We start from the raw sequence: 114,091 nt of genomic DNA on the forward strand, positions 1-114,091 counted from the left end.
TAGCGCTTGAAGATAAGGCACAGCACCCAGGTGATCGTGAATACGACTAGCGACCACTTTAAGTTCCAGAAGAACCCCAGGGTCATGATAACGTACATTAAAATCAGGTAGCGCATTATATTTCCTTCAAGAGCTGGATATTCACTCGACATCCCCTAATAAATGATTGGCATACCCCAGGAAAGCACGCCGAGATAAATAAGAAATTAGCCATTAGCCTCAAACCTACTTGGCCGTGTCACATCTGGTATTTGAGACATGTCCCCCTCGCCTGTAATACGAACAAGAAGTGCCATGGCATCTACCAGATCGGGAGTACCCAACTCACCTACCGATGCATGAAGATTAAGGTCGTCAAGCAAGTACTGACATAGCGCTTCGACAAATTGAATTCTCAGGTCATATAGTTCGGCGCGAGCATCGAGAACGTCCACCAGGTCGCGCATGCCTAATTGCTCACCTTTTTCAGCCGCTTCCAGGAAAAAACGGCTGGACTGAATGGATTGCTGCAGCGCATCAAGCTGGCGCACATCGCCCTGAAGGCTGCGCAGACGCTTGCGCGCTTCCTGTCGCACCAGATTGGGCTCATTGGTTACAGCGGCCTGCCTGGCCTTTACGGTCAACTCGCTCTGGCGCACATCGGCCGTGGTGTAACCACCCTGATAAATGGGTACCGCAAGTTGCAGCGAGGCCGCGGCGTCTTGGCTTTCGCGGAATGGGTCGTTTGAGGCGCGATCAGAGTAGCTGACATTGAGATTGAGCTCAGGGTAGTGACCTGCGCTGCGCACGCCAGTATCGGCCTGGGCGGCCTTCAGGTGCCGGCAGCGACATCCGCCGCTGCTCAGCAGGTACTTTTTCGAACAATTCGTTGAGACGATGATAAGCGGTGCGCGCACTGACGAAGCTCTTCCAGCTACCGATCATCTGGTCTATCGGTGCCAAGGCGCGCCCCATGAGAATCGAGCCCGCGATCATCATACCCAGCGTCAAGTCACCCTCAAGGACCAGCAAGGCCCCCAACCCAAGAATGTGCGAATGGAACATCAAGCGCAGTACTTTGGAGATGTTCGAAAGCAGGCCAGCACGGTCACTCGCTTGTGACTGTTTGGCGAGAAAATGGTGATGCCGCGCCGACCAACGCCCCATAATACCGGGAAGCATGCCCATGGCATGCAGCACTTCGGCATTGCGCAAGTTGGAGTTAGCAAGATCCTGCCCCCTTGATATTCTCCCTGTTGGCTTCGGCGATAAGCTCCTTGGTCGACTTCTCGTTGGCGATAGCCAGCGTGAGCAGAATCAGTGTTGCAATGGTCGCAAAATTGTTCATCGCCCTTTCCGATGGGCGCTGAAAATTCGGATTTAGAAACCAACTGCAGCTATATAAATCTTCACATTGTTATTCTCGAACGGTCACAACCCCCTGAAAGTTATATCCACAAGACATCATGGCCGTATAAAACACCCAGTTTCGCAGGCAGCTCATACCACTTATGATGCCACCATATGGATACTAACTGAAACTTAAGCATAATGATGTAATCATAAGACTAACAAGATGTAAGACATCTCTTACAAAAAGGGTCGAATAAGTGTACCGCCGATGGCGGTTATTTTGCTGGGCGTGCACTCCCGCATAAGCGAGGGACCATGCGGTTGAGGACCTACTTGTTCCTTCTCGTCAGGACGACAAGCCGATGCCACTTAGGATAATGCTGGTCACCGACTGCACGGCGGGATCGAATTGAAGGTCATCCAGTGGCGCATCGTCGATGAGCAGGGGGATCTGGCGGTCGAAATCGGCGTAAAGCTGGGTTGAGGCCCTGATCACATCGTTTGGCATGCGCCTTGGTTTTCTCCTCTGCCATGCCCTTGCTAAAGTGAGAGTTCACGGCCTGCCACCTGCCGGCCGTGCCATTTCCCAAGAGAGGAAGCGCCGCATGAGTATTTCCGTAGGCGACAAGATCCCCGACGTCACCATCAAGACCAACGGCGCCAATGGCCCGGAAGACATCGCCCTGGGCGAGTTCTTCGCCGGCAAGAAGGTGGTGCTGTTCGCCGTCCCCGGTGCCTTCACGCCTGGCTGCTCCAACACCCACATGCCCGGCTTCGTGATCAAGGCCGACGACATCCTCGCCAAGGGCGTGGATGCCATCGCCTGCATGGCGGTCAACGACGCCTTCGTGATGGATGCCTGGCAGAAAGACCAGAACGCCCAGCAAATCACCATGCTCGCCGATGGCAACGCCGAGTTCGCCCGCGCCCTGGGCCTCGATATGGATGTCAGCGCGGGTGGCATGGGGACTCGCAGCAAACGCTTTGCGTTGATCGCCACCGATGGCGTGGTGGAATACCTCGGCGTCGATGCCAAGGGCGTTGACGAGAGCAGCGCCGATACCGTTCTAAGCAAGCTGTAAGGCCCGAAAGCCGAGCCGGCGACACCGGCTCGGTGAACCTACCCCCTGCTTGCCGTACCGATCATCGGCTGACCAGCAGAATCCCCACCAGAATCGCGATACCACCGGCAACGAAATTCAGCGTCAGCGGTTCGCCCAAGAGCAGGGCGCCGAACAGCACACCGAACACCGGCGAAAGAAACGAGAACACCCCGAGTTGCGATGCCCAGTAACGGCGTAGCAGCGCAAACCACAGCAATAGCGCAGCGCATGAGATCACCAGCGTCTGAAACGCCATGCTCGCCACCACTGGCCCCGTCAGCGTGATAGCGTCGAGATACCCCAGCCATGCGGCTAATGGCAGCAGTACCACCGCCGCGATGCCCAACTGGTAGCAAAGCGTCTGCACCGGCGGCGCCTCGGACAGCGAAGAGCGGCGCAATACCAGCGTAGTGGCGGCCCAGGACAAGCCGGCCAAGAGCCCCAGACCATCGCCCAGCAACACTGACCAGACATCGGCCTGCTGGGTGGTTGGCGCCATGGCCATCAGCATGCCGGCGAATGCCAGACCTATACCCCACCATTGGCGCCGAGCCAACTGTTCACCCGGCACCCAAAGGTGCAAGCCCAGCGCGGCAAACACCGGTGCGGTATAGAGAAACACCGACATATGTGAGGCCAGGGTGTAGTTCAGCCCCCAGGCCACAAAGCCGAATTCGGCAGCGAAGCCTAGCCCCACCAATACCCCCGGCCCCAAGCCGGCACGGAAGTCGCTGAACCGCACCCCGCGCCAGCAAGCAAACGCCAATACCAGCCCGGCGGCGATAAGCGAGCGCCAACCCACCTGTGCCAGGGGCGCGATATCGCTGGCCACGGCCTTGATCGCCACCTGCTGCGCCCCCAACGCCAGACAGAACAGCGTCATCAACACACCGGCCTGGCTATCCAATGAACGGCGCTGCAAAGCGCATGCTGCAACGGCGCCATCATGCGAGGAAAGACGCGAGGATTTCATGAGCGACTCCTGTGAGAAAGAGCGCCCAGTTCAGCATTTGCCGGCACCGACTCCAAACGATTAATCTGCCCCTCTAGGCTTAGGAAAAATCATGCTATGCGAATCGAAAGGCTGCCCCTCAACGCGCTACGTGCCTTCGTGGAAGCCGCTCGAGAGGGCAGCTTCAAGACCGCTGCAGACCGGCTTGGCGTAACACCCGGTGCGGTTAGCCGGCAGATCAAACAACTCGAGGACCGGCTCGCCCTGACGCTTTTCGAGCGCCATCCCAACGGCGTTATTCTCAATGACGCCGGGCGTCGGCTGGCCGAGGAAGTAGAAGCCGGGCTCGAGCGGATTGCCGCCGGTGTCAGGGCGGCGAGCGAACATTCGCGCACGGAAAAGACGCTGGTACTGAGTGCACCACCGTCATTCACACAGCTCTGGCTATTGCCACGCCTGGCGGACTTCGAAGCACAGGAACAGCGCCTGCACATCACGCTGGATGCCAGCCCTGAGCTGATCTCACCCACCTGGCAGGGTGACGGCGGTCGACTGGCGATTCGCTATGGCCAGGGTCCCTGGCCGGGTGTCGAAAGCGTTCGGCTGTTCGATGACCAGCTATTCCCGGTCTGTGCCCCGGCAATACTGGAGCACGCTATCATCGAAACGCCCGCCGACCTGCTCGCTTTCCCGCTGCTCGAGGTCGCCTGGCAATCACCACAGGGCATCGATTTTCCAGGATGGCGGGCCTGGTTTGATGCCGCCGGCCTGGCCGATGTTGAGGTGCCGATCCAGCGACGCTACTCGCTCTCGGGGCTGGCACTCGATCAGGCCATCGCCGGGCGCGGTGTGATGCTTGCCAATCCCGCGGTGGTCGCCGACCGCCTGGCGAGCGGCGTATTAGTGCGACCCTTCTCAGACCGCTACGTGATCGGCTCGCCATTCACCTACGACTTGATCCTGCCTGCCGCAGGTAATGCCCCTCCCCTGGTGCAGCGCTTTATCGACTGGATAGGCGACGAGGCTCAGCAGTTCCGAGCCAGCCATGACAGGTCCTAGCCATAACGGATCCTAACCATGACAAGTGCAGGCCATTGACATGCGCCTGCGTCAGTGGGACTGACTCAGCGGGGCCCATTTCATTCCACTCCCGCTGCGCGAAGCCGGGTACGCAGCCGCTCGACCTCTTCGAGCAGGTCGGCGACCAATGCCGCGAGTTCCGGCTCGACCTCGAAGTCACGTTCGACCTGGCGCAGGCGCCGGGCTCGGGTCAGGTCTCGGCTGGTGAAGCGCTGGCCGGTTAAGCGCTGACGGCTCACATAGTGGCTGCCATCGGCCAGCAGGCCGCTCTCGAGGCGCTCGATGACCCAGTCGGCCTCCACCGCACAGGCCCGGGCCAACTCCTCGAGGGTGAGCGTGGCCTCATCGATCAACTCGCCACGCACGGCTTTATCGTCTGCCATGACCAGTCCTCCTCGGATCGAAATCGAGCTCGCGTGCCATGGTGGCGTAAAGCTCGCGGGCCTTGTCGGTATCCGCCGGCGGCAGCACTACCGTAAGTTCCACATAGAGATCGCCCGGCTCCTGGCCGGGAATGCCGCGCCCCTTGAGCCGCAGCCGGCGCCCGCTTTGCGAGCCGGCGGGCACCTTGAGCCGGACTGGGCCGGCGGGGGTAGGTGTTTCGATGCTTGCGCCCAGCGCCGCCTCCCAGGGTGTCACCGGCACACTGGCGTAGACATCGCGGCCCTCGACGCGAAACGTCTGGTCGGGGTGAAAGTGGATTTCCAGAAACAGATCGCCCGGTGGACCACCGCCCATGCCCGGGCTCCCCTGCCCGGTCAGGCGAATGTGCTGGCCTTCCTTGACGCCCTTGGGAATCTTGACGCTGAGGCTGTGCGCGCGGGTCACTACCCGGCCCTGAGCATCCATTTCGGGCACTTGCAGGCTGATGGTACGCGTCGCGCCCTGATAGGCATCGGCCAGATCGATCATCACCTTGGCGTGGCGATCCTCGCCGCGCATCCGGTAACCCTGGCCGCGCTGTTTGCGGCGCCCGGCCTGGCCGAAAAGATTGGCAAAGAAGTCGCTGAACTCGTCCGCCTCAGCCCCCTCGAAGCCGCGGCCGGTGAACTCGAAGCCCGCATCCCAATCCGGTGGCGGCCTGAAATCCTGACCGGCCCGATAGTCCTGCCCCAGCTGGTCATAGGCGGCCCGCTTCTCGGGATCCCCCAGCACCTCCTTGGCCTCGTTGATCGCCTGCATGCGATCCTCGGCATCGGGTTCTTTGCTGACATCGGGATGGTACTTGCGGGCCAGCTTGCGGTAGGCCTTCTTGATCTCCTCGGCGGTAGCGGTCTTGGCTACCCCGAGCGTCTGATAGTAATCCTTGAATTCCAACTGGCCGGACTCCGGGCAAGCGTGGCGGCGTGCCACGAATGAACGCCGATGTCTAAAAGCTAGTTGAAAACGTCTCGTTCAGTGAGTGATATGGCTCAAGTTAAGGTCATTTGCACGGCATCCGCTGCCGCCGGGGAATGCTCAACCATGCTGACCACGCTGCCCACCACAATCAGGCACGGCGACGGCAACGGCGATGCCGCGAGACGACCGGGCATGTCGGCAAGTGTACCGGTGAGGGCCGCCTGCTCGGGCAGGCTGGCATTGGCGACCAACATGATCGGCCAGTCGTCGGGCAGCCCGGCGCCGCGCAGCCCAGCGCAGATCGCCTCGACCTTCGATAGCCCCATGTAGAACACCAGGGTCTCATCGCGGCGGGCAAGCGATGCCCAGTCCGGCTCACCACCCTCGCGACACAGCTGAGCGGTGACCAAACGCAGCTGCTGGGCATGGGCACGGTCGGTAAGCGGAATGCCAAGGCTGGCGGCGGCCGCCGAGGCCGCGGTGATACCGGGTACGATCTCGGCGGGTACCCGGGCTGCTCCAAGTGCAGCAAGCTCTTCGCCCATGCGCCCGAAGACGCCGGGATCGCCGCCCTTCAAACGCACCACCGACTTGCCTTCCTGGGCCAGTCGCACCAGCAGCGCGCCGATCTCGGCCTGGGGTACGCTGTGCTGGCCACGGGCCTTGCCGACGTAATAGCGCTCGCGGCGTGGCGGAATCAGCGCCAGAACGTCGTCGCCGATCAATCGGTCGTAGACCACCGCATCGGCCTCTTGAAGAAGCCGTGCGGCCTTCAGGGTCAAGAGTTCGCCATCGCCGCTGCCGGCGCCGACCAGATACACCGTGCCGGCACGACAGCGGCCGGTTGTCATGGCGGATCGCGTGCCGAGGGCATCGGCCGCCTGGCCACCGGTGCCCAGCATCCCTCTCAATAGCCCCCGCGGCATGGCCCGTGAAATAGCCAGAGAGAGGGCCTGCCCCAGGCGCACGAACACGCCCATGGCCTCAAAGGGCTTGTTTTTCCCGCTTCTTGTCAACGTCCGCATGACTGGCCTCCTGTTAGGCACTTTCTTCGAGAAGAGATTTGAGTTCGGGAATGCAGCTGCCGCACTGGGTGCCGCAGGCGAGCCGGGCACCCAATGCCTCGACGCTGGCATCCCCACTCTGAATGGCCGCGACGATGGCCTTCTGACCGACCTGATGACAGCTGCAGACCAGCGGGCCGGCATCGGCCTCGCCGCTGTCGCAGCCGGCCAGCAGCCGTCGCCGCGCGTCATCCGTCAGGCACTCCCCCCGGTCAGCCTCGGCGAGACGCTCGTCCAGCCAGGAAAGCCCCGGCAGTTCCGCAGGCGGGCCCACCATTAACCACCAACGCAGACGGCCATCGGCCACGCCAGCGGCACGCAGCCGGCCATCGGTCGGGTCGGTGCACCACAGGGTTGGCGCCACCGGCAGCCAGGCCGATAACCGCGCCAGCCAGTCGTCGAGGTCGGCCGCATTCTCGTCCGGCTCGCCGCCGGCCAACTGCCAGCGCTCGCCATGGGCCAGCGGGATACGCGACCAATAGCTGGCTTCGTCTCTCCAGACGGCTTCGCCCGACAGGTCGGCGGCCACCAGCAGGGTGGCCTCCCAGCCAAGCGGCAGCGGGTCCAGCGCCACGGCACCATGCTTGGATTCCGGCTGGCCGGACAGCGGGTCGAGGTGGGCGCTAAGCAGCCCGCCCATGCGGGCCCGCTTGCTGAACTGATCGGTCCAGTGCATGGGCACGAAGACCTCGCCCCGGCGCTGGCCCTTGGCAAGCCGAACTCGCCCCAGGTAGTCACCGTCGGCGCCACTGAGCCGCGCCAGTTGCTGATCGCCGAGGCCGGCCGCCACGGCATCTTCGGGGTGTACCTCGATGAAGGGCTCGGCACGATGGTTCATGAGCCTTGGTGCACGGCCGGTGCGGGTCATGGTGTGCCACTGATCGCGCACCCGGCCGGTGTTGAGACGCAGGGGGCGGGCGCCATCGAGCCCCTGGGCCGGCCCCCGCGGGCGCACCGGCAGCAAACGGGCCCGCCCGTTTGGCGTGGCGAAGCGACCATCCTCGAACAGGCGAGCGGTCCCCTGGGGCGCAGCGGCATTGACTGGCCACTGGATCGGCGCCAAGGCGTCGTAGTCGGCTCGGCCGAGCCCGGCCAGGCCCGAGATATCGAACAGACGAAAGCCCTCGCCGCGCACGGCCGCGTCATTCTCGAAACCGGAAAGGCGGGCGTGCTCGTCGAAGATCTCGGCGGGATGGGTGTAGCCGAAGGCTTCGCCATAGCCAAGACGATGCGCCACCTGGCTGATGATCCACCAGTCATGGCGGGCCTCACCGGGGGGCGGCAGCATGCCGCGCTGGCGCGAGATGCAGCGCTCGGAGTTGGTGACCGTGCCATCCTTCTCCGACCAGGAAGACGCCGGCAGCACGATATCGGCATAGCCGAGCAGGTCGGTATTGGCCATGCACTCGGAGACGATGACCAGCGGGCACTTGGTAAGCGCCGCGCGCACGCGGTTGGCCTCCGGCAGGCTGACGGCCGGATTGGTGGCCATTACCCACAGCGCCTGCACCTCGCCGCGCTCGATGGCCTCGAACAGCGCCACCGCCTTGTGGCCAGGGCCCTCCGGCAGGGTCGGCGTCAGGGACTCGGTGGCCCAGAAACGCGTTACCCGGTCCAGGGCGCCGGGGGTGTCATAGTCCATGTGGGCGGCCAGCTGGTTGGCCAGCCCACCGACCTCGCGCCCGCCCATGGCATTGGGTTGACCGGTGATCGAGAAGGCACCGGCACCCGGCAGGCCAATCTTACCGCCGGCCAGGTGGCAATTGATGATGGCGTTGCACTTGTCGGTGCCGCTGCTCGACTGGTTGATGCCCTGGGAATAGAGGGTGACCACGTGCAGTTGGCTGGCGAACCAGTAATAGAAGGTCTGCAACGCCTCGGGATCGAGATCGCAATCGGCGGCCACCGCCTCCACCGAGACATCGTCTTCTCGGGCGGCGGCGAGCGCCTCGTCCAGCCCATCGGCATGGCCTTCCAGGTAGACGTGATCGAGGCGCCCCCGGTCCGCCATGAAGGCCAGCAGGCCATTGAACAAGCGCGCATCGCTACCCGGCGCCAGGCCCAGATAGAGATCGGCGATCTCGCAACTGTCGGTGACCCGTGGGTCGATCACCACCACCCGCATCAGCGAATTGCGGGCCTTGGCGGTGCGCAGTCGCTGGTAGATCACCGGATGGTTCCAGGCCAGGTTCGAGCCCACCAGCACCACCAGTTCCGCCTCTTCCAGATCCTCGTAGCTGCAGGGCACGGCATCGGCACCGAAGGCGCGCTTGTAGCCGGCCACCGCCGAGGCCATGCACAGCCGCGAGTTGGTATCCAGATGCGGAGTGCCAAGAAAGCCCTTGAAGAGCTTGTTGGCCACGTAGTAATCCTCGGTCAGCAGTTGACCAGACAGGTAGGCTGCCACCGCCTCATCGCCATGCGCCCGACGGGTGGCGGCGAGCCGTTCTGCCACGGTATCCAATGCCGTGTCCCAGTCGACCTCGCGACCGTCGACCCGGGGCTGGGTCAGCCGTCCCGACTCGCCCAGCGTCTCGTGCAGCGCCGAGCCCTTGACGCAGAGCCGGCCGAAGTTGGCGGGGTGTTTCCGGTCGCCGCCGACCGTGGTCATGGCCCCATCCGCTATGTCGGCCACGACGCCACAACCGACGCCGCAGTATGGACAAGTCGTTCGCACCTGGTGCATCCGGCTCTCCCTTTACTAGGTGGCCCGCGTCCGATGGCGTCTCGCCGCCGGGCCGTCCAACAAAAAGGCGCCCGGCTCCGCTGCCATGGAAGGGCAGGGAGCCGGACGCCGTTGTCTGGATGAGCGCGCCGTCATTGGCGCCTCGTTGGTAGCCTCTACCAAGCAAGCCTCGTGCCAGCTCTAGACAGCCACGAGCCTGTGTCCCGGCCGGGGCCCGCCGCCGCAGGCCTGCCGGGCTTGTGAAAGAAATGAAACGAGCGCGGGCTCAGCCGGCCTAGCCCCAGATGGCGCACTATCAGGCGACATCCCGGCACGATATTGCACCATCACGACTCACTCGCCAGATTTCCAGGTTGCCGCCTTCCCGCCAAGGTCGACCGCTCCAAGGGCTGTCAAAGGCCGCGCCAACTGCGCCGCATCAGTGCATTTGACTCAAAAATGCCTCAAGACGGAACATTCCTTGCATGGCCAAGTAGACGCTGCATGACATCCATCGAACATCGCGAGTCACCGCCATGCCCCCACCGCTCAACATCCTGCTGGTCGACGACGAGGTCGTGCGCGCCGCCATGGTCGAGGAGGCACTCACCGCAGAGGGCCACCAAGTCATCTGCCGGCTGCAGAACCCCACCAGCCTCAACGAGATGGTCGCCCGCCACGAGCCCGACGTGGTGATCATCGACATGGAGTCCCCCGACCGCGACACCCTCGACAGCATGGCGCTGCTCAACCGGGAGAACCCCCGCCCGGTGGTTTTCTTCGCCGACCAGCACGACTCCGACATCATGCAGGCGGCGCTCAAGTCCGGGGTCAGCGCCTATGTGGTCGATGGCTTGGTACCCGGCCGTGTCCGCGCCATCATCGATGTCGCCATCGCCCGCTTCGATGCCTTCCAGTCGATGCGCACCGAGCTCGACAAGGCCCGCAACAAGCTCGCCGAGCGCAAGCGCATCGAACGTGCCAAGGGCCTGTTGATGCAACACCAGAACTGTGGGGAAGAAGAGGCCTACCGCATGCTGCGCAAGATCGCCATGGATCGCAGTCAGCGCATCTTCGAGGTCGCCAAGAGCGTCATCGATATTCTCGAACCCCTGGAGAAGGGCCAATGACTATGCTGCAAGATGCCGAACTCGACCGGCTGACGCTGGGTTTCGTGCCGCTGCTCGACTGCGCTCTGCTGGTGGTCGCCCGGGAACAGGGCTTCTTCGCCGCCCAGGGCATCGAGGTGACCCTGTCGCGCCAGAACGCCTGGTCGACTCTACGCGACCGGGTGGCCGCCGGCCTGCTGGATGGGGCCCAGATGCTGGCCCCGCTGCCACTGGCGATGAGCCTAGGGCTTGGGCGCGCACCCTGCGACACCCTGGCACCGATCACCCTGGGGCGTAACGGCAACGCCATCGTGCTCGCCGATGGACTGGCCGAGGCCAGCGGCGCCGACCATCGGCAGGGCCCGGAGCACAGTGCTCGCGCCCTCGCCGACTACTTGAGCCGACAGGCCGACCACCAGCTGACCCTGGCCATGGTCTACCCGCATTCCTGCCAGCACTATCAGTTGCGCCACTGGTTGAGCCTCGGCGGTCTGAACCCGGACCGGGACGTGACGCTTAGCGTCCTGCCTCCGTCGCAAACGGTCGAGGCTCTGGAGGCCGGCAGCATCGATGGCTTCTGCGTGGGTGAACCCTGGGGCTCGCTTGCCGAATCGCAACAGGCCGGCCGTATCGTCGCCACCGGGGCCCAGCTGTGGGGCACGCCAGCGGAAAAAGTGCTGGGCGTGACCCGTTCCTGGGCCAACCGCTACCCCGCGACCCTGTCTCGTCTCATTCACGCGCTCTGGGAGGCCAGCGAGTGGCTCGCGTCTGATCCCGCTCATCGGCGCCAAGCCCTGGAGTGGCTGGCCCTGCCGCCCTATCTGGATCGCTCGATAAGCCATCTGGCGCACCTGCCCCTGGATGAGCCGCCGATTTGTCAGCAGCTCTACGGGCCCGGCGTGCTGCGTCCCGATGTCGAGGCCGCCGGGCTCTTCGCCGAGCAAATGGATCAGCAGATGCGCGACAACGGTCGTCACCTGGATCGAGCCACCCTCGATGAATGCTACTCCCCCGTGCACTTCGATGCTGCCACGCACCAATGATGTGCGCCTTAAGAGGCGTCGGCCAAGCCGGCCGGCGCTTCTCGATCTAATCTAACCCTCTGCCTATAAAGTAAAAACAGCCACCACGGGCGCCCTTGGCAAGCTACGTGCAGTGTGTTCTTCACTAGCGCCCCTAACGCCAGGGGTGCCCACGACGGGCTAGCGACGATCAATGGCGATCGACGCTCTGCCACGGACGAAGACGTCCGGCCAGGTACTACCGCAGCATGCGGCAGTGCCCGGTCGGGCGTTTTTTTATGCCGTACGTTTAGCGCCACGCTCTCGACGTCACGAGCTGGCCGCAGGACGACGCACGGCAAGGACCCGACCGCTGGAGGAGAGGCATCATGACCCCTCACCCGACATCCTGCCCCGAGCACCTGGTGATCATCGGCAATGGCATGGCCGGCCACCGCCTGCTGGAGGCCCTGCTAGAACGCCCCGGACGCCCGGCCCGCATCACCGTGATCGGCGAGGAAACCGCCCCGGCCTATAACCGCATTCTGCTCTCGCCATGGCTGGCCGGGGAGATGGATCGTGAGGCCCTGACCCTGCGGGATACCCACTGGTACAGCGAACAGGGCATCGACCTGAAGCTTGGCGCACGAGTCGTCGAGATCGACCGTCAGGCACGCCGCCTGGTCACCAGCGGCGGCGAGACTCTCAGCTACGACTGCCTGGTGATGGCGACCGGCTCGCGCCCCGCGATGCCCGCCATCGAAGGCATCGATCTTGAGGGCGTGCACGGCTTTCGCGACCTTGGCGATGTCGCCGCGCTGACCCGTGCCGCCGAGCAGGGAGGCCACGCGGTGGTGGTCGGCGGAGGGCTGCTCGGCCTCGAGGCCGCCGAGGGCCTGCGCAAGCAGGCGCTGGCCCAGGCCGAGCGCATCTGCGAGGGCACCTGCCAGTCGACCCCCGAGTTGACGGTCCAGGTGCTGCAGCGCGCAGACCGTTTGATGAACCGCCAACTCGACGCCACCGCCGCCGGGCTGTTGGAGGACGAACTGACCCGGCGCGGTCTGGGCATCGTCACCGGTGTTCGCCTGGCAGCCCTGGAGGGCGATGCCGCGGGGCGAGTCAGGGCCGTGCATCTGGAAGACGGGCGACGGCTCGCCGCCGACTGCGTGGTGATCGCCGCCGGCATCACCCCCAATGCCGAGCTCGGCCGCGCCGCCGGGCTGGAAGTGGACCGCGCCATCGTGGTCGACGCACATCTCACCGCCTCGGACCCTGCCATTCATGCCCTCGGCGAATGCTGCCAGTTCCGGGGCACTACCTACGGCCTGGTGGAACCGATCTGGCGTCAGGTCGAGGTACTGGCCGACCACCTGTGCCGTGACCGGGACGCGGCACCGGTGGCCGGCTATGTCGAACGCCCCACCGCCACCAAGCTCAAGATCAGCGGCGTCTCGCTTTACGCCTTCGGTCCCATCGAGCCCGAGGACGACCACGAGGTGCTCTGCTACCACGACCCGCAGCAGGGCGACTATCGACGCCTGCTGCTCCGCGACAACCGACTCGAAGGAGCCATGCTCTACGGCGATACCGCCGCCGGCCCCTGGTACTTCGAGCAGTCGCTGGCCGGACAGGATCTGTCGGCCGGCCGCCAGGCCCTGCTATTCGGTGCCGGCGATGCCGCCCCCTTGCTCGAAAATGCCCCTTCCCATAACGCCACTCAGGAGGCCGCCGCATGACGACGCCCACTCCCCAAGACCTGATCATCATCGGTAACGGCATGGTCGGCCATCACCTGGTCGAGCAGTTAGTCGAGCGCGGCACGGCCGCCCACTTCCGCATCACCGTATTCGGCGAAGAACGCCACCCGGCCTATGACCGGGTACACCTCTCGGAATACTTCAGCGGCCGCGATGCCGCCGACCTGGCACTCGGCGAGGCGGACTTCTACCCCACCCACGACATCACCCTGCGCCTCGGCGAGGGGGTGAGCCGTATCGACCGCGAAAACCGTGAGGTCATCACCGATCAGGGCCGCTACCCCTACGACAGCCTGGTGCTGGCCACCGGCTCCTACCCGTTCGTGCCGCCGATCCCCGGCGCCGAGACGGGCCAGCCCAACCGGCTGGTTTACCGCACCCTGGACGACCTGGACGCCATCCGTGCGGCGGCGACCGATGCCCGGCGAGGCGTGGTCGTGGGCGGTGGCCTGCTGGGCCTGGAGGCCGCCAATGCGCTGAAGTCGCTGGATCTCGAGGCGCATGTCGTGGAGTTCGCCCCACGCCTGATGCCGGTCCAGCTCGACGACCAGGGCGGCACGGCGCTGCGCGAAAAGATCGAAGAGCTCGGCGTGGGCGTACACCTCAACCGTGCCACCACCGAGATCACTGCCGGCGACGACTACCGCTATCGTATGACCTTCAAGGACGGCGAATACCTGGAAACCGACCTGATCGTGTTCTCCGCCGGTATCCGCCCACAGGACACCCTGGCCCGCGAATGCCGACTGGAGATCGGCGAGCGCGGCGGTATCGTCATCGACGATGAATGTCGCACCTCGGACCCGGAGATCTTCGCTATCGGCGAGTGCGCGCTGTGGGACAACCGCATCTTCGGACTGGTGGCGCCGGGCTACACCATGGCACGCTGCGCGGCCGACGCCCTGTCCGGCCCCTTTCGTGGGCCAGAGCCTGCCGGGGAGCGCTTCGCAGGCGCCGACATGTCCACCAAGCTCAAGCTGCTGGGCGTCGATGTGGGCTCGATCGGCGACGCTCACGGCACAAGCGACGGCGCCATCAGCTATCGCTACAGCGACGAGGCAACTGGCGTCTATCGCCGACTGGTGATCAGCGGGGATGGCAAACGCGTGATCGGAGCGGTACTGGTGGGCGACAACGATCCCTACGATACCCTCATGCAATACGCCCAGAATGGCATCGCCCTGCCCGAGGACCCTGCGTCGCTGATCCTGCCCAGCGTCGAGGGCGCCCCGACTCTCGGCGCCGATGCCCTACCCGAAGGCGCGACCATCTGCTCCTGTCACAACGTCACCAAGGGCGCGATCAGCGAGACGATCGATGCCGGTGCCTGTGACCTGGGCGCCGTCAAGTCAGCGACCAAGGCAAGCTCCGGCTGCGGCGGTTGTGCGGCGTTGCTCAAGAGCGTGGTCGACCATGAGCTCGAGGCCCGCGGCGTGGAGGTCGACCACTCGATCTGCGAGCACTTCGCCCATACCCGTCAGGAGCTCTATTCGATCGTTCGCGTCGAGGGCATCAAGACCTTCAGCGAGCTGATCGCAAAGCACGGCGCCTCCTCGACCCCAAGCCTGGGCTCTTCATCAGCCCCGAAACTTGGCTCTTCATCAGCCCCGAAACTTGGCTGCGACATCTGCAAGCCGGCGGTAGCCTCGATCCTGGCCTCGTGCTTCAACGAGCCGATCACCGATGCCGCCCATGTGCCGCTGCAGGACACCAACGACACCTTCATGGCCAATATGCAGAAGAACGGCACCTACTCGGTGGTGCCACGCATTCCCGGCGGCGAGATTACCCCGAGCAAGCTGCGCGTGCTGGGCGAGGTCGGCGAGAAGTACGGGCTCTACACCAAGATCACCGGCGGCCAGCGCGTCGACCTGTTCGGCGCCCGCCTCGAGCAATTGCCGGATATCTGGAGCGAGCTGATCGAGGCCGGCTTCGAGACCGGCCACGCCTACGGCAAGTCCACCCGCACCGTGAAATCCTGCGTCGGCAGCACCTGGTGTCGCTACGGCGTGCAGGACAGCGTGGGCATGGCGATCTACCTGGAAAACCGCTACAAGGGGCTGCGCTCGCCACACAAGCTCAAGTTCGCCGTCTCCGGCTGCACCCGCGAGTGCGCCGAGGCCCAGAGCAAGGACGTCGGCGTGATCGCCACCGAGAACGGCTGGAATCTCTATGTGTGCGGCAACGGCGGCATGCGTCCCCGCCATGGCGAACTCTTCGCCACCGACCTCGACGACGACAGCCTGATCCGCACCATCGACCGCTTCCTGATGTTCTACGTGCGCACCGCCGACCGCCTGCAGCGTACCTCGGTGTGGCGCGAAAATCTCGAAGGCGGGCTCGACTACCTCAAGGACGTGGTAATCGACGATAGCCTGGGGCTGGGCGAGGAACTGGAAAGCCAGATGCGCCACGTCATCGACAACTATGAGTGCGAGTGGGCCAACGCCCTCGGCGACCCCGAAAAGCTCAAGCGCTTCCGCAGCTTCGTCAACGATGCCCGTCCCGACCCGGACATCATCGTCACCGAGGAACGCGGCCAGTTGCGCCCGGCGTAAACGGGCCCTTCCCGATATCGGGATGAGCGCCGCAGGCCAAATTAGCGCCCATGGATGGGTTCATAGCGCCCTCGCGGGGCCTGTCGCCGGATTACGCTCATCCCGCCCAGCTAGCCGACACCATGTTCTCGAGGAATCTCCATGACCACCGCAACCGCAAAAGACCCGACCATGACCCAGACGTGGCAGCCCCTTTGCACCAAGGCCGATCTGGTAGCCCACTCAGGCGTCGCCGCCTGGATCGAAACGCCAGAGGGACCGGTCCAGGTCGCCGTGTTCTACCTTCCCGCCGGCCCGGACATGCCGGGGCCGCCCGGCCAGGCCACCGAGCTCTTCGCCGTTGATCACCACGACCCTTTCTCAGACGCCAATGTCATCGCCCGGGGCATCGTCGGCGATATCCAGGGGGAACCGGTGGTGGCCTCACCGATCTACAAGCAGCATTTTCGGCTCGCGGACGGCCAATGTGTGGAAGACGAATCGGTGCGGCTGCGCTGCTGGCCACTGCGCTTCGAAGGCGAACGGGTGCTGATCGACCTGGGCTGAGAGAGCTTCGCCCGCCTGCAGGCTTGCGGGCCGTTAAGCAGCTCGTCTGCGCCATCAGTGGCGACAGCGATAACTCGCCTCTGAAACCGCCGATGGCCTTGTGCTATCTCCAGGATATAAGGGTCATCGGCCGGCCTGGCCGGAGGCGACAAGACGAAGCGTCGCCACAACGTGAAAGGCTTCGGATTGGCGAATCCCGTGTACTGCGTTCATGCTAAAGCTATCGGGTAACGTCTACCCAGCGACAGGAGGCATCAAGAGACCGCAAGGACAGGATAAGCGACACTGGCCGCGTTCAGGTTTGAACTGTCATGACCTCGTAAGGGCTCACTGCCAGTGTCGGAACTGCCGTTAACCAAGGAGTGTTCCTGCCGATGGTACGAATCGACAAGAAAGCCACCCGGCTTTATGTGCTAGACACTAACGTTCTGATTCACGATCCTGCCGCCCTTTATCAGTTCGAAGAGCACGATGTGGTCATTCCCATGACCGTTCTGGAGGAACTCGACAAGCACAAGAACGGCATTCGCGAGATCGCCCGTACCGCCCGCCAAGTCAGCCGCACCCTCTCCGATATCACCAGCCAAGTCGGCTTCGACGAGATCCAGGCCGGCATCCCGATTCCCGGCTCTATCGGCGTCACCGGACGCCTGCGTTTTCTCTGCTATAACGATCTGAAACCGCTGGATAACCTGGAGGACAGTCCAGACAACCGCATCCTCGCCGAAACCTGTCGGCTGCGCGATGAACGCCCGGATGCCTCGGTGATTCTGGTCACCAAGGACATCAACCTGCGCGTCAAGGCCGCCGCCCTCAAGGTACCGGTGGAAGACTATCTCAACGACCGCGCCTTCTCTGACCAGGACGTCATGAGCGAGGGTGCAAAGGTATACCCGGACGCCGGCGAGCATGGCGTGGGGCTATGGGAGGCGCTCAATGTCGAGGTCAAGGTGGAACGCGCCGACCACCACACCTACTACCAGCTGAGCGGCGAGATGCCCAGTGACTGGCATGTGGGCATGCTGGTCTCTGACTGCGAAAACGGCGCCAACTTCGAAGCCATCATCCGCGAGCTGGGCCCCAACAACGCGCGGCTACAGCTACTCGCCAACTACCGGCACCACGCCGGCGTCTGGGGGGTACACGCCCACGACAGCCGCCAGAATTTCACCCTCAACCTGCTGATGGACCCGGATATCGACCTGGTGACCATTGCCGGCAACGCGGGGACCGGCAAGACCTTCATGACGCTGGCGGCAGCGCTCCAGCAGACGCTGGACATGAAGGGCTTCGAGCGCATCGTCTTCACGCGAGCACCGATCCCCATGGGCGAAGACATCGGCTTTTTGCCCGGCACCGAGGAAGAGAAGATGTCGCCCTGGATGGGCGCCTTCCATGACAACATGGACAACCTGTTGCGCGACGAGAAAGACGGCTCATCGAGCTGGAACAATGACGCCACCCGGTCGCTGATCGGCTCGCGGGTGCAAATCCGCTCACCAGGCTTCATGCGCGGCCGCACCCTCAATGACACCTTCCTGATCATCGACGAAGCGCAGAACTTCACTCCCAAGCAGTTGAAAGCCCTGATCACCCGCGCGGGGCGCAACACCAAGATCGTCTGCCTGGGCAACGTCGGCCAGATCGACACACCCTATCTCACCGCCAACACCTGCGGCATGGCGGCAGTGGTGCAGAATTTCCGCGACTGGCCCCATGCAGGGCACATCACGCTGAGAAGCGTCGAGCGCTCACGGCTGGCCTTGGCGGGTGAGGAACTGCTGTAGCCAGCCAGGTCATTACCCTCTGACAGCAAAAACGCCCGCCATCAGGAGGCGGGCGTCTTGCGTAGCGTGTCTTGCACTCCATCCTTGAGCGCGTGTCTGCCGGCCGACTCAGCGCTGGCGGTTGGCGGCTTCCTCGAGCAGCGCTTCACTCTCGCTGCCTGCTCCCTTGCGAATGATCTCCTGGGCCTCATGGTAGAGACAGACCTGCGTATTGCAGGAAGCACAGAACACCTTGTCGTCAGGATTGTGCACCTGAGATACCCGCATGCGGTGACTTGAGCAGTTGGGGCAACCGACCGGCAGGCGGAAGTCTTCGGATAGATCGGGCATGCATGTCTCCTGAGAAGGTCTGGTGATGTTGTGGATAAATCATCTGGGCAATCGTCCAAGACTTCAAGCGGGCGCGACCTCATAAAACACTGGGGACGCCGAGATGTTCCCGGGTCCCAGGCATTGCTTAGGGTTTGCGTAAGACCACGCTCAGATTGTTGGCCGGCATCTCCACCACCTTCTCTAGCGCCAGCCCCTCGCTCCGTGCGCAGGCCAGCACCGCTTCCAGATCGCGAATCCCCCAGCGCGGGTCTCGTGTGCGCAGCGAGGCATCGAAGGCTTCGTTGCTGGGAGCGGTGTGCTGGCCGTCACGGCGATAAGGGCCATACAGAAAGAGCAGGCCACCCGACGGCAGTCGCACACCGGCCTCGGCCATCAGCGCCTCGGTGACCGCCCAGGGCGAGATATGTACAAGGTTGATCGCCACCAACGCATCGATGCTCTCCAGCGGCCAGGGCCGACGTGTTACATCCAATGTCAGTGGCTCGGCCAGATTGGCGGGCCCTTCCGCGGCTCGCCAGGCGCGCACCGAAGCAACCGCCTCCGTGCTCGGGTCGCTTGGCTGCCAATCGACCCAAGGCAGCGCCTGGGAGAAGTAAAGCGCATGTTCACCACTACCGCTGGCCAGTTCCAGCAATCGCAGGCGGTCGCTACCGCACGCGCTCGCCGCTTCTCGCAGCGCAGGCGCCAAGACGTCAAGAATCGGTGCACGATTGCGCGCCACTGCCGGGCTCGATAGACGGGAATCAGGATACATCGCGGGTCCTTTAGCTGTTGGCCGACTCATTGACACCGTCGCCCAGGCGCTCGCCCAGCCAGGTACTGATCTGGACGATCTGCTGCGGGCAGATCGCATGCTGCATCGGATAACTGCGATAGGTCAGCGGATGCCCCATGGCCTCGGCGCGCTTGGCGCCCTCGCGCCCCAGCGACTCCGGCACCACCGGATCGAAGGTGCCGTGATGCACCTCGATGGGCAGGTCACGGTTGGCGTCACTGGGCACGATAGAGTCCGCCGTCGCGAAGTAGGTCGAGAGCGCCAGCAGCCCGCCGAGGGGCTCGGGATAGGTCAGCGCCGCCTCATAGGCCACGGCGCCGCCCTGAGAGAAACCGGCCAGGATGATACGGCGGCTGTCGATGCCACGCGCGATCTCCGCATCGATCAGCTCATGCACACGCTGGGCGGAGGCTCGCAGCTGGGTCTCGTCAACCCGGCGACCAAGATTCATTTCGAGGATGTCATACCAGGCGGGCATCTGCATGCCGCCGTTAACGGTGACGGGCAGGCGAGGCGCATGGGGTAGCACCGTGCGCAGCGATACGCTATCGGGCAGCGTGAAAGCCGGCACGATCGGCGCCAGGTCATTACCGTCAGCGCCCAGGCCATGCAGAAGGATGAGACTGGCATTGGCCGGGCGACCGCCGGCAGGTTCTATCACGCGCTCATTGGAAGTGCTCATCAGAGGGCTCCTTGCGGGAAAAACGTTGCCGTTACCCTACCCCAGCCGGCCCCACCGCGGCGAGCGCAGGCCGTTGCCGGCTAGCGCCTAAAAGGACCAGATTTGAGGAATCAGTCCCAGCGCCACCGCCGCGGTGATCAGGTTCAGCGGCCCGCCGACCCGCAGATAATCGCGGAAGCGATAACCACCAGGCCCATAGACCATCAGGTTGGTCTGATAACCGATCGGCGTGATGAAGCTCGCCGAGGCGGCGAACATCACCGCAATCACATAGGGCATGGGGCTCACGCCCAGGTTTTCGGCGGCCGCCGTGACGATGGGGAAGGTGATCACCGCCGCCGCATTGTTGGTGACCAGCGCGGTAAGCAGGGCCACCAGCACATAGACGCCAATCAGCAGCAGCCAAGGACTGGCGTCCACCAGCCCCAGCGCGGAACTGGCCAGCGCCGCCGCAGCGCCAGAGCTCTCAAGGGCAGCGCCGAGCCCGAAGGAGGCCGCAATGGTCAGCAATACCTGGGTGTCCATGCCACGCTTGGCGGCACCCACCGAGCAACAGCCGGTGATCACGGCAAGCGCCGCCCCCAGCATCGCCGCATTGAGCATGCTCAGCACGCCGAAGGTCGCCAGCACCACCACGCCTCCCAAGATGCTCCAGGCGAGCCAGGCCTTCTCGTGCACCGGCCGCGCCTGGCCGTTGACCTGGCTGATCAGCAGGAAATCGCGAGACTGGCGGTGACGCTCGATGAACGGTGGCCGCGCCTCGAGCAGCAGCACGTCAGCGGGTTGCAGGCGAATCTGGCCCAGGTTGCCGGCAACCCGCTCGCCACCACGACAAACCGCCAGCACGGCCGCGCCATAGAGGGTGCGAAAGTGCCCCTCACGGATGCGCTGACCAACGAACTGGCACTGATCGGAGACCACCACCTCGACCAGCCGGCGCTCCTTGTAGTCCTTCTCGAGGCTCAACTCGCCCTGCCGCGAAGGCATCAGCCCCCGGATCTGCTGCAGCTCCACCGCGCCTGCCGAGGTGCCGGCAAATACCAGCCGGTCGTTACCCTTGAGCATCTCACCCGGTCCCACCACACTGACCACGTTGCCGCCGCGCTCGATCTCGACCAGAAACAAATCTTCCAGGTGACGCAACCCAGCCTGCTCGACGCTCTTGTCGACCAGTGGCCCCTCTGGATCGACCTCCATCTCGATGGTGAACTCCCGCGGGTTCTCGAAGGCCTGAGCAGTGCCGCCGCCCCGTGGCAGCAAATGTCTCCCCACCAGCGCCAGATAGAGCACCCCGACCACCGCCATCGGCCCCCCCACCCAGGCGATATCGAAGAGCCCCAGGCTCAGCTGTGGATAGCGCTCGCCGAGCAGGCCATTGACCACCAGGTTAGTGCTGGTGCCGAGCAGCGATACCGTACCGCCCAGGATCGAGGCAAAACTCAGCGGCATCAGGAAGCGCGAGGCCGGCTGGCGAATGCGTCGACTCCAGCCCAGCACCGCCGGAATGTAGGTCGCGACCACCGGTGTATTATTGAGAAAGCCGCTCATGGCGGCTACCGGCACCAGCAGCCGCCACTGGGCGGCCGCCTCACTGCGGGGCCTGCCCAGGCCATGGCGGATGATCAGATCAATGCCGCCGGTCTCGCGGATGCTGGCCACCAGTACATACATGAAGGCCACCGTGAACAGGCCACTGCTCGAGAACCCCGCCAGTGCCTGATCGGGGCCGATCACACCGCAGGTCATCAGCACCGCGACCGCACCTAGAAGAATCATGTCGGTGCCGATCCGGGTCAGCGCCATCATCGGGAAGACGGCAACCACCACGGCAACGGCAAGCCAGGCATCCAAAGACATCGACCACCCACCAGAAAAATCGAAAGTGGCCTATTGTGACGCCTTGCGAATATAGCGAAAAGTTATTTGTAGAAATTTCGTTATTCCCAATAGCGTGATCGTGCACTCAAGCGAGGGGCGCGATAACGAATCGTTGAGGCAAGCGAGGAGAAACGCAGGAAGGACCGCAGGCAAGAGAAAACCGGCGCGGTATTGTCGGGCGGTAAAACGCACAAGGCCCGCCGGAAGCGGGCCTTGCTAAGCGACTAGCTAGCGAGCCAGCCGCAATGCATCAGGGTCGAGGTTCAGTCGATGACCTTGATGTTGGAAGCCTGAAGGCCTTTCTTGCCCTGGGTGACGTCGAAGGAAACCTTCTGGCCGTCCTGCAGGGTCTTGAAGCCGTCAGCCTGAATCTCGGAGAAGTGCGCGAACAGGTCGTCGCCGTTATCTTCCGGAGAAATGAAGCCGTAGCCCTTGGTGTCGTTGAACCACTTAACTGTGCCAGTTGCCATTGTCGAAATCCTCGAATAGCTGATGATGAACCGGGAATTACCCGAAGTGAGTGGGCAAAACAAGTACGATATTCACCAGACTACCGAAGCAATTACCACGAGTTCGAGTACTACTGACGAAATGCATCTTGCCGACCAACCAATCGAACTATGCATGCGCGCTCAGAGCCCGTCAAACAAATTTTTACCCCCTTTTTCAACCAGTGCAGCGAGCACTGTAGCGTCCCGTTCATAGACATCTGGGCGGAAAATCAAACGCCCATCAGCAGCGGGCTGAACGGTCGAATAGAACAGCAACACAGGCACCGGCACGCGCAGCCTGACGTTATGGGTGCCCGCCTGCTGGAGCGCATGGCTGAGCCTGGCAGCACCGTCAGGTTCGTCCGGTGTGACGCGATCATCCTCGAACAATAACTGCACCAGTTCCAGCACGCCCTCGACGCGAATGCAGCCCGAACTGAAGGAGCGCTGGGCACGCTCGAAAAGCGAACGCGATGGGGTGTCGTGCAGATATACCAGGTGGCGATTGGGAAAACGGATCACCACATCACCAAGGGGGTTCGACGGCCCGGCCCGCTGCTGGATCTTGATGGGCCCCGGCTGCCACCAGTCGACCTGCCAGGGGTCGAGTGGCCAGCCTTGACGATCCAGCACGCGCATGTCATGGCGCATCAGATAAAAGGGGTCGCGACGAACGGCAGGCAGTACGTCCTCACGCAGGATGGTTGGCGGCACGGTCCAGGTAGGATGGAAGGTCATGTGGGTAATCGCCGAGCGCAGCGTCGGCGTGCGCCGATAAGGCCGCCCAACCACCACTCGAGACCGCCAGGTCGGCTGGCCCGGCCGCACGTAGCTCACCTCATAACCCGCGATATCGACCAGCACATAGCGCTCGGGCAAGGCATGAGAAAGCCAGCGCAGCCGCTCGAGATTGAGACGAATCTGATCGACGCGCTCGGCCACGCTGACGCTCAGCGCCGCCCAGGTCCGCGGGCCGACCACCCCATCCACCTCCAGCAGGTGCTCATGCTGAAACCGCTCCACGGCAGCCACCAGCCGCGCATCATAGACCTGATCGGCGCTAGAGCCCGATGCGAGGCCAGGCTCCGGGATAGCGACCTGAGTGCCCCCCAAATCCGCCGCCGTGGCCCTGGGCGTGAGATCCGGCATCAGCAGCTCAAGCTCCCCCAGCGCCGCCAGCCGGCGTCGCAGGGCGATCACCTCCAGCGCATGATCGCCGGGGCGCAGCACGCCGGAGAACGACGCCAGCGGTGCCCAGCCCCCGGCCGCCTGCAGCGTGCGATAGCGCGCCAGCCCCTGGCGCAACTGCCGGTAGGCCACCTGATGCGGACGTACCTGCTCAAGCGCTGCGGCAGGGTCCCCATTCGCGACCGCGCTGGCGATCGCCGCCCAATCCGGCGCGAAGTCCGGCAGCGGAATCTCCCACTGCGCATCGGTACGCACAGGATCGACTTTACCCAGATACAGGTGCCTGAGCGCCAGCACCAGCCGCTGCGTGGCGGCGAGCTCGAATCGCCAACGGTCAACCTCGTTAGCGCTCTGCCCATGAGAGGTCATAGCGAGAGATTGACGGTAGGCGGTCAGCAGCGCCGCCGTCGAATAATCCGCGATGACCAGGCCATCGGCGTCGAGTCCCTCCAGCGCCGATGCCAGTGCTTCGACCCGCCCCTCATCCGCCCAGGCCTGTCGAAAGCCGAAGGCCTCGTAGAAGCTCAGCAGATCACTGCCGTGGCTAAGGGTCTGGCTAGCGGCACGCAGGTAAGTCTCGAAAGGCGTCGCAAGTGCTATGGGCGCCATTGAGGAACCGGACGCAACTTCCAGGGTGGGCGGTTCGTCCACCTCGACAGGCACCTCGGCAGGCGATTCACTGCCTGCCTCCTCGACGGTTGCGGCCTGGCCAGCTCGGGCCTCGGAGGGGATAGCTGCGAAGGGCAAAGTCTCTGAAACCCTGGTGTGTAACAATACGGTCTCGGCGGGAATGGTCTCGGTGGAAACAGCCTCGGCCTGAGCCCAAATGCCAGAAGCGGCGCAGCTTAGCCCGAATACCAGCAGGCACGCCCCCAGCACCCACTGGGGAAGCCGGCGGCCGGGTTTGTCAATGACGTTTCCCATGGACCGCTCTCCCACCTTTTTGCTGGCTTTATTGCATGACGACATTCACCGCTTGTCGTCGCTGATATGACGACGGTGACCATGGGCGCTGCGATCACCCTGACAGGGCCTCGACCCGCCGACGCTTGTTCAGCGTTTGGCGATGACCTTCCCTGTTGTCATAATAGCCGCTGTCTACGTGGAGGCCCCATCACAGGGCCTTTTTCCTAATGTAAGGATTCATCACCCACCGGCTATGCCGCCTGTGGAAGGAGCCTTTTTGCCATGCCGACGAGCCCGCCTCGCCAGCTCCATGGACGTCACCCGCTGTTTCCCTCCACCCCACGCTCTCCCCTTGGCTCTCTCCTGCGCGCTGCTCTGAGCCTGTTCAGATTGAGGCTTTCCGAACCGCTTCTGGCCGAACAGATTGTGAGCAAACGCGGCCTTGCGAAGCTGAGCCTTACGAAACAACGCCTGGCCAAGCTAGGCATTGCCACGCTGAGTCTTGCCACGCTGGGGCCGGTGACGCCTGCCCTGGCCCAGCCATTCTCTCAGCAGCCCTCGCAGTTACCTTCACAGCTACTTCCCCAGACGCTAGAGCAGTTGGCGCCAGAAGCCTCGCCCAAGGTGCTGGAGCTTGCGGCCCGAGCGCTCAACTGCGCCGACCCCGACGCCAAGCGGCTGGCGGTCATCGATTTCTCGCGTTCGGCCAACGAGAAGCGCCTGTGGGTCTTCGACCTCCAACAGCGACGGCTGCTGTTCAAGGAGCTGGTGTCCCATGGCCAGGGAACTGGTCAGGAATATGCCCGTGCCTTCTCCAATACACCGGACAGCCATCAGTCGAGCCTGGGGCTCTTCCGCACCAAGCAGAGCTATACCGGCAGCAACGGCTACTCCCTGCGATTGGAAGGCTTGGAACCCGGTATCAACGACCGGGCCTATGAGCGGGCGATCGTCATGCACGGCGCCGATTACGTGAGCGAGGACTTCATCGCGGCCAATGGCCGCCTGGGACGCAGTTGGGGCTGCCCGGCGGTGCCAAGCAACGTGGCAAGACCGCTGATCGACAGCCTTGAGGACAACCAGTACCTGTTCGCCTATTACCCGAACCAGCAGTGGCTCGACAACTCCGAGTTCCTGGCCTGCCAGTCCAGCCAGGGACAGAGAAGCGTGGCGCTCAGCAAGGCCGTGGATACCGGCGAGCGGACAGTGGTCATGCAGCACGATGGCGGCCAGGAGGGCGACAGCTAATGGCCGCCCTGCTCTTCCACCTGCGAGACGTACCAGAAGAAGAGGCCCAAGAAGTGCGTGAGCTGCTCGCCGAGCATGATCTCGAGATCTACGAGACCGAAGCGGGCCGCTGGAAGCTCTCGGTACCGGCCCTGTGGCTGGTCGACGAATCGCGCCTCGAAGAGGCCCGCAGCCTGATCGACGCCTACCAGCAGTCACTCTATGAGCGAGTGCACCGCGAGTACGCCGAGGCTCACGACCGGGGCGAGACGCCTGGGGTGTGGGATCGACTGCGCCAGCACCCGGCGGCCGTGCTGGTCACCCTGATCGCGCTGGGCCTGCTGCTGGGCCTCAGCCTGCTGCCTTTCTTCCTGACCTTCTAGGCCGTACGCACCCGACGGCGTTCAAGACCGGGGTGCTGCTCGGCGAGGATCCAGGCGGCGGCCTTCTCGGCGATCATCAGGGTCGGCGAGTTGGTATTGCCGCTGGTGATGGTTGGCATCACGCTGGCGTCTACCACTCTGAGCCCTTTCACGCCCCGCACCCGGAGATGAGGGTCGACCACCGCCATCGGATCATCCGCTGCGCCCATGCGGGCAGTGCCGACCGGATGGAAAATGGTGGTGCCGATCTCGCCGGCCAGCCGGGTCAGATCCTCATCGCTCTGGTACTCGACGCCCGGCTTTACCTCCTGCGGATGATACTTGGCGAAGGCCGGCTGGGCGGCGATCTTTCGTGTCACCCGCAATGAATCTGCCGCCACCTTGCGATCCTCGGGGGAACTGAGATAGTTGGGCGCGATGGCCGGTGCCTCGCGCGCATCAGGGCTCTTGATGCGCACCGTGCCACGGCTAGTCGGGTTCAGGTTGCAGACGCTCGCCGTGATCGCTGGAAAGTCATGCAGCGGCTGGCCGAAGGCCTCCAGGCTCAGTGGCTGGACGTGGTACTGGATATTGGGGTGCGGCTGATCCTTCGAGCTGCGGGTAAACGCACACAGCTGTGAAGGCGCCATGCTCATCGGCCCAGAACGCTTGAGCAGGTACTCAAGCCCGATACGAGCCTTGCCGAACAGCGAATTGGCCATGGTGTTGAGCGTCTTGCCTCCCTCGACCCGATACACCGCACGAATCTGCAGATGATCCTGCAGGTTCTCACCGACGCCGGGCAGGTCCTTCACCACCGGCACGTCGTGCGCCTCGAGCAGCGCTCGCGGGCCCACTCCCGATACCTGCAGCAGCTGAGGCGAGCCGATGGCACCGGCCGACAGAATCACCTCACGGCGGGCCGTCACCCTGAGCGGTTCGCCTCCGCGCAGCACCTCCACCCCCTGACAGAACGGCGCCTCTTGCTCTTCTGCCTCGCCGCCGGTCGCCTGATCGAAGGTCAGGCGCATCACCTGGGTGTCATGCCACAGGGTGAAATTATCGCGCTGGGTGCAGGTGGGGCGCAGAAAGGCCTTGGCGGCGTTCCAGCGCCAGCCCTTGCGCTGATTGACGTCGAAATAATTGATGCCCTCGTTGTCGCCGCGATTGAAGTCGCTGGTCGCGGGGATCCCCGCCTCCTGAGCGGCCTTGGCGAAATCGTCGAGCACCTGCCACTTGAGTCGCTGGCGTTCGACCCGCCACTCGCCGCCGTGACCGTGATACTGAGCGGCATCCCCGTCAATGTCCGCCGAGGCGTCTTCCCGCCGGTAGCTGTCCTCATGGCGCATGAAGGCCGGCAGGCAGTTATCCCAGCGCCAATCATCGTCGCCGGTGACCTCGGCCCAGTGGTCATAATCCCGGGCCTGGCCGCGCATGTAGAGCATGCCATTGATGCTCGAGCAACCCCCCAGGGTCTTGCCCCGGGGGTACAGCAACTGGCGGCCATTCAGGCCCTCGGTCGGCTCGGTGCGAAAACGCCAGTCGGTGCGCGGATTGTCGATGCAGTACAGATAGCCGATGGGGATGTGGATCCAGTGGTAGGTGTCCTTGCCTCCCGCCTCGATCAACAGCACCCGGTTACTCGAGTCGGCGCTCAGTCGGTTGGCGAGCAGACAGCCCGCCGTGCCGGCTCCAATGATGATGTAGTCAAACTCATGAGCTGACATGGCGACCTCACTTGGCGGTAGGCATCACGAATTCGGCGCCGCCAGCGATGGAATCCGACCAGCGCTGCATGATCGACTTCTGCTTGGTGTAGAAGCGCACGCCTTCCTCGCCGTAGGCATGGGTATCGCCGAACAGCGAGCGCTTCCAGCCACCGAAACCGTGCCAGGCCATCGGCACCGGAATCGGCACATTGATGCCAACCATGCCAACCTGAATACGGCGGCCAAATTCCCGGGCCACACTGCCGCTTTCGGTGAAGCAGCTGACGCCATTGCCGAACTCATGATCGTTGATCAGTTGGATCGCCGAGACCACATCCGGCACTCGCACGCAGACCAGTACCGGGCCGAAGATCTCTTCGCGATAGATGGTCATCTCGGGGCTGACGTGATCGAACAGCGAGCCGCCCATCCAGAAACCGTCGGCACACCCCGCGCCTGTCGTGCCGCTATCGAAGTCGCGACCGTCCACCACCAGCTTGGCGCCCTCCCTCACCCCCTGCTCGATATAACCCGTAATGCGCTGGTGAGCCGCGGCGCTGACGATGGGCCCCATCTCGGCCTTGCCGTCGAGGCCGTTGCTGACCCGCAGCGCCCGGGCTCGCTCGGCCAGCCGCGGCACCAGTTCATCGCCCACGTCGCCGACCAGCACCGCCACGCTGATCGCCATGCAGCGCTCGCCGGCAGAGCCATAAGCCGCGCCGATCAGTGCGTCCACGGCCTTGTCCAGGTTGGCATCGGGCATCACCACCATGTGGTTCTTGGCCCCGCCCAGCGCCTGAACACGCTTGCCGAAGTGCGCACCGGTTTCATAGATGTAGTTGGCGATCGGGGTCGAGCCGACGAAGCTCAAGGCCTTCACCTCCGGATGCTCGAGCAGGGCATCGACCGCTTCCTTGTCGCCCTGCACCACGTTGAAGACACCATCGGGCAGCCCGGCCTGCTCGAGCAGGTCGGCGATCATCAGCGACGCGCTGGGGTCTGTGGGGCTCGGCTTCAGGATGAAGGTGTTGCCGGTGGCGATGGCCAGCGGGAACATCCACATCGGTACCATCACCGGGAAATTGAATGGCGTAATACCGGCGACCACGCCCAGCGGCTGACGCACGGTCCAGTTATCGATGCCGGTGCTGACCTGCTCGGTGAAATCGCCCTTGAGCAGCTGCGGCACACCGCAGGCAAATTCGACGATATCGATGCCGCGGGCCACTTCGCCCTGAGCATCGTCGAACACCTTGCCGTGCTCCAGGGTGATGGCACGCGCCAGGTCATCCTTGTGGGCATTGAGCAGTTCTAGGAAGCGGAACAGCACCCGGGCGCGGCGAATCGGCGGCGTGTCGGCCCAGGCCGGGAAGGCCTTGCTCGCCGCGTCCACGGCACGATCGACGTCGCTGCGCTGGGCCAGCAGCACCCGCCCCGTCACCTGCCCGGTGGCGGGATTGGTCACGTCCTGGTGCCGAGAGGAATCGCCGCTGCTGATATGGCCATTGATATAATGTTCGATGCGCTGGGTGCTCATGTCGGCCTCTTGTTTTGTTGCACTGCAGTGTCATATTGGCCGGAAAGCCCCGTGCCAGAGCCTCAAACCTAGCGCACCGGAGCGGAGAATCAATTGAGAAAGGCAAAAGCCAGATATAATATTTCCTTATATTCCCGCACCTACTCGATGATAGGCTCGAGGCCCAAGACCAAGGTCTAAAAGCTAAGGAGACAGACCCGATGCGCGATATAAAGGCGCTGCGTGCCTTCGTGGCCGTGGCCCACCAAGGCAGCGTGTCACGAGCCGCCGAGGCGCTGCATCTCACCCAACCGGCCGTCAGTCTCAAGATCAAACAGCTTCAGGCAGCGTTGGGCCTCACCCTCTTCCATCGCCAAGCCCAGGGTCTGGCGCTCAGCGCTGATGGCCATGCCCTGCTGCCGGCCGCCGAGGCCGCACTGGCCTCACTTCAGGCCTTCGACCTCAGCGCCCAATCGATGCATGACACCCTGCGCGGGCGCCTGCGCATCGGCACCATCGTCGATCCGGAGTTCATTCGTCTGGGCGCCTTGATGCATCAGTTGATGCAGCGTGCTCCGCAGGTCGATACCGAATTGCATCACGGCATGAGCGGCAGCACCCTCGAGCGCCTGTTCCGCCGCGAGCTAGACGTCGGTTTCTTCCTCGGCCCGCCCGGCCAACCGCCGCCCAGCGAAGACGGCGCGCCGGTGGTTGAACTTCTCGAGCTGACCCACTTCGACTATCACCTCATCGCACCGGCCGGCTGGTCCTCGCGGTTGACCCGTACCGACTGGCCGAGCCTCGCCGCCCTGCCTTGGATCGTCACCCCACCGGTCTCGGTGCATCACCGCCTGCTGAACGAGCGACTCGCGCCGCTAGGCCTCACGCCGCATCGTGTCGCCCAGGTCGATCAAGAGGCCTGCATGCTCGATCTGGTGCGCGCCGGCGTCGGCTTGGCTCTGGCGCGGGATACTCTGGCCTTGCAGGAGCGCCAGGAACGCGGCCTGGTGATCGCCGATGGGGTGCGCCTGCCCTGTGCGCTGAGCTTCGCCTGGCTCAAGGAACGACGCGACGAGCCGGTCATCGCTGCTGTGCGCGGCGCGCTGGCCGACATCTGGTCATGCTAGTCGGTCGAGGCACCGACGATGCTGCCCTCGAGAGCCACAGCATTGACAGCGCTCAGGCCGCCGCGTGCAATAAAAAGTGCTCACCCGCCGAACAACGTCCAGTAATGTCGATCACTAAGTATTGTCCTCCGACCATCGCCGACTAGCATAATCACGCACATTGCCACGCACATTGCCACGAGCATTGCCACCCAACACCGCCCAGGAGCTCACCGCATGCCCTCACTCCCCGCTCGCCTGACCGAATGGCGCAGTTTATCCCGCTACTCCGCCTACGGCGCCAGCTTCATCGGTCTGATCACGAGCCTCGGACTGATGACCATCAGTCCGGTATGGGGCCTGGCGGCGCTTGGCTTCGCCGCCCTGGCGGCGCTGGGCACCTTTGATCTGTGCCAGCGCCGGCGTACCGTGAGCCGCAACTATCCGATCCTTGCCCACTTGCGCTATGGCCTCGAGTCGATCGGACCGGAGATTCGCCAGTACTTCATCCAGGCGGATACCGAGCCGCGCCCCTTCTCCCGGGAGCAGCGCGAAGCGGTCTACCAACGCGCCAAGAACAGCATGGACAAGAAACCCTTCGGCTCGCTGCACGACATGTATGCGCCAGGCTATGAATGGGTCAATCCGTCGCTGGCCCCCGCACCGATCAACGGCCATGACTTTCGGGTGACGATCGGCGCCGGTCGCGCCAAGCCCTATTCCGCCAGCGTGTTCAATATCTCGGCGATGAGCTTCGGCTCGCTCTCCGGCAACGCCATCGAGTCCTTGAACCGGGGCGCCGCTCAAGGGGGCTTCTACCACGATACCGGCGAAGGGGCGATTTCGCCCTACCATCTTCAGGGCGGCGATCTGGTATGGGAAATCGGCTCGGGCTACTTCGGTTGCCGCACCCTGGATGGGCACTTCGACGAGGAGCGTTTCATCGCGGGGGCATGCCGGCCCGAGGTGAAGATGATCGAGATCAAGCTCAGCCAGGGCGCCAAGCCCGGCCACGGCGGCATTCTGCCCGGCGCCAAGGTCACCGCCGAGATCGCCTCGACCCGGGGCGTGCCGCTGGGCGAGGACGTGGTTTCACCCTCCGCCCACTCCGCCTTCACCACACCCCGCGAGCTGATCGCCTTCATCATCCGCCTGCGTGAACTCTCCGGCGGCAAGCCGGTCGGCATCAAGCTCGCCATCGGCCATCCCTGGGAATGGTTCGGCCTGGTCAAGGCGATGCTCGCCACCGGCGAGCATCCGGACTTCATCGTCGTCGACGGCGGCGAGGGCGGCACCGGGGCGGCACCGCTGGAATTCATCAACCGGTTGGGCATGCCGCTCACCGAGGCGCTACTGTTGGTGCACAACACCCTGGTCGGCGCCAACCTGCGTGACTCGGTCAAGATCGGCGCCGCCGGCAAGCTGATCTCCGCCTTCGATATCGCCCGCACCATCGCCCTGGGCGCCGACTGGTGCAACGCCGCCCGCGGCTACATGTTCGCGCTGGGCTGCATTCAGGCCCGGGCCTGCCATACCGACCGCTGCCCCAGCGGCGTGGCCACCCAGGACCCGCGACGCAGTGCCCACCTGGACGTGGCCGACAAGAGCGCCCGTGTCCAGCACTTCCATGACAACACCATGAAGGCCATGGCCGAAATGCTGGCCGCCGCCGGCCTGGCCTCGCCCGACGAGCTCGGCCCCGAGCACATCCTGCGCCGGGTCTCCGACCACGAGATCCGCGCCTTCGACCAACTGTTCAACTATTTGCCGCCGGGGGCGCTGCTCAACGGCCCGCCCGAGCATCAGGTATTCAACACCTACTGGACACACGCCAGCGCCGAGACCTTTCACCCGCCGGCCGCCGAGGCGGCGAAGCGCACAAGCAAGCTGTTCTAGCAAGCGCCCAAGGGGAGACGCCGCCCCGGCCATTGGCGCGGCGAATCCGCCGCGTCGCTCAGTGGTCGCGCTGATTGACGCGCCGCGACAGCGTCTCGGGGCTCTCTTTGCGCTCCGAGTAGCGATCGGTCAGGTAATCGCTGCGATCTCGCACCAGCAAAGTGAACTTCACCAACTCTTCCATGACGTCGACGATGCGGTCGTATAACGGCGAGGGTTTCATGCGGCCCTGGTCATCGAATGCCTGAAAGGCCTTAGGTACCGAGGACTGGTTAGGGATGGTCAGCATGCGCATCCAGCGCCCCAGGACGCGCAGCTGATTGACGGTGTTGAACGACTGCGAGCCGCCACAAACCTGCATCACCGCCAGCGTCTTGCCCTGAGTCGGACGCACGCCGCCCAGGGCCAGGGGGATCCAATCGATCTGCGCCTTCATGATGCCAGTCATCGCCCCATGGCGCTCCGGCGAGCACCACACCATGCCCTCCGACCAGGCCGCCAGCTCGCGCAACTCCACTACCTTGGGGTGCTCGGCGGGCTCGGCATCCGGCAGCGGCAAGCCGCGCGGGTCGAAAACACGCGTCTCGGCACCCATGGCCTCGAGCAAGCGCGCCGCCTCCTCCACCGCCAGGCGGCTGTAGGAAGGCTCACGCAGCGAGCCATGCAGCAGCAGGATGCGCGGCTTGTGTGTGCCAGGGGCGACGTCGAAGACGCTTGCCGTCGTGGGCGCCGCAAATAGGGCATCATGGACGTTGGGCAAATCGTGCATAGCCATGCCTCGGTGTGATAGTGGCGTTGACATTGAGAGTCGTCGGCGTAAAGCCGTCAAACGAACCAGTGGCGGGTGCGATTGGCTAACCAGACCAGCGACAACATCACCCGCACCTCGACCAGCACGCCAACCACGGTGGCCAGGGCCGCCCCGGAATGCAGGCCGAACAGCAGGATCACCGTGCCCACCAGCCCCAGCACCACACCGGGCTTGAGGCGACGCACGAAGGCCACGAGGCGCGGCTCGCCCGCCATAAAAACATATGCTAGCACGCATATATGGAAAGGTGTATATTCTCCCGGTAGTGGCATGGCATCGCACCGACGCCTTGCCACCCCAGTCATCGAATCGTCATCCGCAGTTGGTATATATGGCATTTCATATATCTTGAGCCCTCGAGGTAAGCCAGCATGACCAAGCCACGCGTCCTGTTCCTGTGCAATGCCAACTCCGCCCGCTCCATCATGGCCGAGGCCCTGCTCCGCCACATGGCGGGGGATCGCTTCGACGCCTTCAGTGCTGGCGTCGAGCCCGACCAGCCGCAGGAGGCCGCCCTGGCGGCGCTCAACGCTCAGGGCATCGACACCTCAGGCCTGGCCAGCCAATCCCTAGAGGCCTACGCCGGCCAGCATTTCGACAGCGCCATCATCCTCTGCGAGAAGGCGCAACAACGCTGCCGCGACTGGAACGGCGAGGCCGACGAGATCCTGTTCTGGGATATCTTCGACCCGCGGCTCAACCCCCGGGCCAACGCCTATCCACAAACTCTTCAAGAGATCCGTCGCCGCCTGGAACTGTGGCTTCACGTTCAGGCGCGCTGACGGAAACGACAGCCTACTAGGAACGCCATGACCTCACTGACCTCCCTCTCACTGATCAAGTGCCTCGGCGACGAGACGCGGCTCGCCCTGATGCTGCTGATCCACACCGAAGGCGAGCTGTGCGTCTGCGAGATGACGCATGCCCTGGGGGCCTCACAGCCCAAGGTATCGCGCCACTTGGCACAGTTACGCGACTGCGGACTGCTCGAGGATCGGCGCCAGGGGCAGTGGGTTTACTACCGGCTGATGCCCGAGCTGCCGACCTGGGCCCTCGAGGTGCTGGACGCCACGGCCCGCGGCGCCGCGACAGGGCTCGAGGTGCCGCTCGCACGCCTGGCCGCCATGGGCAACCGCCCAGTGCGCCAGGCGAGTTGTTGCTGAGCGCCCTAGGCAATGTCTGAAAAGTACTGCGCTCGCCCATACGGCGTTAAAAATCGGCTCAAGATGCTCATTTACACCCCGTAAACTCCGCTCTTTCGCCGATTTTTGCCTTGTCTGGCCTTCGCTCGTCGACTTTTCAGACACAGCCTAGGCCTCAGCTCATCCTTCTTCCCCCGGACGATCTTTACCAGGAGCCCTCCATGACCCTTCGCATCGGCATCAACGGCCTCGGCCGCATCGGTCGCCTGGCGCTGCGCCGCCTCTGGGCAGAGCGCGACGCCCAGGCCCTCGAGCTCGTCGCCGCCAACGACCCGGGCGGCGACGCGGCTACCTTCGCCCACCTGCTCGAATTCGACTCGGTGCATGGACGCTGGTCGCCGGGGACCGGCCTTCAGGCAGAAGACGATGCCATCATCATCGACGGCGTTCGTCTGCCCTTATCGCGCCATGACGCTATCGCCAAGACCGACTGGTCTGGCTGCGACGTGGTGATCGAAGCCTCCGGGGCGATGAAGACCCGCGACCAGCTCGACGCCTACCTCGACCAGGGCGTAGGTCGGGTGGTGGTCAGCGCGCCGGTCAAGGAAGACGGTGTGCTCAATGTGGTAATGGGCGTCAACGATCGGGCCTTCGATCCGGCCACCCACCGGATCGTCACCGCGGCAAGTTGCACCACCAACTGCCTGGCGCCGGTGGTCAAGGTGATCCAAGAGACCTTCGGCATCCGCCACGGCACGATGACCACGGTGCACGACATCACCAACACTCAGGTGATCCTCGATACGCCAAGTTCGCCGAGCAAGCCTGATCTGCGCCGTTCACGGGCCTCGAGCATGAGCCTGATCCCCACCACCACCGGCTCCGCCAAGGCGATCACGACGATCTTTCCCGAGCTCGAAGGCAAGCTCAACGGCCACGCCGTACGCGTGCCACTGGCCAACGCCTCGCTCACCGACATGGTCTTCGAGCTCGAGCGCGAAGTAACGGAGGAAGAGGTCAATGCCGCCTTGAAGCGCGCTGCCGAGGGCGAGCTCGCCGGCATCCTGGGCTATGAGGAGCGCCCGCTGGTCTCCATCGACTACCGCACCGACCCGCGCAGCGCCATCGTCGATGCGCCCTCGACCATGGTGGTCAATGGCACCCAGCTGAAGCTTTACGTCTGGTACGACAACGAATGGGGCTATGCCAACCGCACCGTCGAACTGGCCCTGAAGGTCGGCCGCACCTGAAGGAGGCACCATGACGCTTGTCGCACGCCTACGGGCCCTGCCGTTCGAGGTGCGCCAGTACCTGCTGGTCACCGGCAACTACTGGGCCTTCACTCTGACCGATGGCGCCCTGCGCATGCTGGTGGTGCTGCACTTCCACCGGCTGGGCTATTCGCCGCTGGAGGTCGCGCTGCTGTTCTTGTTCTACGAGGCCTTCGGCGTGATCACCAATCTGGTCGGCGGCTGGCTGGGCGCACGGCTGGGGCTCAACCGCACCATGAACCTGGGGCTTGGCCTGCAGCTTCTGGCACTCGGCATGCTGCTGGTGCCCAGCACGGCGCTCAGCGTGGCCTGGGTGATGGCCGCTCAGGCCCTCTCGGGAATCGCCAAGGACCTCAACAAGATGAGTGCCAAGAGCGCGGTCAAGGTGCTGCTGCCCAAGGGCGGCACCGGCACGGATGAGACCATGCAGGGCGCGCTGTATCGCTGGGTGGCGCTGCTCACCGGCTCCAAGAACGCTCTGAAGGGCGCCGGCTTCTTCATCGGCGGGCTGCTGTTGACGCTGGTCGGCTTTCGCGGTGCGATCCTCGCGCTGTGGGTTCTGCTGGTGGGGGTGCTGGCGCTGTCGCTGTGGCGGCTGCGGGCAGACCTTGGCCGCCAGAAGTCCAAACCCAGATTCCGCGAGGTGTTATCCACCTCACGGGCAGTGAACGTGCTCGCGGCGGCGCGACTGATGCTGTTCGCTTCAAGGGATGTCTGGTTCGTGGTCGCTCTGCCGGTGTTTCTGTATGACGTTTACGGCTGGACCTTCTGGAGCGTGGGCACCCTGATGGCCGTGTGGGTCATCGGCTACGGCGGCGTGCAGACCCAGGCGCCGCGCCTGACTCGTGTTTTCCAGGCAAGCCCGGCGACCATCACCGCCGGCTGGGCGCTGGCGCTGGCCGTGCTGCCCGCCATACTCGCGCTCCTGCCGCTGGGCGCCGGCCCAGACATCGGCTCGAGTCCCAGCCTGGGCGCCGGCCCAGACATCGGCTCGAGTCCCAGCCTGGGCGCCGGCTGGCTGATCGCTGGGCTGTTGGCCTTCGGCGCATTATTCGCCGTCAACTCGAGCTGGCACAGCTACCTGATCGTGCGCTATGCCCGTGCCGAGGGAGTGTCGATGGATGTCGGCTTCTACTACATGGCCAACGCCATGGGACGCCTGGTCGGCACCCTGCTGTCGGGCTGGCTCTACCAGGTTCAAGGCCTGGCCGCCTGTCTGTGGGTCTCGGCGGCGCTGGTACTAACAAGCGCCCTGCTGGCTCTGGCGCTGCCCCGAGAGACTGCGGCCAACGCCTGACAGCAATGATAGGCTGGCGGTTTGATCTGTGGATCTCGTCGGACAGGCTCGCTCGATCCGAGATCACCCGAACCATCGCAGGAGCCCTTGCATGCCCACCCCGCTGCTCTATGTGGCCGCTGCCTTGGCCGAGATCGCCGGCTGCTTTGCCTTCTGGTCCTGGTGGCGCCTCGACAAGCCGCTCGGCTGGCTGCTGCCGGGAATGGCCAGCCTGGCGCTGTTCGCCTGGCTGTTAAGCCTCACCGATGCCGACTACGCCGGGCGCGCCTATGCCGCCTATGGCGGCGTCTATATCGCTACCTCGCTCGTCTGGTTGTGGCTGGTCGAGCAGCGCGCGCCAGACCGCTGGGACCTGATCGGCGCGACCCTGTGCCTCATCGGCGCGGGGATCATCCTGCTGGGGCCGCGCAGCGCCTGAGCCTCAGCTCTTTCCCAGGCTCAAGCTCAACCCAGGGCTCCCGCTCGTGGACCCATCCGATGGTTTTCATCACCCAGCGCCCGTGGCCATGACAAACCGCCACAGAGCGGCACTGAGCATCCCCATGGCGATCGCCACCAGCGGGCTTCGTAGCCAAATCGCCACAGCGCCTGCAATCAGGGCCGCTATCCGGGTGCCGCCATCACCGTCGACGACCATCGGGGTGATCACGGCAATCAGCACCGAGGTTGCCATGGCATCGACGAAGCGCCGCACCTTGGGGCCGATGGGTAGCCGCGACATGATCAAGAGCCCACCGATGCGCGATACCAGCGCGATCACGATCATCATGGTGATTGCCACCAACGAGGCCACGCCGCTCGTACTTGCCCACGACCCCATCATGATGCCGCCCGGCGAGCAGAAGCGGCAGGCCACAGCACGGCAACGCCGCCACCCACCAGGGCTCCCACCACCACGTGAAGGTAGGGTGGCAACCAGTAATAGGCCAGCAAGGCACTCAGGGCCGCTGCGCCCCAAGGCAGCAGCATGTCACGCCGCGGAACGCCACCGACGACAATCACCAGCAAGAAACACAGCATGATCACGTCGAGCCCATAGCGTTCCGGCTCGACCAACCGACCGCCAAACATCAGCCCGATACCGCTGCCCACCACCCAGGCCCCCCACAGGGCAATGCCGCCACCCAACAGCAGGCCCACGTTACGCTCGCCGCGCTGATATTCACCTAGCGCCATGGCCCAGCTGGAGTCCGTCAAGAAGAACACCGCCGCAAATTGCTGGCGTTTGGGCAGGCTGTGCAACCAGGGGTGCAGGGCCGCACTCATCAGCAGATGGCGGGTATGGATGGCCATGGTCGTCAGCGCCAGCGCCAGCAGCGGAAGCGGGAAGGCCCAGAGCTCGAGCACGGCAAATTGCGAGGGTCCCGAGAACATCAACGCACTCATCAACATGGCCTCCCAGCCATGCAGCCCCTTCTGAGCGGCCGCCACACCGAATGCCAGCCCAAAGGCAACGGTAAAGGCGGCGAGGGGCAGCATCTTGCGCACTCCGCGCCAGGTGCCAGGCCGATCCAGGGTGGCCGCCGCTGACTCGACCGATGGTTTCATGCTCGCCCCTCCTGAGGATGATGAAAGCGCCTTGAGGCGCTGATCATAGCCTAGCCGCTAAGGGCGTTAATACAAAACAAACAGTCCTGCTTGTTTTTTTCATGGGTGCGAACTAGGCTCAATTTCAAGGCGCCACTCTGCGTCTTGCCCAGGTGACTGGTATCACAATAGCAACAATCTGCCGACCGTCACGGCACTGGAGAGAACCATGCAATTCAAGTCCACCCGACTTGCCTTGGGAGTGGCCGCCCTTGCCCTTCCTGCCTTCGCGACCTCAGCCATGGCCGCCACGTCATTCATCGCCAATTCCTTTTACGACCAGCAGCATCCGCACTCTCGGTACGGCTATATCGAATGGGCGGAGACCGTTAAAGAACTATCCGACGGCGAGCTGCAGCCGGAAGTCTTCACCGGCACCGTGCTGCTGGCGCCGCGCGCCAACCTGCAGGGCATTCGCGACAATGTGGTGCAGGTGGCTCACCATGCCGCCGTCTACACGCCCTCCGAACTACCGGTCGCCAATGCCATCCAGGAGCTGGGGTTCAATTTCGATGACCCGCTGATCGGCATCCTCGCCGTGACCGACTTCAGCACCCATAACGCCGCCCAGCTCCAGGAATGGGAAGACGTCGGCATCGTCTATCTCGGCGCCTACAACACCCCGCCCTATGTGCTGTTCTGCCGCGAGCCGGTGCGTAATCTCGAAGAACTGCGCGGCAAGCGGATCCGCACCGCCGGCTCTACGGTCTCGGCCTGGGTCGAGCAGGCAGGTGGCATACCGGTCAATGTGCCCTCCAGCGAAATGTACAGTGGCCTGGATCGAGGCTCGCTGGACTGTGCCACCAACGCCGCCAACGACCTGATCGACCGCTCGCTTTGGGAAGTCGCCGAATACACCACGCTGTTGCCGACCGGCATGTACTGGTCAGGCCCGCAGTGGGGCTTCAACCCGTCGTTCTGGGCCGACCTCAGCGATGATCAGCGCGATGTCTTCAAGCAAGCCACCGCCAAGGCGATGACCCGCATGATCGTCCAGTACCTGGACACCGCCGATGCCGCCCTCGAAGAAGCGATCGACAAGGGCAACAACGTCTATGAGCCTGAAGAGGACCTGATGGCTTCCGTCGAAGCGTTTCGCGAGCAGGCTCTGACGGACGTCTACGACACGGCACGTGACAAATACGGCATCGAAGATGCCCAGGCACTGATCGATGACTTCCTGGCTACCCATGCCAAGTGGGTCAAACTGCTTGCCGACGTCGACCGTCATGACGAAGACGCCCTGGCAGAACTGGCCATGCGTGAGATCTACGACACCCTGCCCGCCGACTACGGCATTTACTGATACCGCCAACTCCTGGGGCCGCTCTCGGCGGCCCCTCTGGCGACCCTTAGGCTGTGTCTGAAACATCGACGAGCGCAGTACTTTTCAGACATTGCCTAGCCAACCGAGGAGGCACAACGATGAGCCAACGTCAGACTCAGGAAGAACGCTCACGCCAGACCCAAGCGAAGATCATGCAAGGCACGCTGGAGTGCATTCTGGAGAAGGGAATCCGCGCCACCTCGACGGTCGACGTGGCGCGTCAAGCCGGTGTGTCAAGGGGCGCACTGATGCACCACTACCCTTCCAAGGAGGCGTTGATGCAGGCCGCCCTTGAAGACCTGCTCAACCAGGAGGTCGTAAGCGTCAAAGAAATGGCTGACGGCATCAAGGCGGGCACGCTGGATTTCGATACGCTGATCGACACCCTGCATGACCACTTCAAGGGCAACCTTTACATGGTCACCCTGGAGTACCTCACGGCCGCTCGAACCGACGCGTCGATCAAGGAAGTCCTCGAGCCCCTGGCCGCCCGCTTCAATGCCTCACTCGAGGCCATCTGGGAGCAGCTTCTGCTCAGCACCCGGCATAGCTCCCACGAGAAGCGCGTCGCCCTGAACGCCACCCTGTGCATGATGCGCGGCATGGGCGCCCAGAGCATCTGGCGCGACGACCCGGCGCTCTATCGCGACATGCTGACGTTCTGGAAACAGACCCTGATCGACCAGGGGTTCAGCGAACGCACCGCGCCACAGCGGAGGATCCACATATGACGACTGAGGGCACCCGACTCGAGATCGTCAGCGCTTGGCTAAGCAAGGCAACGCTGGCGGCATCGACCCTGTTCCTGGCCTTGATGGCGCTGCATGTCACCCTGGATGTCACCCTGCGCTTCCTGATAGGCACCTCCTTTCCCGGCACGCTGGAAGTGGTGTCCTTCTATTACATGATCGGCGTGGTCTTCCTGCCCCTGGCCTACGTGGAACTCAAGCGCGAGCATATCAGTGTCGATGTGCTGGTCACTCGGTTTCCCGCGGGCGTACAGCTCGCCCTCTACCTGTTTGCTGGCCTGCTGGGTCTCGCCTATTTCGGCCTGCTTGGCTACCAAAGCCTGCTGGATGCTCTGCGCGCCACCGGCAGACTGGAAACCGCCATGGCCAACTTCACCTTCTACCTGTGGCCCAGCCGCTGGGCGTTGCCGCTCGGTTTCGCCGCCATGTGCCTGGCAACGCTTGCCAACATGATCAAGGCCATCCGCCTGCGTCACGCCCTCTAGGAGCACCAGCATGACCAATCTCGAGATCGGCGTGGCAGGCATTGCCATCGCCCTGACCCTGATCGCCTTACGCGTACCTATCGGCGTGACGCTGGGCCTGGTATCGATCGTCGGCATCAGCCAGATCACCAACTTCTCGATCGCCTGGGGCATGATTTCCGCGACCCCCTTCGACTTTGCCGGCACCTGGGAGCTGACCGCTGCTCCCATGTTCCTGTTCATGGGCTACCTGTGCACCACCACCAACATGACCCAGGGCCTGTTTCAGGCCATGCGCCTGTACCTGGCTCGTCTCCCGGGCGGACTGGCGGTGTCCAGCGTCATGGCCTCGGCCTTCTTTGCAGCGGCCTCGGGCTCGAGCGTGGCCACCTCGGCGGCCATGTCGCGTATCGCCGTGCCGGAAATGCTCAAGCACAACTATGACCGGGGCCTGGCAACCGGCACCGTGGCGGCCTCTGGCACCCTGGGATCGTTGATTCCGCCCAGCGTGCTGCTGGTGCTGTACGGCGTTTATGCACAGGTGTCGGTAGGCCAGCTGTTCATGGCCGGCTTCCTGCCCGGCATCGTCTCGGCGCTGCTCTACATCGTGATGATCATGGTGCGAACCCACCTCAAGCCCAGCCTCGCCGGCCATGCCAACGTGCAGTCGAGCTGGCAGGAGAAGTGGGACGCGTTCAAGGAAATCTGGCCGCTGCCGCTGCTGATCGGCGCCGTACTGGGCGGTATCTTCAGCGGCATTTTCTCGCCAACCGAGGCGGGTGCCGTCGGCACCTCCATCGCCGCCTTGATCGCCCTGTCGCGGCGCACGCTGACGGTGGATGCACTCAAGCAGGCGCTGATGCAAACCGCGGTCAGCACCGCCAGCATCTTCATTATCCTGATCGGCTCGCTGTTCTTCACCCGCTTCCTGGCCCTGAGCGGTGTGCCCACGGCCTTCTCGGAAATGATCCTCAGTGTCAGCACCGAAAGCTGGTGGATCATCCTCGCCGTGGCCGTGATCTACCTGGTACTGGGCATGTTCATCGACTCCATCGGGCTACTGCTGCTGACCCTGCCGTTGATCCTGCCGCTGGTCGAGGGGGCCGACCTGAACCTGGTGTGGTTCGGCATCATCGTCGTCAAGCTGCTCGAGGTCGGCCTGGTCACGCCCCCCATCGGCCTGAACGTCTACGTCATCAAGGGCGCGCTTGGCAAAAGCGTCACCCTTCAAGAGGTCTTTCGCGGTGTCAGCTGGTTCATCGCCATGGACATCATCGCCCTGCTGCTGATCGTGATGATTCCGGCACTCTCGCTTTATCTCCCACAACAAATGTTCTGATCCGTCAGCTCGAGGAAAAACAATGACGACAACACACGCCACCCGTACACGCTTCACCAATGCCAACGTCATCGATACCCGCCAGGGTAAAGTGCTGCCTGACCAACAGGTGCGCATCCAGGATGGCCGCATCGTCGCGATCGGTGCCGACCCGCTCGAGGGCGAAGACGATCAGGTCATCGACCTTGAAGGCCGCTATTTGATGCCCGGCCTGGTCGACTCCCATGTGCACGTTACCGCCATCACCCCGAATTTCGCGCTGCTCGAAACGCTGTCGCCGTTCTATGTGGGGGCAAAGTCCAGCGAGCTGCTGAAAGACATGCTGATGCGCGGCTTTACCAGCGTGCGTGATGCCGGCGGCGCCGACCATGGCCTGGCCAACGCCGTCGAGGAAGACAGCCTGATCGGCCCACGCCTTCTGTATGCCGGCCGGGCGCTGTCGCAGACCGGCGGCCACGGCGACATGCGTGGCCCGGGCCAACAGACCTTCGAGGGCTGCTTCTGCTGCTCGGGACTGGGACGTGTCTGCGATGGCGTCAGCGAGGTCCGCCGCGCCGCTCGGGATGAGATCCGCAAGGGCGCCACTCAGCTCAAGATCATGGCATCCGGCGGCGTCTCCTCCCCCACCGATCGCATCGACAGCACCCAGTTCTCGCTGGAAGAGATCGACGCCATCGTCGAGGAAGCCACCGCCGCCAACATCCACACCATGGCCCATGCCTATACCGCCCGCGCCATCAACCGGCTGATTCCCCGCGGCGTGAAGACCATCGAGCACGGCAACCTGATGGACGAAGAAAGCTGCCGGCTGTTTCTCGAGCACGATGCCTACCTGACGCCGACCTTATCCACCTACGATGCCCTGGCCCGGGAAGGCGTCGAGGCCGGCATGGCGCCACACCTCCAGCAAAAGGTCTATGACGTGCTGGATGCCGGCGCCAAGGCACTGGAAATGGCCCAGCACCACGGTGTGAAGATGCTGTACGGCTCTGACCTGTTGGGTCGCATGCAGTGCCACCAGCTCAACGAATTCCTGCTGCGCAAGGAGGTGGTGCCGGCGGATGACCTGATCCGCGCCGCGACCTGCAACGCCGCCGACGCCTATGGCAACCGTGGGGACTTCGGCGAAGTGATCCCCGGCGCCCGTGGCGACCTGATCGTGCTGCGTGACAACCCGCTGGACGATATCGCCGTACTGACGCAGCCTGAGCAGCAGTTACTGATGATCATGAAGGGCGGCAAGGTCTACAAAAACGTCCTTTAAGTCCCATCCTTGGCGGGCGCGTGGCGGATGCCCCACGCGCCCTCAGGGTATCCGCGTGAATTAATGTTGACCCGGCGGTCCCAACGTGAAAAGATGCATCTCAGTTGGTTAGCAAGTTGAATATAGTCAGTTGTAATCGAAGTCCTTCGGTAGCCCTGGTGTATATCTCCTTTGTTTTACCCACTATTTCTCGGGGTATCACCCGGCAACTGTAAGAGCGCTTTTGCGCGTAAGGATATTGAAAATGGCAACTGGCACAGTTAAGTGGTTCAACGACACTAAAGGTTTCGGCTTCATTTCTCCGGCAGACGGTGGCGACGACCTGTTCGCACACTTCTCCGAGATCCAGGCAGAAGGCTTCAAGTCTCTGCAGGACGGCCAGGAAGTTTCCTTTGACGTCACCCAGGGCAAGAAAGGCCTGCAGGCGTCAAACATCAAGGCCATCTAAACTCCGACTTCTTGTCGAGATTAGAAAGCCTCTCGAACCCTAGGGTTTGAGGTACAAGGCCCGCTTCGGCGGGCCTTGTTGCGTTTGTGTTTTAGAAAACGGGTCAGAAAACTGCCCCTGCATAGCGAAAGCAGCGCCAACGGCTGCGTTTGATAGCCCCACCAGCCAAGACGCCACAGCGTTGAGCCAACCTGTCTTCTTGCGTTAAAGCCCCTCCCAGGCAAATGGTAGAATCGACCTCTAAGCGTGACGCTACTCAGGACGCCCATGACGATCGACACCACCCATATCAATCAGCAAATGACCCATTTTGACGGTCACCAGGAAATCTGGCTGTTCGGCTATGGCTCATTGATCTGGAAAGCCGACTTTCCTTACCTGGAACGTCGCCCGGCGCATATTCGCGGCTGGGTGCGCCGCTTCTGGCAAGGCTCCCACGACCATCGCGGCACACCCGAAGCCCCGGGGCGCGTGGCGACCCTGGTGCGCGCCCCAGATGCCATCTGCCACGGCATGGCCTATCGCATCACGCCGGAAACCCTCGGCCCTCTCGATGTGCGGGAGAAGAACGGCTATCTGCGCGTGGTCACCGAACTGCACTTCGATGATGCCCATGAAGACAGTCGAGCCAGCGAGTCGGCGGAAGGCCTGGTCTATCTCGCCACCGAAGACAACGCCGCCTTTCTCGGCGACGCGCCCCATGACGCCATCGCCCGCCAGATTGCCATGGCCCAAGGGGCCAGCGGCCCGAACCGCGACTACCTGCTCAACCTGGCGGCAGCGCTGGAGCGGCTAGGCCATCACGATGAGCATGTGGTCTCGCTGGCACGCCACCTCGATGGGAAAATCGCCGGCTGAGAGGCCGCACCGCCTTTCAGATATGACACCAAGCCACTCGTGAATTTCAGGTGAGCCATGTCCTCTCCCGCCATCGCCATTCAGCGCACGCCACTGGTCGCCGTCTACGGCACCCTGAAGCGTGGCCTGCGCAACCACCACTGGTTGGAGGGCGCCGAGTTCGTCGGTAAAGACACCCTGACGACCGCCACTCTCTACGATCTGGGCCCCTACCCTGGCGCCAGGCTCGAGCCTTCTCGCGGGATCGACATCGAGGTATTCCGGGTCGATAGCCGCTGCATGACCGGCCTCGATCGGCTGGAAGACTACCGGGTTCGTGCGCCGCACTCCGGCACCTACGACCGCATCGTCCACGACACCGCCTTCGGCCCGGCCTGGCTGTATCTTTACAACCTCGACGTGACCGGCTATCCGGCGATTCGCCAAGGCGGCTGGTCGCCCAGCGATAAATCGTCCAGCAATTAGGCAAGCCTGACGGCAACGACAGCATCGCTCTCAAGCGGGATATAGGGATGATCCCCGACGCGGCGGCGACGGGAATGATAGAATATCGCGCCCGTTTTGGCCCGGCGCGGCTGGCAGGTGGATCCAATCGCGCCGCGCACTCCTGGCTTCTGCGTGCAACCCACGATCCCGAACCCTCCAAGAGACGCGTCATGATCGCAACCCTTAACACCCTCTTCCGCCCCCTGCAGCGGATAGGGCTGATCGCTCAAATTGCCATCGGCATCGTCTGCGGCATCCTGCTGGCTACCACCTCACCCGATCTCGCCCAGTCGGCGTCACTGCTGGGGCAAGTGTTCATTTCTGCCCTCAAGGCCGTGGCACCGATTCTGGTCTTCGTCTTGGTCACGGCGGCCATCGCCAGCCATCAGCGCGGCCAGCAGACCCATATCCGCGGGGTGCTGGTGCTTTATCTGATCGGCACGCTGGCGGCCGCGCTGGTCGCCGTGGTGGCGAGCTTCGCTTTCCCGACCACCCTGACACTGGACGCTCCTCAGGCCACCGGCAACCCGCCCGGTGGAGTCGATGAGATCCTCAAGAACCTGGTATTGAGCGCCGTCGACAATCCGGTCAGCGCGCTGATGAACGCCAACTTCATCGCCATTCTGGTCTGGTCGGCCGGCCTTGGCCTGACGCTGCGCCAGGCAAGCGATAGCACCCGCGCCCTGCTCGCAGACCTTGCTGATGCGGTATCGCAGATCATTCGCCTGGTGATCCGCCTGGCGCCGCTGGGCATCTTCGGCCTGGTGGCCGGCACGCTTGCCACCGCTGGCCTCGGTGCACTGCTCGATTACGGCCAGCTACTGCTGGTGATCGTCGGCTGCATGCTGTTCGTGGCACTGGTGACCAACCCGCTGATCGTGTTCCTGAAGACTCGCCGCAATCCCTATCCGCTGGTCTTCGCCTGCCTGCGTGGCAGCGCCATCACTGCCTTCTTTACCCGTAGCTCGGCGGCCAACATTCCGGTCAACCTGGAGCTGTGCAAGCGCCTTGACCTGCACGCCGATACCTATTCGATCTCGATCCCGCTGGGCGCCACCATCAACATGTCCGGCGCGGCGATCACCATCACCGTGATCACGCTGGCCGCCGCCCATACCCTGGGCATCAGCGTCGACTTCGCCACCGCCCTGCTGCTTTGCATCGTCTCGGCGCTGGCCGCCTGCGGCGTCTCCGGCGTGGCCGGCGGCTCACTGCTGATCATTCCCATGGCCGCCAACCTGTTCGGCATTTCCACCGACGTGGCCATGCAGGTCGTGGCGATTGGCTTTGTGATCAGCGTGGTGCAGGATTCAACCGAAACGGCGCTTAACTCCTCCACTGACGTGCTGTTCACCGCCGCCGCCTGCCGGGCCGGTGACGCGGCCACCGAGCGCGACTGAACCGCCCGCCCCGCTTCCAGCGTCGGCTCTGGAACGAAAAACCCCGCCATGGCAGACGCCATGGCGGGGTAGAAACGCCCATCCGACAGTGCTCAGGCCGGACTGCCGGCCTCGGTCTGGTCGGTCTCAGCGTCCAGGCCCTTACCTTCCAAGCCCTTGCTTTCCAAGCTCTTGTCTTCCAAGCGCTGGCAAAGCGCTGCCATTCTGTCGACCGCCTGCATCAGCACCTCGTCCGGCACCGTCAGTGCCACCCGAATCAGGGTCGTGGCGCTATCGCCGAAGGAGGCACCCGGCATCACTGCGACCCCTTGTTCTTCGAGCAGTCGCCAGGCGAAGGCCTCGCCGTCGAGACCGGTCTTCGCGACATCGATCATCAGAAACATGCCACCCTGGGGCAGGCTCGACGACAGCGCAGGTACCTGGCCGACGGCCTCGTGCAGCAGCTTGGCACGTCGGCCCAGGGCTTCACAGAGGCGATCGGCGGTGTCGAAATGCTGGCGCAGGGCCGCCTCGGTCATGTCGGCGATGAACGGCTGGTTGCCGAACAGCATGGTTTCCGAGATCGGCAGCAGACGCCGCGAGAACTCCACCGGACCGATGGACCAGCCGCTGCGGAAACCGGTGGCCGCATGGCTCTTGGAGATCGAGGACACCACCACGGTGCGCTCGCGAAGCGCCTCGATTTCCAGCGGCGAGACGAAATCGCCGTCGAAGATCAGCGCCTCGTACACCTCATCGCAGAGGATCCACAGATCGTTCTCGATGCACAGCTTGCCCAACTGCTCCAGCGTCTCGCGATCCAGCACCGCCCCCGTAGGATTGTGCGGCGTATTGAGCATCAGCACCCGGCTTTCCGGGGTGATGGCGGCGGCCAGATCGTCCGGCTGCATGATGAAGTCGTGCTCCATGCGGAGCGGCACCGGCTGCAGATGTGCCCCTGCCGCACGAATCACCCCTTCATAGGTGGCATAGTACGGATCGCCGCTCAGCACGCCATCGCCCTCACCGGCCAGCGCCAGGATCACCGCGAACAGCGCGGTCTGGGTACCGGGGAAGCACAGCACGTTCTCTTCGCCGATGCCGGGGAAGCGCGGCGCATAGCTCTCGATCAGCGCATCCACCAGTCCCGGCTCACCGCGCCCGTTGGAATAGCGCGTGCGCCCGGCCCGCAGGGCATCGATGCAGTGCTCGACCAGGGCCGGGTCGGTGGTGATATCCGGCTCGCCGATGCTCAATTCGATGAGTTCTTCGCCCTTGGCCTGGCGCGCTCTGGCGGCGTTGTGTACCGCCCATTTGTCGCCACCGAGGTCATACAGGCGATCGGTAATCGATGCATAGCGCATGAGACGTTTCCTATCGTGTTACGTGTTGAGAAGACATTGAGGGGGCGTCGATATGCTGCATCAGGGTATTGGCCGGCAGGGCGAGGATGCCCTCCGCCGCACTCAGCGCAATCCTTGGCAGCAGCGCCGTGTCATAAAGGCCGTGCCCGAGCCCGCCTTCCAGCCACAGGCCATCGATCAGTGCGTTCAACGCAATGGCGTAATGCTGGCAGGTGACAGGGTCCGCGGGGCGCTTGAGCACCAGCAGCAGCGGGTGAATCAGCGTTTCCAGCAGGACCAGGAATTCGCGATAGCTCTCACGGTGAATGTCGGCATAGTCTGGCTCGGTCCGGACACGCCCGATGAAGGTGGCCCATAGCGCCACCTTGCGGGGCGACAGGTTGGGCGCCGTCACGTTGGCGACGATGAAGCGGGCCAGGCGCTGCTCGGGCGCTGCACCGCCCTGCTCGGCAGCCTCATCGGCTTCGCTGGTCAGTTGCCCGATCAGGTAGCCGTAGGCGGCACTCACCATCGCATCCTTGGAGCCGAAGTAATGACGGATCAGCCCCGCCGTCACGTCCGCTCGCTCGGCCACGCGACGGGCGCTGGCACCGTTCATGCCGTACTCGGCCACACAGTCCAGGGTCGCTTCCAGCAAGCTGCGCCGCCGGGCGTCCATGGACCAACGCTGAAATGATTTCCTGCTCATAGTCCCCATCGTTTCCGGTAAGAAGACCCCACCTTGGCGCTTTTCGTAGCTCATCGACCAGATCGCCAAGGCAGGTCTCATGGGCGCCGCGATATAACTCAAGCATCTGAAAGCCATCAATATTTCACTAAGAAATATGGCGTGACAGCCGCCGAACCGACAGCGTTGAATTAGCCTTTCGTTTAATATTGAGGCTTTGAATCTCGCTGTACTTGGCTTACAGTTATACTTTCGTATAACAAGGAACTAATTGCAAGCGCCTGCTAAATGACGACATTTCCCCCTCCAGGAGGCAGATGGGCGCCCCCAGAGACGAGAGAATCAATGGCAAACGAACCTGCAATAGAGATACGCGACCTGCGCAAGCGATTCGGCTCCCTCGAGGTCCTGAAGGGCATTTCCCTGACCGCCGGCCAGGGCGATATCGTCGCCATCATTGGCGGCTCGGGCTCGGGTAAATCGACGCTGCTGAGATGCATCAACCTGCTGGAACGCCCGACATCGGGCGAGGTAGCGATTCAAGGCGAAACCTATCGCATGCGAGCCTCTCGCCATGGCGACCTGGAAATCGCCGACCGCCGTCAGGTCCAGCGCATCCGCGCCCACCTCGGCATGGTCTTTCAGAACTTCAACCTCTGGCCGCACCGCACGGTGCTGGAAAACGTCATCGAGGTACCCATCCACGTACTGGGCATGAAGCGCGACGAGGCCGTTCACCGCGCCGAGAAGCTGCTCGACCGCGTCGGGCTTGGCAGCAAGCAGTCGATGTATCCGGGCTTCATGTCCGGCGGGCAGCAGCAACGCGCCGCCATTGCCCGGGTGCTGGCGGTCGATCCGCTGGCCATGTTGTTCGATGAACCCACCTCGGCGCTCGACCCGGAGCTGGTCGGCGAGGTGCTATCCGTGATCCGCGATCTGGCCGCCGAGCAGCGCACCATGATGCTGGTGACCCACGAGATGGCCTTCGCACGAGACGTGGCAAGCCACGTGGTGTTCCTCCGAGAAGGCGTCATCGAAGAGCAGGGCCCACCCGAGCAGATCTTCGGCGATCCCCGGTCGCCGCACTTGAAGCAGTTCATCAGTTCGGTGGCCTGACCGCCGGCCTTTCTTTATCAACACAGCTTTATCAACGACGGCGTCATAAACGACACGCGTAAACACCCTAAACGGCAGATGTAACCCGTCTGCCAAGAACGCCTAAAACAAGAGAGGTAATCCCCATGTTCAAGACACTCACCGCGACCGCCGGCCTGATCGGCCTGAGCCTTTTCGCCGCACCGGCGCTGGCTGAGACCTACAAGATCGGCCTGTCCGCCGAGCCCTACCCCCCCTTCTATTCTCCGGATGCCGCCGGCGACTGGTCGGGCTGGGAAATCGACTTCATCGACGAGCTCTGTGACCGCCTGGACGCCGAATGCGAGCTCAAGCCGGTCGCTTGGGAAGGCATCATTCCGGCCCTCAAGACCGGTAAGATCGACATGATCATCGGCTCGATGTCGATCACCCCGGAGCGCGCCGAGCAGATCGCCTTCTCCAACAAGTATTACGCCAGCCCCACCGGCATCGTGGCGCTCAAATCAAGCGACGTGCAGCCCACCGCCGAGGGCGTTGAAGGCGCTTATCTGGGTATTCAGTCCGGCACCAACCAGGAACAGTACGCGCGCAAGCATTTCGCCGACACGGCCAACCTCAAGGTCTATCAGACCCTCAACGAAGAGCTCCAGGACCTGGTTGCCGGCCGTCTGGACGGGGTGGTCGCCGACACCCTGGCCGTGCAGACCTTCATCCACTCCGAGACCGGCCAGTCCTGCTGTGAATACCGCGGTGCCGTGGCAAGCGATGCCGAGCTGATGAGCGAGGGCATCGGGGTGGGCCTGCGCCAGGGCGATACCGAGCTCAAGGAGCGCGTCAATGCCGCCATCGACGCGATGCGTGCCGATGGTACCTATGAGGACATCACCGCGCCCTACTTCGATTTCGACATCTACGGCGGCTGATGCCCGCCGCGAAGGCCGCCCTCAGAGGCGGCCTTCGTCTTTTTGCCTTTCCGTCCTTCCGCGTTTACTTGGACATCCGTTGGACATCCGTTACTCACAAGGATAATCGCCACCCATGACGACCATCTTCGACTTAAGCCTGCTGGCCTTTGAGCCCCCCGGCTGGGGCAAGGTGCTGCTGGTCGGGTTTCTGCGCTCGATCGAGCTGGCGGCAGGTGGCTATCTGCTGGGCATCCTGATCGGCATCTTCGGCGCCACCGGCAAGCTCTACGGCAACAAGGTCGTCCGCGACCTGCTGGAAATCTACACCATGGTGATCCGCGCCGTGCCCGAACTGGTACTGATGCTGCTGTTCTACTATGTCGGCACCGACCTGCTGAGCCGGGCCTCGACCGCCATGGGCTTCGGCAGTGTCAATATCGACGGCCTGACCGCCGGCATCCTGGTCATCGGCCTGGTACAGGGCGGCTATGCGACCGAGGTCATTCGCGGTGCCATTCTGGCCATTCCTCGCGGCCAGATCGAAGCGGCCCATGCCTTCGGCATGCCGCCCAGCAAGGTGCTGCGCCGGGTCACGCTGCCGGCCATGACGCCGCATGCCCTGCCCGGCATGGCCAACCTGTGGATGATCGCCACCAAGGATACGGCACTGCTGGCCGTGATCGGCTTCAGTGAACTGACCCTGGTGACCCGCCAGGCCGCCGGTGCCACCCAGTCCTACATCATGTTCTTCCTGGCCGCGGGCGTGCTTTACCTGGCGCTGACGCTGGTGTCGAACCTCGCCCTGCGCCGCTTCGAGCGCTACGCACGGCGTGGTCTTGTCTCCGCACGCTGACTTCAAGGAATGCCTGTGTCTGAACCCCACTCTCTCGCCTCGCTCGTGCGCCCCTCGCGAACGAGCCCAATCACCAAGCTGTCGGGCCTGCTCGAGCCCCATCGCCTCATTCTGCTGGCGCTGTTCATAGCAGGCCTGGTGGCCGCGATCCTGTTGATGGACTGGAGCTGGCTGCCCCGCTACCTGCCCAAGCTCTGGGAAGGCCTGCAGATAACCCTGATCATGCTGTTTTCGAGCGTGGTCGTGGGCTTTCTGTTTGCCCTGCCCCTAGGGCTTGCGCAGGTCAGCGGTGTCTGGCCGCTGCGCTGGCTGGCCACCGGTTTCTGCACCGTGATTCGCGGCACCCCGCTGCTTCTGCAGCTGTGGCTGTTCTATTTCGGCCTGGGCGCCCTGTTCGGTCAGTTCCCCGAGATCCGCGACTCCTGGGCCTGGGACTACCTGCGCCAAGCCTGGCCCTATGGCTTCATCGCCCTGACCGTGTCGTTCGCCGCCTACCAGGGCGAGATCATGCGCGGCGCCTTTGCTGGCGTGCCCCACGGCGAGCTGGAAGCCGCCGAGGCCTTCGGCATGTCTCGGCTCAAGGTCTTCACCCGCGTCTGGTTCCCGCGTGCCCTGCACCGCGCCCTGCCGACGCTGACCGGCGAGATCATCCTGCAGCTGAAGTCCACACCGCTGGTCGCCACCATCACGGTGATGGATCTCTATGCGGTGATCACCCAAGTGCGCCAGACCACCTACCTGACCTACGAACCGCTGCTGTTCCTGGTCGCCGTCTATCTGTGCCTGAGCGGCATCCTGATCGTCGGCCTGCGCTGGCTCGAGAACCGCGTGCCGCACTAGCGGCCGCCTTGCCGGCTTCACTGGCAGCCAGAACCGGTGAACCACGACGATGCACCACAAAAAAGGGGGCGGCCCAATGGCCACCCCCTTTTCCCGTACTGCCAGGCGCGTCCTGCTGGCGTCTCGCCGTGCGCCCCGTCTATGCCACTCAGTCCCTGTAGCTCGGGTCCAGCGCCTCGAGGGTGCGCAGATGTGCCGCCCATTCGAGCTCGAGATCGCCATCTTCATGGATGGTCTGATCGTACTGGCGGGCCACATGGCGGGCGGTGTCTTCCGATACCAGCCGCAGCGGCTGGCCGGTGGACTGCGCCGCCACCTGCAGCTCGCAGGCGCGCTCGAGATAGAACATATTGTTGAACATCTCGGCGGCCGAGGCCCCGGTGGTCAACAGGCCGTGGTTGCGCAGTATCAGCGCCGGGTTGTTGCCAAGGCTTGCCACGATACGTTCGCGCTCGGCCAGGTCCAGGGCGATGCCTTCGTAGTCGTGGTAGGACACCCGCTCATGGAACTGCAGCGCGATCTGGTTGAGCCGCGTCTCGAGGCCGTCTTCCAGCGATGAGACCGCCACCCCGGCCCGCGTATGGGTATGCATTACCCAGGCCGCGTCATGGCTGGCGCCATGGATCGCCGAATGGATGGTGAAACCGGCTGGGTTCACCGCCTCCGGGCTGTCATCGACCTTGCGGCCGTCGACGTCGATCTTCACCAGCGAGGAGGCGGTGATCTCTTCCCAGCGCCAGCCATAGGGATTGATCAAAAAGTGGCCTTTCTCACCCGGTACCCGCGCGGTGATATGGGTGTAGATCAGGTCCGTCATGCGGTAGTGAGCGGCCAGTCGATAGCAGGCCGCCAGCGCGATGCGGGCCTCTCGTTCGGTGTTGCTGATCGTGGCACGCTTGGGCTGATCGAGGCTCATCGGACGCTCCTTAGCGAAAATTCCGTAGCGAAAGCTCTTTGGCAAGAGCCAGTTAGCAAGAGCTCCTTGACGAGAGCTCATTAGCCAACGCCCTTCTAGGCCAAAAGAAAGGGCTGGCCTCAGTAACCGCGGGCACGGTCGACGCCCATCGCCAGCGGCTGGTTGTCGCGCAGGGCACGGGCGGTGTCGATGACCTGCCCCGCGACCACCTCCGGCAGGGAGTCACTGGCGATGTGCGGCGTGATGCGCAGGCGCTCATTCTGCCAGAAGGGATGATCGGCAGGCAGCGGCTCTTCCCGGAAGACATCCAGGCTTGCTCCAGCCAGTTGGCCACTCTCGAGGGCCTCGACCAGATCGTCTTCGACCAGATGCTCGCCGCGGCCGATCTGCACCAGCCAAGCGCCCTTGGCGAGCGTCGTGAACAGGGCCCTGCCGAGCACGTTCTCGGTAGATGCCGTCAGCGGTAGCACATTGATCAGATAATCGGCGCCATTTGATGCCTCCATCACCGCACGCTCGCCGGTCAGGTAGGTCACGCCCTTGACCGGCGCCTCAGGCTGGCTGCGGCAGGCCACGCGCACGGAAAAACCCAGCGCGGCCACCGCCTCGACCACGGCGCGCCCCATGGTGCCATGCCCCAGCACTGCCACCTTGGCGGAGGCCGGCGCCCGCATCGGCAGCGGCTCCCAGTGGGCCTTGGTGGCATTACGCTCAAGCGTTGCGAACTCGCGTTCGCGGTGGAGCACCTCGTGCGCGGCAAAGCCTGCCATCAGGTCGGCCTGATGCGGGTCGCGCACCCGGGCGATCTGCACCTCATCGCCAAGACCTGGGTGCGCCAGCAGGGCATCGACCCCGGCGCCGATCGACATCGCCAGCGTCAGGTTGGGGTAGGCCGCGAAGGCCTGCTCGCTGGGCAACCAGCAGATCGCAAAGCGCACATCTTCAGGGTTGTCGATGTCGTGCGGGTGACGCAGAACGACGTCATCGGCAGCGCTGCGCAGAGCGTCACCATAGACGGCATCCAGGTCGAGTGAATCACTCAGATAGACGCCCAGGATCGGGTTCGCGTTGGTCATGCAGCTTCCTTCGATTCACATTACAGATGAGCAGTGGCTGCCAAGCAGCCTCTTGTTACCCAAATGTATAATAAATCGCGCCATGGTTCTATGGCCGCTGGGATTTAACTCCGCTAACCGGCTCAATGCAGCACGTTGCGAATGAAGCGCAGCGTGTCTTCACCCTCGTTGCTGTAGGCGTAGGGCTGGTCGCTCGGGAAGACGTGGAACTCCCCCTCCACGAGAGTGCGCGTCTCGTCGCCGATACGCAGCGTCAGGGTGCCCTCGACCACTACGATCATCTCGTGCCAGCCATCCGCGTCAGGCTCGGAGGCATAGCGCTCACCCGGCGCCAGCTGCCAACGCCACAGTTCGACTTCCCGCGTCGCCTTGCTGGCCAGTAGCCGACCATAGCTTTGCGGTGAACGCCCGGCCCAGGCGACCTCATCGATATAGGCGGAATCCTCGGTTTCCGGCGGCTGCACCAGCACGTGGAAGATCACCCCCAGCGCCTCGGCCAGCCGATCGAGCGTGGTCAGGCTGACATTGACGTCGCCGCGCTCGATGCTCACCAGCATCCGCCGACTAACCCCGGCTGCCTCGGCCAGCGCCTGCTGGCTGAGCCCGGCGTCCTGGCGCAGCCGGCGCACATTGGCCGCCACATGCACCAGCACGTCTGGACGCGATGTTTCTTCGCCGCCCCCATTGTGCAATATACTGCTCATCGCTACACTTCCTGGCACTGAAACGTGATTCACTGACACTCAATAGAAGGGGAGCGTAGCATGAGTGCATCTATGCGGGCCCGGCTGTGGCCGGTGGCGATCCTGATCGTGGCGATGACCTCGATCCAGAGCGGCGCCTCGCTTGCCACCTCGCTGTTTCCGGCCATCGGCCCGACCGGCACCACCGCCATGCGCCTGCTGATCGCCTCCCTCATCCTGCTGGCCGTGCTGCGCCCCTGGCGGCGCCGGGTCAATGCCCGCGGCTGGCGCACCATCGCGATCTACGGCGCCGCACTTGGGCTGATGAACCTGCTCTTCTATCAGGCGCTGAATCGCATTCCGTTGGGTATCGCCGTGGCCCTGGAGTTCACCGGCCCGTTGGCGGTGGCCCTGCTCAACTCCCGGCGCTGGCTCGACCTGTGCTGGGTGGCGATGGCGATCAGCGGGCTGATCTTGTTGCTGCTGCTCGGCGGCGAGAGCGGCTGGGACGTGGACCCGGTGGGCGCCGCCTATGCGCTGGGCGCCGGGGTCTGTTGGGCGCTGTATATCCTGTTCGGCCAGAAGGCCGGCACCGATCACGGCACCCAGACCGCCGCGCTCGGCATCACCATCGCCGCGCTGATCTTCTTCCCGATCGGGCTCGTCGAGGTCGGCACCGCGATGTTCTCGCCGGCGCTCTTGCCGCTGGCCTTGGGGGTGGCGGTGCTCTCCACCGCCTTGCCTTACACCCTCGAGATGATCGCCATGCCGAAGCTTCCGACTCACACCTTCGGCACCCTGATGAGCCTGGAACCCGCCGTCGCGGCGCTTTCCGGCCTCGTCTTCCTCGGCCAGGCATTGAGCCTGACCCAGTGGCTGGCGATCGGCCTGGTGATCGCCGCCTCCATCGGCACCACCCTGACCGGCCAGAAGCCTGTGCCCGTCGTGGCGGCCGGCTGACGCCCTGAACGACTGAGTCACGCCAGCCTGGGCTTGACAATGCTTCGTTCCTTTTATAGAACGTTCTTTATATAGAACACTCTTTATATTGAACATCGCCTGCCATGAGCAGGCGTGGAACGAACACTCAAGGAGCGCGCCACATGGACCGTCTCTCGCTCGGCACCCTGGGCCAGCACCTGCAGCGGCTACGCCAGGAAAAGGGACTGTCGCTGTCGCAGCTAGCCGCTGCCGCCGGCATCGCCAAGTCGAATCTGTCACGCCTCGAGCAGGGCAACGGCAACCCGACTCTGGACACCATCTGGCGCCTGGCAGTGCAGTTAAATGTGCCCTTCGGCACCCTGGTGGCGCCGATCGCCGTGCCCCTGGGCGAAGACGGCGTACAGGTACGGCTGATCGACCAGGGCAAGGACCGGCCCCAGGTGGATGTCTACTGGATGCGCTGCGCGCCCCACACCTCGCGCCATGCCGAAGCGCATACGCCGGGTGCCCAGGAGACCCTCACCCTTATCAGCGGGACGCTGGAGGCGGGCTCGGAAGACGCGACCCGCGTGCTGCGGGCCGGCGACACCCTCGCCTTTGCGGCCGACCGACCGCACCTCTACCGCACCCATGAGGACTGGGCAACGCTGCTGGTCACCATCGTCTACGCCGCTGGAGAAACCGCCCCATGAGCCGGCAAGCCATCTCGCCCCGGCCCTGGCTGATCGGCCTACGCGAGGCCATTCCACTGCTGGGCGGCTATGTGCCGGTAGCCGTCTCCTTCGGCCTGATCAGTGTGCAGGCCGGTTTCAGCCCCTGGGAGGCGGTCGTCGTCTCGACACTGATCTATGCCGGCGCTTCACAGTTCCTCTTCGTCGGCATGGTCGCTGGCGGCGCGTCCCTGTGGCTGGTGATCGCCATGACGTTGCTGATCAACCTACGCCATGTCGTTTATGGCCCCAACCTGGCGCCCTGGCTGACCGCCAGCCGCTGGTGGCCCTGGCTGATGCACGGCCTGACCGACCAAGTCTTCGCCTTGGCCCATCACCGCCTGCCGCAACTGCCCGCAGCGCAGCGCCTCGGCTGGTTCACCGGGGCCGCCTTGCTGGCCTGGGCGAGCTGGATCGCCGGCACCGCCCTGGGCGCCGTGGCCGGTAACTGGCTAATGGCCCGCTGGCCGCTGCTCGGCGAGATCATGCCCTTCGCCCTGCCGGCGCTCTTCCTGGTGCTGGTGATACCCCGCTTCACCTCCTGGCGCTGGAGCCTGGCACTGGGCAGCAGCATCCTGGTGGCCCTGCTGTGCACCCTGGCCGGCTACACCAACCTCGGCATCCCCTTCGCCGCCGCCTGCGGGGCCTTATGCTTCTATCTGGTGAAGGCCGATGCCGCTTCGGCGGGAGCCAACAATGAGTAACGCCCTCTGGCTAGCCATGCTGGCCTCGGCCATCGGTACCCTGCTACTGCGCATGATTCCTCTGCTGTGGATGCGCCGCAGACTCAGCAGACACGACGGCGAGAGTGGCGGCGAGGCCCTGCCCCAGTGGCTTGGCATTCTGGGTCCGCTGATGATCGCCGCGCTTTTCGGCGTATCGCTGGTGCCGCGCCACCCCGATGCCCTTTCTTGGCTGGCCACCTTGATCGGCGTCGCCGCCACCCTGCTCACCTGGCGGTTCACCCGCTCGCTGGGCTGGCCCATCGCCGCAGGCGTGGCGGCCTTCGGCGCGGTCGTGATCCTTGCAGGCCTCGTCTAGCACCCAGCGCCATCCGCCTACTAACCACTTACGGCCGAACGGCATTGCCATCTTGACCGTCACAAGGCCTAAGCAGCACTCTTGCCGAGTAACCGTCAATATTCAGCAGCCTTTGGCAGTAGCGATTGAATGGCTTGTTGGCTTCACGACTAGAGACCCCTGTATGCCCAATGCTTCGCGGCCTTCCTCGACCGCCGCCGCTTCTTCGCCGCCTGCCTCATCGGCCGGCATTGCGCATCTCTGCGACTTGCTCGAGCACGTGGCCCAGAAGGATCGCCAGGCCTTTGCGGACCTCTATGACGCTACCTCGGCGAAACTTTATGGCGCGGTGCTGCGTATCTTGCGAGACAGAGGCAGCGCCGATGATGTGTTACAGGAAGCCTACGTAAAGATCTGGCAGCAGGCCGCCGTCTTCGACGCAGGGCGCGCCTCGCCCATCACCTGGATGGTGACCATCGCCCGCCACCTGGCCATCGACGAGCTACGCCGCCAACCCAAGGGCTATCGGGAACCCGAGGAAAGCCTGGCGCAAACGCCCGACGAGGGGCCATCCGCTCAGGATGAGCTGCACCAGGAGCAGGATGCCCGGCGCCTGTATCACTGCCTCGATACCCTCGAGGACGGCCGCCAGGAAATGGTCAGGCTCGCCTACCTGGAAGGCTGGTCCCGGGCTGACCTGGCCACACATTTCGACCAGCCGGTGAATACCGTCAAGACATGGCTGCATCGCGCACTTAAGCAGCTCAAGGGGTGCCTGGCATCATGACCCAACACGACGATCTCGACATGCTGGCCGCCGAGTACGCACTGGGCACCCTGGACGCCGATACCCGCGCCGACGTCGCCAGGCGGCGCCAGCAAGAGCCCGAACTGGAGGCACTGATTCAGGCCTGGGAAGCGCGCCTCGCGCCCCTGGGCGACGAAGCCGTCGCCGTCGCTCCCGGCCCCGAGCTCAAGGAAAGAATCGAACAGCGCATCCGAACCATCGAAGCCGAGGCCCAGCGGCCGCAAGCCGAACAGGCACCGACCCAGAAGCCAGAACAGGCCGCGACGAGTGCGAGCGACCAGTCCCAGGTCGCGACCCTGCGGCGGCGGCTGGTCCGCTGGCAATGGAGTACCGGCCTTGCCACCGCCGCGGCCCTGGTGCTCGCCGTTATCCTGGCCGGGCCGCTGAACAAGGCGCCAAGCGATCCTTCGTTTGTGGCCGTGTTCCAGGAAGACGACCGCCAGCCGGCGTTCATGCTGTCCGTCGACCTTTCCAATAAGCAATTGAATGTATTGCCGGTGTCCGCCGAACCGCTAGCCAACAAGTCCTACCAGCTGTGGATCAAGGAAGACTCGCTCGGGCCCAATCCCCGCTCGGTGGGGGTGCTGAACGACGACCTGAGCCTGGATGCCGACGCCCTGAGCGACTATGACTCGGCGCTTCTGAAGCGCGCGACCTTCGGCATCAGCATCGAACCCAGCGGCGGCTCCCCCACCGGCCAGCCCACGGGCCCCGCTATTCACGGCTACCTCTACCCCACCGGCCAGGCCGGCGCTCAGCGGCTGTAATTTTTTTCACTGAGCCTGAAACCCTGCATGCGCTCCTTGCGTAACTACCTACACACCCACTTGAGCCACCAGGCTCAAGTGGGCTGTGACCCGATAGCGACGACAGACCAAGGAGAGAGAAAAATGATCAACAAACTGATGGCAAGCGCCTTCGTATCCGTTTCTCTGCTCGCCGGTGCCGGCTTCGCACAGGCTGCCGACCACGGCGACATGCACCCAGCAGTGTGGGCCGATGATCAATCCGTTTCAGGCGGTACCGTGACGGCAGAGAAAGTCATGGCCAACGAGAACGGTTGGCTGGTCGTCCACCGCACCGGCGAAGACATGAAGCCGGGGCCGGTGGTTGGCTATGCGCCGCTCAAGGAAGGCGAAAACATGGACGTGGCCGCAATACTTACCGAAGACGTCATGCCCGGCGATCACCTGATGCTGATGGTGCACAGCGAAGAAGGCGGCATGAAGACCGGCGCCTTTGAGTACACCCTGGGCGCCAAAGAAGACGGCCCGATCAAGATGGATGGCAACCTGGTGATGAAGGTCATTACCGCCGAATAATTCCATCGTTTCATCGCGATATCTCGGGGCCGCCTTTAGCGGCCCCGTTGCGTTTTAGCTTATTCCCTCTGTTACCCCAAGCTTTCGCTCTCCCCTGCCAATCCGCCGCAGAGAAGCAATACGCCATACATCGGCAGTCTCCCTGTTGAGCTCTCCTTGTTGAGTTCAGCTTGTGGCTCTCAACCACGGAAACGATATCCACTCAGTCGTGGCCAAGATTCGCCGGATGGCGTCGGCAGGCCTGCCAGGTGCGACGAGCGTCCAAGCGCCCTGATGACGCCTCATTCCAAGGAGAAAAGCATCAGGTGTTCGTGGCCGCTTGCCAGTAAGCAAGGGACTGCTCGGAGACCACACCCTGCGTGGTACCGATCTCGATCACCGCCTGCTGGAAGGCGGCCGCCAGCTCGGGCTGGTGGCAAAGATGCAGGCTGCGGATGATCCGTGAGATCCTCAGGTGGTTATGGCCACCGCGCTTCAGCCAGATATGTTCCCGCATATTGAGCTCGGGTAGCGCTTCGATGACGAGTTCCCTGCGCGTCAATCCGAAGAATGCCAGCATGGTATCCAGTGAGCGCCGCTGATTGGCTCGCAGGGTTTCATCCTCGGCAAAGGCGGCACGCGCAATCTCTCCCAGCAGCGGAGCGAAGCTGTTAAAGCGCCCTGCCTCGGGAATCGGAAACAGCCATTGGATATAGTCGTGGGTATGTTCCAGCCAGAACGGCGACAGCACCCAGATGTCGTGAATGCGCCGCCCTTGGTGATCATCGCCTTCGCCGCGATAGAAGGCGATGAGCTGCATATCGGGGTTGCTCATTGCTGTCGTCCTTGAGGGAATGGTGCTTCAGCAAAGTGAGTGAGTTCTGCTTACTTGCCGTTTCAGGGATGCCAAAAACATAAGGATAATCTAATATTGGTTCCCAGTCTTTTATTTCCCGAGCCAATGGGCGAGTGCCGTGTTGGACCTAACTCTATCGCCATGATTTCATCGCAAGACTTTTTTGTAACTAAAGGAAAAGTCTAATGGCTATCGCTATACCGCCTGGATGGCGGTCTGGCCACTCGCTGTTACCCATGCCTGCCTCTTATTCTCAGGATTATATTGATGGACGATTCCCTGCTGGTCAGTCTGCGCCGCTATCGGCCCCGAGAAGGCCGCGATAGCCTCGAGGACTACATCACCGAGATTTTCGCTTGGCTGCTCCGCAACTCCCGCGAAGTCGCCGATGCCTTTCTCGACAAGGTCATGGCGCGTTTGCCGGAAGCGAATCGCATCGAGCTACCCAATGCCGACCAGGACGTCACCTGGGACACGCAAACATCCTATCCCGGAGCGCGCCTCGACATGCTTGCCCAATGGCCGGGTGGCGCACTGCTCTTCGAACACAAGGTACATGCCCCTCTCTCGGCCGAGCAGATCAACAAATATCGTGACCTGGCGGCATCGGAATTTCCCGGCCGAGCCGCCCGGGTGATCGTGATCTCCGCCAATACCGGTCAGCATCGGCCGGAAGCCCATGGCTGCCTGTGTTGGGAAGACGTTTATCAGCTGCTACAGGCGAAGCACGAGACGCTGACGGCCCCCACCGAGCAGTTTCATATCGCAAGCTTCCTTGCCCTGTTGAAGCACGAAGGCTTGCATCCGGCGGCGCCGATCAGCCATCAGGCAGTGGCTTTCTACCCGGTGGCGTGGCAGTTCCCAGAACAGTTGGAGAACGTGCTGACGCCACTGGTCCACGAAGCGTGGCCGCTCGTAGAGCGTTATGATGGGCGCGGTATTAGCTCTAGTTGGGGCCGGCTGGGTTTTGAGCTAATCCCTGCGGGTGGCCCACTCGACTGGATGCCGGGCCTGTTCGTCGGCGTGATTCTCGATGGCCGCGACCACCGCGTGGATAAACGGCATACCGACCAGATGATGCTAAGCGTCATCCTCGACTTTTCGTTCGAGCTGCACGACATCTACCCAGGACTGCCGAGCTACCGGCGACTTGTGCAACAACTAGAAGAACTGACGCCCCATAAAGGCTGGCACTTCTATAACCACTTCGAGACGTCCTCGCCCAATCGCCATCACCCCCTGTACCTGGAGACGCCCCTACTCGAGGTGCTACGGGGAACGACCACAATGGAAGAACAGCGCGACGAGATTCGCCACGCCGTTCGTGACGCGATCGACCTACTTCAGCGCAACAACGCCCTGAAGGCACTGACCGACGAGGTCCGACACCAAGCAACGCTCTTGACCAATGCATGAGCTTGAAGCCAATGACGGGTGGGCATAGCGACTTAGGCTGCGCGTCTCTCTTGGCGAAGACCTGCCCCGCTCCCAACGCCAGCGCTTGAGATCCGAAAGGTGCTCGGCATGGCGACCTGGTCGCTGTCGGCCGCGTCGACCTCGGCCGGAGTAGGCTCTCCGACGTTTGCGGCATAGACGTCCGATTCCGGCGAGTCTCGTGACCCTGGCGCGTTACACTGGCGGTGAGACGTCGGAAACAGGAGCACCGACATGCTGGATTCCGCCGAGTGCCGTCAGGCCCGCTTAGCGCGTGATGCCCGCTTCGACGGCCGCTTCGTGGTCGGGGTGACCACCACTGGCATCTACTGCCGGCCGATCTGCCCCGCCAGGCTGCCGCAGGAAGCCAATGTGCGCTACTTCGACGGCCCCCTGACCGCTGCCGAGGCGGGCTTCAGGCCCTGCCTGCGCTGCCGGCCGGACAGCGCACCGGATTCCCCCGCCTGGCGCGGCACCCGCACCACCCTGGAACGCGCACTGCGACTGATCGACGACGGCGCCCTACGCGATGGCTCGCTGGGCGATCTATGCGAGCGCCTCGGCGTCGGCGAGCGTCACCTGCGGCGGCTTTTCCAAGACGCATTCGGTGTCTCGCCCAAGGCCTACGCCCAGTACCGCCAATGCCTGTTCGCCAAGCAGCTGCTGCACCAGACCGCGCTGCCGATCACCGACATCGCCTACGCCAGCGGCTTTCGCAGCCTGAGACGCTTCAACGACGCTTTCGTGACCCGCATCGGCCTGGCGCCGCGGACGCTACGCCGCACGGCCAAGGGCAGCGACAAGGCCAGCCAGTGCAACGAAGCACTGACGCTGTGGCTGGCCTACCGCCCGCCCTATGCCTGGTCGGCGATGCGCGACTTCCATGCCAGCCGCGCCATTCCCGGCCTGGAGTGGGTGGGCGACGACCACTATGGCCGGCATATTCGCTGGGGCGATGAGAAAGCCATCGCCAAGGGCTCCTTCACCGCCGAGCACGTCCCGCAGCGTCACGCCTTCCGGGTCCGGCTCGAGCTCGACGACCTGCGCGCGCTGTCACCGGTAGTGAGGCATATTCGCCGGGTGTTGGACCTGGACGCCGACACCGGAACCATCGAGGCCCACCTGGCCAACGCCTTTCCTGATCTCGCGCTTATCGAGGGACTCAGGCTGCCCGGCCTCTGGTCACCCTTCGAGGCCGGAGTACGCGCCATCCTCGGCCAGCAGGTCTCGACCGATGCCGCCCGGGGCCTGGTCACCCGGCTAGTAGAGGCCCTAGGCGAGCCGGCCGGCGAACTAGGCCGACATTTCCCGACGCCTAATGCCGTCGCCGCTAGCGAACTTAACGAACTGCGCATGCCCGGCGCCCGCAAGGCGACCCTCAAACGCCTCGCCAGCCGGTTCGCCGACGGCAAGGCCGACGAGGACCCGTTGGCCTGGACATCGCTCAAGGGCATCGGGCCCTGGACGGCCCATTATGCGGCGCTGCGCGGCACCAGCGCCCCCGATATCTGGCTGGACGGCGACACCGGCGTGCGCCGCGCCCTGCCCCGCCTGGCGGGCGCCGACCCAGCCCGAGGGGCACCTTGGCGCAGCTACCTGACCCTGCAGCTATGGTCATACGACCCCGAAGCAACGAGGATTCAAGACAATGCACGATGACGCCCTGGACTATTTCCGCCCACCGCAGGCCGAGACACTCGGCTTGATTCGCCTGAGCGCCTCCGACGCCGGGCTGACCGAGATCGCCTTCGTCATGGAAGAGGACGAACCGGCCCGGCCCAACGCCCACACCCAGCAGGCCTGCGCCCAGCTCGCCGAATACTTCGCGGGCCGCCGCCGGACCTTCGCGCTGCCGCTGGCACCGAAAGGCACCGACTTCCAGCGCCGGGTCTGGCAGGCGCTGGCCGACATTCCCTACGGCGAGACGCGCTGCTACGCCGAAATCGCCGAGCAGCTTGGTTGCAAGGGCGGGCAGCGTGCAGTGGGCGCGGCCAACGGTCGAAACCCGCTGGCCATCGTGGTGCCCTGCCACCGGGTGATCGGCAGCGACGGGCACCTCACCGGCTACGCCGGCGGCATCGGCCGCAAGCATTGGCTATTGGCGCATGAGGGCGGCGAAGCTGACTTCGCTCTTAACTGAGCCAAGCAACCGGACCATATAAAGATAAAGGCGGAGTAAGTGCCTACAAGGTACTGTCAGTGGGCCGCTATCAGCCTATTTCCCAAGGGTTGATCGTCTCAAGGCTCAACGTCTCGAAATCTTTAATGTTGCGGGTCGCTAACATCGCGCCATGCTGAATGCAGATAGCCGCAATTTGTGCATCGGCCATGTGAACCTGCCTTCCTACACTCTCGACCTGCTCGGCGAAGTTAACAGCCGCCCCGCCATCGAAGGGAAGGATGCGCCCAGAAAAATCTTCCTCAAACATGGCCGCCGCCATAGCGGCGAAATCACGTTTACGCCTGCCGTTGGGCAGGCGCTCGATGCCGTAGAGAATTTCAGCGACGGTAATAGAGGAAATTGTCACGGAAATGGCATCTTGCCTATCCAGCCAGTCGACGACTCGGGCATCGGGATCAGGCCGCATCAGCTCGGATATCACATTGGTATCAAGAACAATCATGCACCAAAGCCCGTATCACGAGGCTTATCAGCCCTGGGCGATACCTCCAGTTCGATACCCCCCGCCTCTGCGAATCGCTCACGTATGCGACTCCCTAGCCCCTTAGCTTGAGGCTGGTTCAAGGCAGTACGCAGAATGATGCGAACCTCCTCCTCCATGGAATGGCCATGCTTAGCCGCCTGCATGCGAAGCTGGGCCTTCAACTGGTCGTCCAAGTTGCGGATCGTGATCGAAGCCATGCCAGACTCCTCGAATGATTGCATTGATATCAATGATAGCACTAGGCAAACGAGGTCGGCTGTGCAGGGTGGTAGGTTTCTTACTGGCCCTTCATAGAAGCCTCGAGGACATGGAGACTGCCTACATAAGGCCGACCAAGACAGTTACATGAGACGATTAAGAAGGGGATTGAGTGGTGGGAACAGTCAGATTCGGACCTACGACCAAGGGGTTATGAGTTCGCTTTTAAAACAATAAGTTACTGACACGAAAGCAAAAGTAACCGTAATCGAGCGAAAGGTACAGTTCTTTGTAATCAGTAGCTTAGCGAAAGGTGAGGATAGCATACGAAGCGGGTGTGTGTACCGCTCGTGTACCGTTTGTGGCACCCTCTCTCAAGCGGCATGCCTATGAGGGGCATAAGACAGTTTACAACCAAAAGCGATCGTGAAGATGGTTCTGATATAACGGCGGCGTAACGTTCCGATTTGGAGCGCTAACGGGAACTGGCCCATTGACGCGTTGGTGATAAAGTCTCATCCCGCTCCACAAACTAGGCAGAGGCCTTTTTCATTATCCACCAATTTACTATCACAGTTTTCTTCGATACACCGCTCTCCGGAAATCGTTCCAGAGTATGAGCAAACGCAGCAAAAGAAGGCGTTTTCATTAATTCTCTGGTAAGGTTTGAAATACTCATTGTGGTATCCAGGCTCGAAGTAATCGAGATCCGTCAGCACCTCGTAGCAACTAGGACAATTGTATGATTTCCGCCTCTTTTGGAATCCAAAATACCTATCCACTTTTGAGGGCTGCAACTTCCCTACTATAACCCCAAGCTCTGTATGCACTTGAAGTAACACATATGGCTTATGACCCTCATGTTGCCTTATGTAGCGCATAGAGTTTGTCGGTGTTTTGTCAAGATATTCAAACCTAGACCTGAGCCAATTCTTTTCACCGCAAAAGTACTCATGAGCATACAGAATTGTTGCGAGGACACTTTCTGGATTGAGAGATACTTTTTTGTCTACCGTATGCATTATCTTGTTTCGCGAGGCCCTCATTTCTTCATACCTAGTGCGAAACTGATCAGAAAAACGCTCGTTAAAAACAGTATCATGGAGTTTGACTAAGTCTTGCGCATCAATCGACCTAAAAAAGGAAAATGACATATCTTCTTTATCACATTTTTTTGGCCACACCGAGGGATTGCCAGCTAGCAATAAGTAAGGAGAAACAGAAGCAATCCTTCCTTTTATAAAAAATTCCACACCCTGCTGAACCATTGTGAATGAGGTTGTTAAAACTTGCTTCGCCGCTTTCCAATACTGTTCATAATCAGAATCATCAAATTCCTCATCAAGAGCCTCGTAAGCGAAATCTCCAATTTCATCAAACTCCACGAGAAGCCCTGCAACTTGATCCCAAGCAGAGTGGAGCAAGTCTGTCGCTGAGTCGAAAAAGTCTGAGCTTGTGGGGATATCAACTATCACATGCCTTTCCTAAAATCAATAATGCTTGAAGAATATGCGCCTTTGGAATATAGGCGAAACGGTAATATAACGGGCGTCGCCGTGCCTATAATGGTTATGCCCAAACGGGCGTCGATTCAGCCCGGTAAAACTCAACATGTTTACCCAACTTCTCCATGTATGCTTTAGCGTTGGTTTTAGCTCTGGTATTAGCGTCAGAGTGCTCGTCACCATGAATACTGACAAAAACTTTACTCACACGACTTGATCTCACTTGGTCGAAAATATGCTTATCATTTTCATCCATAGAGTGACCATGTATGAACAATGTGCCACTTAGACTCCCCAGCTTCCGATAGCAGAAGTTCAAATATGGATTGTGAGTTATTTTATACTGCTTTTTATGATAAGTTGGCTCAGATACGAACAATGGGAATTTTCCAGCCCTTAAGTTTTTCCTCACTTGCTCAATAATTGTATCACCATCGTCAGTGCATGCATGTTTCTTAATTACTTCACCTGTATCGTATATGTGAAGTCCACCGTGCAGAAAGTGAACTTCTTGGTCAGTTCCGTAACCTTTCCATTGCCGCGGCTTTCTAAAACCATCGTCGGTAGTATAGTTGACAGGTGCAAGGCCGCTTTTATTTCTAGCCCAGTAAAAAAGTAGGTCATAATTTATAGAAAAAATTTGTTTGAACTGTGAGAGAAAAGTCCTGACGGCGATGTATTGATCATCAGTAATTTCACGCGGCAGGTCAGGGTGCGTACGAGAAATGGCATTGATCAAGGCATCCTTTAGTATTCGCCGATCTGAGACAATACGGCCGATCAGTACATTGTCCGGATCGTAATATCTCAAAATTGTCTCCGTAGAGGTGAGTTGACGCGAAACCACTTCGAAATCGTAAGTTCCAAGGGCACCAAAAAGAGGACGAATAACATCTTCTCTATCGCCAAAGTCAGCCGCATCGAGTAGATTCTGATAGTTGAATATGTCTGGATCCCAAGCCTGAGAAAAACCATTTGCAAGCAAAATAGAAGGTTTCTCTCCTTCATCTATCGACTCAATCGCCTCACGGAATGTCAGCACTACTTTCTCCTAGTTTTTTTAGCAAACAACCTTTTGCACTTAGTCAATTTACTCAAGAACCCATAACATAAAAATGTTCATGTCTTTCCCTGATGAGATAATCATCAACTGATCCCAATACATTACCAAGCTTTTCTGTAATCGAGCCAGCAGATATGCCTGGTTGCACTGCAACTACCTTAAAGGTAATTGTCGCTGGTGGAACTTCGCAAACAAGACTTCTAAACAACCCAATATCACCTTTCAAGAAAGTACTTGCACCTTTCTTATCCGTAAACCTCCGGTTAATTCGCTCAAACAACTTAGATGGTCTCGTATAAATTGTACACTTCACTGATTGCCCGCAGACTTCATATACGTCGTCTACTCGATCACCAGGATTTTCACCTTTAGTGCTTTTGCAGTGATAGAATTCTATTAATACGCCTTTGCTATTCTGGGTTATTGTAATGAAATCTGCAACCTCTCCTGTTCCATGATCAAAGTATACGACATCATAATTACCATTAGAGAGGTGTTTGGATAAATAGGATTGAATAGAAATCCCTTTTTCAGAATCTTGATTGCACTCATTCGTTACATCGACATTATTGCCTGCCCAATCAACGGGTATAATGTTCTCCCTGCGAAAATTAAACCCACCCTCATGTGCGGGCATAAAGCTTAACCCATGAAAAGAGGATAACCCCCCAGTATAAAAAACTAGAGGATACTCATTAAGAAAGGCTTCAAGGGTTGACTTATCACTACCTTTCTTAACAAAAAGTACTTTCTCACCTTCTGCTACAAACAAATCACCTCCATCTATAACGTACTTGTATACAAAAACCTCCTCATCTATAAGGACCTTAAATTCTAAACCAGTAGCCGATATTGATTCATGATCTATTACAATATCACAGTCTAAGAGATGACCTGTTCGCCAACCATTGCCCCCCAGATACTCCACCGTATAGATGCCTTTATAGATCTCTCTGTCCCAATCCGCAAACATCACATCTTCAGGTATGGCTTCTAGCTTCTCGCCAACAGAAAGCAGATCTAACCCACACTTAGTGTTTTCATTAGCATCGCTTGTTAACTTTTTGGCGATTGATTTGCACCAAGCGATCAATTCAGGGATTTGGGACGACTTATTGCTCCAAATCTTTGAAGCACTACTAATACCTATTGTGACTTCCTTACCATCATCCTCAGCACTTCCAAAGCAATGTCCCCTATGATACAAGCGAGCATCAGAGGGTTGAATTGCCTTATCAGCTCCAGACCCAGAGATAATACGATATGATTCGCTGGTGCTAGACTTCGATCTATTTCGCATACCGACATTATAGAACTCATGGTTCTTTAATCCGTTGAGCGCTTTATTAATTTGATCAAGCGGGAGGATACTACCACCTCCTGAGGCAACACCCTCCATTATAAGGTCGTAAAAACCAGGTGTTCTTCGAGTAAAACAGAGAAAGACTAACTTAGCCTCTTCATCGTGATAAATAACAAAAGCATCATGCTCAACATTATTGAACCGATCATCTTTACTAAAACCAGACCTTTTAATTTCACGCGTTATATATATCGCAGTATTTAACGTCTCACTTATCCTTTCATGGATAACTTCAATATCTTTCGGCCAATCAATTTGACCCACTAAATCCACATCTCCAGGAACGCTGTAAACCTTGATGTGGTGATAAAATTCCAGGGAGTATAAAGAAAGATCGTCGTATTCATCCCCTTCGAATCTTTCATTTTTATCAAAGGATTCGAGAGCTTCTCTTACAGCTGTTTCTCTCTCAACTCTTGCAGAACTTAGGTTGGCAATCATTTCCTGCCAAACAGCACCTGATCTATAAAGCCTCTCTGACTCAATTTTAATTTCCGAAGGAACCGCAATAAATTTAGCTGGACCTAGGTGCTGACCAGAGGTTCTTGCGAACCTACCAACGAACTGCAAAGTTACCGCGAGTGATTTATGAGGACTATGGACTGCTGCAATCTTTAAATTTGGTAAATCAAATCCTTCACCCAGCATATCAACACATATAATCCCGTCGACGTCTCCGTGCTTTAACTTTTCAATTACTGACTTTACATATCTAAGAGAGTGGTCACCTTTAACAAGCTTAAGATTTAATTCAGTAGTCTCTTTATAAATTTTAGAGAGCTCTGAAGCTCTCTTCTTACTGTCAGTTCTAACCATTATACGGTGGTTGAAGCCATCTATTTTATCTTTTTTATATTGAGACTCAGCCTGCTTAGCGATTGCTACGTCTGCGATTTGATTTTCCTCACTGAGCTCAACTGGTATATATGATATCTCACCAAAAATACCATCATGGTAGGCCTTGGACAAGGAATACGAGTAAATTAACCGCCCCTTGATTTCTTTGTTATCACGCCTAAAAGGCGTTGCAGTGAAAAGTACTTTCTTTGCATCGGGAAAAGCATCAATAATACTTTTCCAAGTTTTGGCAGGGCTATGATGTGCTTCATCAACCAGCACTAAATCAAACAAGTCTTCTGGTGGCTTTGGGATGTTATCAAAAGATGGGCTAATACTTGGGAGTGTTCCAACAACGACATCAAAGTCTCTCATCAACTCCCATTCTTCATCAGCGCCTAGCCTTTCCCTAGTGCTAAACACTTTAGGTGAAGGAACATCATCTTGAAGAGCTTCAATTTTTTTTAGCACCGTTAAAGTTTCAAACTGCTCAGCTATTTGCTCCCGAACTAGCCTACTAGGGGTTATTATAAGGATCCTTTTGGCTCTTAAGAGATAAGCAGCGGCCATAAGAACCGCTGTCTTTCCAGACCCCGTAGGCATTGTTACGATCCCAGGATCTAGTCTATTGGTAAAATGAGCGCCTATTGCATGCAACGCTCCTAGCTGGGCATTCCTATAACCAGGCTGAGCATCACCTACTGCTATTGGCCATAAAAGATTTTTATAATTTTTAGAGAAATACCCTTCACTCATTTTCTAGCCCCCTATAGAAAGAAAATTAATGTGAACAGCGCCCTCTTCCTTGAAACAGAATTGAAGCTAGAACACAACTTTCAGCTCGTCCACGCTAGTTCTAATGCAATTAAAAGTAGCTGCTCAACGTCCCTATGCGTCGCTAGTGGTTATAATTGAACTCTCAGTAAGCAGCATCTTGTCTTTGATGTAGCTGCGCGCCTGGGCCATTACCGCTTCGTTGCGTTCGATACGGTCGGCGATTTCGTAGGCGAAATGCAGCTTGTCATCGCCGCTGACCTTGGCGCAGTAGAGGTCGTTGATCCGGTCGATGATCTCGGCCAGGCGCTGCTTCTCGGGATCTTGGAGCTTGCCATAGCGGGCATCGTTGACCGAGGTAAGGCCGTAGCCCTCCCCGGCCACTTCCAGGAGCAGGCGTTCCTCCTCACGCTTGATGAGGCGATAGTGGGGCAATTCCAGCCAGCTGACGTACTCCCAGCCGCCGGCAGACATGGCCTTGGTGATGTTCCACTGGAACAGAGCTTCCCTGCTGTTCGCCATGTCATCCCCTGCGCGTAGCGTAATTATGCGTAACAGCGTAGCGTTTAAAGGATATAAGGAGAAGTCTACTTAAGACGGTACGTTGCAGGGCTATTGGGCATTAGCTCCGAAGACTACCCAGAGCCTGCTCCAAGAGCTCAAGTGACTGACGGTGCTTGTCAGCCCCCATCTTCTGGATATTGGCGAGCTTCCAGCGCACAGCAGGCAGCCGATCAACACCTGACAGTGGAAGCAGCGTCCAATCGGGCGTTCCCTGCTTGAACGACAGCAGAAAGCGAACATCCTCATCCATCATCAGTTGGCCCAACCGCGTCAGGAGTTCGTGCCGGACGTCCTCCAGCTCCTGCAAAGGAAGGTCAGCCCTGGCCATCCCGACAAACTCCTGTCGGTAGACGTCATCCAGTGGTTTCAGTCGCGGATTGATCACTTCATTCAAGGGCCTAGGTGTGCGGTCCCGCGGAGTAATGGTCTATCTTACGAGCCACTATCGGAGGATGACCCATGGCTCAGATTCTTCATCAACGCGCCACGACCACGCACGCCATCCGAGCAGAGATACAGCGATCGACGGATTCGGTCGCGGCGTTGAGCCGTCGCTACGGCATCAACCCCAAGACGGTACGCAAGTGGCGCAGCCGGGATACCGTCGAAGACACTCGGATGGGCCCCAAGGCGGCTCGCTCCACGTCGCTGACACCCCTGGAAGAAGCCGCGGCCATCACCTTTCGACAAAAGACCCTGCTGCCCCTCGATGACTGCCTGCATGCCCTTCAGCGAGAGATCCCTTCGCTGACCCGATCGAGCCTGCACCGCCTTTACCAGCGCCACGGCATCAGTCAGTTACCCAAAGTGGGCGATCAGAAGCGCGAGAAGCAGCACTTCAAGCGCTATCCGATTGGCTACCTGCACATCGATATCAGCGACATCCGTACCGGCGAGGGCAAGGCCTACCTGTTCGTCGCCGTGGATCGGACCTCCAAGTTCGTCCATGCCCAGCTATACCGGAAGATGACGAGACAGATCGCCGCTGACTTCCTCGAAGATACGCTGAGAGCGCTGCCTTACCGCGCCCACACCGTGTTGACGGATAACGGGGTGCAGTTCGCGAAGAAAGCCGGGACAGAAGCCTACAAACCCCATGTCTTCGACGCCGTTTGTTATCGCCACGGCATCGAGCACCGGCTGACGAAACCCTTCCACCCCTGGACCAACGGGCAGGTGGAACGCATGAACCGCACCATCAAGGAGGCAACGACCCGAGCGTTCCATTACACCTCGCTGGATCAACTGCAATCCCACCTGAATGATTACCTGTGGGCCTATAACAGTGCTCGGCCACTCAGGGCGCTGAGGGGCAAGACACCGATTGCATTTATTCTGGAGCAATGGCAGAAAGAGCCCGAACGGTTCCATGACAATCCGAACCACTACTTCCCGGGACCAAACACCTAGGATGCCCCAGCAGATAGACCAGGAAGCCTTCGAATACGCTTCGATCCAGGCCGCCCTGGTTCAGCAGCAGCTTTACATCGAAAAGGTCCCGGGGGTGCTGGCGGTCCAGCGCGGCGCAGATCTTGCCGCCATACAGGTCCGGCAGCGACACCACCTGCACCGCCGCAAAGCCGTACTCGTCCTCAACGGCTTCAACGACATCGCGCTCCTGGGTCGGGTGCAGAGTGCCACGTAGTACCGGCGACACCTCCACCTTCACCTGGCTACGCCCTCGGCGCACCAGGATTCTCAGCTCGTCTCGGCGATTATCCTGAAGCTCGGCGCGTACGCCTGGCAGCCGAGCGCTGAAGGACTCTGTGAGGCGCTGCAGCGCCTCGCGACAGCGTCGCAGTGCCTCGTCACGGGGCTCCAGCGGCAAGTAGGCCAGGTCGATATCGACCGATAGGCGGGGTAATGGCTGCACGAAGAGGTTGATGGCCGTACCGCCCTTCAGGGCGAAGCACGGCTCGTCATTGAGGAAAGGCAGCAGCGAGACCAACAGCCTGACCTGTTCGTGGTAGCGAGCTTCAATCGGCATGCAGGAACGCCTCCGGCACCGTCACGTGATATTCCCTATCCAGCTTGCCGCCCTGGCAGAGCTGCCGCTTGCCTTTGCCGAGGTCCAGTCGACGTGGTTCCAGGCGAGCGTACCAGGCATGCCCGGCGTGGCGAGCCAGCACCAGGAAGGCCCGCTTGGTTCTCACCGAACGGCACCCCTCCAGCAATGCCTGCAGCCGGCGCGGACGCAGCGTGTTAAGCCCGCCGAAGGTGTCCACCAGCTCACTGCTGAACAGCAGCTCATTCGGCGTCACGGCGATCCACTCCAGGACCGCTCGCTCGGGTGTCGATATCAGCAAGCTGAAGGCCCTGCCATCCGGCGCGTAGTCCGTGAAGCTGCCGGGAATCTGCACCGGCAGGCCCTTTTCAGAGTGGAGCACCATCCGTCCTGCCCACTCGGCATCATTCAACCACCGGGGCAGCCGAACGGCCTCCTTGCCATATAGGTGCGTTGTGCGCTCCCCCATGGGCAGATAGTGGGCAAAGCCATGCAGTGCCAGGGCCGTCTGGCCACCCGGCCAAAGCAGTGGTAAGCCCGTGTCGTCGTTCGTCTGCAGGGCGAAGACAGCGCTCTCCCAGGTAAGAGGCTCCCCCGCTTGGCAGTAGGCGCCGTGCCCCACGCGCTGCAGCCAGCCACTGCTGGCCAGCTTACGCGCCTGATCCGAGGTGACGCCGTGTGACGCCAGCCAGGCTGTCGTCACCACGGCGCCATACGGGATCTTGTGCAGCAGCTGGTTTATCTTCACGTCAAAAAGCGGCCTTAAATTCCGTCTTCAGAGTGAAGAATAAACCACACTGGTTTATCTTCAAGTACTAAATCGCCATTCATGGCCGCTTTTAGCGCAACTTTTAAACCGAAAGCTGAGTCTCCGGCCCTGCTTGAGCCCGAATTCAGCGGGAGGAAGCTTGAGGGACGAAGCCAGGCAGAGAAGGCCGCTGCAGAGGACAAAGCGGCCACACATCACGTCAATCCTGATAGTGCGTGTATTTTTTCGCACTTCCCTTCACTTGGTCGGCGGGATATTTCTCCGCATTCTTCTCTATCTTCGCCCGGCATGCCGCTTCAATATCCACGTCCAGCTTGCCCGCCAGCCGGATCAGGTAGAGCTGAACATCGGCAATTTCATCGCGCACGGCGGCCAGTTGCTGCTCATCCAGCTCCCTGGACTGCGCTTCGGTCAGCCACTGGAAGCACTCCTGCAGTTCAGCTGCCTCTACCGTCAGCGCCATGGCCAGGTTCTTGGGCGAGTGGAACTGGTCCCAGTCGCGCTCGGTGGCGAACTGGTCCATGGCGTCGCGGAGCTGCTTGAACGGATCTGACATCTAGGGCTCACCTGGTTCTGCGGTATCGGATAGCGGTGAGCATGCCTGCTCTGCCGCTCGCTATCTAGCCTACATCGGCATAGACGGCTATCCGGCCGCCCACTCGCTCACAGCACGGATAGGAATTCGCCGATGACCTTCAGGTCCTCAAGCTCGTCCTCGAGCACGATGTCCTTGTACCCGAAGGCGTTGGTCTGGGGCTTCAGCACGATGCGCTGGTTCACGAACTCGCCATACTCCTCGACTTTCTCGCTCTGGTACAGCTTCACCGTGAAGCTGCCGCCGTGGTCCGGGTCCTCGATGGCGCGATGCTGAACCACGACGACCTTGCCTTGCCGGGTGCCGCCGGGGTTGGCACGGAACAGGCACCAGGCGCCGTTGGGGATGCGCCGGTTCATCGACTCCCCCACTACCCGGCTGACGAACAGGTCGGGGCTCGCACGCATGAAGTCCGGCAGCTCGACCCAGTGCTCGGCGTCGGCGATTTGCATCTCGCTGAACTCACCGGCGGCGATGCTCAAATCGTACACGGGCACATGGCGCTCGAACGGCGCGGCCTGATCACGCGTCACGATGGGAAGGTGCAAGCCATCTAGCGTCTCGGCCTCTTCAGCCAGATCAGTATGCTCGGTGGCTGCCTGTGAACGAGCGAAGGCCGCGAAGTACTCACGGGTCTCAGGGTCCGTGGCATAGACGTAACAGCCCTTCTGGCCCCGCGTCATCAGCGTGCGATAGGTGTTCTTGATGATCTGGTCCGCCAAGGCACGGGCATGCTCAGGCTGCTCCTTGAGCATCTTCTTGTAGCCGTGCACCGAGCGGTCCTGCCCTGCCCGCTTGGCCGCGTCTGTCACCACGCGGCCGTCACGAATCACGAAGTCGTCGCCGATGATGACGCCGACGTAGTCGAACTCCAGGCCCTGGCAAGTGTGGATGCAACCTACCTGCTCTGCTGACCCATCGGCGATAGCCCAGAGCATGCCGTCGTCATCGAGGTTCCACTGGGCCGCGAAGCCATGTTCGGGAAACACGATGTCCATGGCCTGCTTGTCCTTCTTGCTGGCCCAGGGCCAGCAGTAGCCCGCCACCATGCGCGCCTTGTTGGCCTTGCGGTTCTTCTCGAGAATCGCCCGGCGCATGGCACTCGGGTCATCGAACACCTGGAAGTCGTAGTCGATGTCCTCCAGGTCGGTGTTGGCCGTGGTGCGAATCTGAAGGGCGTGATCGAGCCAGGCCAGATAGCCGTCCGAGCCGTTGCAGCGAAACTGAGAGGCCAGCTCGAGCTCGTGGACATCGGCGCCGCATTCCGCCGCTCGCCGCCGGATCTCCTCGACCGTGCCCACGTCCTTCAGCGTTACGCGCTGCGCTTCATCGATGAAAAAGATCGAGAAGCGTGACGCACCGATCACCTCCTTGATCTGGCTCTCGCCCAGGTTCTGGTACATGCCGGACTTCTCGTTCAGGCGGTGTGCCTCATCGACGATCAGCGCATGGAAGGTATCCGGCTCGGCGTTGACGTAGCTGCCCGAGCCCTTGAACAGGTTGTCGATGTGGGTCTTCTTTCGAGTACCGGTCAGCTTCTTCTTGAAGACCTCACGAGGGGCCGAGTTGCGCGAGACGTACTGCGTCATCATCTCGCGCTTAGTCAGCTCCACCAGCAGGTTGATGGCCACCACCGACTTGCCGGTGCCCGGCCCGCCCTTGACGATCAGGCACTGCTTGTTGTCGCTACCTGCACGGTGAGCGAGGTCAAGCGCGGTTTCATAGACCAGCTTCTGGTCGTCGATCATCAGGAACTCGGCGTTGCCTTGCATCATCGAGGCCAGGGCATCCGCCAGGTTCTTGCTCGGCTTTATCACACCATGCTCGATGCGATACATGATGTCGTTGCTGTCGCCGTACTTGATGTGCTGGCTCAGAAATTTCGAGAGCTTCAGGGCATCCTGCGAGATGAAGACCGGCGCACGGCTTGTGTGGTGCTCGTAGAAGGGATCATTGATGGCGTGCCCCTGCTTCATGTTGTGCAGGTAGGCGCAAGGCACCAGGCGGATTGACTCCGAGCGTACCGTCTCGTTGTAGTCCTCGATCAGCGCGCCATAGGACCACGCCTGATACGACGGATGGTTGGTCTCACGCACGCCGCCGCCCAGCTGGGTGCGCACGATGGCATCCTTATTCGTCACCTCGACGGACTGCCACTGCTTCAGTTCCACGATAACCGCCGCATCATCCCGCTGGTGGTTCTTGCCGGTCAGGATGAAGTCCACCCGGCGATTGGTCAGCGGGATGTTGTACTCGATGGCGACCCCCGCCGATGCAGGAATGCCCTCGTCGAGCAGAGCGCTCATCATGAAGCGAAGAGAGTTCTCCCACGACGCCACCTCACTACGGGGCGAGTTGCGGTTCAGCCTGCGTGCCACCTCGTTCTCGATGGCGTCGGTGATGACGTTGGCTCGTACATCGTCGATGAACTGCTGCTTGGTGGCGTTATAGACCAGCATATCCTCAAAAGTTCCCTTTTCCGTCAGCTAGTTATAGTTTTTTCGCATGAATGCATTTAACAATTATGCACGCTGGCGGCTGCCACAGCACAGATCAGAGCTAAAAATGCTGAGAGGGCCTGGGTCGGTGAGAACTGGCTTCGGCGACCAGCCTATCTATCTGCTTTTCGCCTCTTCAGCTCAGCCCGCGCCCAAGCAGATGCTTCTTTCATATCCCGCCGCAATTCGTCGATCTCCTCGGGAGTCAGCCACCGAACCACCGGCTCCCCGCTTTCTGGGTGCGTCTCGCCGGCCTGCTCGTCGGTTTTGGTTTCCAGCTCTTTTCGCCGTTGTCGGCATATCTGTTCGTCCATGCGCTCCTCCTAACGGAAAGGCGGCCATTGGCCGCCTGAGCTATCGCTGGTCAATGGCTCCCATAATGTCAGAAGCCCGTATCAGAAAATCCCGCCGCCTCTGAAAACGGGGTTTTTCCGGTTCCAGTTCCTACATCGTTGCTAGTATGCGTGCTGCGTGGTGCCTCCTCGCGGCCCGAGTGGGCCGGACGGTTCACGAAAGCGGCAATCTCTGCCCCGAAGTTCCTCTCTCCCTCGACCGATAGCTCGACGGCAGGTACGAAAGCGGCTTCGGTGTAGGCCTCCCTCCCTTCATCGAGCATATCCAGGGCTACCATAAAATGACGTTGTTTCATCGTGGGGTCTCCTTAGGTGTCCTGCTGGCCACGGTTCACAAAGCTAGCGATCTCGTCGTCGCGTTCCTGCTGACTTTCACTACCACCCAGGCTGTCACTGTCGAATGAGGGAGCAGAATCATCCGCTTCCGCGACCTCACTATCCCCTTCCGGCTCCATGCTCGCGCGGATGGAGGACGCCATGCGGCCACCAGCGGTTTGATTAACCCTGCTCTGAAACTTCCCAGCCATCTTCGACCCAACCCCTTTAGCTAGCTCGCCAGCCGTTCCAGCACCCAAGGATGCTGCTCGCTTGAATCCGCCACTACCACCAGATCGGGAGCCAGAACCAGCGAAACCAGCCGCCTGCGCAAATGGTGTGTCACCAGTGTCAGCTCCATCTCCGGTAGAGCTGCTGCCACTCCCACCACCGCTGCTGTCACCTCCAGTGCCAAAGCTCGGCATGTCGGCTCCAGACCCAGACATATTGGACTGGGCCTTCTCGAAGGCAGCCTTGATGGCGGACCCGCCACCTACTGCATTCGCCGCACCGCCCAACATTGCGCTCCCAGCCATCTTTCCCGCCGTGAGGGCCATACCTGCCGCTGTCATGGCTGCTCCTACCGCCGCACCGGCACCAAAAGACCCGATGCCCATTGCGCCCACGCTGCCACCCGACACCAGGCCGGAAATCATCGGTGGAATCTTGTTAACCAGAAATAGCAGGATCACCGAAACGACCAGCATCACGACCAACTCCTGAGACGCCATGTTCTCGCTCATCTGCGAGTAGTAGTGAGTAATAAACTCCCTACCGATGGCGACCAGGAGAACCATTGCCATCAACTGAGCCGCTATGCCGAGAATAGCCTTGTAATAGTTGATCGCCATATCTGATGTCCAACGGGAGCCGCCAAACCCCAGGAAAAACACTCCCGCATAAAGCAGTATCCAACTGGCGGCTAGCAGCAGGAGCAGGTTGACGGAGATAATCGCCAACACCAGTAATACGGCCAAGGCCATACCTTCCATCACCAGTGCAGTGACAAACTGTTTCCAGCTCAACTCTGACGTGGCCTTCACCGTCTGGTCGTACAGTTCAAAACCGATATCGAGGATGCTGGAAGGCCCCAAGTTGTCGTTGGAGAGGCCACCGGCTTGCGCCCCAAGGGCTTGCAATGACTGTACGATGGTTCCCGCGATGTTCATGCCCTGAGTTGCGTTCGTCAGCAACCACCAGAAAAAGCCTGTAAAGATGGTGAAACGAACAAGCTCGGCAAAGAACTCAGCAATGTCGGCCTTGCGCAGCGCCATCATGCCGAACGTCCAGACCATCGAGATCACTACCAGGGTCCAGAACAACCGACTGGCGGCCGCTTCTATGGCAGGCCCCCACGTTGATGCCGCAGAGTGAAAGCGGTCCAGCACATCATCCATGATATTGCTGCTGGATAGCTCCTGAGCCATTGCGGTATCAGACAGCATGACGACGGCCATCACCCCCAAACCACCAAAAACGAATCGTTTCATGCGACGCCCTCCCTCAATATCTATCGGGGGAGCTGGGTTCAAACTCCCATTCCCGCATGCGTTGGGCCTTCTCGAACGACCGGCAGGCTTCAGTAAAGGCTTTTCGGTTCGATTCTCGGCTTAGCTCGCTGATAGTCTGCTGAAAGGCAACTGGCGCGCACGTGATCGCACTCGCCTCTGGTACCATTTCCTGCTCACAACCTACCAAGGCAACAGCTGCCACAAGTGGGATGATCTTCTTCATCGCGGCCTCCTTAATAGCGATCTGCTGCGCTAGGTTGGTAATTCCAGGTACGCATCTGCCGTTCCCGCGCTTCCCCTCTGGCGTTAGCGTCCAGTTCGGCGGCGAGACGGGCGGCTTCAGCGTTCTGCTGAGCAATCAGCAAGCTGCGAATTTGCAGGAGTTGGTTAGCCTGGTTACTGGCGAGCTGGTTGGCGTAACCAATGGCGGCAAGCTGGCCATCCGCGCCCTGGGCGGCGGATTGCAAACGCTCAAGCTGTCGAGCATCAGACGCCAGGTTATCCTGTTGCTGATCCAGCCCTCGGAAGAGCGCATCGTTGGCCGCTTTTTGCGATTCAGACGCCAGGCGACGGTTTTCATCCATCGCTGCACGTTCGGCATCCGTGCAACCGCCGCCATTGAAGCAGGGGGAACTCCGGTAATACGCTACGTCCTGGAACTTGCCCAGGTAGGCATCGAGGCTGCCGAGCTGGTTCTGGTAATGCTGAAGCGTATTGGTGGCTTGGATCAGATCATTAATCGTGGATTGTGCCCTGTCCCAGATATAGGCCGCTGGAGCCATGGTGTTTTGCAACTGGTTTTCATACTGCTGCAACTGCGTCTGGTACTGCTCGATCTGCTTGAGAGTCTGAGAGACGGACTCCATCGCCGTCATAACGTTTTGCTGCAGGTTGGTACCGTCGACGACAGGGATGCCCGCTTGGGCAGGCATGGAAGCGGTTAACGCCAAGGACATGACCGCGACAGGAATTTTAGCCGCTAAAATTCTTTCTCTTCTCATGATTGAGTGCTCTTAGCTTCATCGTGACTAAGTTGCACTCACCAACCTGTAGCGGCTCGCTCATGAAGATTGCGAGCCACTACCCCTGCCGGAGAACCCAGCGGTGAAGTGTGGACCTCTACAGGGATAGCTCGTCACTTACTATCCCGGCGTCCGACCTGCGCGACACCGTCAGAACGCGCGGCCAATGGTTGTTGAACATCGGTGTCATTGTCCTGGGGAACGGTTAGGCTTCCCAAGGGTTAATCGCATCTACTGTTTGTTGCCGCCTTCCAAAGGGAAAGCACTATAGTGAGCGTCCCTTTTGCTGTCTTTTTGCCCTCTTGGCGTCCATCTCTGCCCGTAACTTGGCTTTGCGGCGCTCTTGCCCGCTCGGCCCCCGTGGGGGTGGTGTCGGAGTCTTGCCCGCTTGTCCCTCAAGGTGAAGCACATCGGCCTGGGACAGCGATTGCAGCCGGTTCCGGCGCACCGGGGGTGGCGGCTGACCGATGGGCGGCACTCCCGCCCGTTTGCTTCGGGTCTTGGCCGAGGCGGTGTTCTCGCCGTTCGCCAAGGCTTGTCGGCGACGTTCCAGCCCGGCGTCCGCAAACCGTATAGGCAACTGCCCATCCGCTGCCGCCTTGATCACCCGCGCTTTGAACTCCGGCGAACCGTTCACGGTGATGCGCTCGCCGTAGCGTTCCATCGCCATCCTTAGCGCGTTCTGGATGCCTGCCTGGTCGGACTCCCTGGACACCTGTAGCCGGTCGCCATCGTCGCGCACGGCGCTGGCTCCGGCCCGGTAAATGATGGTGCCCTTCTTGGTGATGTTGTCGATCACCGGCGCATGGCCGGGCTTCGCCTGTCCCTCACCCTTCAAGGTGTTGCCCTTGAGGCCCTGGGCGGCCTCCCTGGCTCGCAAAGCGGCTAGGGCCTCGGTATCGCCCTGCAGGGCTTCCCGTTTGAGCCAGTCGGCCCATGTGCGGCGCCCGTGGGCTTCATGAATCGCCTGGCGTTCCTCCCGGTACTGCTTCTGGATCGCGTCAATGTCGGCTTTCAGGGCGCTGCTGGCCTGCGCATACAGCACCTTCTTGGTCAGCCTGCCGCTGGTGAGCTTGATGGCCGCCCGCCGGGCCTTGCCCTTCTTCTTGGCGTTCTCAATCCGGCGGTCTTTTTGCCGCCTGACTTTTTCCAGGGCCGCCGTCTTGTTGGCCGCCGCGCTCTGCAGTTCTGATTTGAAGCGGGCGTAAAGCTCGGTAGTGTTCACGCGCAGCCGTACCGGGTCTTTGCGGTACTGGCGGCGGGGTTTGGCCTGTTGCGCCTGGTCATGCTCGAACGGGCCGAAACGGGCCTCCAGCTTCGGTTTGGAGAATTCCCGCCCCAAGGTGCTCGCCTTGACCACTGCGTGATCACCCGCCACGATAACCAGCCCATTCCCCCGCGCCCGGAGTTCCAAGCCGTTGTCACGCATGACCTGGTGCAGTCCGTACCAAGACTGCGCGGCTTTAATGTCCTCCAGGCACTCGCGCTTGATCCAGCCGATCAGACTTTCAATACCGGCATGACGCTCCATGTCGGCCGCTCGGGCCTCGGCTCCGCGTCGGCGCGGCATGTGGTTGTCCTGCTGCAACCCGTAATCCCGTTCCATGACCTCGCATAACTCGGCCAGGGTCTGGTGTGGGTAGTAGGGTTCGTGGATGATGTTGCGCGTGGGGTGGATCTTGTTGACGGCGATATGGATGTGCAGGTTGTCGGTATCGTTGTGAACGGCGCTAATGCGCTGATGCTCTCCAAAGCCCAGCCCCTTGCAAATACGGTCCTCGATGGCCACCAGGATATCGGCCTCAACCTGTTCCCCAGCCCGGAAGCTGACAATCAAGTGATAGGTCTTGTCGCTCTTCGCTCGGGTATTACCGAACTGGGTCGCTAGTACCTCGCTGACGGCATCCTGGACCGAATACGCCACGCAGTTGGTCAGCCGTACCGCGCCAAGACGGTGCTCCTTGCTTTGCTCGTCGGTGATGTAATTCACCAGACCAGCAAAGTCTGACTTGCCCAGGGAGCGCATGGGGACGTGTTTGGCGATCATGAGTGCCAGCCCCACATTTTAGCAGCTAAAAAAATCACGACCTGGCCCTTGGCTGCACCACGGATTTCAACACCTGACTCATTTCCTCCTGAGTGGCTTCGATCCTTCCAAGCAGGCTAAGGATGGTAGCCGCCCCGAAGTGAGCCGTTCTCACGTCATCTGTCAGCCAGAGCTTGAGCAAGCCCCCTAAACGCCCCAAGTCACCATTTACACGAACCAGCTCGCGGACATACTCGTAGTCCATAACGCCACTGACCTGATAGCCCTGCCCCACTTCCCGCAGATAACAAGCAACGCTTAGCCCTGCCTGCCTGGCGTTGGACTCAATCAGTTCTCTCTCTTCCGGAAGGCAGTACACCTTGAGCGGAGTGCTGTTCTTCCGTGTCACTCTTTGCTTCTCACTCATGCCAGCTCCTATCTCAGATGCCATGCTTTGCAGAGCAGGATTTCCGTTGAGCACCGCAGGTGCGAATAAGGACCAGTGAAGAGGAACACCACGCTTGCGGGGTGGGACTACTTCACACATCCTGCCCGCACTTCAGCGTTGATTTTTGTAGGTACGCCATGTGCAAAGCATCGCTATTTCTCTGCATTTCGTTGCACGGATCTGTTTTTTCCTGTGCATTCGTGAAAAACAGCCCCGAACTCTGATGAAGTCGATACTTGCGGCGATAATGCAGCACTCCAGAAGCGGTAAAACAGCGATCTAACAGTGAATTACCCATAGCGGTGTCCTTGCGCTTTCCACATTGAAATACACAGATTTCCACGCGGTTTCCGCACTGCCCCTCAAATGTCAATGAATCAGAAGCGCTGCCCCTCAAGTGTCAATGAAACACTCAAGTCTTGCCGACCGCGTTGCGTAGAGCCGTAAGCCCATGCGCGGAACTCATTCGATGAGGAAGACCCGCAGCCTTGACCGCTCGATTCGCAGCCTCGTGTCCGGCCCGCTCTGCCAGATCGGCGGGGCTACGATTGCGGTCATTCTCCAGCAGTGCATAGGCCACCAGTTGTTCTCCATTAATCAACCGATTGACCAAGGCTCCATACTCCAGGGTGAAGTGACGTTCGAGACGTGACCAAGCCGACAACGCCGTGTTATGCGTAAGCTCCCACCAGCCAACGGCGCTACCCGCCATCCTCACGGCTTCATGGCTCCAGTGCCATTGGGTCGGTTCATGAGCATGGGCGCATACCTCACGCCACGCCTCCTCCAGACCAGGCATACCAAAGTCCTCTGGGCGCGGCTCGCAGAGAACCGCGAATGCAGCAGGTTGCGGTGGCCAGGATTCGTTACCCATCCGCGTTGCTTCCTGCACCCCCTCACGACAGCGTTGGATCCCCAGCTCCAGGTGTCGACGAGTCAGGAAAGCCAGCTCAGCCATCCAGACACCTGATTCATCGAAGGCCCCCCACTGGCTCGTGAACTTCCATCCGTACAGCACACCCAGAGCATCAAACAACTGATCCACATCAGCTTCTCCGATCAGCGGGCTAGTCTTCGTCGATGATTCCCCCACTCTGTTGAGCTTTGGCGCGTGCTCGTGCTTCTGCAGCGGTAACACGGCGAGATGGAGTGCGTTGGCGGCGATGTCCATTAGCGAGTCCTCCGGTAGTGGACTGAGCTGCGAGCACATCTTTGCGCAGCCAGTCGGCAAGCTTGGTATGCCAGGCAGCCGTGCTGGCCGTGCGGCCAGTATCAGCATGGTGGGCCGTGAACTTGGCGAGCTGGTGTTGCTCGGGAGCCAGGTCAGCCGAGAGACCTGCTCGCAAACAAGCCATAGACAGCTCAGTAGAGTCCGGCCTCCATTCGAGGGTCATGGGAAAGCGATCCGGACACATTGAGATGGCTGACGAAGATTCTTGAAGAGAAACTGCGTTACTGTTCTGATCCGCTCGACCAAGCATCGGCTCTCCCGCCTGAGAGTGAGAGAGGTTCATTGATGGTTCATTGGTGGTTAGGGGGACACCAGATGTCCAGGGGCCCTGGTCACCAGGTGTCCGGGGGCCCCGGACTCCATGTCCATGGGGGGTGGACTCGGTGTCCAGGGGGGTGTAAGTCCTCTCCGCGACTCGATTTGCCAGTCTCAGTTGATACAGGTTGCTGGTCTGCCCCGCCGCATTCCGACGAGGCTGAATGCTGAGTAACTGATACTCTTCGAACTCACGCAACCAACGGCGAACGCTCTTGGTACTGGACTCACAGCGGCGTGCCAGAGTGGAGATGGCTGGCCAACACACCCCTTCTTCGTTGGCGTTGTCGCCCAAGGCTACCAACAGCAGGCGACGCCCAGCCTTGTTGTCACGCTCGTTCAGGTAGCTCAGTTGGACATCCCATGCCCAGTTCATGGCGACAATACTCACGCCTTACCCCTTCGTATCCGCTTCACTTTGCCGCTCTAACCGCTCAGGCTTCATCAATCAGCCCTGCAACGTCGGTTGCACGGAAATAGACACGCCTTCCAACCTTCCTCTTGGCGGCATTCCATTTCACAGCAAACTCTGACTGGCTCTGCAAAGATATTCGGAGACCATCGGGACTACGCTTCAATAATTCCGACAAATCGGTCAGGGAGAGCAATGGCCCATAACGTTCAAGCAACTGTTCTTCGGTTGTCATAATCACCTCAAGATAGCGCATAACGAGATTACGCTTTTAATATCTACGCCAACTTGCGGTTATTTTCAAGCAATTGATTTAAAAGAAAAAGTATAGCTATACCTGCCTTAAAAAAGTTCACCTATACTTTCCTAAAAGCACTCACATTGATTCAATAAGCACGATATCTTCATATAAAAATTAAGCAGCAGCCTAGGCACTCACGTCCCTCAAGTGTCAATAACCACCCTGGATAAATCGCCTCACGCACGGGGCTTGGTCAATGCACTTCTTTTCATTGAAACTTGAGGGGCACTTTTTTACTCAGGCCTCTGGAAGCATAGAGACGTGCGCCGTGTACGGGGGAAGACTGGACAGTAAAAAGAAGGGGTGGTGCGGCCATGTTAGGCCGCGCCATATGAGAAAAAATTTAGCTGCTAAAACCGCATCTCTACAGCCTTAAGCACGATTCTACTTTTTTGGTTCGGTGTAGTATGTTGTAGTATGCTACTACAACATACTACAGAGATCTATGAAGCTTATCACCTGAACTAAAAACACGCCGCTTAAAAAAACAATAAAATAAATGTTTAAAAACCTAAAGTTTACCTAGCTACTTTAGGTTTGTTTTTGCTTTCTAGTAAGAGACTGCTGTTCAACAGCACCGTACAAACTTCAAGCACTGCCTTCCATTTCTCCAAACTTGGTCTTGCAAACTGATTCACCATGCAGGATTTTCGGCTCTCCTTCATCTAGATTTATGGTAAACTCATGCCGGTGCTTTGCTCCAACTTTCCTAGAGAAAAAGTCAAAATATTCACTATCATCGTCAACTTCCAGACCAAAGCCAATTGAAGATATATTATTTAGCTCAGCCATTTTAGCCATATTTTTCTTTAGGGAGCCTCTCTCACTCTTCTTATTTAGTTCCTGGGTTGCCGTGTCAAAATAAAAAATAAGCGCTTTCTCAATTATAGAACCCTCTTCGTCTACTTTTACCTCATCAATCAAAGAGTTGGCAATAGCAAAGTTTATATTATATTTAGAATTCTTCGCAAGAGATATAATTTTAAAAAGGTTGTAAAAAATAAAGATATCAAATTCTTCAGTAGAGACATTATACAATGTATCAGACAAACCTCTATGCGATCTATTTAATGGTCTATCCCAAGGGCTGTTAGTATACCCAACATAGTGAATCTCAGTAGCCTCACCCAAATCAATATTGCATTGTGACAAGAGGTCATGAACAGTCATTGAAACAGTTCCACCACTTGAGTATTCGAAGGTAATCACCCGATCAGTTAATTTAACACCAGGCTTAACCAAGCTCCCTGTTTCTATATCTCTAATAAGCAGCCTTATCTTTTTTATCTTTCTTTTACGACCAAGCTCCAAATATAAAACCAATTTTTTATCAAACAGAGAATAATATGGATTCTTCCTAGAAAACCTTACTTTTTTTCTTGCTGCGATATAATATACGAAGCGCTTATCGCATTGCTCCTCTACAATTCTTTTCATTTTCCGCAGCTTTTTGGTAATAGCGTCTTTAACATCAAACCCATCTATAGGGTTAACTAAAATGTCATACCAAACCATCTCTGATATTATAAGCTCTACATACCAGTTCTTAGATGCGCCTTGGTAGGCAGCGTTATTCGCAATATTGTCAAACATCCCTCTTTTCATATTGACTACTCCTACTTAATTATTTCCATAGCGCCGTGCTCTAGGGCAAACCTAAGCGCAGAGCAAGCCTGTCTCTATCAGCACATTTTTAGTCATTACCTGCGCCTCGGCAACATGAGTGGATTTCTTACTCGCCAGTTATAACTTGGAAATTCGAACACATACCATTCAATTGCGACTTTCGCAAAAGCTCGAAATTCTTCATCATTCCATAAATCAACTATTAGGCCTCTGCTTAGTCTTTTAACTTGTTTGGAGCCTTGATACACCCAGCCCAAGTAGGAGTCTAACTTAGGCTGGCTTTTACCCTTGAAGTGTCCATGTGGTATGGATGGATGAAAATCGCGGTCATACTGATGAAAGACCCAATCATTTAAACCCTTCTTCCTCGAAAGAAACTGAAAGCAACCATTCTTTCCCCTTCTCAAGCCTGGTTGGATTTCCTCTTCACCAGATTTTTTCAAGCCTGACACAGATGAATCGCCATCACGCTCATCGTTTTCGAGAGGCCAGACATCTTCGATATCCCACTCTTCGACAAGAAGAATTCTTCTCGCTTTCTCATAGACAGGGTCGCTTGGCTCACACATATTTTTTAGTGCCAGCATTCTGTCAAGGTAATGAGTCCAGCTGAGTTTCTCAGCGTGAAAGTAAAATAGAGACAGCTCAAAATAAAGTTCAGATGCTTCCCTTTCCAGATAAATCAACAGGAACCTCCTTTTGGCTAACGCGGAGCGAAACGGCGGCCCGACAGGGCCGTCCGCTTTACGCGCTTTGTTACACCTAGGCTGCTTATGAACCCTTGCGCGCAGGCTTGGACGTGTAAACCAACTGCTTTCCGAGCCAAGTTAATCTCCATCTGCCCAAGCCTGAACGAAGAGAAACAGCGCTTGCTGCGACAAGTGTCGCAAGGAAACCCCCAATGATCGGGAACTCTGTAGGCATTCCAATTTTCTCGGTAAAGTAGTAAAGGAAGACAACTGACAATCCTAGGCTGGATGCAAAAAAACCTGCGAAAGCATAGTCTTTCTCTAAAATATTCCTGCTTTCTAAAGTTTTTGCCAGGAACCTGTCTTCAGAGCGAATTGTTCCCCGAAAGAGTGGAACTGTAGGAGTTCGTGAACGCATTTCTACTAGGAACTTGGCTTCCGAAGGCGACAACGATTTTAGCGCTTCGATCACTTCGGAAGAACACGACTGCCCCCTAGCCGCTTTTGCGAGTAGATCTCTCCAAATGGAGCTGAGTTCCTCATCCTCCGGATCTACATCTTGTACTCCGGACATCCATTCCTCAAAAAATGACAACTGCTTCAAGGAGGGAGAACTCGCAGTCTCTGGCGGTGGCTGATCACTCAGCTGTTCTTTAACGGCTTGTACGTGGGCATTGAGATTATTCTCTCTTCTTTCACGTTTCCAATCTTCAATAGAATCTTTGACCAGATCTCTTAACTCGGTGCCAAGGTATTCAGCGGTTGGCATTATAAGAGCGGATATTGCTGGGGTAAGAGATAGTGATTTAGGTTTGCCCCGCTCTTCTGAACTTACGTCATCAGTCACAAACTACTCCTTGGTGTAACAGGCATCAGATGGCACGTGCGTTTTTCCACTTGAACGAGCGTGCACGTTCGATGTTTTTATATCGCGACTTCAACCAGCTGATTTTAATGCGAATTTTTATTGACACTGCTATATAACACCGATAAACAAGCTTGCGGCCTTTACCTGAACTCCCGCTTTGTTTCGAAAGCCGACGCAGTGTTCCTGCTAATTCTCTCAAGCTATCATCTAATGCATTAGATATCGCTCAGTCTATCCAGCTTCTCCACCAAATCCTCCGCCCTAAGATGCGTATACCGCCGGAGCATCTGCATGGATTTGTGGCCGCTGATCGCAGCGACCTCCTGATCGGATAGCCCTGCTTCTACTAATCGACTGACAGCTTCATGTCTTAAGTCATGAAAGCGGAAGTCATCGAGCCTGGCTTGTTTCTTCGCCTGGTTCCAGAGCTTGGTGTAGGCGTAGGGGCCCCGCTTGCCATCCTTTCCAGGCTCGCCGAAGAACACTAGATCGCAGTCGAGTGGGCGCACGGGATTGTCGAGCGCCTGCTTGAACACCTCCGTGGCAGCCTGAGTCAGCGGCACCAGACGAGCTTCGTTGTTCTTGGTGTCGGTGAGACGCACCACGCGGCGTTTCACGTCGACCTGTGCTCGGGTGAGGGTCAGGATCTCTGAGGAGCGCATGCCCGTCTCTAGGGCAATTCTGGCGATCCAGGCCAACATGGGATTGCTGTGCTGCCGTAGCACGGCGAACAGGCGCTTCTCTTCGTCGGCGCTCAGGCGCCGGTCGCGCCCTTCTCCAGGGCTGGGTTTGCGGATGTTTTGGACAGGGTTGTAGGTCAGGCCGAGGCCCCATTCCTGGATGGCCACGGTGTAGAGATGGCCAAGCAAGGCGAGCTCCAAGCGCACGGTATTAGCGCTGATCGGTTGGCCACGATGACCAATGCTGTTCAGGCGGGTGTCACGGAAGTTGGCAATCAGCTCCGGCGTCAGGGCCGCGAGAGAGTACTTGCCCAGGTGCTCAATCAGCGTGTTGGCCTTGTGGCGTTCGCTCTTTTGGGTGCTGGGCTTTTTGGTAGGGGTAACGTCGGCCAGGTAGCGCTTGAGCGCGGCTTCGAGCGTCATGCGCTCCGAGGCACTGCGCTGGATATAGACGCCACGCACCATTTCATCTTCGGTGCGACGGCTCCAGTCCTGGGCGTCACGTTTGGTACGAAAGGTCTTGGCGGTAGTGGGCCAGCCGGTCTTGCGGATGACGGCTTTCCAGCTACCAGAGGGGGTCTTGACGATGGTGGCCATGAAAGTCTCCAGGGGGCTGAAGGATCGGCACTGTACCGAAACTGTACCCTTGGACTATGGGACTCACCATAGAGAAATCGTAAGCTGCTGATTTGAATGGTGGGCCCAGTAGGACTTGAACCTACGACCAAGGGATTATGAGTCCCCTGCTCTAACCAACTGAGCTATAGGCCCTTATCAACGCGGGCGTATGATAGCGAATGCCGAGAGGCAAGGCCATAGCTACTGGCCTTGCAACGGACCGATCGCTTAGAAGAGGATGCATAGGCCCGACCTCCCCTGGCCACTAGAAGAGACCCTATGTTCCTACTGATCGGCTTTGCAGTGCTTTCCATCGGCATTTCCTTCCTCTGCTCGTTGCTCGAGGCGGCGCTGCTCTCGATGACCCCGAGCTACGTGGCCCAGCTACGCGAGACGAATCCCAAGCTGCACGAGCGACTCAATCGTCTGAAGCGGAACATCGACCAGCCGCTGGCCGCCATCCTCACCCTGAACACCATCGCCCATACGGTGGGCGCCACCGGTGTCGGCGCCCAGGTCACGGTGGTGTTCGGCGAGGCGTGGCTGGGTATTGCCTCGGCGCTGATGACACTGTTGATCCTGTTCGTCTCCGAGATCATCCCCAAGACCATCGGCGCCACTTATTGGCGGCAGCTCGCCGGCATGCTGGCCACCACGCTCGACGCGATGATCTGGTGCCTCAAGCCATTCATCTGGATGTCCGAGCAGATCACCAAGCGTATCGGCAAGGACGCCGTGGATACCGATATGCGCGGTGAGATCAAGGCACTGGCCCAGATCGGTCAGGAGGAGAAGGCGCTAGATCCAGATGAGACGCGCGTCATCACCAACATCCTCAACCTGCACGATATCCAGGTGAAGAACGTGATGACGCCGCGCACCGTGTCGGTGACGGTGATGCCAGGCATGACGGTAAGAGAGTTCGACGATCAACTCGGCCGCTCGCCCTTCACGCGCTTCCCGGTGATGGATGGTGGCGAGCAGGCACTGGGCTACATCCACAAGGCCGATACCTACCATGCCGACGACGATGCCGATCTCAAGACGCTGATGCACTCGGTGCAGACCATTCAGGCCGAGGACAACGTAGAGCAGGTGTTCACCATGATGGTATTGGGCCGTCAGCACCTGTGCGTGGTTTACGACGACCTCGGCACCTGGGTCGGCCTCATCACCCTGGAAGACATCATCGAAACGATCCTGGGCCAGGACATCGTCGACGAGACCGACAACGTGGCCAACCTACGCAAGTACGCCCGCCAGCGCTGGACCAAGCAGCTCAAGAGGCAGGAGACGCGCTAATCTCCAATATCGTGTAGGGCGCTTCGCAGGCGTGGCGCTCGCCTCGCTCGTCGACGCTGCCAAGCTCCAGGTTGCGGTCGTTGTCGTAGGCGACGAACAGGCGGTCGTGGTCCAGCACGGCCAGGCCTTCGGCCTTGTGCTCGAATTCCAGCGGCCGGCCTTCTGGGTTGGTCACCAGCTCGGGCGCGCGGCGGGCGCGGAAGTCCTCGAGGCTCATCTGCCACAGGTAGCCGCCGATATGCTCTTCGCCATCCACTTCGTTCTCGAAGCTGGTCAGCAGGTAGAGTCTGGCGTGGTAGGGGTCGTACTCGAGGCTCGAGAGGCCACACTCGAAGCGCACGCCATCGACGCTATCCGGGTCGAAGGCGTAAAACTCGCGCATCTCGTCGAGGAACTCGAGGTTGCCGTTCGCGGTGATCTGATAATGGGCGCCAACTACCCGGCTGACATACTCGAAGTCGTCGTGGGCCTGGCCCTGTTCACGCACGCCGAACAGCAGCAGGCCGTCGCCGCGCTCGCCGGGAATCGCCGCCAGCCCTTCGATCTTGTAGTACGGAAAGCCTATGGCGCCATTGAGCTTGCCGCGCAGTTCAAGCGAGCCCTCGACGCCGTCGCGGGGGTCGGGGTCGACCACCTGCACGTCGTCGGGCTTACCAAGCGGCCAGATCAGCAGGTGGTTGTAGTCGTTGAGTGCATTGCTGTCGGCATCCAGGCGATCGAAGCCGGTGGTGGCCAGCACATGGCGGCCGTCGGCACTCAGGGCGAAGTCTTCATACTTCACCGCCTGCTTGATCAATGGCTGGGTGTAATAGGCAAGCCGAGTATCATCCGGCCCGGCATCGGTCATCGGCAGGGCGAAGCAGGCCGAACGCTCTTCGCCAGGAATCGGCTTGTCGCTTGCCATCAGCAGCCGTTCGCCATCGAAGGCCACCGCCGAGACTTCGGCATTGACCAGCTCGCCCTTGGCATCGCGCAGGCCGGCGGGGAAACAATGAATGGTGCCTTGTTGCAGGATACTGGCTCGGGTCATCGCGATGTCCTTCGCAGTGGATTACTCTCAGTACCACCACGCTAACACGCCTGCCGGGAGACACCGCCAGTGTTCACACCAGCTTCACATTCCCACCGCCGCAGGCCGATGGCGGCCACAAGAGCCCTCTCACTGCTCGCCTCTGTTGTGCTGGTCGCGCTAACCGCCCTGCCCGCCCAGGCGGCCTGGCAGTTGGACCCTGCCCGCTCGGCCATTGAGGCCACGTTGGTCGAGATCACGCCCTCGGGCCCGGTGCCGCATCAGCACCGGGTGCGCGAGCTCTCGGGCAACATCGGTGACGATGGCACCCTGCGCCTGCCGCTGCGCCTGAGCCAGACCGATATCCCGGATCGATTGGGCGGCCTGCCGGTGTGGCTCCAGGGCATGGCCGATCTGCCGCTGGCCACCCTGGTGACCCGCCTGCCGCCGGAGCGACTGAACAGTCTGGCAGTGGGCGATTCTCTCACCGAGACCCTGAACTTCCGGGTCGATGCCGAGGGCGTGGCTCAGCAGGAGCCCCTGGCGCTGCGCTTCACCCGCGAGAGCCAATCCCGCATCCGGATCGCTACCGCCGAGCGGGTGGCGGTGGATGGCCGCAAGCTGATGGCCAACCCCACCCTGCGTACCGTGATCCTGCTGCTCGGTTATGAGCAGATCGGCGATGAGGTACCGGTCACCCTGGATGCCACCCTGATCGACCGCTGAGACGCTTTGGCGGCCCTGCCTCTCATCACATATTCCCGGATCCCCGCTGGCACCAAATCACTTGCTGCGCTGACGTCCCATTCGATCTAGCTGCCGGCCAGGCGGCCATGAGGCGGCATTTGTTATTGATAATACAAATAAGAAGGATTATTGTTCGCAAAAAAGACTGTGGCCACACAGCATGAGGCCCACTCAGAGGCCAAACAGGATCGAACAAGGAACCTCTCTCGCCATGCCTTTCGCTATACCACGTCCCCGACCTCCCTTCGCCCGTACCATGCTGGCACTGGCCATCTGTGCCGCCATGCCCAGCATGGCGCTCGGCCAAGCCTCTACCGGCGACCAGCAAGCCAATGACGCACTTGCCCCCGTCGTGGTTACCGCTACCCGCAACAAAAGCCGGGCCGGCGAGTCGCCACAGAAAGTCACCATCATCACCCGCGAACAGATCGAGCAGCAGCTGGCGATCACCCAGGACCCGGGGCAGGTACTCAGTAACCTGATCCCTTCCTACTCGCCCAGCCGCCAGAAGCTCTCCAACGCCGGCGAAACCTTTCGTGGCCGCTCGCCGCTGTTCATGATCGACGGCGTGCCGCAGTCCAACCCGCTACGCGACAGCAGTCGCGACAGCTATACCATCGATCTGTCCATGGTCGAGCGCATCGAGGTGATTCACGGCGCCAGCGCCGAGCATGGCCTGGGCGCCACTGGCGGCATCATCAACTATGTCACCAAGCGCGCCGAGGCCGGCGAGGTGAACCAGCATGTCGGGATCAGCCTCACCAGCGATGATGATGTCAGTGCCGATGGCCTGGGCCACAAGCTGGACTATCAGATCAACGGCCAGCAGGGCGACTGGGACTTCCTCGCCGGCGTAACCCAGCAGCAGCGGGGCGTTTTCTACGATGGCAACGATCAGCCCGTCGGGACGGCCTATCCGGGGGAAATCCAGAACTCCGAGAGCTATGACGTCTTCGGCAAGCTGGGCTATTGGATCGATGACGACCAGAACCTGGAGCTGTCCGTCAACCGCTTCGAGCTCGAAGGCGAGGGGGACTATGTGCCGGTCACGGGCGACCGTGACAACGGGGTCGCCACCACCGCGCGCAAGGGCGATCCGGATGGTGAGCCAGGCTACAACAAGGTCACCACCGCCCGGCTGTCCTACTCGAACAGTGACTGGCTGGGCAATGAGCTGGATGCCCAGGTCTATACCCAACGCTTCCGGGCGCAATTTGGCATCACACCCTACTTCCCCTATGAGGACGCGGCCGGCAACACCCAGTACGACCAGACCCGCAACGAGTCCGATAAGATCGGCGCTCAGATCACCCTGAACCGTCGCGGATTGTTCAACGACTACCTCGACGTCACCACCGGCGTCGATGTCCTTCAGGACGAGACCAGCCAGGTGCTGGTCGAAACCGACCGGACCTACGTTCCCGAGAGCCAATTCCGCAACTACGCGGCCTTCCTGCAGGGCGATCTCCACCTCACCGACCGCCTCACCGTGCAAGGGGGCGTGCGTCACGAGCTGGCGACCCTGGATGTCGATACCTATCAGACCATCGATCGCAGCAACGTCACGCAGGACCTGGTCACCGTCGACGGCGGCAGCCCGGATTTCGAGGAGACGCTGTTCAACGCCGGGCTTGTGTATCAGGCCACGCCCTGGGCCCAGCTCTATGCCAACTACTCGGAAGGCTTCGGCATGCCGGACGTCGGCCGAGTGCTGCGCGGCATCGATACCAGCGGCCAGGATGTCGACAGTCTGCTAACGCTGCAGCCCATCGTCACCGATAATCGCGAGATCGGCGCCCGCTTCGACTGGGATCGCTACGGCCTCGAGCTGAGCTACTACGAGTCCAACTCCGACTATGGTGAGCGCCTCACCGAGGAGAACGGCACCTGGGTCGGCAACCGCGAGAAGACCGAGATTCAAGGCTATGAGATCACCGGCGAGGCACGGATCACCGATGCCCACCAGCTGCGGCTCTCCTACACCCACGCCGAGGGTGAATCCGACACCGATGGCGACGGCAGCGTCGATACCGACCTGACCGGCATCAATATCGCCCCGGATACCCTGAAGCTCGGCTGGAGCGCGGCCTGGAACGCCAAGCTCTCCTCCCACCTGCAATACAGCCACTTCTTCGATCGCAGCGTCGACGACCCGGAACTCGAGTTCGACGGCTACGGCCTGATCGATGCCTCCATGGCCTATCGCCTGCCGGTGGGCCGCGCCAGCCTGGGTGTGGAGAACGTCACCGACGAGGACTACTTCACCTACTATTCCCAGGCTGCACGCGTCAGCGACGACTACTACTTCAAGGGTCGCGGACGTACGCTGACTCTGGGTTATCAGGTCGATTTCTAAGCCCAAATGTCCGCATGCTCCAGCCAGAAAGGGCTTAACGACCAATGGTCTAACGACAAAGCGGCGCTCCATGGCGCCGCTTTGTCGTGGCATGCCGGCATGCGCAAGATCATCCATCTCTCCAGCGCTCCGCTGCCGACCGCATCCTCCAGGAGGTCGCAATGAAGACGCGTACCCGGACCCGGCGCTGGTGGCTGACGGCGCTGCTGGCGGTTGTCATGCCGCTAGCTGCCAGTGCCGACGATCCACGCCACGAGCGCACCATCGCCAGTGCGTTCGGCGATACGTACCTGGCCACCGCCCCACAGCGGGTCATCACCCTCTACCAGGGAGCAACCGACAGCGCGGTGGCACTCGGCATCAGGCCGGTCGGCGTGGTCGACTCCTGGCTGGAAAAACCCATGTATCGCTATCTGCGCAAGGCGCTCGATGGCGTGGAGCATGTCGGCCTGGAGACCCAGCCCAACCTGGAGAAGATCGCCTGGCTGGAGCCGGACCTGATCGTCGCCACGCGCTTTCGCCACGAGCGGGTCCGGCCGCTGCTTAAGAAGATCGCACCGACCGTCGCCACCGAGAGCGTCTTCGACTTCAAGGCCAGCCTGACGCTGATGGCCAAAGCCACCGGCCGAGCGCCACGCGCCCGCGCGCTGCTAGAGGACTGGGACCAGCGAGTGACGGACTTTCGCCGCCAGATCGCCGCGGCGCTGGGCGATGACTGGCCGCAGAAGGCCGCCGTCGTGCGCTTCAAGAGCGACCATGTGCGTATCTACTCCACCGGATTCGCCGGCTCCATTCTGGATGAGCTGGGCTTCGAGCAGCCCGCCTCGGTGCAGGACCAGGGCTGGGGCATGAAACTGACCAGCGAGGAAAATATCCCGGTCATGAATGCCGATGTGATCTTCGTGCTCCTGGAGCCGGACGATCCTGCCATTGCCGAAAACTACCGACACTGGCGCTCGCACCCGCTCTGGCAGCGACTCGACGCCGTACAGCACGGCCGAGTCTACGAGGTGGATGCGGTGAACTGGATCATGGGCGGCGGCATCCTGGCCGCCAATGCCATGCTGGATGATCTCTACGCCCACTATGGGCTGGATGCCCCCAGCGACGCCAAGCGGCCCGGCCCAGCAGTTGTCACCTGCCTGCCCAACAGCGCCGCCGAGCCCCACGCCCAGGCCGAGGAGCCAGACGCATGCTGACCGGTCGTTTTTCACGCATCGCAGGGCTGCTACTGGGCCTGGTGGTGGTCGCGTTGGCCTTCGCGGCGAGCGTCATGCTGGGTAGCACGAAGATCGCCCCGCCAACCTTCGCCCAGGCGCTTCTGCATTACGACCCCTCCCGGGTCGCACACATCATCATCCTCAAGGAACGTCTGCCGCGGGCGGTGATCGCCGCGCTGGTCGGCGCCAGCCTGGCCATGGCCGGCGTCCTGATGCAGACCGTGACCCGTAACCCTCTCGCCTCGCCGAGCATCCTGGGCATCAACGCCGGAGCGATGTTCTTCGTGGTGATCGCCGTCTCGTTGCTACCCCTGCATACCCCTGCACAGTATGTGTGGGCGGCGCTGCTGGGCGCACTGGTGGCAGCGGGCCTGGTGGTGGCGCTGAGCCGCGGCCGCCAGGGGGAACTGTCCTCGTTGCGGGTAGTACTGGCGGGAGTGGCCATCACCGCCATGTTCGTGTCATTCAGCCAGGGCCTGCTGATCATCGACCAACAGAGCTTCGAAAGCGTGCTCTACTGGCTGGCCGGTTCCGTCTCCGGGCGCGAGCTGTCGCTGGTGGTGCCGCTGCTGCCGTTCTTCGCAAGCGCCCTTGTGCTTTGCGTGCTGCTGGTTCGCCACGCCAATGCCCTGCTCCTGGACGATGACATGGTCAAGGGCCTGGGCATGCCGGCGAGCGCCATCAAGCTACTGCTCGGCCTGGCGGTGATCCTGCTCGCCGGCAGTTCGGTGGCGCTCGCCGGCATGATCGGTTTCGTCGGCCTCATCGTGCCGCACATGGCGCGGGGCCTCTTCGGCGTCGACCATCGCTGGCTGCTGCCGGCCTGTGCGCTACTGGGCGCCAGCCTGTTACTGCTGGCCGATGTGGCTTCGCGCTTCCTGATGGCGCCGCAGGATGTACCGGTGGGCGTGATGACCGCCTTGATCGGCACGCCCTTCTTCATCTATCTGGCACGCAGAACGCAGGCCTGACCATGACCCACGCCGCTTTCCTTACATCATCGGGCAATACCAGCGACGATGCCGATCGGGCCCGTTACCGGAGAGTCACGACGCTACTCGGATTGTTGCTGCTGGCCAGCATGACTCTGTCGCTGAGTCTCGGCAGCTTCCCCACCTCGATCGACCAGGTAGTGCACGCGCTGGTCGCGCCGCAAAACAGCGACATCGCCTTCATCGTCTGGGAACTGCGCCTGCCGCGTATCCTGCTGGCCGTGCTAGTCGGCGCGGCACTGGCCATCGCCGGCGCCATCCTTCAGGGCATCGTGCGCAACCCGCTGGCCTCGCCGGACGTGATCGGCATCACCAGCGGTGCCGCCATGGCCGCAGTGGTATTTCTGGCGCTGTTTACCACCAGCCTGAGCATCCATTGGCTGCCGGCGGCGGCACTGCTCGGGGCACTGCTGTCGGCCCTGCTGGTCTTCCTGCTGGCCTGGCGGCACGGCATCACACCCACGCGCATGGTGCTGGTCGGCATCGGGCTATCTGCGGCGATGAGCGCCGTGACCACGCTAGTGATCGTGATCAGCGACGATTCCTCCGCCATGGTCGCCTATGTGTGGCTGACCGGCAGCCTCTACGCCGCCCAATGGCAGGACGTGCTGGGCATCATGCCCTGGCTGCTGGTCGCCGTTCCGCTGTGTCTCACCCAGGCACGGCAGATGGATGCCATGGCGCTCGGCGATCAGGTAGCCCAGGGGCTTGGCGTCAACGTGCTGCGCAGCCGGCTTTTGCTGATGGCCTGCAGCGTGGCCCTGGCCGGTGCGGCCGTCGCCTTTGCCGGCGGGCTCAGCTTCGTGGGCCTGATCGCGCCCCATATCGCCGCCCGCCTGGTAGGGCGAAGCTTCACCCGGCTAGCGCCCATCGCTGGTCTGGTGGGGGCCTTGATCGTGCTCTACGCCGATCTGCTCGGCCGGGTGGCCTTCCTGCCCAAGGATCTGCCCGCCGGCATCTTCGTCTCGGGGGTGGGCGCGCCCTTCTTCGTCTATTTGTTGCACCGGACCCGCGCTGACACTCGGGGCTGATCCGCCGACGGGCCCCGGAGCCCCGCACCTATGATGTGACGCTGTGCACTCTCTTCGATCCATCCTCGGCGCCCCGTCACTCTCAACGGCAACGGCCCTGACATACCGCCATAAATTGATAATGAGAATTTTTTGTATTACGGTCCCGATCCAGGAATCCTACCGACGAGCCATCCCATGCCCTCGACATCCACCAAGCCACCTCGCCTGACAGGCGAACGCCTGCACGCCGGGTATGAATCCCGACGCGTACTGGACGGCGTCGATCTGGCGGTGGCCGAGGGCAAGCTGACGGTGTTGCTGGGCCCGAACGGTAGCGGGAAGTCGACGCTGCTAAAGACTCTGGCGCGCACTCATGCGCCAAGCGCCGGTCGCGTCTGTCTCGATGGCGAGGATATCCATCACCGCAATACGCGAGAGGTGGCACAGCGTCTGGGCATCCTGCCCCAAGGGCCTACCGCCCCGGAGGGACTGACGGTCCGGCAACTGGTCGGCATGGGGCGCTTCCCTCACCAGCGGTTATGGCGGCAGGATGCCGAGCAGGATGCCCGCGCCATCCGCGAGGCGATGGCCTATGCCGATGTCACGGACCTCGCCGAGCGCAGCGTCGACGCGCTCTCCGGCGGCCAACGGCAGCGTTGCTGGATCGCCATGGTGCTGGCCCAGCAGACGGATCTGATCCTGCTCGACGAACCCACTACCTTCCTGGATCTCAAGGTGCAGGTGGATCTGCTGGAGCTGCTCTCGCGCCTGGCCCACGAGCACGGTCGCACCCTGCTGCTGGTGCTGCATGACCTGAACCTGGCGGCGGCCTACGCGGATCAACTGGTCATGATGCGCGACGGCCGCATCGAGCGACGCGGTTCGCCGGCCGAGGTGTTCACCGCCGCCAACCTGAAGACGGTGTTCGACCTCGACGCCCACGTGATCCGCGATCCGCACAGCGGGCAACCGGTTTGTGTGCCACGGCGCTCAGGTGCCAAGACGCCGCAGCGTCACCCGGAGGGACAGCTGCCATGACCGCCCCCCACCGTCCCAACCACCAGGCGGTCGCCTCGCCCCGTCAGGCCCGGCGCTTCTGCGCGTTGGACAGCCAGGCGATCGGCGATCCCCTGGTGGGCAGTGCCGCCCATGCCGAGCAAAGCCTGCTGATCAGTTGGCCTAGGCCCAAGTGGCAACGCAGCCTGCGAAGAGCCAGCGACATGCCCGATGCCGTGGCCACACAACTCGAGGCCATTGCCGAGGCCGGACGGCGGGTCAACCTGATCCACCGCCGTGGCGAGGACGCCGAGCTCCATCGCCTGTTCCTGATGCCGGAGCAGCGCGAATATCGCGTAGCGCGGGACGAGCTGGCGGCTTTTCTCGCCGCCTTCTCCCGCGGCGACTCGCTGGCCGCCTGGGGCGGCGACGACGTGACCCTACCGATGATCCTATGCTGCACCCACGGCAAGAAGGACAAGTGCTGCGCCAAGTTCGGCTATCAAAGCTATCGCGCGCTCGCCGCAGCCGTGGCACGCGATGACCTGCCCTTCGCTGTCTGGGAAAGCACCCACCTCGGCGGCTGCCGGCTGGCGACCAGCGCTCTGGTGCTACCCGCCCTGCGCAAATACGGCCGTATCACCCCAGATGATGTGCCGGGGCTGCTCGCGGCCGAGCAGGACGACCGCCCCTACCTGCCCTGTTACCGCGGCGACTCGCGACTAACGCCGGTTGCGCAATGCGCCCAGGTCGCGGCCCTTGAGTGGCTCGCGGCCCGCGACCTCTACGCCTGGGTGCGGGTCGAAGACGCCCTCGAGCAGCACGACGGCCCGCGCCTGACGTTGCCGGTCCGCTGGCAGGCCGGAGAACGCGAGGGGCGGTTGATGGTGAGCTGCCTCGAGAGCGAGCTGATCCGCCACGATACCTGTGCCGACTATGAGCGCGACGGCGCCCAGCCCAGCCGCGTCTGGCGAGCCACCCACATCGGCTGACGCCTGGTCGGCTATATTTGATAATGATTTTCATTCATCATAGTATTGATGGGATACCGGCCGCTTTGATGAGACCACTGCCATGCCTCTGCTGCTCGATGCGCTCTACACAGGCCCGATGGACGGCCTGACGCCACCCCAGGTCGGGCCTATCCGACCCCCGGCGGTGCCGATGCGTGACCTGCTGACACCGGCGCGATTCGAGGCCGAGCTTGTGCGCTTCAAGGCAGGCTATGGCTATCAGTCGGAGCAAGGGGATCGTCGCGCCCTGGTGTCACTATGGTCGAAATGGCATTTCGGGGCCCTGCTCGTCCCCTACCTGGCCGCCAACCTGTTGCTCGAGCGCGACCTGCCGGTGGGCCTCGATGAAATGGGGGTATGCCTGACGACCGAGGGGCGCACCGAACGCCTGCAACTTGCCCATGCCGGCCGTCCCCTGGCCTCATTGGATGCCTTTGCGCGCTTCTCGACCCTGATCGATGACCACCTGACACCGCTGATTGGCCGACTGGCGGCCTTATCCGGGGCCTCGGCGAAGGTATTCTGGAGCAATGCCGGCAACACCTTCGAACACTTCCTGAGCGCTTTCGAGGCGCATCCGATGGCGGCCCCGGGCGTCGCCGAAGAAGGCCATCGCCTGCTTACCAGCCGCACCACCGTCAACGGCCAGCGCAACCCGCTGTACCAACCGGTGCGCTATTTCCAGCCTGAATGCCAAGGCGAGGAGGCGAACGTGTCTGCCACCAAACGCGTGCGCCGGCTTTGCTGCCTGCGCTACTTGCTGCCCGAGCTTGGCTACTGCGGCAACTGTCCGCTGTCGAACAGGGCGGCCGGTTAGCCGATGGCCACCTCCGTCAGCACAAGGCTGCCACGCCAGCTCTCGGCCGGTGACCTTGAACGGCTCGGCGCCCGCTGCGGCATCGCCTATCGCTTCCCCGCTCTTGCCGATCGTGCACAGGGTGCCCAGACGCCGATTCTGCGCGGTCGCGTCGATGAGCTCGAGCTGCGCCGCGGCATCTACCTGACCCGTTCGGACCTGACGGTGCTCGAGCCCTACGCCTCTCGCTCGCTGGCCGCCGCGCCGCTGTTCATCACCGTGATACTGGACGGCAGGGTACGCCTGCGCCTGGGCGAGAAATCCCTGTGGCTATCCCCGGGGCAGGCCCTGTGCTCGCGCTTCGATGACCGCCAAGCGTTAGACGCCTGGCAGGATGCCGGCCAGCGCCTGCGCACCTTGAACCTGGCCTTTCGGGCCGATGCCCTCGCCGCACTGGCGCACCAGTACCCACCGCTCAAGGCCCTGCAAGACGGCCCACCCGTCCTGCGCCGGCAAACACTGCCGAACCACCTGCTCGATACCCTTGAGGAAGCGTTGGCGTCAGACAGCGGCTGTGGCGACCCGCGACTGCTGCTCGATGCGGTGATGCTGCAGCTACTGGCCCGGGTGCTGACGAACGTGGATGAGGCGACATCCGACGACAGGTATCACCCGCCCACCGCCACGATTCCCGGCCTCTCCAACAGCGAGCGCGAGCGCCTCGCACGAGTGCGCAAGGTGCTGGATATGCATCCCGAGGCCGACCACCGGCTGGCCGACCTAGCTCGCCTGGCGGCGATGAGCCCCAGCAGCCTGCGTGCCAAGTTCGCCGCCGCCCATGGCCAGTCGGTATTCGCCTATCTGCGCGGATGCCGCCTGACGAAGGCCGCCCGGCTACTCGAGCAGGGCCTGGATGTCCAGCAGACGGCCCACGCCGTGGGCTACGGCCACGCCAGCAACTTCACCACGGCTTTCCGCCGCCACTTCGGCATGAGTCCTCGCGCGTATCGCAACGCCGCCTGACCCCGTTCTGCCAAAGCCACCCCAAAAAAACCGCCTGCGACAATCCGCTGTACCACAAGTTCACCGCTTGAGCGCTTTGCCTAGCCGTCATGGCACTTTTCTCCATTGTTCTGTCACTGGGCAAAGCAGTGCTGGCGTTGCGCATACATCCGCCGGGGCCTGAAATGGAATAATTCTCATTACCGAAAGAGAGTTGATCTCCTATTCAAGGAAAGACTGCCATGACTGCTCGACACCCCCTCACCCTCGCCGTTGCTATCGCCAGCGCCGCCGCTCTGTCCCCGGCCTGGGCACAAGACGCTGCCTCGTCCGGTAACGCCAGCACACTCGATACGCTCACCGTCACCAGCGCCGCCACCAAGACCGAGACGCCGTTCAACGAAACGCCCCAGGCGACCACGCGGGTCGAACGCGATGAGTGGGAAGAAAAAGGCGCAGAGTCAGTGCAGCGGGCCCTCAACTATTCGGCAGGTGCCTACACCAACCAGGTCGGTGCCTCCAACCGCTACGACTACATCGTGCTGCGCGGCTTCTCGGACGGCAGCCTGAGCAATACCTTCCTCGATGGCCTGAAGTTGATGGGCGATGCCAACTCCTACAGCTCGCTGGTCATCGACCCTTACTTCCTCGAGAGCATCGAAGTGGTCAAGGGGCCCGCCTCGGTGCTCTATGGCCGCGCCTCGCCGGGCGGTCTGGTATCGCTGACCAGCAAGCGTCCCGAGTTCGAGCAATCGGGCCAGGTCCGCCTCGGCGTCGGCAACAACGCCCAGCGCAGCGCCGCCTTCGACCTGACCGGGCCGCTGGATGACGAACGCCGCCTGGCCTACCGCGTGACCGGCCTGGCCGAGAGCGCCGATACCCAGTTTGGCCCCGTCGAGGACAAGCGCTATGCCTTCGCGCCACAACTGACCTGGGACATGACGGATGACACCAGCCTGACGCTGCATGCCTACCTGCAGAAGGACCCGGAGGGCGGCTACCACTCCGGCGTTCCTTATGAAGGTGCCGTCGAACGCCATAATGGCCGCAAAATCGACAATACCTTCTTCGATGGCGAAGACGACTACGACAAGTTCGAGCGCACTCAACGCCTGGTCGGCTACGACCTCGAGCACCGCTTCAACGACGCCTGGACGGCACGTCAGAAGCTGCTCTATCTCGACACCGACGTGACCCTCAACCAGGTTTACGGCTATGGCTGGGCCAACGATACCGAGCTCAATCGCTACTACTCAGGTGGCGAAGAGTCCATGCAGGCCTGGACCGTCGACAACCAGCTCGAGGCGCAGCTGAGCACCGGCGAGGTGGACCATACCCTGCTGTTCGGCGCCGACTATCAGCGCCGCGAGAACGAGGTCAGCTGGCCTTCAGGCGCCTTCCCGAACATCGATGCCTTCGACCCCGAATATGGCGCCGAGCCCACCGCGATGTACGCGGCCACCGAAGAGCAACACGACATTCACCAGACGGGCGTCTATGCCCAGGATCAGCTGGCACTGGGCAGGTGGCGTCTCTCCCTCGGCGGACGCTACGACTGGGTCGATATCGAGAACACCAATGAAGGCACCGGCAGCTCGAGCGAGCTGAACGATACCCAGTTCAGCGGTCGCGCCGGCGCCCTCTACCTGTTCGACAACGGCCTGGCCCCCTATGTCAGCTACTCCACGGCCTTCACGCCGACCAGCTTCGTCGACGCCAACGGCGACCTGCTCGAACCGATGGAGGGCGAGCAGATCGAGACCGGGCTGAAATACCAGCCGAACGGCACTCAGGATCGCTACAGCCTGGCGCTTTACCACATCGAGCAGACTAACGTCGCCACCAAGGAGCAACCCACCGACCCTTACCGGGCGATCGGCGAGATCGAGTCGCAAGGCGTCGAGCTCGAGGCTCGTACCCAACTGACCGACAACCTGCGCCTGCAGGCCAGCTACAGCTTCACGGATATCACCTACGCCAAGAGCGACGACAGCAGCGAAGAAGGCAACCGCGCCATTTATGCGCCACGCCACATGGCATCGGTGTGGGGTTCCTATGCGCTAAGAGACGGCGCCCTGGCAGGCGTCGGCGCCGGACTTGGCGTGCGCTATAACGCCGACATCCAGGCAGACCGGGCCAACACCGAACAGGTACCGGACTACACCCTGGTCGATGCCGCTCTGAGCTACGACTTCGGCCAGCTCGGCATGAATGGCGTCACCGGCCGGCTCAACGTCAACAACCTGCTCGACAAGGAGTACGTGGCGTCCTGCAACTCGCTGCAGTACTGCTACTTCGGGGCCGAGCGCAGCGTGAAAGCCACCGTCAGCTACGACTTCTAACCCGGCCGCGCCTCACCCCGGCCGCCTGACATCCACATCACCGCCCCGGATGGCGGCCGGGGCAGGCCAATTATCCAACCGACACGACAATACAATTCTAAATAACAATACTTCTCATTATATTCATCATTCACTATAATCGGTCGCTGACAACACAACACACTCAATAACGCATCATTCATAGAGGGAACTCATGCACTCACGCTATCTTACCGTCAGCTTCTCGGTGCTGGCCGGCGCCCTCGCCGGTCCGGCGCTCGCCCAGGAAACCCAGGCGCCGGAGACCCAGGACACCATGGTGGTGGTCGGCTCCCGGACCCCCACCGAGATCAGCCAGATTCCCGGCGCGGTCTGGGTCATCGATCGCGAGCAGTTGCAAGAGCAGATCCGTACCGGTGCCGACCTGAAGACCGCGCTGGGCAAGCTGGTCCCCTCTCTGGATCTGGCGCCCCAGGGACGCACCAACTACGGTCAGAACATGCGTGGGCGCAGTGTCCAGGTGCTCATCGATGGCGTCTCCCTGAACAGCTCTCGCGGCCTCTCTCGCCAGTTCGATGCCATCGATCCCTTCAACATCGAGCGCGTCGAGGTACTCTCAGGCGCCACTAGCCTGTATGGCGGTGGCGCCACCGGCGGCCTCATCAACATCATCACCAAGCGGCCCGAAGGGAGCGACCTTGCGTTTTCCAGCGAGGTCGGGATGACCACCGGCTTCAGTGATGGTGATGACCTGGACTATCGTCTGGCCCAGTCGGTGAGCGGCGGCAATGAGTTCGTCAAGGGGCGGCTCGCCGTGGCCTACCAGGACAACGGCCGCCATTTCGACGCCAATGGTGATGAGATATTCCCCGACATCGCCCAGACCGACCTGCAGGACAACCGCAGCATCGACGTCATGGGCAGCCTGGATATCCAGCTGACCGGGCAACAGAGTCTGCAGCTTGGCGCTCAGCTGTACCGCTCCGGCTACGAGGGTGAGCGCGGCGTCTACTTCCCGAACCTCGATGCCTCAACCCCGGACCTGGACGACGCCGAGGTCAGCGACGGCTATGACTCCGACCGCGACCCGGCCACCGACCGCAAGATGGTCAACCTGCAGTATCACCACGCTGACCTGCTCGGCCAGGACTTCTATCTGCAGGCCTTCCACCGCGAGGAGGAAGCCAACTTTCAGGCCTTCCCCTATCCGGTATCCGGCGGCTCGGAGTTCCGCGCTTCTCAGCAGAACACCGACCTCTCGGGTCTGAAGGCCCTGTTCGATGCCGACCTCACCAACACCCTGTCGTTGACTTACGGCCTGGACCTGGATCGCGAGTCCTTCGACGCCAATCAGATGATCTTCGACAAGGCCGTTTCGGATGCCACCGGTGGCCTGGTCCAGGAAACGGCAAGCATCGAGCCGCGCTATCCCAGCTATCAGGTCGACGGCATCTCGGCCTTCGCCCAAGGGGAATGGCAGGCCACCGAGGGGCTGCGCCTGTCCACCGGCGTGCGCCGCCAGCACATGGACGTCGAGGTCGAGGATTTCAAGGGTATTCCCGGCGGCGAGAACGACTATGACGCCACCCTGCTCAACGCCGGCGCCCTCTACGACTACGGCAATGGCCACCAGAACTGGCTGCAGTTCAGCCAGGGGTTCGAGCTACCTGACCCGGCCAAGTACTATGGCAAGAGCGCCCAGGTCAGCGTCGATCAGAACCCACTGTCCGCCATCAAGACCGACCAGGTCGAGCTCGGCTGGCGCTACAACAGCGGCGCCTGGATGACTCAGGCAGCGCTCTATTACGCTTGGTCCGACAAGGCCGTGGAGAACGCCGAGGATCTTAGCGTCACCGTCGTCGATGAGAAGAAGCGCGACTACGGCTTCGAAGGCGCCGTGACCCGCTACTTCGACAGCGGACTCGAGGCCGGCACGACTCTGCACCTGGTGCGCTCCGAACAGAAGAACGACGACGGCGAATGGGAGAAACGCGACGCCCGTTACGCCTCGCTGTCCTCCGCCACCGCCTTCCTTGGCTGGAAGGACCCCAGCGGTGAGCGCTCGGCGCGCCTGCAGGCCAACCACAACTTCGACCTGAAAGACGACGACGACCGCCAGATCGACGGCTTCACCACTCTGGACCTGAACGTCAGCCAGGCCCTGCCGGTCGGGGAGCTCAGCCTCGGTGTTGCCAACCTGCTGAACGAGCAATATTCCACCGTCTGGGGCCAGCGCGCAGCGATGTTCTATTCTCCCTACTATGGGCCGGAATACCTCTATGACTATCAGGGCCGCGGTCGCACCTACACCATGAACTGGTCGATGAGTTACTGATCTATGGACGATTGGTCTATGAACGGCTGATCGACCGACGCATAAGCTTCACACAGGCTTAGATCGTTTTACGCCCACCATCCCGGTGGGCGTTTTTTTATGCGCCTCTTAGCGCCGCCACGCCCATTTAGCCCAAGCGCTCCTGCTAGACGGCTGCCCCAGACCGCTCACCAAGGGGCGAGCACACCGCGAGCCGATATCGACGGATATTGACAACGCCCACCTTTGTGAGAATAATTCTCAATATCATTAAACAAGAGATCAGCTATGCGCTTCCCCTCCCTGTGGCGAATCAGTGCCTGCACGGCATTGCTCGGGCTCGGCCAGAACGGCCTGCTGGTCGCGCTGCCGGTACTGGTGGAGCGCTTCGGCCTGCCGCTGTCACAGTGGGCCGGCCTGATTCTGCTGGGCTCGATGCTGTTTCTGGTCGGCAGCCCCTTCTGGGGGCGCGTCACCGATCGTCACGGACCGCGCCTGGTGGTCATCCAAGCCCTCTCGGGCTACCTGGCCAGCTTCACCCTGATCGCCATCGCCCTCTGGGCAGAGACTCGGGGCGCGCTCGCCGAGGGCATGTTGCTGCCATTGCTGGTCATTGCCCGGATCCTCTACGGCTTGACCGTGTCGGGCATGGTACCGGCTTGCCAGCAATGGTCCCTGACACTGCACGGCGGGGAGGAGCGCCTGCGCGCTCTGGCGGCCATCAGCGCCGGTCTCAGCGGCGGTCGCCTGCTGGGCCCGCTACTCGCTGCCGCCAGCCTGAGTCTCTCCGCCTATGCCCCCTTCGGCGTCATGCTGGGCGGCGGCCTGCTGGCTCTGTGGCTGGTGAGCGGCGTACCCTGCCCCCAGGTGCCGGCCCCCGACCACCAGCCGACGCTGCCTACCCAACGCTTTCTCGAGCGTCTGCCTTGCCTGGTCATGGCCCTGTTGCTGGCGATGTCGGTCTCCCTGATGCAGTTGGGACTTCCCGATGCCTTACAGACCCGGCTCGACATCGGGGCCACCCGCGCCGGCCACCTGATGGGTGGGCTGCTGTCGATCGGTGCCCTGGGCGCCCTAGCCATCCAGCTCGGCGTAACGCGCCATCAGCGGCTTGGCGGGTACGCTCTGCTGCTGCTCGGCGCCCTGTGCCTGGTGGCCGGCTACGCCGTTCTGGTTAAGGCGGATGGCGCACCGGGCTTCGCCGCGGGTGTGCTGGTTGCCAGCATCGGCGCCGCACTGGCCGTTCCCGGCTATACCGATGCCGCCACCCGCGGCGGCGCGTCGGGCGCCAGCGCCGGCATGCTTGCCATGTCCCATACCCTGGGCTATGGGGCGGCCACCCTGGTGGTCAGCCTGGTAGCCCCCCCACACCTGCTCCTCCTGACCCTGGTCGCGGCCCTACTCTTGCTGCTGCTCGTCCCCGCGGCCAGGGCACGCTTCGCACGGCCGATCACGGCCACATCTCCCACTGCGTCGAACGACTGACCCGAGGTGCCTCACCGGAAGAGACTCCGTCCTTAAAATTAAATGTGCATTATTATCATTCGCTTTTAGATTAAGATTTACGAGGTTGCTCGATGACGACACCCAACCCCTGCTCCGCCGCCGAGACCGACCCGGCTGCTAGCTGCTTCTTCAATGCCCTGCTGCGCGAGACCGATACCTGGCGGCTCGCTACCACGCGGCAAGGCGAATACATCCGCCTGACCGTCGATGCCGGCGAGCTGCACCTGAGCCTGCTGCATCGCAGCGCCAGCAACGAATGCCGCTTCGCCTGGCCCATCCTCTGGCATCATCAGGGCCAGGCACGCCCTGTCGATTTCGACCAGGCCCTGTGCCGAATCCTGGCCACACCCGCCCTGGTCGGCGAACTCGACGCCGAAAGCCGCGCGCTCTTCCAGGCGCGTGTGCTGGAGAGCCGGGCCAACACCCGAGCCAGCCTGGCGGAACGCGACGACATCGAGCACTTGCAGCGAGGTCCCCTGACCTTCGCCGAGGCAGAACAAGGCCTGCTGGCGGGACACGCCTTCCACCCGGCGCCCAAGTCACGGGCGCCCTTCAGCGAGGCCGAGGCCAGGGAGTTCTGCCCCGAGCATCGCGCCCGCTTCGGGCTGGCCTGGTGGGCCGTGGCCCCGGAACTGGCGGCAGGCGACTCCAGCCGTCCCGCCGGGGCCGACGAGCTGGCCCGCGAGCTGCTGCCGGACGCCCTCACCGAGCACCTGCCGAGCGACTTCATGGCCCTGCCGATGCACCCCTGGCAGGCTCAGCGACTGCGCCAACGGCCCTGGGTGGCGGAGCAGGAACGGCAAGGCCGCCTGCAATGGCTGGGCCTCAGTGACGCCCAGTGGCTGCCGACCTCGTCACACCGCTCACTCTACGCCCCCGGTGCCCCCTGGATGATCAAGGGCTCGCTGTCGGCCAGGCTGACCAATTCGCTGCGCTTGCTCAGCGTCAAGGAGGTCCAGCGCGGCCTGAACCTGGATACCTGGATGCGCGACCTAGCGGTGGAACGCCGCTTCCCGGGGTTCGCCGTGATGCAGGAACCGGCCTGGCTGGGCTGGCGCGGTGATGACGGCGAGGTGGACCCGGAAAGCCTGGTCACCCTGCGCGAGAACCCGCTCGCCGAGGCCCCGGACAGCGAGACCGTGATCCTCGCCACCCTGACCCAGCAACCCCTGACGCCCAACGGCCAGACCCTGCTCGCCGCCCGCCTTCGCGCCATCACCGAGGCCCGTAACGAGTCGCCGGCCGAGCTGACTCGTCGCTGGTTCGCCGCCTTCTGCGAGCGCGTGCTGACCCCGCTGCTGGGGCTGGCGGTAGAAGACGGCATCGTGCTGCTGGCCCATCAGCAAAACATCGTGGTGCGCCTCGACGACGGCTGGCCGGTCGGTATGTTCTACCGCGACTGCCAAGGCAGCGGCGTCAGCGACCGTTTCCTCACCCAGCACCCCGCCCTGACGACGACGCCCGAGAACCACTGGCCACCGGCCACCGTGCGCCGCTACTTCCACTATTACCTGCTGATCAACTCGACCTTCGCCGTCACTAGCGCCCTGGCCGCCGATGGCCTGATTGAGGAAGACCTGCTGCTCGGCGACCTGCGCGCTCACTTGGCAGCGCTGCGCGAACGCCTGGAGGGCGACCTGGATTGCCTGGATCACGCCCTGAACGCGCCACGCCTCGACGCAAAGGGCAACTTCTTCTGCTACTTGAGCGGCGTCAACGAGGCAACCCTGGCCGAACCGGCCCGCCTCTACCTGCCGCTGGATAATCCCCTGGCGGCCACCAACCTCACCTCGCTACACCGCGACACAGGAGTCCCCGCATGACCCTCACCCTGGACACTCCCGCCCAAGCCCCGGAAATCGCCCTGTCGCCGCTGCCGGACGACGCCGCCCGCCTGGCGCGTCGCGATGTCGACGGTGATCAACCGAACACCCTGATCGATCGGCTCGACGGCGTCTTCGCCATGCATCCGGGACTATCGCTGCTGGTACTGGACGACGCTTGGCGCTCTCACCCCGACTGGTCCCGCCTGTGCGACACGCTCGGCGGCGGACGTATCCTGCGCTGTGCCTTCTATCAGCAGCCCTGGCACTGGCTCCAGCACCCACCGGCGGCCCCGCAGGACACTCCCTTCGATGCCGAGGCCGGCCACCCGCAGCGTCCTGCGCAACCAAAGGGGACCCTCTACCGGCGCTTCGACCCCCGCCTGGGACGCACCTTCTCGCTGCGGCTCATCGAGCCCGAACGGGACCTGGCGCGTTTCGTGCGCTGGATGCACCAGCCGCGGGTCGCCGAGTTCTGGGAGCAGGCCTGGCCCGAGGCCGAGCTCGCCGCCTTCATCGCCGAACGGCTCGCCGACCCACACACCCTGCCACTGATCGGTGAGTTCGACGGCCAGCCCTTCGGCTACTTCGAGGTCTACTGGGCCGCAGAGGATCGCCTGGCCCCCCATTACCCCTGGGCTCCCTTCGATCGCGGCCTGCATCTGCTGGTGGGCGAGGAAGACGTACGCGGTCCCGCCTTCGTCGACGCCTGGCTAGGCGGGCTATCCCACTATGCCTACCTGGCCGAGCCACGCACCCGGCGCCTGGTGCTGGAGCCGCGTCACGACAACCAGCGTCTCTTCCGGCACCTGGCGCGGCTGGGCCTGTTGCGGCTGCGCGACTTCGACTTCCCTCACAAGCGCTCCAGCCTGGTGATGGGCCTTCGTGAACGCTTCTTTGCAGAGGTGATGTAATGGCGCATCTCGACCACAGCCTGACGCCCCACTGGGCAGCGGCCAACCGCGCACTGATCGCCAAGATGATCGGCGAACTGAGCTACGAGCAGGTCATCACCCCCGCCCCAGACACCGACAGCGAGGGCTGGCGTCTCGACCTTGGCAGCACCGCCTGGCGCTTTCGGGCCACCCCCAACTTGTGGGGTCAACTGCAGGTACTCCCGGACAGCCTCAGTCCCACGCCCGATGCCGGCCTCGAGGCCGCCGATTTCCTGCTTCAGTTGGCCCCGGTGCTGGGCATGAGCGACGCCCAGGTGGCCGAACACCTGGAAGACCTCTTCGCCACCCTGCGAGCCGACTGCCGGCTACGCGAAGCCCGCCGCGAACTGAGTGCCGACGACGCCATTCGACTGGCCGAGCCCGAGCGCCAGCGCCTCCTCGATGGCCACCCCAAGTTCCTGTTTAACAAGGGCCGTCGCGGCTGGGGGCTGGAGGCGCTGACGCGCTTCGCCCCCGAACACGGCGCCAGCTTCCGCCTCGGCTGGGTAGCCGTGGCCGCCGAGGCGCTGGCGACTGGCGGCGGGCCAGTGGATGCCGCGGCCCTGCTCGACTCGGCCCTGGACGCCGCCGAGTACTCCCGGCTGGAGCGGACCCTGGCGACCCGAGTCGCCGACCCCGACGCCTTCCGCCTGCTGCCGGTCCACCCCTGGCAATGGCAGCAATGGCTCGCCCCCCTGCACGTTGCCGATATCGCGCTGGGGCGTCTGCACTACCTCGGCGAGTTCGGTGATGCCTACGCTCCCCAACAATCGTTGCGGACCCTGACCAACGTCAGCCGGCCGGCGGCCTACGACATCAAGCTGCCGCTGACCATCATGAACACCTCCTGCTACCGCGGCATCCCCGGCCGCTTCTTGCTCGCCGGACCGGCCGCCTCGGCCTGGCTCAAGGCCAGGAGCCGGGACGACGAGGAGTTCACCCGGGTCCAGCTGGAGGTGCTCGCCGAGCCCGCCGGCGCCGTGCTGCCACATGCTCAGTACACCCACCTGGATCAGGCGCCGTACCGCTATCGGGAGCTCTTCGGGGTGATCTGGCGAGAGGCCTTGGCCCCACGCCTGGCTGCCAACGAGCAGGCGCTGCTGATGGCCGAGCTGATGCAGAGCGATGAGGCAGGGCGCCCTTGGCTTGCCGCCTACCTGGCGGCGGCCGGTGCCACGCAAGGCGAGGCGGCCGAGGCCTGGCTGCGACGAATGTTCGAGGTCACCGTGGTGCCTCTCTGGCACCTGATGTGTCGCTATGGGATGTCGCTGATCGCCCATGGCCAGAACCTGACCCTGATCCTGCGCGACGGCTGGCCGCACCGGCTGGCGCTGAAGGACTTTCAGGGCGACCTGCGCTTGGTCGACGAGGATTTTCCCGAGGCCACCGACCTCCCCGCCGAGCTCAAGGCCGTCACGGTGCGCCTGCCCGCAGAGAAGCTGATCCACGACCTGCAGACGGGACACTTCGTCACCACCCTGCGCTTTATCGCCCCACTCGCGGCTCACGCCGGCGTCTCGGAATCCCGTTTCTATCGACTGTGCGGCGAAGTGCTCGACGCCTACCGGGCTCGTCACCCAGCACTGGCCGAGCGCTTCGCCCGCTTCGACCTGTTCGCGCCACGCATCCTGCGACTGACCCTCAATCGCGCTAAATTCCTGCACCCTACCGACAGTGCCGCCGAGCGCATGCTGGCGGAGATGGAACTGTGGGTCGACAATCCGCTGCATCTCGCCGCGCGGCCGAAGGCCGCCGATAAGCCCCTCGCCAAGGAGATGTCCGATGACTGATTCTCGCGTTATCGACCTGGCCGGCCTGGGGGCCGGCCCCTTCAACCTGAGCATCGCTGCCCTGGCCGACTCGCATCTACCAGAGCTGTCCACCCGCTTCTTCGAGCGCCGCCGCGACCCCACCTGGCACCCCGGGCTAATGCTGCCCGACACCCACCTGCAAACCGGTTTCCTAAAGGACCTGGTCACGGCGGTGGCCCCGGACAACCGGCACTCTTTCCTCAGCTACCTGGTCGCTCATCGTCGCTTCTATCGCTTCCTCAACACCGATACCGGCACCGTAAGTCGCGCCGAGTTCTCCGACTACCTGGGCTGGGCCGCCCGGCGCCTGGACAACGTCAGCCTGGGCGAGGCAGTGCGCGAGGTCACCCTGGACAGGGCCGGCTTCCGGCTACGCACCGACCACGGCGACTACCGGGCCCGCCATCTCAGCCTGGGCACCGGCAAGCGGCCCTGGCTGCCGGACTTCGCCAGTGCCTGCCTGGGTCCCCATTGCCTGCATGCCGCCGATATCGCCCACCATCGCCGCGACTTCAGCGGACGACGCGTGGTGATCGTCGGTGGCGGGCAGAGCGGCGCCGACGTTTTCCTCAATGCCCTGCGCGGTCACTGGGGGCAGCCCAGGGAACTGAGCTGGGTATCGCGGCGACGCAACTTCGAGCCTCTGGACGAGACGGCTTTCACCAACGAGTACTTCACTCCGGACTACACTCGGCTGTTCCACGGCCTTCCCCGTGATGTCCGAGAGCGCGAAGTGTCAGCCCAGAAACTGGCCAGCGACGGCATCACTCCTGCCGCCCTCCAGGCCCTGTATCGGGAGCTGTACCACCGCTTCGACGTGCTCGGCGAGCCCCGCTGGGCGCGACTCCACCCCCATCGCGAAGCCATCGACCTCAAGCGTCATGGCCTGGGGTTCGAGCTGACCACCTCCCATGGGCTCACCGGCCAGCGTGAGGACTTCGCCGCCGACATCATTATCTTCGCCACCGGCTTCCACTCCCCGCTGCCGGACTATCTGACGCCCCTGGCGGACCGCCTCGAACGCGACGAGCATGGCGAACTGGTGTTAGGGCCACACTTCGAGGTCCGCTGGGACGGACCTGCCGCACACCGTCTCTATGCGGTCAATGCCGGCCGACACAGCCATGGCATTGCCGAACCCCAGCTGTCGTTGATGCCCTGGCGCTCGGCGACCATCCTCAACCATGCCGCCGGCCGGCAAGCATTCGACTTGAGAGAATACGAGGGTCCCATCGATTGGCAGCCCGCGGCAGCCGCCGAATGGGCCCAGGTCATCTAACCGCCGAGGCGACGAAAACGAGCGGTTGAACCTGCCGGTGCTCCAAGGAGTGCCGGCAGGTATCGTTGCAAGGAAAGACATTACGAACAATAATGATTTGCTTTAATATCCACTTACACCACTCACCTCTGGACCCGTCATGTTTGAT

General features: G+C 61.6%; 110 protein-coding genes, 1 tRNA gene and 2 pseudogenes (1 of these 113 cut by a window edge). 59 read left to right on the top strand and 54 right to left on the bottom strand.

Going from position 1 to position 114,091, the window contains the following annotated elements; all coding sequences use genetic code 11:
• Positions 1-206 precede the first annotated feature (206 nt).
• The 3 genes and pseudogenes from HUS66_RS00005 to HUS66_RS00015 all read right to left on the bottom strand — a co-directional run bounded on the left by HUS66_RS00005 (position 207) and on the right by HUS66_RS00015 (position 1,840).
• Positions 207-788 carry a TolC family protein gene (locus HUS66_RS00005; protein ID WP_282847675.1) on the bottom strand — a complete coding sequence of 194 codons (582 nt, stop codon included), beginning with the start codon at positions 786-788 and terminating at the stop codon, positions 207-209.
• Positions 789-807: 19 nt separating this feature from the next.
• A pseudogene (locus HUS66_RS00010) lies at positions 808-1,318 on the bottom strand (type I secretion system permease/ATPase); the annotation flags it as partial.
• Between the two features lie 360 nt (positions 1,319-1,678).
• Positions 1,679-1,840: a TetR family transcriptional regulator C-terminal domain-containing protein gene (locus tag HUS66_RS00015; RefSeq protein ID WP_175068960.1), complete on the bottom strand. Its 162-nt coding sequence runs from the start codon at positions 1,838-1,840 to the stop codon at positions 1,679-1,681.
• Positions 1,841-1,937: 97 nt separating this feature from the next.
• On the opposite strand from HUS66_RS00015, the gene HUS66_RS00020 reads away from it, so the two are divergent.
• A complete protein-coding gene (locus HUS66_RS00020; protein WP_175068961.1) occupies positions 1,938-2,414 on the top strand; it encodes a peroxiredoxin in 477 nt (158 codons plus the stop codon).
• 61 nt (positions 2,415-2,475) lie between these two features.
• Here the strand turns inward: HUS66_RS00020 and HUS66_RS00025 are convergent, their stop codons facing one another.
• Positions 2,476-3,408, bottom strand: coding sequence for a DMT family transporter (locus HUS66_RS00025; RefSeq protein WP_175068962.1), 933 nt, complete (start codon positions 3,406-3,408; stop codon positions 2,476-2,478).
• Between the two features lie 96 nt (positions 3,409-3,504).
• Here HUS66_RS00025 and HUS66_RS00030 point away from each other — a divergent pair, with 96 nt between their 5' ends.
• Positions 3,505-4,446: a LysR substrate-binding domain-containing protein gene (locus HUS66_RS00030; protein WP_175068963.1), complete on the top strand. Its 942-nt coding sequence runs from the start codon at positions 3,505-3,507 to the stop codon at positions 4,444-4,446.
• 80 nt (positions 4,447-4,526) lie between these two features.
• Here HUS66_RS00030 and HUS66_RS00035 read toward each other — a convergent pair whose 3' ends face one another.
• The 4 genes from HUS66_RS00035 to HUS66_RS00050 all read right to left on the bottom strand — a co-directional run bounded on the left by HUS66_RS00035 (position 4,527) and on the right by HUS66_RS00050 (position 9,558).
• Positions 4,527-4,850, bottom strand: a complete 324-nt coding sequence (locus tag HUS66_RS00035) for a chaperone modulator CbpM (RefSeq protein WP_175068964.1) — start codon at positions 4,848-4,850, stop codon at positions 4,527-4,529.
• A complete protein-coding gene (locus HUS66_RS00040; protein WP_282847679.1) occupies positions 4,837-5,820 on the bottom strand; it encodes a DnaJ C-terminal domain-containing protein in 984 nt (327 codons plus the stop codon). The genes HUS66_RS00035 and HUS66_RS00040 overlap by 14 nt, the downstream gene beginning before the upstream one ends.
• A gap of 59 nt (positions 5,821-5,879) precedes the next feature.
• Positions 5,880-6,659, bottom strand: a complete 780-nt coding sequence (cobA, locus tag HUS66_RS00045; RefSeq protein WP_254628651.1) for a uroporphyrinogen-III C-methyltransferase — start codon at positions 6,657-6,659, stop codon at positions 5,880-5,882.
• Positions 6,660-6,846: 187 nt separating this feature from the next.
• On the bottom strand, positions 6,847-9,558 hold the full coding sequence (locus tag HUS66_RS00050) for a nitrate reductase (protein ID WP_175068965.1): 2,712 nt from the start codon (positions 9,556-9,558) through the stop codon (positions 6,847-6,849).
• A gap of 515 nt (positions 9,559-10,073) precedes the next feature.
• On the opposite strand from HUS66_RS00050, the gene HUS66_RS00055 reads away from it, so the two are divergent.
• The 6 genes from HUS66_RS00055 to HUS66_RS00080 all read left to right on the top strand — a co-directional run bounded on the left by HUS66_RS00055 (position 10,074) and on the right by HUS66_RS00080 (position 18,295).
• Entirely contained in the window at positions 10,074-10,667 is a 594-nt protein-coding gene (locus tag HUS66_RS00055; RefSeq protein WP_092527729.1) for an ANTAR domain-containing response regulator, read from the top strand.
• Positions 10,664-11,689 carry a CmpA/NrtA family ABC transporter substrate-binding protein gene (locus HUS66_RS00060; protein ID WP_175068966.1) on the top strand — a complete coding sequence of 342 codons (1,026 nt, stop codon included), beginning with the start codon at positions 10,664-10,666 and terminating at the stop codon, positions 11,687-11,689. The genes HUS66_RS00055 and HUS66_RS00060 overlap by 4 nt, the downstream gene beginning before the upstream one ends.
• A gap of 347 nt (positions 11,690-12,036) precedes the next feature.
• The gene (locus HUS66_RS00065) at positions 12,037-13,383 is read left to right on the top strand and encodes an NAD(P)/FAD-dependent oxidoreductase (RefSeq protein ID WP_175068967.1); all 1,347 of its coding nucleotides are present in this window, start codon (positions 12,037-12,039) and stop codon (positions 13,381-13,383) included.
• The gene (gene nirB, locus HUS66_RS00070; RefSeq protein ID WP_175068968.1) at positions 13,380-15,962 is read left to right on the top strand and encodes a nitrite reductase large subunit NirB; all 2,583 of its coding nucleotides are present in this window, start codon (positions 13,380-13,382) and stop codon (positions 15,960-15,962) included. The genes HUS66_RS00065 and nirB overlap by 4 nt, the downstream gene beginning before the upstream one ends.
• Positions 15,963-16,103: 141 nt before the next feature.
• Complete coding sequence (nirD, locus tag HUS66_RS00075) at positions 16,104-16,508, top strand: nitrite reductase small subunit NirD (RefSeq protein ID WP_175068969.1); 405 nt, start codon at positions 16,104-16,106, stop codon at positions 16,506-16,508.
• A gap of 374 nt (positions 16,509-16,882) precedes the next feature.
• Positions 16,883-18,295, top strand: coding sequence for a PhoH family protein (locus tag HUS66_RS00080; protein ID WP_175068970.1), 1,413 nt, complete (start codon positions 16,883-16,885; stop codon positions 18,293-18,295).
• Positions 18,296-18,403: 108 nt separating this feature from the next.
• Here HUS66_RS00080 and HUS66_RS00085 read toward each other — a convergent pair whose 3' ends face one another.
• The 6 genes from HUS66_RS00085 to HUS66_RS00110 form a co-directional block, all read right to left on the bottom strand.
• The gene (locus HUS66_RS00085) at positions 18,404-18,625 is read right to left on the bottom strand and encodes a hypothetical protein (protein ID WP_175068971.1); all 222 of its coding nucleotides are present in this window, start codon (positions 18,623-18,625) and stop codon (positions 18,404-18,406) included.
• 127 nt (positions 18,626-18,752) lie between these two features.
• Positions 18,753-19,382 (bottom strand): DUF938 domain-containing protein, encoded by a 630-nt coding sequence (locus tag HUS66_RS00090; RefSeq protein ID WP_217487834.1) that lies wholly within the window; start codon positions 19,380-19,382, stop codon positions 18,753-18,755.
• A 10-nt stretch (positions 19,383-19,392) separates the two neighbouring features.
• Positions 19,393-20,085: an alpha/beta hydrolase gene (locus HUS66_RS00095; protein WP_175068973.1), complete on the bottom strand. Its 693-nt coding sequence runs from the start codon at positions 20,083-20,085 to the stop codon at positions 19,393-19,395.
• Between the two features lie 87 nt (positions 20,086-20,172).
• Positions 20,173-21,942 (bottom strand): SLC13 family permease, encoded by a 1,770-nt coding sequence (locus HUS66_RS00100; protein ID WP_175068974.1) that lies wholly within the window; start codon positions 21,940-21,942, stop codon positions 20,173-20,175.
• 284 nt (positions 21,943-22,226) lie between these two features.
• Entirely contained in the window at positions 22,227-22,433 is a 207-nt protein-coding gene (locus tag HUS66_RS00105; RefSeq protein WP_092527699.1) for a cold-shock protein, read from the bottom strand.
• Positions 22,434-22,595: 162 nt separating this feature from the next.
• A complete protein-coding gene (locus HUS66_RS00110; RefSeq protein ID WP_175068975.1) occupies positions 22,596-24,566 on the bottom strand; it encodes a L,D-transpeptidase family protein in 1,971 nt (656 codons plus the stop codon).
• A 408-nt stretch (positions 24,567-24,974) separates the two neighbouring features.
• Here HUS66_RS00110 and HUS66_RS00115 point away from each other — a divergent pair, with 408 nt between their 5' ends.
• Positions 24,975-25,796: a murein L,D-transpeptidase catalytic domain family protein gene (locus HUS66_RS00115; protein ID WP_425340059.1), complete on the top strand. Its 822-nt coding sequence runs from the start codon at positions 24,975-24,977 to the stop codon at positions 25,794-25,796.
• Positions 25,796-26,158, top strand: a complete 363-nt coding sequence (locus HUS66_RS00120) for a DUF6164 family protein (protein ID WP_175068977.1) — start codon at positions 25,796-25,798, stop codon at positions 26,156-26,158. The genes HUS66_RS00115 and HUS66_RS00120 overlap by 1 nt, the downstream gene beginning before the upstream one ends.
• On the opposite strand, the gene HUS66_RS00125 is transcribed toward HUS66_RS00120, so the two are convergent.
• Positions 26,155-27,864, bottom strand: coding sequence for a GMC family oxidoreductase (locus HUS66_RS00125; protein WP_175068978.1), 1,710 nt, complete (start codon positions 27,862-27,864; stop codon positions 26,155-26,157). The two genes, HUS66_RS00120 and HUS66_RS00125, sit on opposite strands and share 4 nt — an antisense overlap.
• Before the next feature lie 7 nt (positions 27,865-27,871).
• Positions 27,872-29,383, bottom strand: a complete 1,512-nt coding sequence (locus HUS66_RS00130) for a CoA-acylating methylmalonate-semialdehyde dehydrogenase (protein WP_175068979.1) — start codon at positions 29,381-29,383, stop codon at positions 27,872-27,874.
• Between the two features lie 200 nt (positions 29,384-29,583).
• Here HUS66_RS00130 and HUS66_RS00135 point away from each other — a divergent pair, with 200 nt between their 5' ends.
• Together HUS66_RS00135 and HUS66_RS00140 are read left to right on the top strand one after the other, a co-directional pair.
• Positions 29,584-30,489 carry a LysR family transcriptional regulator gene (locus tag HUS66_RS00135; RefSeq protein ID WP_175068980.1) on the top strand — a complete coding sequence of 302 codons (906 nt, stop codon included), beginning with the start codon at positions 29,584-29,586 and terminating at the stop codon, positions 30,487-30,489.
• Positions 30,490-30,705: 216 nt separating this feature from the next.
• The gene (locus tag HUS66_RS00140; RefSeq protein WP_175068981.1) at positions 30,706-32,364 is read left to right on the top strand and encodes an FMN-binding glutamate synthase family protein; all 1,659 of its coding nucleotides are present in this window, start codon (positions 30,706-30,708) and stop codon (positions 32,362-32,364) included.
• Between the two features lie 58 nt (positions 32,365-32,422).
• Here HUS66_RS00140 and arsH read toward each other — a convergent pair whose 3' ends face one another.
• Both arsH and HUS66_RS00150 read right to left on the bottom strand, forming a co-directional pair.
• Positions 32,423-33,133 carry an arsenical resistance protein ArsH gene (gene arsH, locus HUS66_RS00145; protein WP_175068982.1) on the bottom strand — a complete coding sequence of 237 codons (711 nt, stop codon included), beginning with the start codon at positions 33,131-33,133 and terminating at the stop codon, positions 32,423-32,425.
• 56 nt (positions 33,134-33,189) lie between these two features.
• Positions 33,190-33,324: pseudogene (locus HUS66_RS00150) on the bottom strand (arsenical-resistance protein); the annotation flags it as partial.
• Between the two features lie 222 nt (positions 33,325-33,546).
• Here HUS66_RS00150 and HUS66_RS00155 point away from each other — a divergent pair.
• The 5 genes from HUS66_RS00155 to HUS66_RS00175 all read left to right on the top strand — a co-directional run bounded on the left by HUS66_RS00155 (position 33,547) and on the right by HUS66_RS00175 (position 37,303).
• The gene (locus tag HUS66_RS00155) at positions 33,547-33,957 is read left to right on the top strand and encodes an arsenate reductase ArsC (protein ID WP_175068983.1); all 411 of its coding nucleotides are present in this window, start codon (positions 33,547-33,549) and stop codon (positions 33,955-33,957) included.
• 27 nt (positions 33,958-33,984) lie between these two features.
• Entirely contained in the window at positions 33,985-34,338 is a 354-nt protein-coding gene (locus HUS66_RS00160; RefSeq protein WP_175068984.1) for a metalloregulator ArsR/SmtB family transcription factor, read from the top strand.
• 200 nt (positions 34,339-34,538) lie between these two features.
• Complete coding sequence (locus HUS66_RS00165; protein ID WP_175068985.1) at positions 34,539-35,567, top strand: ArsJ-associated glyceraldehyde-3-phosphate dehydrogenase; 1,029 nt, start codon at positions 34,539-34,541, stop codon at positions 35,565-35,567.
• A 10-nt stretch (positions 35,568-35,577) separates the two neighbouring features.
• Positions 35,578-36,885, top strand: a complete 1,308-nt coding sequence (arsJ, locus tag HUS66_RS00170) for an organoarsenical effux MFS transporter ArsJ (RefSeq protein ID WP_175068986.1) — start codon at positions 35,578-35,580, stop codon at positions 36,883-36,885.
• Positions 36,886-36,976: 91 nt separating this feature from the next.
• Complete coding sequence (locus HUS66_RS00175) at positions 36,977-37,303, top strand: YnfA family protein (RefSeq protein ID WP_175068987.1); 327 nt, start codon at positions 36,977-36,979, stop codon at positions 37,301-37,303.
• A gap of 69 nt (positions 37,304-37,372) precedes the next feature.
• Here the strand turns inward: HUS66_RS00175 and HUS66_RS00180 are convergent, their stop codons facing one another.
• Both HUS66_RS00180 and HUS66_RS00185 read right to left on the bottom strand, forming a co-directional pair.
• A complete protein-coding gene (locus tag HUS66_RS00180; RefSeq protein WP_340162718.1) occupies positions 37,373-37,708 on the bottom strand; it encodes an AzlD domain-containing protein in 336 nt (111 codons plus the stop codon).
• Complete coding sequence (locus tag HUS66_RS00185; RefSeq protein WP_175068988.1) at positions 37,705-38,433, bottom strand: AzlC family ABC transporter permease; 729 nt, start codon at positions 38,431-38,433, stop codon at positions 37,705-37,707. The genes HUS66_RS00180 and HUS66_RS00185 overlap by 4 nt, the downstream gene beginning before the upstream one ends.
• Positions 38,434-38,641: 208 nt before the next feature.
• Here HUS66_RS00185 and HUS66_RS00190 point away from each other — a divergent pair, with 208 nt between their 5' ends.
• The 9 genes from HUS66_RS00190 to sstT all read left to right on the top strand — a co-directional run bounded on the left by HUS66_RS00190 (position 38,642) and on the right by sstT (position 46,807).
• Positions 38,642-39,778, top strand: a complete 1,137-nt coding sequence (locus HUS66_RS00190) for a C4-dicarboxylate TRAP transporter substrate-binding protein (RefSeq protein WP_175068989.1) — start codon at positions 38,642-38,644, stop codon at positions 39,776-39,778.
• Between the two features lie 119 nt (positions 39,779-39,897).
• Positions 39,898-40,530 carry a TetR/AcrR family transcriptional regulator gene (locus HUS66_RS00195; protein WP_175068990.1) on the top strand — a complete coding sequence of 211 codons (633 nt, stop codon included), beginning with the start codon at positions 39,898-39,900 and terminating at the stop codon, positions 40,528-40,530.
• Positions 40,527-41,033 carry a TRAP transporter small permease gene (locus tag HUS66_RS00200; protein WP_175068991.1) on the top strand — a complete coding sequence of 169 codons (507 nt, stop codon included), beginning with the start codon at positions 40,527-40,529 and terminating at the stop codon, positions 41,031-41,033. Before HUS66_RS00195 ends, HUS66_RS00200 begins: the two co-directional genes overlap by 4 nt.
• A gap of 10 nt (positions 41,034-41,043) precedes the next feature.
• The gene (locus tag HUS66_RS00205) at positions 41,044-42,351 is read left to right on the top strand and encodes a TRAP transporter large permease (RefSeq protein ID WP_175068992.1); all 1,308 of its coding nucleotides are present in this window, start codon (positions 41,044-41,046) and stop codon (positions 42,349-42,351) included.
• A gap of 22 nt (positions 42,352-42,373) precedes the next feature.
• The gene (locus tag HUS66_RS00210) at positions 42,374-43,615 is read left to right on the top strand and encodes a metal-dependent hydrolase family protein (protein ID WP_175068993.1); all 1,242 of its coding nucleotides are present in this window, start codon (positions 42,374-42,376) and stop codon (positions 43,613-43,615) included.
• 244 nt (positions 43,616-43,859) lie between these two features.
• Positions 43,860-44,063, top strand: coding sequence for a cold-shock protein (locus HUS66_RS00215; protein WP_092527654.1), 204 nt, complete (start codon positions 43,860-43,862; stop codon positions 44,061-44,063).
• Positions 44,064-44,330: 267 nt separating this feature from the next.
• Entirely contained in the window at positions 44,331-44,921 is a 591-nt protein-coding gene (locus tag HUS66_RS00220; protein WP_175068994.1) for a gamma-glutamylcyclotransferase, read from the top strand.
• Between the two features lie 57 nt (positions 44,922-44,978).
• Entirely contained in the window at positions 44,979-45,386 is a 408-nt protein-coding gene (locus HUS66_RS00225; protein ID WP_175068995.1) for a gamma-glutamylcyclotransferase family protein, read from the top strand.
• Positions 45,387-45,577: 191 nt separating this feature from the next.
• Positions 45,578-46,807, top strand: a complete 1,230-nt coding sequence (gene sstT / locus HUS66_RS00230) for a serine/threonine transporter SstT (protein ID WP_175068996.1) — start codon at positions 45,578-45,580, stop codon at positions 46,805-46,807.
• 92 nt (positions 46,808-46,899) lie between these two features.
• On the opposite strand, the gene HUS66_RS00235 is transcribed toward sstT, so the two are convergent.
• Positions 46,900-48,150: a pyridoxal phosphate-dependent aminotransferase gene (locus tag HUS66_RS00235; protein WP_254628632.1), complete on the bottom strand. Its 1,251-nt coding sequence runs from the start codon at positions 48,148-48,150 to the stop codon at positions 46,900-46,902.
• Between the two features lie 10 nt (positions 48,151-48,160).
• Complete coding sequence (locus HUS66_RS00240) at positions 48,161-48,838, bottom strand: TetR family transcriptional regulator C-terminal domain-containing protein (RefSeq protein ID WP_254628633.1); 678 nt, start codon at positions 48,836-48,838, stop codon at positions 48,161-48,163.
• 324 nt (positions 48,839-49,162) lie between these two features.
• Here HUS66_RS00240 and HUS66_RS00245 point away from each other — a divergent pair, with 324 nt between their 5' ends.
• From HUS66_RS00245 to HUS66_RS00260, 4 genes are all read left to right on the top strand, one after another.
• Positions 49,163-49,933: an ABC transporter ATP-binding protein gene (locus HUS66_RS00245; protein WP_175068997.1), complete on the top strand. Its 771-nt coding sequence runs from the start codon at positions 49,163-49,165 to the stop codon at positions 49,931-49,933.
• Positions 49,934-50,058: 125 nt separating this feature from the next.
• Positions 50,059-50,835, top strand: a complete 777-nt coding sequence (locus HUS66_RS00250) for a transporter substrate-binding domain-containing protein (RefSeq protein WP_175068998.1) — start codon at positions 50,059-50,061, stop codon at positions 50,833-50,835.
• Between the two features lie 115 nt (positions 50,836-50,950).
• On the top strand, positions 50,951-51,670 hold the full coding sequence (locus HUS66_RS00255) for an ABC transporter permease (protein WP_175068999.1): 720 nt from the start codon (positions 50,951-50,953) through the stop codon (positions 51,668-51,670).
• Between the two features lie 9 nt (positions 51,671-51,679).
• A complete protein-coding gene (locus HUS66_RS00260) occupies positions 51,680-52,510 on the top strand; it encodes an ABC transporter permease (protein ID WP_175069000.1) in 831 nt (276 codons plus the stop codon).
• Positions 52,511-52,658: 148 nt separating this feature from the next.
• Here HUS66_RS00260 and HUS66_RS00265 read toward each other — a convergent pair whose 3' ends face one another.
• The 3 genes from HUS66_RS00265 to HUS66_RS00275 all read right to left on the bottom strand — a co-directional run bounded on the left by HUS66_RS00265 (position 52,659) and on the right by HUS66_RS00275 (position 55,206).
• Positions 52,659-53,426 (bottom strand): class II aldolase/adducin family protein, encoded by a 768-nt coding sequence (locus HUS66_RS00265; protein ID WP_175069001.1) that lies wholly within the window; start codon positions 53,424-53,426, stop codon positions 52,659-52,661.
• Between the two features lie 119 nt (positions 53,427-53,545).
• Complete coding sequence (locus HUS66_RS00270; protein WP_175069002.1) at positions 53,546-54,502, bottom strand: NAD(P)-dependent oxidoreductase; 957 nt, start codon at positions 54,500-54,502, stop codon at positions 53,546-53,548.
• A 122-nt stretch (positions 54,503-54,624) separates the two neighbouring features.
• Complete coding sequence (locus tag HUS66_RS00275) at positions 54,625-55,206, bottom strand: helix-turn-helix domain-containing protein (RefSeq protein ID WP_175069003.1); 582 nt, start codon at positions 55,204-55,206, stop codon at positions 54,625-54,627.
• A 60-nt stretch (positions 55,207-55,266) separates the two neighbouring features.
• On the opposite strand from HUS66_RS00275, the gene rhtA reads away from it, so the two are divergent.
• The 7 genes from rhtA to HUS66_RS00310 all read left to right on the top strand — a co-directional run bounded on the left by rhtA (position 55,267) and on the right by HUS66_RS00310 (position 59,987).
• Positions 55,267-56,145 carry a threonine/homoserine exporter RhtA gene (rhtA, locus tag HUS66_RS00280; RefSeq protein WP_175069004.1) on the top strand — a complete coding sequence of 293 codons (879 nt, stop codon included), beginning with the start codon at positions 55,267-55,269 and terminating at the stop codon, positions 56,143-56,145.
• A gap of 143 nt (positions 56,146-56,288) precedes the next feature.
• Positions 56,289-56,819 (top strand): helix-turn-helix domain-containing protein, encoded by a 531-nt coding sequence (locus tag HUS66_RS00285; RefSeq protein WP_175069005.1) that lies wholly within the window; start codon positions 56,289-56,291, stop codon positions 56,817-56,819.
• Positions 56,816-57,541 carry an AzlC family ABC transporter permease gene (locus tag HUS66_RS00290; RefSeq protein WP_175069006.1) on the top strand — a complete coding sequence of 242 codons (726 nt, stop codon included), beginning with the start codon at positions 56,816-56,818 and terminating at the stop codon, positions 57,539-57,541. The genes HUS66_RS00285 and HUS66_RS00290 overlap by 4 nt, the downstream gene beginning before the upstream one ends.
• Positions 57,534-57,878, top strand: a complete 345-nt coding sequence (locus HUS66_RS00295; protein ID WP_175069007.1) for an AzlD domain-containing protein — start codon at positions 57,534-57,536, stop codon at positions 57,876-57,878. The genes HUS66_RS00290 and HUS66_RS00295 overlap by 8 nt, the downstream gene beginning before the upstream one ends.
• A gap of 163 nt (positions 57,879-58,041) precedes the next feature.
• The gene (locus HUS66_RS00300; RefSeq protein ID WP_175069008.1) at positions 58,042-58,644 is read left to right on the top strand and encodes a sigma-70 family RNA polymerase sigma factor; all 603 of its coding nucleotides are present in this window, start codon (positions 58,042-58,044) and stop codon (positions 58,642-58,644) included.
• Positions 58,641-59,432, top strand: a complete 792-nt coding sequence (locus tag HUS66_RS00305) for an anti-sigma factor (protein WP_175069009.1) — start codon at positions 58,641-58,643, stop codon at positions 59,430-59,432. Before HUS66_RS00300 ends, HUS66_RS00305 begins: the two co-directional genes overlap by 4 nt.
• 123 nt (positions 59,433-59,555) lie before the next feature.
• A complete protein-coding gene (locus tag HUS66_RS00310; RefSeq protein ID WP_175069010.1) occupies positions 59,556-59,987 on the top strand; it encodes a DUF7282 domain-containing protein in 432 nt (143 codons plus the stop codon).
• 301 nt (positions 59,988-60,288) lie between these two features.
• On the opposite strand, the gene HUS66_RS00315 is transcribed toward HUS66_RS00310, so the two are convergent.
• Positions 60,289-60,801 carry an opioid growth factor receptor-related protein gene (locus HUS66_RS00315; protein WP_175069011.1) on the bottom strand — a complete coding sequence of 171 codons (513 nt, stop codon included), beginning with the start codon at positions 60,799-60,801 and terminating at the stop codon, positions 60,289-60,291.
• Positions 60,802-61,089: 288 nt separating this feature from the next.
• On the opposite strand from HUS66_RS00315, the gene HUS66_RS00320 reads away from it, so the two are divergent.
• The 3 genes from HUS66_RS00320 to HUS66_RS00330 all read left to right on the top strand — a co-directional run bounded on the left by HUS66_RS00320 (position 61,090) and on the right by HUS66_RS00330 (position 64,396).
• Positions 61,090-62,238 (top strand): PD-(D/E)XK nuclease family protein, encoded by a 1,149-nt coding sequence (locus HUS66_RS00320; RefSeq protein ID WP_175069012.1) that lies wholly within the window; start codon positions 61,090-61,092, stop codon positions 62,236-62,238.
• 252 nt (positions 62,239-62,490) lie between these two features.
• Positions 62,491-63,915 (top strand): DNA-3-methyladenine glycosylase 2 family protein, encoded by a 1,425-nt coding sequence (locus tag HUS66_RS00325; RefSeq protein ID WP_175069013.1) that lies wholly within the window; start codon positions 62,491-62,493, stop codon positions 63,913-63,915.
• Entirely contained in the window at positions 63,905-64,396 is a 492-nt protein-coding gene (locus tag HUS66_RS00330; protein WP_175069014.1) for a methylated-DNA--[protein]-cysteine S-methyltransferase, read from the top strand. The genes HUS66_RS00325 and HUS66_RS00330 overlap by 11 nt, the downstream gene beginning before the upstream one ends.
• Before the next feature lie 70 nt (positions 64,397-64,466).
• On the opposite strand, the gene HUS66_RS00335 is transcribed toward HUS66_RS00330, so the two are convergent.
• From HUS66_RS00335 to HUS66_RS00365, 7 genes are all read right to left on the bottom strand, one after another.
• Entirely contained in the window at positions 64,467-64,880 is a 414-nt protein-coding gene (locus tag HUS66_RS00335) for a type II toxin-antitoxin system VapC family toxin (RefSeq protein ID WP_175069015.1), read from the bottom strand.
• Entirely contained in the window at positions 64,877-65,119 is a 243-nt protein-coding gene (locus HUS66_RS00340; protein ID WP_175069016.1) for a FitA-like ribbon-helix-helix domain-containing protein, read from the bottom strand. The genes HUS66_RS00335 and HUS66_RS00340 overlap by 4 nt, the downstream gene beginning before the upstream one ends.
• 516 nt (positions 65,120-65,635) lie before the next feature.
• The gene (locus tag HUS66_RS00345; RefSeq protein WP_175069017.1) at positions 65,636-66,595 is read right to left on the bottom strand and encodes a hypothetical protein; all 960 of its coding nucleotides are present in this window, start codon (positions 66,593-66,595) and stop codon (positions 65,636-65,638) included.
• A 94-nt stretch (positions 66,596-66,689) separates the two neighbouring features.
• Positions 66,690-67,667: a DUF4917 family protein gene (locus HUS66_RS00350; RefSeq protein WP_175069018.1), complete on the bottom strand. Its 978-nt coding sequence runs from the start codon at positions 67,665-67,667 to the stop codon at positions 66,690-66,692.
• A gap of 52 nt (positions 67,668-67,719) precedes the next feature.
• Positions 67,720-70,644: a DEAD/DEAH box helicase gene (locus tag HUS66_RS00355; RefSeq protein WP_175069019.1), complete on the bottom strand. Its 2,925-nt coding sequence runs from the start codon at positions 70,642-70,644 to the stop codon at positions 67,720-67,722.
• Positions 70,645-70,776: 132 nt separating this feature from the next.
• The gene (locus HUS66_RS00360) at positions 70,777-71,184 is read right to left on the bottom strand and encodes a hypothetical protein (protein ID WP_175069020.1); all 408 of its coding nucleotides are present in this window, start codon (positions 71,182-71,184) and stop codon (positions 70,777-70,779) included.
• Positions 71,185-71,284: 100 nt separating this feature from the next.
• The gene (locus HUS66_RS00365) at positions 71,285-71,620 is read right to left on the bottom strand and encodes a hypothetical protein (protein WP_254628634.1); all 336 of its coding nucleotides are present in this window, start codon (positions 71,618-71,620) and stop codon (positions 71,285-71,287) included.
• A gap of 65 nt (positions 71,621-71,685) precedes the next feature.
• On the opposite strand from HUS66_RS00365, the gene HUS66_RS00370 reads away from it, so the two are divergent.
• Positions 71,686-72,636, top strand: a complete 951-nt coding sequence (locus HUS66_RS00370) for an IS481 family transposase (RefSeq protein WP_175069021.1) — start codon at positions 71,686-71,688, stop codon at positions 72,634-72,636.
• Here the strand turns inward: HUS66_RS00370 and HUS66_RS00375 are convergent.
• The 20 genes from HUS66_RS00375 to HUS66_RS00470 all read right to left on the bottom strand — a co-directional run bounded on the left by HUS66_RS00375 (position 72,557) and on the right by HUS66_RS00470 (position 89,661).
• A complete protein-coding gene (locus tag HUS66_RS00375) occupies positions 72,557-73,213 on the bottom strand; it encodes a nucleotidyl transferase AbiEii/AbiGii toxin family protein (protein ID WP_425340060.1) in 657 nt (218 codons plus the stop codon). The two genes, HUS66_RS00370 and HUS66_RS00375, sit on opposite strands and share 80 nt — an antisense overlap.
• A complete protein-coding gene (locus HUS66_RS00380; RefSeq protein ID WP_175069022.1) occupies positions 73,203-73,979 on the bottom strand; it encodes a type IV toxin-antitoxin system AbiEi family antitoxin domain-containing protein in 777 nt (258 codons plus the stop codon). The genes HUS66_RS00375 and HUS66_RS00380 overlap by 11 nt, the downstream gene beginning before the upstream one ends.
• A 220-nt stretch (positions 73,980-74,199) precedes the next feature.
• Complete coding sequence (locus HUS66_RS00385) at positions 74,200-74,556, bottom strand: nucleotide pyrophosphohydrolase (protein ID WP_175069023.1); 357 nt, start codon at positions 74,554-74,556, stop codon at positions 74,200-74,202.
• A 107-nt stretch (positions 74,557-74,663) separates the two neighbouring features.
• Complete coding sequence (locus tag HUS66_RS00390) at positions 74,664-77,054, bottom strand: DNA/RNA helicase domain-containing protein (RefSeq protein ID WP_175069024.1); 2,391 nt, start codon at positions 77,052-77,054, stop codon at positions 74,664-74,666.
• Between the two features lie 152 nt (positions 77,055-77,206).
• Positions 77,207-77,407 carry a hypothetical protein gene (locus HUS66_RS00395; RefSeq protein WP_175068957.1) on the bottom strand — a complete coding sequence of 67 codons (201 nt, stop codon included), beginning with the start codon at positions 77,405-77,407 and terminating at the stop codon, positions 77,207-77,209.
• A gap of 68 nt (positions 77,408-77,475) precedes the next feature.
• Complete coding sequence (locus HUS66_RS00400; protein WP_175069025.1) at positions 77,476-77,742, bottom strand: hypothetical protein; 267 nt, start codon at positions 77,740-77,742, stop codon at positions 77,476-77,478.
• 12 nt (positions 77,743-77,754) lie between these two features.
• On the bottom strand, positions 77,755-79,251 hold the full coding sequence (trbL, locus tag HUS66_RS00405) for a P-type conjugative transfer protein TrbL (protein WP_175069026.1): 1,497 nt from the start codon (positions 79,249-79,251) through the stop codon (positions 77,755-77,757).
• A gap of 13 nt (positions 79,252-79,264) precedes the next feature.
• The gene (gene trbK, locus HUS66_RS00410; RefSeq protein ID WP_016416854.1) at positions 79,265-79,495 is read right to left on the bottom strand and encodes an entry exclusion lipoprotein TrbK; all 231 of its coding nucleotides are present in this window, start codon (positions 79,493-79,495) and stop codon (positions 79,265-79,267) included.
• A 10-nt stretch (positions 79,496-79,505) separates the two neighbouring features.
• Positions 79,506-80,273: a P-type conjugative transfer protein TrbJ gene (gene trbJ, locus HUS66_RS00415; protein ID WP_175069027.1), complete on the bottom strand. Its 768-nt coding sequence runs from the start codon at positions 80,271-80,273 to the stop codon at positions 79,506-79,508.
• Between the two features lie 286 nt (positions 80,274-80,559).
• On the bottom strand, positions 80,560-82,341 hold the full coding sequence (traI, locus tag HUS66_RS00420; RefSeq protein WP_175069028.1) for a TraI/MobA(P) family conjugative relaxase: 1,782 nt from the start codon (positions 82,339-82,341) through the stop codon (positions 80,560-80,562).
• A gap of 34 nt (positions 82,342-82,375) precedes the next feature.
• On the bottom strand, positions 82,376-82,747 hold the full coding sequence (traJ, locus tag HUS66_RS00425; protein WP_175069029.1) for a conjugal transfer transcriptional regulator TraJ: 372 nt from the start codon (positions 82,745-82,747) through the stop codon (positions 82,376-82,378).
• Positions 82,748-82,859: 112 nt separating this feature from the next.
• Positions 82,860-83,066, bottom strand: coding sequence for a hypothetical protein (locus tag HUS66_RS00430; RefSeq protein ID WP_175069030.1), 207 nt, complete (start codon positions 83,064-83,066; stop codon positions 82,860-82,862).
• A 114-nt stretch (positions 83,067-83,180) separates the two neighbouring features.
• Positions 83,181-83,939, bottom strand: coding sequence for a replication protein P (locus HUS66_RS00435; RefSeq protein WP_254628635.1), 759 nt, complete (start codon positions 83,937-83,939; stop codon positions 83,181-83,183).
• Complete coding sequence (locus HUS66_RS18055) at positions 83,836-84,690, bottom strand: DnaT-like ssDNA-binding domain-containing protein (protein WP_425340064.1); 855 nt, start codon at positions 84,688-84,690, stop codon at positions 83,836-83,838. Before HUS66_RS18055 ends, HUS66_RS00435 begins: the two co-directional genes overlap by 104 nt.
• Before the next feature lie 58 nt (positions 84,691-84,748).
• On the bottom strand, positions 84,749-84,961 hold the full coding sequence (locus HUS66_RS00445) for a hypothetical protein (protein WP_016416860.1): 213 nt from the start codon (positions 84,959-84,961) through the stop codon (positions 84,749-84,751).
• Between the two features lie 654 nt (positions 84,962-85,615).
• On the bottom strand, positions 85,616-86,632 hold the full coding sequence (locus tag HUS66_RS00450) for a hypothetical protein (RefSeq protein WP_175069033.1): 1,017 nt from the start codon (positions 86,630-86,632) through the stop codon (positions 85,616-85,618).
• A gap of 95 nt (positions 86,633-86,727) precedes the next feature.
• Entirely contained in the window at positions 86,728-87,339 is a 612-nt protein-coding gene (locus HUS66_RS00455; RefSeq protein ID WP_175069034.1) for a hypothetical protein, read from the bottom strand.
• 85 nt (positions 87,340-87,424) lie between these two features.
• The gene (locus HUS66_RS00460) at positions 87,425-88,189 is read right to left on the bottom strand and encodes a hypothetical protein (protein ID WP_175069035.1); all 765 of its coding nucleotides are present in this window, start codon (positions 88,187-88,189) and stop codon (positions 87,425-87,427) included.
• A 236-nt stretch (positions 88,190-88,425) separates the two neighbouring features.
• On the bottom strand, positions 88,426-89,487 hold the full coding sequence (locus HUS66_RS00465; protein WP_175069036.1) for a tyrosine-type recombinase/integrase: 1,062 nt from the start codon (positions 89,485-89,487) through the stop codon (positions 88,426-88,428).
• A gap of 97 nt (positions 89,488-89,584) precedes the next feature.
• Positions 89,585-89,661: transfer RNA gene (locus tag HUS66_RS00470), tRNA-Ile, on the bottom strand.
• A 126-nt stretch (positions 89,662-89,787) separates the two neighbouring features.
• Between HUS66_RS00470 and HUS66_RS00475 the strand changes: the two genes are divergently transcribed.
• On the top strand, positions 89,788-90,810 hold the full coding sequence (locus HUS66_RS00475) for a CNNM domain-containing protein (RefSeq protein ID WP_175069037.1): 1,023 nt from the start codon (positions 89,788-89,790) through the stop codon (positions 90,808-90,810).
• Here the strand turns inward: HUS66_RS00475 and HUS66_RS00480 are convergent.
• Positions 90,788-91,840 (bottom strand): hypothetical protein, encoded by a 1,053-nt coding sequence (locus HUS66_RS00480; protein ID WP_175069038.1) that lies wholly within the window; start codon positions 91,838-91,840, stop codon positions 90,788-90,790. The genes HUS66_RS00475 and HUS66_RS00480 overlap by 23 nt on opposite strands.
• Before the next feature lie 108 nt (positions 91,841-91,948).
• On the opposite strand from HUS66_RS00480, the gene HUS66_RS00485 reads away from it, so the two are divergent.
• From HUS66_RS00485 to HUS66_RS00565, 17 genes are all read left to right on the top strand, one after another.
• On the top strand, positions 91,949-92,545 hold the full coding sequence (locus tag HUS66_RS00485) for a hypothetical protein (protein WP_175069039.1): 597 nt from the start codon (positions 91,949-91,951) through the stop codon (positions 92,543-92,545).
• Positions 92,546-92,849: 304 nt separating this feature from the next.
• Positions 92,850-94,922 carry a TonB-dependent receptor gene (locus HUS66_RS00490; RefSeq protein WP_425340065.1) on the top strand — a complete coding sequence of 691 codons (2,073 nt, stop codon included), beginning with the start codon at positions 92,850-92,852 and terminating at the stop codon, positions 94,920-94,922.
• A gap of 161 nt (positions 94,923-95,083) precedes the next feature.
• Complete coding sequence (locus HUS66_RS00495) at positions 95,084-96,121, top strand: ABC transporter substrate-binding protein (RefSeq protein WP_175069041.1); 1,038 nt, start codon at positions 95,084-95,086, stop codon at positions 96,119-96,121.
• Positions 96,115-97,113, top strand: coding sequence for a FecCD family ABC transporter permease (locus tag HUS66_RS00500; RefSeq protein ID WP_175069042.1), 999 nt, complete (start codon positions 96,115-96,117; stop codon positions 97,111-97,113). Before HUS66_RS00495 ends, HUS66_RS00500 begins: the two co-directional genes overlap by 7 nt.
• Before the next feature lie 2 nt (positions 97,114-97,115).
• Positions 97,116-98,165 carry a FecCD family ABC transporter permease gene (locus HUS66_RS00505; protein ID WP_175069043.1) on the top strand — a complete coding sequence of 350 codons (1,050 nt, stop codon included), beginning with the start codon at positions 97,116-97,118 and terminating at the stop codon, positions 98,163-98,165.
• A 177-nt stretch (positions 98,166-98,342) separates the two neighbouring features.
• Positions 98,343-99,185, top strand: a complete 843-nt coding sequence (locus HUS66_RS00510; RefSeq protein ID WP_175069044.1) for an ABC transporter ATP-binding protein — start codon at positions 98,343-98,345, stop codon at positions 99,183-99,185.
• A complete protein-coding gene (locus tag HUS66_RS00515; protein ID WP_175069045.1) occupies positions 99,182-100,135 on the top strand; it encodes a sucrase ferredoxin in 954 nt (317 codons plus the stop codon). Before HUS66_RS00510 ends, HUS66_RS00515 begins: the two co-directional genes overlap by 4 nt.
• 82 nt (positions 100,136-100,217) lie before the next feature.
• Positions 100,218-100,973, top strand: a complete 756-nt coding sequence (fhuF, locus tag HUS66_RS00520; protein WP_175069046.1) for a siderophore-iron reductase FhuF — start codon at positions 100,218-100,220, stop codon at positions 100,971-100,973.
• A 3-nt stretch (positions 100,974-100,976) separates the two neighbouring features.
• On the top strand, positions 100,977-101,975 hold the full coding sequence (locus HUS66_RS00525) for a helix-turn-helix transcriptional regulator (RefSeq protein WP_175069047.1): 999 nt from the start codon (positions 100,977-100,979) through the stop codon (positions 101,973-101,975).
• Between the two features lie 221 nt (positions 101,976-102,196).
• Complete coding sequence (locus HUS66_RS00530; protein ID WP_175069048.1) at positions 102,197-104,296, top strand: TonB-dependent siderophore receptor; 2,100 nt, start codon at positions 102,197-102,199, stop codon at positions 104,294-104,296.
• Between the two features lie 193 nt (positions 104,297-104,489).
• The gene (locus HUS66_RS00535; RefSeq protein ID WP_175069049.1) at positions 104,490-106,610 is read left to right on the top strand and encodes a TonB-dependent receptor; all 2,121 of its coding nucleotides are present in this window, start codon (positions 104,490-104,492) and stop codon (positions 106,608-106,610) included.
• Between the two features lie 267 nt (positions 106,611-106,877).
• Complete coding sequence (locus HUS66_RS00540; protein ID WP_175069050.1) at positions 106,878-108,074, top strand: MFS transporter; 1,197 nt, start codon at positions 106,878-106,880, stop codon at positions 108,072-108,074.
• Positions 108,075-108,166: 92 nt separating this feature from the next.
• Positions 108,167-109,918 (top strand): IucA/IucC family protein, encoded by a 1,752-nt coding sequence (locus tag HUS66_RS00545; RefSeq protein ID WP_175069051.1) that lies wholly within the window; start codon positions 108,167-108,169, stop codon positions 109,916-109,918.
• Entirely contained in the window at positions 109,915-110,832 is a 918-nt protein-coding gene (locus HUS66_RS00550; protein ID WP_175069052.1) for a GNAT family N-acetyltransferase, read from the top strand. Before HUS66_RS00545 ends, HUS66_RS00550 begins: the two co-directional genes overlap by 4 nt.
• Positions 110,832-112,643 (top strand): IucA/IucC family protein, encoded by a 1,812-nt coding sequence (locus HUS66_RS00555; RefSeq protein ID WP_175069053.1) that lies wholly within the window; start codon positions 110,832-110,834, stop codon positions 112,641-112,643. The genes HUS66_RS00550 and HUS66_RS00555 overlap by 1 nt, the downstream gene beginning before the upstream one ends.
• Positions 112,636-113,943 carry a lysine N(6)-hydroxylase/L-ornithine N(5)-oxygenase family protein gene (locus HUS66_RS00560; RefSeq protein WP_175069054.1) on the top strand — a complete coding sequence of 436 codons (1,308 nt, stop codon included), beginning with the start codon at positions 112,636-112,638 and terminating at the stop codon, positions 113,941-113,943. Before HUS66_RS00555 ends, HUS66_RS00560 begins: the two co-directional genes overlap by 8 nt.
• A 139-nt stretch (positions 113,944-114,082) precedes the next feature.
• A protein-coding gene (locus tag HUS66_RS00565) for an ABC transporter ATP-binding protein (RefSeq protein WP_175069055.1) crosses the window boundary here: on the top strand, positions 114,083-114,091 show its start. The gene runs 759 nt beyond the window's last position; only the first 9 of its 768 coding nucleotides appear in the window; its start codon is at positions 114,083-114,085; its stop codon lies beyond the right edge, outside the window.

The sequence above is a fragment of the Onishia taeanensis genome, assembly GCF_013349955.1.
GTDB classification, from domain to species: domain Bacteria; phylum Pseudomonadota; class Gammaproteobacteria; order Pseudomonadales; family Halomonadaceae; genus Onishia; species Onishia taeanensis_B.

Coding starts and splice junctions, on each gene's coding strand:
- HUS66_RS00015 (WP_175068960.1), bottom strand. CDS start 1,840: ATGCCAAACGATGTGATCAGGGCCTCAACCCAGCTTTACGCCGATTTC.
- HUS66_RS00020 (WP_175068961.1), top strand. CDS start 1,938: ATGAGTATTTCCGTAGGCGACAAGATCCCCGACGTCACCATCAAGACC.
- HUS66_RS00025 (WP_175068962.1), bottom strand. CDS start 3,408: ATGAAATCCTCGCGTCTTTCCTCGCATGATGGCGCCGTTGCAGCATGC.
- HUS66_RS00030 (WP_175068963.1), top strand. CDS start 3,505: ATGCGAATCGAAAGGCTGCCCCTCAACGCGCTACGTGCCTTCGTGGAA.
- HUS66_RS00035 (WP_175068964.1), bottom strand. CDS start 4,850: ATGGCAGACGATAAAGCCGTGCGTGGCGAGTTGATCGATGAGGCCACG.
- cobA (WP_254628651.1), bottom strand. CDS start 6,659: ATGACAACCGGCCGCTGTCGTGCCGGCACGGTGTATCTGGTCGGCGCC.
- HUS66_RS00050 (WP_175068965.1), bottom strand. CDS start 9,558: ATGCACCAGGTGCGAACGACTTGTCCATACTGCGGCGTCGGTTGTGGC.
- HUS66_RS00055 (WP_092527729.1), top strand. CDS start 10,074: ATGCCCCCACCGCTCAACATCCTGCTGGTCGACGACGAGGTCGTGCGC.
- HUS66_RS00060 (WP_175068966.1), top strand. CDS start 10,664: ATGACTATGCTGCAAGATGCCGAACTCGACCGGCTGACGCTGGGTTTC.
- HUS66_RS00065 (WP_175068967.1), top strand. CDS start 12,037: ATGACCCCTCACCCGACATCCTGCCCCGAGCACCTGGTGATCATCGGC.
- nirB (WP_175068968.1), top strand. CDS start 13,380: ATGACGACGCCCACTCCCCAAGACCTGATCATCATCGGTAACGGCATG.
- nirD (WP_175068969.1), top strand. CDS start 16,104: ATGACCACCGCAACCGCAAAAGACCCGACCATGACCCAGACGTGGCAG.
- HUS66_RS00080 (WP_175068970.1), top strand. CDS start 16,883: ATGGTACGAATCGACAAGAAAGCCACCCGGCTTTATGTGCTAGACACT.
- HUS66_RS00085 (WP_175068971.1), bottom strand. CDS start 18,625: ATGCCCGATCTATCCGAAGACTTCCGCCTGCCGGTCGGTTGCCCCAAC.
- HUS66_RS00090 (WP_217487834.1), bottom strand. CDS start 19,382: ATGTATCCTGATTCCCGTCTATCGAGCCCGGCAGTGGCGCGCAATCGT.
- HUS66_RS00095 (WP_175068973.1), bottom strand. CDS start 20,085: ATGAGCACTTCCAATGAGCGCGTGATAGAACCTGCCGGCGGTCGCCCG.
- HUS66_RS00100 (WP_175068974.1), bottom strand. CDS start 21,942: ATGTCTTTGGATGCCTGGCTTGCCGTTGCCGTGGTGGTTGCCGTCTTC.
- HUS66_RS00105 (WP_092527699.1), bottom strand. CDS start 22,433: ATGGCAACTGGCACAGTTAAGTGGTTCAACGACACCAAGGGCTACGGC.
- HUS66_RS00110 (WP_175068975.1), bottom strand. CDS start 24,566: ATGGGAAACGTCATTGACAAACCCGGCCGCCGGCTTCCCCAGTGGGTG.
- HUS66_RS00120 (WP_175068977.1), top strand. CDS start 25,796: ATGGCCGCCCTGCTCTTCCACCTGCGAGACGTACCAGAAGAAGAGGCC.
- HUS66_RS00125 (WP_175068978.1), bottom strand. CDS start 27,864: ATGTCAGCTCATGAGTTTGACTACATCATCATTGGAGCCGGCACGGCG.
- HUS66_RS00130 (WP_175068979.1), bottom strand. CDS start 29,383: ATGAGCACCCAGCGCATCGAACATTATATCAATGGCCATATCAGCAGC.
- HUS66_RS00135 (WP_175068980.1), top strand. CDS start 29,584: ATGCGCGATATAAAGGCGCTGCGTGCCTTCGTGGCCGTGGCCCACCAA.
- HUS66_RS00140 (WP_175068981.1), top strand. CDS start 30,706: ATGCCCTCACTCCCCGCTCGCCTGACCGAATGGCGCAGTTTATCCCGC.
- arsH (WP_175068982.1), bottom strand. CDS start 33,133: ATGCACGATTTGCCCAACGTCCATGATGCCCTATTTGCGGCGCCCACG.
- HUS66_RS00155 (WP_175068983.1), top strand. CDS start 33,547: ATGACCAAGCCACGCGTCCTGTTCCTGTGCAATGCCAACTCCGCCCGC.
- HUS66_RS00160 (WP_175068984.1), top strand. CDS start 33,985: ATGACCTCACTGACCTCCCTCTCACTGATCAAGTGCCTCGGCGACGAG.
- HUS66_RS00165 (WP_175068985.1), top strand. CDS start 34,539: ATGACCCTTCGCATCGGCATCAACGGCCTCGGCCGCATCGGTCGCCTG.
- arsJ (WP_175068986.1), top strand. CDS start 35,578: ATGACGCTTGTCGCACGCCTACGGGCCCTGCCGTTCGAGGTGCGCCAG.
- HUS66_RS00175 (WP_175068987.1), top strand. CDS start 36,977: ATGCCCACCCCGCTGCTCTATGTGGCCGCTGCCTTGGCCGAGATCGCC.
- HUS66_RS00180 (WP_340162718.1), bottom strand. CDS start 37,708: ATGATGGGGTCGTGGGCAAGTACGAGCGGCGTGGCCTCGTTGGTGGCA.
- HUS66_RS00185 (WP_175068988.1), bottom strand. CDS start 38,433: ATGAAACCATCGGTCGAGTCAGCGGCGGCCACCCTGGATCGGCCTGGC.
- HUS66_RS00190 (WP_175068989.1), top strand. CDS start 38,642: ATGCAATTCAAGTCCACCCGACTTGCCTTGGGAGTGGCCGCCCTTGCC.
- HUS66_RS00195 (WP_175068990.1), top strand. CDS start 39,898: ATGAGCCAACGTCAGACTCAGGAAGAACGCTCACGCCAGACCCAAGCG.
- HUS66_RS00200 (WP_175068991.1), top strand. CDS start 40,527: ATGACGACTGAGGGCACCCGACTCGAGATCGTCAGCGCTTGGCTAAGC.
- HUS66_RS00205 (WP_175068992.1), top strand. CDS start 41,044: ATGACCAATCTCGAGATCGGCGTGGCAGGCATTGCCATCGCCCTGACC.
- HUS66_RS00210 (WP_175068993.1), top strand. CDS start 42,374: ATGACGACAACACACGCCACCCGTACACGCTTCACCAATGCCAACGTC.
- HUS66_RS00215 (WP_092527654.1), top strand. CDS start 43,860: ATGGCAACTGGCACAGTTAAGTGGTTCAACGACACTAAAGGTTTCGGC.
- HUS66_RS00220 (WP_175068994.1), top strand. CDS start 44,331: ATGACGATCGACACCACCCATATCAATCAGCAAATGACCCATTTTGAC.
- HUS66_RS00225 (WP_175068995.1), top strand. CDS start 44,979: ATGTCCTCTCCCGCCATCGCCATTCAGCGCACGCCACTGGTCGCCGTC.
- sstT (WP_175068996.1), top strand. CDS start 45,578: ATGATCGCAACCCTTAACACCCTCTTCCGCCCCCTGCAGCGGATAGGG.
- HUS66_RS00235 (WP_254628632.1), bottom strand. CDS start 48,150: ATGCGCTATGCATCGATTACCGATCGCCTGTATGACCTCGGTGGCGAC.
- HUS66_RS00240 (WP_254628633.1), bottom strand. CDS start 48,838: ATGAGCAGGAAATCATTTCAGCGTTGGTCCATGGACGCCCGGCGGCGC.
- HUS66_RS00245 (WP_175068997.1), top strand. CDS start 49,163: ATGGCAAACGAACCTGCAATAGAGATACGCGACCTGCGCAAGCGATTC.
- HUS66_RS00250 (WP_175068998.1), top strand. CDS start 50,059: ATGTTCAAGACACTCACCGCGACCGCCGGCCTGATCGGCCTGAGCCTT.
- HUS66_RS00255 (WP_175068999.1), top strand. CDS start 50,951: ATGACGACCATCTTCGACTTAAGCCTGCTGGCCTTTGAGCCCCCCGGC.
- HUS66_RS00260 (WP_175069000.1), top strand. CDS start 51,680: ATGCCTGTGTCTGAACCCCACTCTCTCGCCTCGCTCGTGCGCCCCTCG.
- HUS66_RS00265 (WP_175069001.1), bottom strand. CDS start 53,426: ATGAGCCTCGATCAGCCCAAGCGTGCCACGATCAGCAACACCGAACGA.
- HUS66_RS00270 (WP_175069002.1), bottom strand. CDS start 54,502: ATGACCAACGCGAACCCGATCCTGGGCGTCTATCTGAGTGATTCACTC.
- HUS66_RS00275 (WP_175069003.1), bottom strand. CDS start 55,206: ATGAGCAGTATATTGCACAATGGGGGCGGCGAAGAAACATCGCGTCCA.
- rhtA (WP_175069004.1), top strand. CDS start 55,267: ATGAGTGCATCTATGCGGGCCCGGCTGTGGCCGGTGGCGATCCTGATC.
- HUS66_RS00285 (WP_175069005.1), top strand. CDS start 56,289: ATGGACCGTCTCTCGCTCGGCACCCTGGGCCAGCACCTGCAGCGGCTA.
- HUS66_RS00290 (WP_175069006.1), top strand. CDS start 56,816: ATGAGCCGGCAAGCCATCTCGCCCCGGCCCTGGCTGATCGGCCTACGC.
- HUS66_RS00295 (WP_175069007.1), top strand. CDS start 57,534: ATGAGTAACGCCCTCTGGCTAGCCATGCTGGCCTCGGCCATCGGTACC.
- HUS66_RS00300 (WP_175069008.1), top strand. CDS start 58,042: ATGCCCAATGCTTCGCGGCCTTCCTCGACCGCCGCCGCTTCTTCGCCG.
- HUS66_RS00305 (WP_175069009.1), top strand. CDS start 58,641: ATGACCCAACACGACGATCTCGACATGCTGGCCGCCGAGTACGCACTG.
- HUS66_RS00310 (WP_175069010.1), top strand. CDS start 59,556: ATGATCAACAAACTGATGGCAAGCGCCTTCGTATCCGTTTCTCTGCTC.
- HUS66_RS00315 (WP_175069011.1), bottom strand. CDS start 60,801: ATGAGCAACCCCGATATGCAGCTCATCGCCTTCTATCGCGGCGAAGGC.
- HUS66_RS00320 (WP_175069012.1), top strand. CDS start 61,090: ATGGACGATTCCCTGCTGGTCAGTCTGCGCCGCTATCGGCCCCGAGAA.
- HUS66_RS00325 (WP_175069013.1), top strand. CDS start 62,491: ATGCTGGATTCCGCCGAGTGCCGTCAGGCCCGCTTAGCGCGTGATGCC.
- HUS66_RS00330 (WP_175069014.1), top strand. CDS start 63,905: ATGCACGATGACGCCCTGGACTATTTCCGCCCACCGCAGGCCGAGACA.
- HUS66_RS00335 (WP_175069015.1), bottom strand. CDS start 64,880: ATGATTGTTCTTGATACCAATGTGATATCCGAGCTGATGCGGCCTGAT.
- HUS66_RS00340 (WP_175069016.1), bottom strand. CDS start 65,119: ATGGCTTCGATCACGATCCGCAACTTGGACGACCAGTTGAAGGCCCAG.
- HUS66_RS00355 (WP_175069019.1), bottom strand. CDS start 70,644: ATGAGTGAAGGGTATTTCTCTAAAAATTATAAAAATCTTTTATGGCCA.
- HUS66_RS00360 (WP_175069020.1), bottom strand. CDS start 71,184: ATGGCGAACAGCAGGGAAGCTCTGTTCCAGTGGAACATCACCAAGGCC.
- HUS66_RS00370 (WP_175069021.1), top strand. CDS start 71,686: ATGGCTCAGATTCTTCATCAACGCGCCACGACCACGCACGCCATCCGA.
- HUS66_RS00375 (WP_425340060.1), bottom strand. CDS start 73,213: ATGCCGATTGAAGCTCGCTACCACGAACAGGTCAGGCTGTTGGTCTCG.
- HUS66_RS00385 (WP_175069023.1), bottom strand. CDS start 74,556: ATGTCAGATCCGTTCAAGCAGCTCCGCGACGCCATGGACCAGTTCGCC.
- HUS66_RS00390 (WP_175069024.1), bottom strand. CDS start 77,054: ATGCTGGTCTATAACGCCACCAAGCAGCAGTTCATCGACGATGTACGA.
- HUS66_RS00395 (WP_175068957.1), bottom strand. CDS start 77,407: ATGGACGAACAGATATGCCGACAACGGCGAAAAGAGCTGGAAACCAAA.
- HUS66_RS00400 (WP_175069025.1), bottom strand. CDS start 77,742: ATGAAACAACGTCATTTTATGGTAGCCCTGGATATGCTCGATGAAGGG.
- trbL (WP_175069026.1), bottom strand. CDS start 79,251: ATGAAACGATTCGTTTTTGGTGGTTTGGGGGTGATGGCCGTCGTCATG.
- trbK (WP_016416854.1), bottom strand. CDS start 79,495: ATGAAGAAGATCATCCCACTTGTGGCAGCTGTTGCCTTGGTAGGTTGT.
- trbJ (WP_175069027.1), bottom strand. CDS start 80,273: ATGAGAAGAGAAAGAATTTTAGCGGCTAAAATTCCTGTCGCGGTCATG.
- traI (WP_175069028.1), bottom strand. CDS start 82,341: ATGATCGCCAAACACGTCCCCATGCGCTCCCTGGGCAAGTCAGACTTT.
- traJ (WP_175069029.1), bottom strand. CDS start 82,747: ATGAGTGAGAAGCAAAGAGTGACACGGAAGAACAGCACTCCGCTCAAG.
- HUS66_RS00430 (WP_175069030.1), bottom strand. CDS start 83,066: ATGGGTAATTCACTGTTAGATCGCTGTTTTACCGCTTCTGGAGTGCTG.
- HUS66_RS00435 (WP_254628635.1), bottom strand. CDS start 83,939: ATGGACATCGCCGCCAACGCACTCCATCTCGCCGTGTTACCGCTGCAG.
- HUS66_RS18055 (WP_425340064.1), bottom strand. CDS start 84,690: ATGAACTGGGCATGGGATGTCCAACTGAGCTACCTGAACGAGCGTGAC.
- HUS66_RS00445 (WP_016416860.1), bottom strand. CDS start 84,961: ATGACAACCGAAGAACAGTTGCTTGAACGTTATGGGCCATTGCTCTCC.
- HUS66_RS00450 (WP_175069033.1), bottom strand. CDS start 86,632: ATGAAAAGAGGGATGTTTGACAATATTGCGAATAACGCTGCCTACCAA.
- HUS66_RS00465 (WP_175069036.1), bottom strand. CDS start 89,487: ATGGCCACCATCGTCAAGACCCCCTCTGGTAGCTGGAAAGCCGTCATC.
- HUS66_RS00475 (WP_175069037.1), top strand. CDS start 89,788: ATGTTCCTACTGATCGGCTTTGCAGTGCTTTCCATCGGCATTTCCTTC.
- HUS66_RS00480 (WP_175069038.1), bottom strand. CDS start 91,840: ATGACCCGAGCCAGTATCCTGCAACAAGGCACCATTCATTGTTTCCCC.
- HUS66_RS00485 (WP_175069039.1), top strand. CDS start 91,949: ATGGCGGCCACAAGAGCCCTCTCACTGCTCGCCTCTGTTGTGCTGGTC.
- HUS66_RS00490 (WP_425340065.1), top strand. CDS start 92,850: ATGCCCAGCATGGCGCTCGGCCAAGCCTCTACCGGCGACCAGCAAGCC.
- HUS66_RS00495 (WP_175069041.1), top strand. CDS start 95,084: ATGAAGACGCGTACCCGGACCCGGCGCTGGTGGCTGACGGCGCTGCTG.
- HUS66_RS00500 (WP_175069042.1), top strand. CDS start 96,115: ATGCTGACCGGTCGTTTTTCACGCATCGCAGGGCTGCTACTGGGCCTG.
- HUS66_RS00505 (WP_175069043.1), top strand. CDS start 97,116: ATGACCCACGCCGCTTTCCTTACATCATCGGGCAATACCAGCGACGAT.
- HUS66_RS00510 (WP_175069044.1), top strand. CDS start 98,343: ATGCCCTCGACATCCACCAAGCCACCTCGCCTGACAGGCGAACGCCTG.
- HUS66_RS00515 (WP_175069045.1), top strand. CDS start 99,182: ATGACCGCCCCCCACCGTCCCAACCACCAGGCGGTCGCCTCGCCCCGT.
- fhuF (WP_175069046.1), top strand. CDS start 100,218: ATGCCTCTGCTGCTCGATGCGCTCTACACAGGCCCGATGGACGGCCTG.
- HUS66_RS00525 (WP_175069047.1), top strand. CDS start 100,977: ATGGCCACCTCCGTCAGCACAAGGCTGCCACGCCAGCTCTCGGCCGGT.
- HUS66_RS00530 (WP_175069048.1), top strand. CDS start 102,197: ATGACTGCTCGACACCCCCTCACCCTCGCCGTTGCTATCGCCAGCGCC.
- HUS66_RS00535 (WP_175069049.1), top strand. CDS start 104,490: ATGCACTCACGCTATCTTACCGTCAGCTTCTCGGTGCTGGCCGGCGCC.
- HUS66_RS00540 (WP_175069050.1), top strand. CDS start 106,878: ATGCGCTTCCCCTCCCTGTGGCGAATCAGTGCCTGCACGGCATTGCTC.
- HUS66_RS00545 (WP_175069051.1), top strand. CDS start 108,167: ATGACGACACCCAACCCCTGCTCCGCCGCCGAGACCGACCCGGCTGCT.
- HUS66_RS00550 (WP_175069052.1), top strand. CDS start 109,915: ATGACCCTCACCCTGGACACTCCCGCCCAAGCCCCGGAAATCGCCCTG.
- HUS66_RS00555 (WP_175069053.1), top strand. CDS start 110,832: ATGGCGCATCTCGACCACAGCCTGACGCCCCACTGGGCAGCGGCCAAC.
- HUS66_RS00560 (WP_175069054.1), top strand. CDS start 112,636: ATGACTGATTCTCGCGTTATCGACCTGGCCGGCCTGGGGGCCGGCCCC.